This is a genomic window from Candidatus Clostridium helianthi, assembly GCF_045310795.1.
Lineage (GTDB): Bacteria > Bacillota > Clostridia > Clostridiales > Clostridiaceae > Clostridium > Clostridium helianthi.
In genome coordinates this window covers 1-84,106 of record NZ_JBJIAB010000026.1, presented here as the reverse complement: position 1 = coordinate 84,106, position 84,106 = coordinate 1, and the positions used below count along the sequence as shown (strand labels likewise).

At 29.5% G+C, this 84,106-nt stretch carries 68 protein-coding genes and 1 other RNA gene; 5 read left to right on the top strand and 64 right to left on the bottom strand.

Annotation, left to right across the window (positions count from 1 at the left end; genetic code table 11):
• Nucleotides 1-158: 158 nt before the first annotated feature.
• Entirely contained in the window at nt 159-1,391 is a 1,233-nt protein-coding gene (locus ACJDTP_RS18225) for an ammonium transporter (protein ID WP_023973985.1), read from the bottom strand.
• Nucleotides 1,392-1,975: 584 nt separating this feature from the next.
• Nucleotides 1,976-2,842, bottom strand: coding sequence for a DUF4261 domain-containing protein (locus tag ACJDTP_RS18220; RefSeq protein ID WP_023973986.1), 867 nt, complete (start codon nt 2,840-2,842; stop codon nt 1,976-1,978).
• Between the two features lie 292 nt (nt 2,843-3,134).
• On the opposite strand from ACJDTP_RS18220, the gene ACJDTP_RS18215 reads away from it, so the two are divergent.
• Nucleotides 3,135-4,025: an SDR family oxidoreductase gene (locus ACJDTP_RS18215; protein ID WP_039769713.1), complete on the top strand. Its 891-nt coding sequence runs from the start codon at nt 3,135-3,137 to the stop codon at nt 4,023-4,025.
• A 63-nt stretch (nt 4,026-4,088) separates the two neighbouring features.
• Here ACJDTP_RS18215 and ACJDTP_RS18210 read toward each other — a convergent pair whose 3' ends face one another.
• The 9 genes from ACJDTP_RS18210 to ACJDTP_RS18170 form a co-directional block, all read right to left on the bottom strand.
• Nucleotides 4,089-6,257 (bottom strand): type IA DNA topoisomerase, encoded by a 2,169-nt coding sequence (locus ACJDTP_RS18210; protein WP_406762031.1) that lies wholly within the window; start codon nt 6,255-6,257, stop codon nt 4,089-4,091.
• Between the two features lie 310 nt (nt 6,258-6,567).
• A complete protein-coding gene (locus ACJDTP_RS18205) occupies nt 6,568-7,452 on the bottom strand; it encodes a beta/alpha barrel domain-containing protein (RefSeq protein WP_039769715.1) in 885 nt (294 codons plus the stop codon).
• Nucleotides 7,453-7,518: 66 nt separating this feature from the next.
• The gene (locus ACJDTP_RS18200) at nt 7,519-8,478 is read right to left on the bottom strand and encodes a D-2-hydroxyacid dehydrogenase (protein WP_406762030.1); all 960 of its coding nucleotides are present in this window, start codon (nt 8,476-8,478) and stop codon (nt 7,519-7,521) included.
• Between the two features lie 317 nt (nt 8,479-8,795).
• A complete protein-coding gene (locus ACJDTP_RS18195; protein ID WP_406762029.1) occupies nt 8,796-11,156 on the bottom strand; it encodes a glycogen/starch/alpha-glucan phosphorylase in 2,361 nt (786 codons plus the stop codon).
• 2 nt (nt 11,157-11,158) lie between these two features.
• On the bottom strand, nt 11,159-12,646 hold the full coding sequence (malQ, locus tag ACJDTP_RS18190) for a 4-alpha-glucanotransferase (RefSeq protein WP_406762028.1): 1,488 nt from the start codon (nt 12,644-12,646) through the stop codon (nt 11,159-11,161).
• Between the two features lie 92 nt (nt 12,647-12,738).
• Nucleotides 12,739-13,755, bottom strand: a complete 1,017-nt coding sequence (locus ACJDTP_RS18185; RefSeq protein WP_023973992.1) for a LacI family DNA-binding transcriptional regulator — start codon at nt 13,753-13,755, stop codon at nt 12,739-12,741.
• Between the two features lie 409 nt (nt 13,756-14,164).
• Nucleotides 14,165-15,109 (bottom strand): PucR family transcriptional regulator, encoded by a 945-nt coding sequence (locus tag ACJDTP_RS18180; protein WP_406762027.1) that lies wholly within the window; start codon nt 15,107-15,109, stop codon nt 14,165-14,167.
• A 30-nt stretch (nt 15,110-15,139) separates the two neighbouring features.
• Complete coding sequence (locus ACJDTP_RS18175) at nt 15,140-16,249, bottom strand: ABC transporter ATP-binding protein (RefSeq protein WP_065416228.1); 1,110 nt, start codon at nt 16,247-16,249, stop codon at nt 15,140-15,142.
• Between the two features lie 270 nt (nt 16,250-16,519).
• Nucleotides 16,520-17,287, bottom strand: coding sequence for a transglutaminase domain-containing protein (locus ACJDTP_RS18170; RefSeq protein WP_011968203.1), 768 nt, complete (start codon nt 17,285-17,287; stop codon nt 16,520-16,522).
• Between the two features lie 438 nt (nt 17,288-17,725).
• On the opposite strand from ACJDTP_RS18170, the gene ACJDTP_RS18165 reads away from it, so the two are divergent.
• The gene (locus tag ACJDTP_RS18165) at nt 17,726-18,478 is read left to right on the top strand and encodes a gamma-glutamyl-gamma-aminobutyrate hydrolase family protein (protein ID WP_406762026.1); all 753 of its coding nucleotides are present in this window, start codon (nt 17,726-17,728) and stop codon (nt 18,476-18,478) included.
• Nucleotides 18,479-18,634: 156 nt separating this feature from the next.
• Here ACJDTP_RS18165 and ACJDTP_RS18160 read toward each other — a convergent pair whose 3' ends face one another.
• From ACJDTP_RS18160 to ACJDTP_RS18120, 9 genes are all read right to left on the bottom strand, one after another.
• Nucleotides 18,635-20,353: a S8 family peptidase gene (locus ACJDTP_RS18160; RefSeq protein ID WP_406762025.1), complete on the bottom strand. Its 1,719-nt coding sequence runs from the start codon at nt 20,351-20,353 to the stop codon at nt 18,635-18,637.
• Complete coding sequence (locus ACJDTP_RS18155) at nt 20,350-22,200, bottom strand: S8 family peptidase (protein ID WP_406762024.1); 1,851 nt, start codon at nt 22,198-22,200, stop codon at nt 20,350-20,352. Before ACJDTP_RS18155 ends, ACJDTP_RS18160 begins: the two co-directional genes overlap by 4 nt.
• Nucleotides 22,201-22,686: 486 nt before the next feature.
• An RNA gene (rnpB, locus tag ACJDTP_RS18150) (RNase P RNA component class A) lies at nt 22,687-23,035 on the bottom strand.
• A gap of 70 nt (nt 23,036-23,105) precedes the next feature.
• Complete coding sequence (locus tag ACJDTP_RS18145; protein ID WP_077838106.1) at nt 23,106-23,411, bottom strand: hypothetical protein; 306 nt, start codon at nt 23,409-23,411, stop codon at nt 23,106-23,108.
• Between the two features lie 156 nt (nt 23,412-23,567).
• On the bottom strand, nt 23,568-24,359 hold the full coding sequence (locus ACJDTP_RS18140; protein ID WP_406762023.1) for a Nif3-like dinuclear metal center hexameric protein: 792 nt from the start codon (nt 24,357-24,359) through the stop codon (nt 23,568-23,570).
• Between the two features lie 11 nt (nt 24,360-24,370).
• Nucleotides 24,371-25,063, bottom strand: coding sequence for a tRNA (adenine(22)-N(1))-methyltransferase (locus tag ACJDTP_RS18135; RefSeq protein ID WP_078116549.1), 693 nt, complete (start codon nt 25,061-25,063; stop codon nt 24,371-24,373).
• A gap of 77 nt (nt 25,064-25,140) precedes the next feature.
• Nucleotides 25,141-26,271 carry an RNA polymerase sigma factor RpoD gene (gene rpoD, locus ACJDTP_RS18130; RefSeq protein WP_011968196.1) on the bottom strand — a complete coding sequence of 377 codons (1,131 nt, stop codon included), beginning with the start codon at nt 26,269-26,271 and terminating at the stop codon, nt 25,141-25,143.
• A 5-nt stretch (nt 26,272-26,276) separates the two neighbouring features.
• Nucleotides 26,277-28,067 carry a DNA primase gene (gene dnaG, locus ACJDTP_RS18125; RefSeq protein ID WP_078116550.1) on the bottom strand — a complete coding sequence of 597 codons (1,791 nt, stop codon included), beginning with the start codon at nt 28,065-28,067 and terminating at the stop codon, nt 26,277-26,279.
• Nucleotides 28,068-28,340: 273 nt separating this feature from the next.
• Entirely contained in the window at nt 28,341-29,366 is a 1,026-nt protein-coding gene (locus ACJDTP_RS18120; protein ID WP_406762022.1) for a deoxyguanosinetriphosphate triphosphohydrolase, read from the bottom strand.
• Nucleotides 29,367-29,694: 328 nt separating this feature from the next.
• Between ACJDTP_RS18120 and ACJDTP_RS18115 the strand changes: the two genes are divergently transcribed.
• Nucleotides 29,695-30,762: a CotS family spore coat protein gene (locus ACJDTP_RS18115; RefSeq protein ID WP_406762021.1), complete on the top strand. Its 1,068-nt coding sequence runs from the start codon at nt 29,695-29,697 to the stop codon at nt 30,760-30,762.
• A 322-nt stretch (nt 30,763-31,084) separates the two neighbouring features.
• Here ACJDTP_RS18115 and ACJDTP_RS18110 read toward each other — a convergent pair whose 3' ends face one another.
• The 3 genes from ACJDTP_RS18110 to ACJDTP_RS18100 all read right to left on the bottom strand — a co-directional run bounded on the left by ACJDTP_RS18110 (nt 31,085) and on the right by ACJDTP_RS18100 (nt 33,663).
• Nucleotides 31,085-31,729: an MBL fold metallo-hydrolase gene (locus tag ACJDTP_RS18110; RefSeq protein ID WP_406762020.1), complete on the bottom strand. Its 645-nt coding sequence runs from the start codon at nt 31,727-31,729 to the stop codon at nt 31,085-31,087.
• A 33-nt stretch (nt 31,730-31,762) separates the two neighbouring features.
• Nucleotides 31,763-32,353, bottom strand: coding sequence for a hydrolase (locus ACJDTP_RS18105; protein WP_171773602.1), 591 nt, complete (start codon nt 32,351-32,353; stop codon nt 31,763-31,765).
• A 116-nt stretch (nt 32,354-32,469) separates the two neighbouring features.
• Nucleotides 32,470-33,663, bottom strand: coding sequence for a multidrug efflux MFS transporter (locus tag ACJDTP_RS18100; protein WP_406762019.1), 1,194 nt, complete (start codon nt 33,661-33,663; stop codon nt 32,470-32,472).
• A 303-nt stretch (nt 33,664-33,966) separates the two neighbouring features.
• Between ACJDTP_RS18100 and ACJDTP_RS18095 the strand changes: the two genes are divergently transcribed.
• Nucleotides 33,967-34,530, top strand: a complete 564-nt coding sequence (locus tag ACJDTP_RS18095; protein ID WP_171773600.1) for a TetR/AcrR family transcriptional regulator — start codon at nt 33,967-33,969, stop codon at nt 34,528-34,530.
• A gap of 135 nt (nt 34,531-34,665) precedes the next feature.
• Here ACJDTP_RS18095 and ppdK read toward each other — a convergent pair whose 3' ends face one another.
• The 28 genes from ppdK to gpr all read right to left on the bottom strand — a co-directional run bounded on the left by ppdK (nt 34,666) and on the right by gpr (nt 66,515).
• Entirely contained in the window at nt 34,666-37,293 is a 2,628-nt protein-coding gene (gene ppdK, locus ACJDTP_RS18090; protein ID WP_077841594.1) for a pyruvate, phosphate dikinase, read from the bottom strand.
• A gap of 82 nt (nt 37,294-37,375) precedes the next feature.
• A complete protein-coding gene (gene ccpN, locus ACJDTP_RS18085) occupies nt 37,376-38,014 on the bottom strand; it encodes a transcriptional regulator CcpN (protein WP_011968191.1) in 639 nt (212 codons plus the stop codon).
• 199 nt (nt 38,015-38,213) lie between these two features.
• Nucleotides 38,214-38,843, bottom strand: coding sequence for a DUF4342 domain-containing protein (locus ACJDTP_RS18080; RefSeq protein WP_406762018.1), 630 nt, complete (start codon nt 38,841-38,843; stop codon nt 38,214-38,216).
• 6 nt (nt 38,844-38,849) lie between these two features.
• On the bottom strand, nt 38,850-39,599 hold the full coding sequence (recO, locus tag ACJDTP_RS18075) for a DNA repair protein RecO (protein WP_406762017.1): 750 nt from the start codon (nt 39,597-39,599) through the stop codon (nt 38,850-38,852).
• Between the two features lie 63 nt (nt 39,600-39,662).
• Complete coding sequence (era, locus tag ACJDTP_RS18070) at nt 39,663-40,559, bottom strand: GTPase Era (RefSeq protein WP_077838093.1); 897 nt, start codon at nt 40,557-40,559, stop codon at nt 39,663-39,665.
• 255 nt (nt 40,560-40,814) lie between these two features.
• Nucleotides 40,815-41,516, bottom strand: a complete 702-nt coding sequence (locus tag ACJDTP_RS18065; protein ID WP_406762016.1) for a diacylglycerol kinase — start codon at nt 41,514-41,516, stop codon at nt 40,815-40,817.
• A gap of 36 nt (nt 41,517-41,552) precedes the next feature.
• A complete protein-coding gene (gene ybeY, locus ACJDTP_RS18060) occupies nt 41,553-42,056 on the bottom strand; it encodes an rRNA maturation RNase YbeY (protein WP_077838091.1) in 504 nt (167 codons plus the stop codon).
• Nucleotides 42,057-42,064: 8 nt separating this feature from the next.
• Complete coding sequence (locus tag ACJDTP_RS18055; RefSeq protein WP_077841601.1) at nt 42,065-44,167, bottom strand: HD family phosphohydrolase; 2,103 nt, start codon at nt 44,165-44,167, stop codon at nt 42,065-42,067.
• 60 nt (nt 44,168-44,227) lie between these two features.
• Complete coding sequence (yqfD, locus tag ACJDTP_RS18050) at nt 44,228-45,355, bottom strand: sporulation protein YqfD (protein WP_173709771.1); 1,128 nt, start codon at nt 45,353-45,355, stop codon at nt 44,228-44,230.
• A 6-nt stretch (nt 45,356-45,361) separates the two neighbouring features.
• Nucleotides 45,362-45,640, bottom strand: a complete 279-nt coding sequence (gene yqfC, locus ACJDTP_RS18045; RefSeq protein WP_011968183.1) for a sporulation protein YqfC — start codon at nt 45,638-45,640, stop codon at nt 45,362-45,364.
• A gap of 287 nt (nt 45,641-45,927) precedes the next feature.
• The gene (locus ACJDTP_RS18040; RefSeq protein ID WP_077838088.1) at nt 45,928-46,380 is read right to left on the bottom strand and encodes a GatB/YqeY domain-containing protein; all 453 of its coding nucleotides are present in this window, start codon (nt 46,378-46,380) and stop codon (nt 45,928-45,930) included.
• Nucleotides 46,381-46,410: 30 nt separating this feature from the next.
• Nucleotides 46,411-46,587, bottom strand: coding sequence for a 30S ribosomal protein S21 (gene rpsU, locus ACJDTP_RS18035; RefSeq protein ID WP_008429643.1), 177 nt, complete (start codon nt 46,585-46,587; stop codon nt 46,411-46,413).
• A 143-nt stretch (nt 46,588-46,730) separates the two neighbouring features.
• Nucleotides 46,731-47,075: a histidine triad nucleotide-binding protein gene (locus ACJDTP_RS18030; RefSeq protein WP_078116561.1), complete on the bottom strand. Its 345-nt coding sequence runs from the start codon at nt 47,073-47,075 to the stop codon at nt 46,731-46,733.
• A gap of 149 nt (nt 47,076-47,224) precedes the next feature.
• A complete protein-coding gene (gene mtaB / locus ACJDTP_RS18025) occupies nt 47,225-48,628 on the bottom strand; it encodes a tRNA (N(6)-L-threonylcarbamoyladenosine(37)-C(2))-methylthiotransferase MtaB (RefSeq protein ID WP_406762015.1) in 1,404 nt (467 codons plus the stop codon).
• On the bottom strand, nt 48,628-49,395 hold the full coding sequence (locus ACJDTP_RS18020; protein ID WP_078116563.1) for a 16S rRNA (uracil(1498)-N(3))-methyltransferase: 768 nt from the start codon (nt 49,393-49,395) through the stop codon (nt 48,628-48,630). The genes mtaB and ACJDTP_RS18020 overlap by 1 nt, the downstream gene beginning before the upstream one ends.
• Before the next feature lie 211 nt (nt 49,396-49,606).
• Nucleotides 49,607-50,551, bottom strand: a complete 945-nt coding sequence (gene prmA, locus ACJDTP_RS18015) for a 50S ribosomal protein L11 methyltransferase (RefSeq protein ID WP_077838084.1) — start codon at nt 50,549-50,551, stop codon at nt 49,607-49,609.
• Between the two features lie 883 nt (nt 50,552-51,434).
• A complete protein-coding gene (gene trmB / locus ACJDTP_RS18010; protein WP_406762014.1) occupies nt 51,435-52,094 on the bottom strand; it encodes a tRNA (guanosine(46)-N7)-methyltransferase TrmB in 660 nt (219 codons plus the stop codon).
• Between the two features lie 418 nt (nt 52,095-52,512).
• On the bottom strand, nt 52,513-54,063 hold the full coding sequence (locus tag ACJDTP_RS18005; RefSeq protein ID WP_406762013.1) for a nitrite/sulfite reductase: 1,551 nt from the start codon (nt 54,061-54,063) through the stop codon (nt 52,513-52,515).
• 160 nt (nt 54,064-54,223) lie between these two features.
• Complete coding sequence (dnaJ, locus tag ACJDTP_RS18000; RefSeq protein WP_065416247.1) at nt 54,224-55,357, bottom strand: molecular chaperone DnaJ; 1,134 nt, start codon at nt 55,355-55,357, stop codon at nt 54,224-54,226.
• 396 nt (nt 55,358-55,753) lie between these two features.
• Nucleotides 55,754-57,598, bottom strand: a complete 1,845-nt coding sequence (gene dnaK, locus ACJDTP_RS17995) for a molecular chaperone DnaK (protein WP_078116567.1) — start codon at nt 57,596-57,598, stop codon at nt 55,754-55,756.
• A gap of 105 nt (nt 57,599-57,703) precedes the next feature.
• On the bottom strand, nt 57,704-58,327 hold the full coding sequence (gene grpE, locus ACJDTP_RS17990; RefSeq protein WP_406762012.1) for a nucleotide exchange factor GrpE: 624 nt from the start codon (nt 58,325-58,327) through the stop codon (nt 57,704-57,706).
• 37 nt (nt 58,328-58,364) lie between these two features.
• The gene (gene hrcA, locus ACJDTP_RS17985; RefSeq protein ID WP_077838078.1) at nt 58,365-59,393 is read right to left on the bottom strand and encodes a heat-inducible transcriptional repressor HrcA; all 1,029 of its coding nucleotides are present in this window, start codon (nt 59,391-59,393) and stop codon (nt 58,365-58,367) included.
• 238 nt (nt 59,394-59,631) lie between these two features.
• Nucleotides 59,632-60,759: a radical SAM family heme chaperone HemW gene (gene hemW, locus ACJDTP_RS17980; protein WP_406762011.1), complete on the bottom strand. Its 1,128-nt coding sequence runs from the start codon at nt 60,757-60,759 to the stop codon at nt 59,632-59,634.
• A 213-nt stretch (nt 60,760-60,972) separates the two neighbouring features.
• Nucleotides 60,973-61,413, bottom strand: coding sequence for a hypothetical protein (locus ACJDTP_RS17975; protein WP_103698508.1), 441 nt, complete (start codon nt 61,411-61,413; stop codon nt 60,973-60,975).
• Between the two features lie 180 nt (nt 61,414-61,593).
• Nucleotides 61,594-63,399 carry a translation elongation factor 4 gene (gene lepA, locus ACJDTP_RS17970; RefSeq protein WP_406762032.1) on the bottom strand — a complete coding sequence of 602 codons (1,806 nt, stop codon included), beginning with the start codon at nt 63,397-63,399 and terminating at the stop codon, nt 61,594-61,596.
• Between the two features lie 171 nt (nt 63,400-63,570).
• On the bottom strand, nt 63,571-63,900 hold the full coding sequence (locus ACJDTP_RS17965) for a hypothetical protein (RefSeq protein WP_406762010.1): 330 nt from the start codon (nt 63,898-63,900) through the stop codon (nt 63,571-63,573).
• Between the two features lie 339 nt (nt 63,901-64,239).
• Nucleotides 64,240-65,310, bottom strand: a complete 1,071-nt coding sequence (locus ACJDTP_RS17960; RefSeq protein ID WP_406585041.1) for a stage II sporulation protein P — start codon at nt 65,308-65,310, stop codon at nt 64,240-64,242.
• A 221-nt stretch (nt 65,311-65,531) separates the two neighbouring features.
• Nucleotides 65,532-66,515 carry a GPR endopeptidase gene (gene gpr / locus ACJDTP_RS17955; protein ID WP_077838073.1) on the bottom strand — a complete coding sequence of 328 codons (984 nt, stop codon included), beginning with the start codon at nt 66,513-66,515 and terminating at the stop codon, nt 65,532-65,534.
• Between the two features lie 172 nt (nt 66,516-66,687).
• Between gpr and rpsT the strand changes: the two genes are divergently transcribed.
• Nucleotides 66,688-66,951, top strand: a complete 264-nt coding sequence (rpsT, locus tag ACJDTP_RS17950) for a 30S ribosomal protein S20 (RefSeq protein WP_011968165.1) — start codon at nt 66,688-66,690, stop codon at nt 66,949-66,951.
• A gap of 52 nt (nt 66,952-67,003) precedes the next feature.
• Here the strand turns inward: rpsT and holA are convergent, their stop codons facing one another.
• From holA to ACJDTP_RS17885, 13 genes are all read right to left on the bottom strand, one after another.
• A complete protein-coding gene (holA, locus tag ACJDTP_RS17945) occupies nt 67,004-68,038 on the bottom strand; it encodes a DNA polymerase III subunit delta (protein ID WP_406762009.1) in 1,035 nt (344 codons plus the stop codon).
• Nucleotides 68,039-68,087: 49 nt separating this feature from the next.
• A complete protein-coding gene (locus tag ACJDTP_RS17940; protein WP_406762008.1) occupies nt 68,088-69,779 on the bottom strand; it encodes a ComEC/Rec2 family competence protein in 1,692 nt (563 codons plus the stop codon).
• A gap of 4 nt (nt 69,780-69,783) precedes the next feature.
• The gene (locus tag ACJDTP_RS17935) at nt 69,784-72,303 is read right to left on the bottom strand and encodes a P-type ATPase actuator domain-containing protein (protein WP_406762007.1); all 2,520 of its coding nucleotides are present in this window, start codon (nt 72,301-72,303) and stop codon (nt 69,784-69,786) included.
• A 234-nt stretch (nt 72,304-72,537) separates the two neighbouring features.
• The gene (gene spoVAE / locus ACJDTP_RS17930; protein WP_077838069.1) at nt 72,538-72,894 is read right to left on the bottom strand and encodes a stage V sporulation protein AE; all 357 of its coding nucleotides are present in this window, start codon (nt 72,892-72,894) and stop codon (nt 72,538-72,540) included.
• Nucleotides 72,895-72,966: 72 nt separating this feature from the next.
• On the bottom strand, nt 72,967-73,992 hold the full coding sequence (spoVAD, locus tag ACJDTP_RS17925) for a stage V sporulation protein AD (RefSeq protein WP_077838068.1): 1,026 nt from the start codon (nt 73,990-73,992) through the stop codon (nt 72,967-72,969).
• 96 nt (nt 73,993-74,088) lie between these two features.
• Nucleotides 74,089-74,556, bottom strand: coding sequence for a stage V sporulation protein AC (gene spoVAC, locus ACJDTP_RS17920; protein ID WP_406762006.1), 468 nt, complete (start codon nt 74,554-74,556; stop codon nt 74,089-74,091).
• A 203-nt stretch (nt 74,557-74,759) separates the two neighbouring features.
• Nucleotides 74,760-75,515, bottom strand: coding sequence for an RNA polymerase sporulation sigma factor SigF (sigF, locus tag ACJDTP_RS17915; protein ID WP_078116576.1), 756 nt, complete (start codon nt 75,513-75,515; stop codon nt 74,760-74,762).
• 10 nt (nt 75,516-75,525) lie between these two features.
• The gene (gene spoIIAB / locus ACJDTP_RS17910) at nt 75,526-75,957 is read right to left on the bottom strand and encodes an anti-sigma F factor (protein ID WP_077838065.1); all 432 of its coding nucleotides are present in this window, start codon (nt 75,955-75,957) and stop codon (nt 75,526-75,528) included.
• 14 nt (nt 75,958-75,971) lie between these two features.
• Nucleotides 75,972-76,307, bottom strand: coding sequence for an anti-sigma F factor antagonist (spoIIAA, locus tag ACJDTP_RS17905; RefSeq protein WP_406762005.1), 336 nt, complete (start codon nt 76,305-76,307; stop codon nt 75,972-75,974).
• A 553-nt stretch (nt 76,308-76,860) separates the two neighbouring features.
• Nucleotides 76,861-79,167, bottom strand: a complete 2,307-nt coding sequence (locus ACJDTP_RS17900; protein WP_264646617.1) for an AAA family ATPase — start codon at nt 79,165-79,167, stop codon at nt 76,861-76,863.
• Nucleotides 79,168-79,477: 310 nt separating this feature from the next.
• Nucleotides 79,478-79,978: a TspO/MBR family protein gene (locus ACJDTP_RS17895; RefSeq protein ID WP_171773528.1), complete on the bottom strand. Its 501-nt coding sequence runs from the start codon at nt 79,976-79,978 to the stop codon at nt 79,478-79,480.
• Nucleotides 79,979-80,157: 179 nt separating this feature from the next.
• The gene (locus ACJDTP_RS17890; protein WP_406762004.1) at nt 80,158-82,122 is read right to left on the bottom strand and encodes a sensor histidine kinase; all 1,965 of its coding nucleotides are present in this window, start codon (nt 82,120-82,122) and stop codon (nt 80,158-80,160) included.
• Between the two features lie 62 nt (nt 82,123-82,184).
• Nucleotides 82,185-83,816 (bottom strand): sensor histidine kinase, encoded by a 1,632-nt coding sequence (locus tag ACJDTP_RS17885; protein ID WP_406762003.1) that lies wholly within the window; start codon nt 83,814-83,816, stop codon nt 82,185-82,187.
• Between the last annotated feature and the right edge of the window lie 290 nt (nt 83,817-84,106).

The following is an 84,106-nucleotide window of genomic DNA, read 5'->3' as shown; positions in this document are numbered from 1 at the left end:
TCTTAACATACCGAAGAGTCTAAAGCTAGATCCCATCTAGCTTTAGACTCTTCGAAATTCTATAATTTCCTATACAATAAAAAAACAAAATCCAAGTTATATTAGTAACCTGGATTTTGCTTTCACTAAATTCTTATACATTATTTATTATTATGTTTCTACATATTTAATCCTGAATAAGCTTCTTCTCCATGTAAGGAAATATCTAATCCCTCTGCTTCCTGTTCTGAAGTAGCTCTTAAGCCCATTACTAAACTCATTACTTTAAGTATTACAAATGTCGCAACTGCTGCATACAAGGCAGTTGCACAAGTAGAAATTAAATGAGCTTTTAAAAGTGCAAAGTTACCATATATTAATCCATCACTCCCTGCTGGATTAATTGCCTTTGATGCAAAGATAGCTGTCGCTATAGATCCCCAAATTCCTGCTACTCCATGACAGCCAAAAGCATCTAAGGCATCATCGTATCCTAATTTCCTCTTCAATATAGCTATTGCGAAAAAGCTTAATGCTCCGCCAACTGCTCCAATAAGCACAGCTGATATAGGGCTCACGAATCCTGCCCCCTGAGTTATTGCAACTAACCCGGCTATAGCTCCACTTACTGTTCCTAAGGCTGTAGGTTTTTTATAGAGCAACCATTCACAAAGTACCCATGCAACTGCTCCTGCAGCCGCTGAAGTATTAGTTGTAAAGAATGCATTTACAGCTACATAATTCATTGCAAGAGCACTTCCTGCATTGAATCCAAACCATCCAAACCATAAAAGCCCTCCACCTAATATTGCCATAGGTATATGGTGTGGTTCAGGGATCGCTCTCTTTCTTTTACCAACAACAATTGCCGCAACTAGTCCAGAAACTCCTGAGTTTATCTCTACTGGATTTCCTCCAGCAAAATCAAGGACTCCTAAATTCCTTAACCATCCATTAGCTCCCCATACCCAATGAGAAATAGGATCATAAACAAATGTACTCCACAAAATAATCAATATTATAAACGCCGGGAAATTCATACGTTCAGCAACAGAACCTGAAATTACAGCTGCAGTAATCGCAGAAAACATTAACTGAAATACTACAAATTCTAAATGTGGTATTGTGCCTGCATAATCCGCATTAGGCGCCATTCCTATACCTTTTAGGAAACTCCAATCTAAACCACCTATTACTCCTTTTACATCTGGACCGAAGGCTAAAGTATAACCTATAAAAATCCATTGTAAAGATATAATAACAAGAGCTGCATAACTATGTACTGTAATACTTAATACATTTTTGCTTTTAACCATACCTCCATAAAATAAAGCTAATCCTGGCACCATTAGCATTACTAACGCTGCACTAATAATTACAAATCCCATATCTGCGCCGTTTAATAATTCCATTTTCTATTCCCCCTTGAATAAATTTAATTAAATTTTGAGTACAATTGCTTATTCTAAGTTGTTAAAAAATAAAAAAGACGCTTCACTCCAAAGAAGGTATACCCATACTAGATATATCTTTTTTGAAATGAAAACGCCGTTGTTTTCTACATATTTCTTTAAATTTTTAAATTACTTTTATAAGTTTACTATCCCATGTTTTATATGTCAATATAAAATGATAATTTATTATTAGTTATTTTTAAATATGAATTATTTTTTTCATTATACATACGGGCCAGGTAAAATAACAAAATCTCAGACGACTTTGGTTAAGTTCAATATTGTGCTTCACACTCTTTTCATATATGTAGATTTTTTTACGCATTTGCCTTTTTAAACACATGTGAGAGAAATTTGGCAGGCGAATATGATTTATTTTTTATTCTCTTTGCAAACCATAACTTTCTGAGTTAGTCTTTTCCATAACTTATCCACAGATTTAACTTGAATATGAATTCCTAGAGAATAAAAAACTCTCTTGTTTTTACATTAAATCAAGAGAGTTCTAATTAAAAATTAAATTCTTATATACATATTATTGATTAATTTCTATATCCACATGAAAAATCTTCTCCAGGATTTATATCTAATACAACACGTTCGGGTTCAACAAGCGCAACTTCATGTCGACATTTCCACTTGCTATTTTCCGTAATTCCTTCTATGGTGTCTATTTCTTCAAGAACATCGCTATTTTCAAAAATGTAATATCCATAAGAATATAAAATATTCGATATTTCGCCTGGATCTAAATTTTTAAAATGGCATTGTAAATCACATAAACCTACTGCTGATAATCCTAATGTATCCATTACATACTCATTCTCATTATTTTCAATGTTAAATAATCTTACATTTAATATACCAATTAAAACATCATAATCATCATTTAGAGGATTGTTTTTTAAATACTCTTCCCTACTTATTACTTGTTCAGTAATATTAAAATGAATGCCTTCACATGGAATTAATTCAACTATAGAATAAAGAGTTTTTTGAAAAAGTTCTATTCTTTCAGCATAATTTAATCCTATAGCCATTATATCTGTAACCAAAACTCTAACATTACATTTTTCAAATTCTTCTTTATTCACATAGTCAAATGATTGTCCTAATGATTTTCTCAATTTATTAATTTCAGGCTTTTCTTCAATGACGCTAATAACAATTCCAACAGGCGCATTTACATTTTTATATTCTAATATATGATCCATAAATGCAAATGAAATATTGTTATCTCTATTAGATGTAACTTTAACATTTTTAAAATACTTTTGTATATTTCTTAGTAATTCATTTTCCAGAATAACAGGCTTTTCTTTCATCAAAAGTTCAACACTATATATTTCTGAAAAAGCATCAGCTACATTTTCTACCTTTCCATTTTTACTTACTTCATATCTTTTCATTCTATACAAACCCTCTTTCTTATTTTTAATTTTAATTGAAATAAATTCTTTATTCTTTGCTCCAAATAAAAAAGCTGTCTCAAAACATAATTAATTTTGAGACAGCTTTGTCTATGTAAATATTTATTAATTATAACACACTATATATAAATTTAATATACATTCACTTAAAATGTATGTATTATTATAATTATTTTTACATTTTCATTTAATTTGAAAATTAATTCATTCACAAATGGTTTGGTAAATCCATAATATTATTAATAGTATAGATATATTTAAGGAGAAAGCTATGCCCTTAAAATACAAGAACCACATAGACTTTGATAAATTACCCAAAAATTTTCCTCCACAACATCAGGATTGTCAACCAGGAATTGAAGCACGTATGGATCCACCGCCTATATTTGATAATCCTGATTATAAAGGAAGTGATAAATTAAAAGGTAAAGTAGCACTAATCACAGGCGGTGATAGTGGAATCGGAAGAGCCGTAGCTATTGCTTTTGCTAAAGAGGGAGCTGATATAGTAATTTCATATTTATATGAACATCAAGATGCAATAAAAACCAAGCAATATGTTGAAAAATATGGCAGACACTGTCTTCTCATGCCTGGTGATATTTCCTACAAAGATTTCTGCAAAAAACTAGTCGAATGTACAATTGAAAAACTAGGAAAAATTGATATTTTAATAAACAATGCTGGTGTTCAATTTCCTCAAGATAGTATAGAAGAAATATCATCTTCCCAATTAAAAACAACATATTCAATCAATATATTTCCAATGTTTTATCTAACCCAAGCTGCATTGCCACACATGAAAAGAGGAAGTACAATTGTAAACACGGCTTCTGTCACAGCTTACCAAGGTAATAAAACTTTAATTGACTATTCTTCAACCAAAGGCGCAATTGTAACCTTCACTCGTTCTCTTTCCCAATCCATAGTAGCCAAAGGAATTAGAGTTAATGCTGTAGCTCCAGGCCCTATTTGGACGCCACTTATAGTATCAAGCTTTTCTGCTGAAGAAGTTGCTAAATTTGGATCTGACGTTCCTATGAAAAGAGCTGGCCAACCTTTCGAATTGGCTCCAGCATATGTATATCTTGCATCTAATGACTCCTCCTATGTTACTGGGCAAGTACTTCATGTAAATGGTGGAACTATGGTTGATAGTTAGAATAAATTTAACAACCGAATATATTCTTTAGGACACAATAAATTAGGGCTTGTTAACAAGCCCTTACTTATTGTCTATAAATTCAATCTTCCAATTAAAGTATCCACTCTCCTCATTTTTCTCATATTTGAAATATGCCGAAAATGTATTACCTTTTTTACTCTTAAGATTTCTAAATCCTACTTTTCCATTCTTAAGCAGAAGTTCAACCATTTCTTTAGATATTTTCTTACCGAAAGATGCTATATATCTATCATCTTTCCAAATCGTATATTTGCATCCATTTTTCCAGTTACTGCATCCAAAACTCTTTTCACCTTCAATTACTGGATTTCCACAGACTGGACATGGTCCTATATTCTCACTATCTTTAGGTATTTCTACTTTAAATCTTGATAATGCAGCATCATCTTTTTTTATCAATTCTACGGATTGGATTGTGAAATCTGTTATAAGTTTAATAAATTCACTTTTAGCAAACTTTCCTTTCTCTATATCTGAAAGAGTTTTCTCTAATCTACCTGTATACTCCAAGTCAAATAATTCTTTTACTGGAAAAGTCTCAACCAAATTTCTCCCAAGCTCTGTACACATAAGATTTTTACCTTTTGTCTTTAGGTATCCTATATCCTTTAATTTCTTTATTGTTTCTGCTCTAGTCGCTGGAGTTCCTATGCTAAACCCACTTAAAATTGCCTGCATCATTTCTTCTGAGTCTTCATCTTTTCCTTCAATACCTTTTCCGCAAGTCTCCATTACTCTAAGTAATGTTTTTTCAGTGTGATACTTAGGTGGCTTCTTAGTAACAGAATTCACTTTAGAATCTACAATATCTACAGTTTCATCTATTTCAATTTTGGGTAGAATTACATCTTTACTTTCTATTTTCTCTACTACTTTCCATCCCTCTACAAGCTTTACTTTTCCTTTCGAAACAAAAATTCCATTCATTTCTGAAACATTAGCTTTTAATGTAACTTTCGTTTCTTCAAATTCAGCTATAGGCATAAACTGCATTATAAATCTATTTTTAATAGCATCATATACTATTTTTTCATCAGACGATAAGCCCGATGGCTTTATATATGTTGGTGTTATAGCACTGTGACTCTCAACCTTCGAGCTATCAAAAATTCTTTTGGATGTACTAAACTTAATATCTTTCTCATATGGCAATCCAGCTTTTAATGTATCTAAAACCTTTTTCGCTCTATCCTTTAAACTTTCTTCTAAAACCACACTTGCTGTTCTTGGATAGGTAGTAAGCTTCTTTTCATAAAGAGACTGTGCAACTTTAAGAACTTTATCTGATGTCCATCCCTTATATTTACTAGTTATATGTCCTTGCAGATTAGATAAATTAAATAAGTATGGTGGATATTCTTTTTTTAATTCTGTCTGCTTATCAATAATCTTAGCAGTTGCTCCTTCAAGCCTTGAAATAAATTTATCCAAATCTTCCTTTTTCTCAAACTTTTCAGAATCATTCTCATAATAAAGTCCCTCAAATTCTTCATTGGCTGAAGTTTTGAAGTTTGACACTAGCTTATAATAAGTTGTTGCTGTAAAATTCTCTATTTCTTTATCTCTATCATAAATAATCTTTAAAGTTGGAAGAAGCACTCTTCCTATATTAATAGTCTTGTTTTCTTCAAATTTATATTTCAGTGTACTTACAGAAGTTAAATTAATCCCAATTATCCAGTCACTCCACTGTCTTCCTATTCCAGCATCTTGCAGTGGCTGCATTTCCTTATTATCTTTTAGTGATTCCATTCCGCTTTTAACTTCATCAGGTGTCCACTCGTTTAAAAGTAATCTATATATAGGCTTTTTCACCTTAAAATAGCCAAACAATTCATCAGCTATAACCTGCCCTTCCCGATCGAAGTCAGTAGCTGATACAATGCCATCAACATCTTCTTTATCAATTAAGGATTTTATTATTCCAAGCTGTTTCTTTGCACCCTTATCTTCAACAGTTCTGTCTAAACTATCACATTTAACCTTATATAAAAAATGCTCTGGAATGAAAGGAAATTTCTCAAACCTCCACCCCTTCATATTTTCATCATAGTCTTTTGCATCATATAATTGTAAAAGATGACCAAACGCCCACGTTATGTAATAGCCATTTCCTTCAAAATAACCATCTCTTCTAGTCTTTACATTAAATGCATCTGCAATATTTTTAGCAACAGATGGTTTTTCCGCAATAATAACTTTTGCCATGATATATTTTATTATCCTCCTTTAAGCACAATTAAAAAAATAACGGACCATCATATCTGCATGTTCTGCACTTTAGGTCTATTATTTCCTTTCAGGTGCCTTAGTTATTACTTGTAGCACTTATATATATTAACACTAATCAAAAAATAAAACCAGCTGAAGTTCTTTATGTAAATATCAGGTATCAAAAACAGACAAATACTCTCATATTAATTATTTCCTTTACATATTAAAAGAAGGTATAAATGAACAAATCATTTATACCTTGCATCTAAATTATTCAAGCTTTTCTCACTAATAATATTTTAACTTATTCTTTTCTTTCAATACACAATGCTTTATCTGCTTCTTTAAGCATGTTTTCTATAACTTCCATTGAAGAATATCCTAATTTATTATTAAATATTTCTGTACCGCATACTAAAAACTCGCTTCCCAATTTAATGGCTGACTTTATAGTTTCAGTAGTAATTCCACCTTGCATCTGCACTGTTCCATCAAAGTTTCTAGTAAAATAATTAATGTAATCTGCTATTTCTTTCGAATTCAACATCCCAAATGAATTACTTGAACGTGCACCTGTAGCCTCCACTTGGAATGTTAACATTCCAATCTTATCTTGAAATGGCGATATAAATTCCAGTATTTCTTTCTTAGTTTTCGGAATAAATCTATCCGTTCCGACAACCTCAATCACAGGGCTTACGCAAGCTCCCATTTCAATTATCTCACCTATAATTTCCTTTAATTCCTGGCGATCTTTCACTACTTCTAGCTGAAAACATACAGCCCCAACATTTATGTGCTTAATCTCTTTTATATGAATCTTAGGATAATCCGTAAGTAAATGTACATTCAAAAATACCTCATATAATCCAGCTATCGTATTTAATCTTTCAAGAAAGCTTATGTTAAAAATGTGAGAATTAAGGCTTGGACCATCACTTCCAAAATTGCTATAATCATCGAAGTTTATATCCACATGTAATGTTTTTATATTACCTTGTTTTAGCAAAATTTCTACTTCTTCAATCACCTTACCTTGAATTGTATCAATATCAAGTGATTCATCTAATTTATCCAGTATAGTAATTAATGCAGGGTTTATTTTTATAACTTTTCCATTTATAACATCTTTTTTGTTATAAAATCTTAATGCCGATGTCCCATAAAAAATTTCCCTATTATTCTTCATTAAAGCCTCCCGCTAATTTAAGCTTTTATTAGTTTATTCTTATAATTTATCCCAAATTGCTAATCTTTAAATATCTACTCTATTTCTTTTTTCTCCGCTATTATACGCACTTATATTTTCTAATAAATCTGAAAACAACCTACTTCTAGCTTCTTCACTTGCCCACGCTACATGCGGTGTGAAAATCAGCCTATCTTTATTTTTTACTTTTAATAGTGAGTTTTCTACTGGAATAGGTTCCTCTTTAAATACATCCAAAGCTGCACCACCTATTATCTCCTCATCTAAAGCTCTGGTCAAATCTTCATCCACAATTATAGGCCCTCTTCCAACATTAATTAAAACAGCATCCTTTTTCATTTTAGTAAAAGCTTCATAATTTAATAATCCTTCAGTTTTTTCATTTAAAGGAGCATGTATTGAAATAATATCACATTGCTTTAACAAAGACTCAAACTCCACTCTTGCAAAATCTGAATCTGAATTTTTTCCTGAAGTTGAATAGTATACTACTCTTGCACCAAAAGCTTGAGCTATTCTAGCTACTCTTTTTCCAATGGCTCCAAGTCCAATTATTCCCCATATCTTACCACATAAATCTTTATATGGTGCTTCTAAATTTGTGAACATATCATATCTTGAGTACTCTCCAGATTTAACAAAGTTATCAAAATAACTTATATTATCGTATAAATGAAGTAACATAGCAAAAGTATGTTGAGCTACAGTCGTAGTCGAATATCCTCTTACATTAGTTACCGCAATATTTCTTTCTTTAGCATATTCTATATCTATATTGTTATATCCTGTAGCCATTTCGCATATTAATTCCAATTCGCTCGCATCTTTTAAATTTTCCCTGTTTAACTTAACTTTATTAGTTAAAACAATATTAGCATTTCTAATTCTTCCTGCAACTTCTTCTTCAGATGTCAAATCATAATAAATCACCTGGCCAAACTCATTTAATTTAATATAGTCTACATTTCCTAAAGTTCTTCCATCCAATACTACTATTTTCTTCATACTCAATCTCCTTTTCCAACTTTAAAATAATCCTATTTACTCTATAATGATAAAAAAAGAAGTTCTCAAAAATTATGATTTTACTTGCTAACTTTATGAATACATACCTTATTTTTCTATATTAATAATACCGTAAACAAATTTAAATGTAAACTTATACGTAATTATTTTACAACTCAACCAATTCCGTATTCATGTGTTAAAAATTGATTTTAAATAATTAAAAATGACTATAATACGTAAAAAAAGTAAAGAGTTATGGATATAAAATTTTTCTCTCTCCATAACTCTTAATTATTTTATTCTTAAATCAATAATCATTTAATAGGGGCTGGTTTTATATACCAAATCTCATCTGCATATTGATTTATAGTTCTATCACTTGAAAATGTTCCTGAACTATATAGATTAGCAAAACATTTTTGAGCCCATTTCTTTTTATCCTTATAATCTTCAAACACTCTTTCTTGAGTCTGCTTAAATGAATCAAAATCTGCAAGTACATAATATTGATCTCTTTCTTCTAACAAAGCATTATATAAATCTTCAAAGTATCCAGTTCTTCCATCATCTAGTGTACCATCGATTAAAGTATCAACTACTCTCTTAATACTTGGATTTTCTCTATAATACCATTTTGGATCATAGTCATGCTTAATTCTTTCAATATCATCTACTCTAAGTCCAAATATATAGTTATTTTCCTCTCCGCTTTCTTGAACAATTTCTATATTAGCACCATCATAAGTTCCAAATGTTGGAGTCGCATTCAACATAAATTTCATATTTCCTGTCCCTGAAGCTTCTTTCCCAGCCGTTGAAATTTGTTTAGATAAGTCTGAACCTGGAAATAGTTTTTGAGCATAAGACACCCTATAATTATGAACAAAAACAACTTTTATTTTCTTAGAAACTTCTGAGTCATTATCTACAAGTCTAGCTATTTCATTTATAAATTTTACAATCCCCTTGGCTCTTCTATATCCTGGGAATGCTTTAGCTCCAAATATAAATGTTGTTTTTGGTATATCTAAATTTGGATTCTCTTTTATTCTGTAATATAAATCTAAAATGTATAAGGCGTTTAATAACTGCCTCTTATATTCATGTAATCTCTTAATCTGAATATCAAAGAATGAATCTGGATCTATATTAATTCCCTCTTCTTGTTTAATATAATCTGCTAGTTGAACTTTCTTCTCATGCTTAATTTCCATAAGTCTCTCAAGCACTGCATCATCATCTTTAAATTTCTCTAGACCTTTAAGAAGCTCTAAATTTTTAATCCAATCTTCACTTTCTAACAAATCTGTAATAAGCTCGGATAATTCTGCATTGCAGAGCCTAAGCCATCTTCTTGGTGTAATTCCATTAGTTTTGTTTTGAAATTTATTTGGATATAAATGATACCAGTGATTTAATTCATTCTTCTTTAAAATTTCTGTATGAAGTGCTGCAACACCATTTACAGCTCTCCCAACAAATATGGCTAAATTGGCCATTCTCATCTGATTATTTGCAATAATTCTAAAATTCCATATTGCGCCTTCGTCATATCCTTTTTGTCTTAGCTCATTCATTAATGCTTCATCAACTTGATGTGCAATTTGAAGTATTCTTGGGAATAATCTTTCTATTAATCTTATATCCCACTTTTCTAGTGCCTCAGCAAGTATTGTATGGTTTGTATATCCAAAAAACTCTTTAGCTATTGATAATGCTTCTGAAAATTCTACATACTCTTCATCAACTAATATTCTTATAAATTCAAGAATTGATATTGTTGGATGAGTATCATTTAATTGTGCCACATTGTATTTTACAAATTCAGAAAAATCTGCTCCAAATTTAGCCTTATGTTTTTTTAGTATATCTTTCATAGACGCACTTGAGAAGAAATATTGTTGCCTAAGCCTTAATATCTTTCCTGCCTCTGCTGTATCATTTGGATATAATACTCTTGATATATCCTCTGCTTTATTTCTTGCTGATACAGCTTCAATATATTGTTGGTTATTGAATAGATTGAAGTCAAATTCTCTTAAAGCCTCACATTGCCATAATCTTAAAGTATTTATATTTTTAGTTCCATAACCAATTATAGGTACATCATAAGGAACTGCTTTTACTGTCATATCTGAATATCTAATTATTTGAATTTCATCATCTTTTCTAACACTCCATGAATCCCCATACTTTAACCATGTATCTTCACATTCAGTTTGAAACCCATTTTCAATGTTTTGTTTAAATAACCCATTGCTATATCTTATTCCATATCCAACTAAGGGCATGTTTAATGTCGCTGCAGATTCCACAAAACATGCTGCAAGTCTTCCAAGCCCACCATTACCAAGTCCTGCATCTTCTTCTATTTCTTCGATTCTATTTAAGTCTATATTTAACTCTTTTAAAACATCCTTAACTTCATCGTATAAACCTAAATTCATTAAATTATTACCTAGAGCTCTTCCCATTAAATATTCTGCTGATAAATAATATGCCATTCTTCCTTTGTTATAAGTTTCACTTGTTTCATTCCAATTATCAATTATCTCCTCCAAAATAGTTAATGAAAGCGCATTAAAAATTTCATAATCCTGAGCATCCTTCAACTTTACTGCATGTTTTACTTTTAAATATCTTTCTATACCATCTCTTATTCTTTGTTTATCCACACTTACTCACACCTTCCATAAATTCTAGTTAATCTATATATTTTATTTGCTAACTCATTAGTAAAAACACCATCTTTTGCTCTCCATGTCCAATTTTCTCCAATAGTAGACGGTAAATTTATTCTAGTTTCATTTCCAAGATTTAAGAAGTCTTGCATAAGTGCAATAGATGTATCCGCAACACTGCTCCATATTCCTCTTATAAATCCCCAATTATACCCTTCTTTTTCTGTAAGATTTAAATATTCAACTGCATTCTCAACTTCATTCTTACTTCCTGTCGTTTGAATCCAACCTTTTATAGTATCATTATCATGAGTCCCAGTATATGCCACGCAATTTCTTTCATAATTATGCGGTAGATATGGATTTTCACAATCACCTGAAAAGGCAAATGCTAATACTTTCATACCTGGAAAACCAGTCTCTATTCTAAATTTTATAGTATCTTCAGTTAATAGACCTAGATCCTCAGCTATAATCTCTATATCTCCAAGTTCTTTTCTTATTTCATTAAATAATTTCATTTCTGGTCCTTTTACCCATTCTCCATTTACAGCTGTTCTATCTCCATAAGGTATGGACCAGTATGCCTCAAAGCCTCTGAAATGATCTATTCTTATTACATCATAAAGCTTTAAGCTCTGCCTGATTCTATTTATCCACCATTTATAGTTTTCTCCTTCTAAATACTCCCAATTATAAATAGGATTTCCCCAAAGCTGCCCAGTTGAAGAAAATGCGTCAGGTGGGCAGCCTGAAATTTTTATTGGGGTTAACGTTTCTTCATCTACTAAAAATACTTTTGGATTACTCCACAAATCTGCGCTATCCTCTGCAACATATATGGGTATATCACCTATAATTCTAATTCCCAATTCATTAACATAATTTTTCAAGTTTGTCCATTGTTTAAAAAATTCGTATTGAACAAATTTCCAGTATTGAATTTCATCTCTAAATTCTTCTTTATAGTTCTTTAAAACATCATTTTTCCTCAATTTAATATCATCATCCCATGTTTGAAAACTTTTTAAGTCAAACTTATTCTTTAAGGCCATAAATATAGCATAATCATCAAGCCACATATCTTCTTCTTTTTCAAACTTCTTAAAATCCTCAGATTCTTTCTGCTTAAAATTTTCATATGCTAATTTTAATACTTTCAATTTTTCTTTAAATAACAATTCATAATTTATACACTCTGAATTATCACCAAAATTTATTTCATCATAATCGAACTTTCTTAGCAAATTTTCAGACTCTAAAATATCAAAATCAATAAAATAAGGATTTCCAGCAAATGCCGAAAATGACTGGTATGGTGAATCCCCATAACTAGTCTGTCCTAAGGGAAGTATCTGCCAAAAACTTTGACCCGCTTTCTTCAAAAAATCCGCAAATTCATATGCCTCTTTTCCAAATGTTCCAATTCCATATCTACCTGGCAAAGATGCAATATGCATAATGATTCCACTACCTCTTTTCATTCTCATTCCTCCACCCTCTAGGAATATAATAATAACTTAAATTATTATATATATTATTTCCCTTTTTAATATTCTTTAGATATCAATAACCATTACTTTAACAAATTGAAGCATGAATCCCTCTCAATTAAATTAGTTTCTAATAATATATGTTGGTTTTCTTTTCTTTCATTAATCTGAGATATTAATAAATTTATACTCATAGTTGCCATTAGCTTGTCCGGCTGTTTTACTGTTGTTATACTAGGATTATAATATTCACTTTCATCCATGCCATCAAATCCGATTATTGATATATCTTCAGGAACTTTTAACCCACTATCAAGAATTGCTTTAGCAGCACCTATAGCCATAATATCTGAAAGAGCAAAAAATGCAGTAATATCCTTTCTTATTTTCAATAATTCCAGTGTTTCATTATATGCGCCTCTGCTTGAATATCCACCAACAATAATTAACTCATCATCAATTCTTATTTTACTTTTTTCTAATGCTTCCCTATATCCTTGCATTCTTAATATGCTTACGCCTATATCATCAGCTTCTCCTAAAATTAATGCTATTTTTTTATGACCTTTTTCTATCAGATATGAGGTTGCATCATATGAACTTTTAACATTATCTATACCAACCGATGAATAATATTCCTTGCCTTGTTTTGAAACAGTATTGACAGAAGTTAGTACTATAGGGACATTTATTTCTTTAAAACAGTCATCTGTAATATCAGCAAAATTACCGCCTAAGCAGATAATTCCTTGTAATTTCTTCTCTTTTATAAAAGCTATTAAAGTTTCAACCTCTTGGTCATTCTTATAATCATTTTGATGCAATATCATTGTATATCCATTTTGATTTATTATATTTCCTATGACATTAATCATTTGAGAAAAAAATGGATTGAATACGCCTTTTACTAAAACTCCTATATTTTTTGTGTTTTGTTGTTTTAGTATTCTAGCACTATTATTAGGTATATAATTGCTTTCTTTTATTACTTCCAAAATCTTTTGTCTTGTACTTTCTTTAACATCAGGATGATTATTTAATACTCTTGAAACAGTGCTGACTCCAACCTGTGCTAATTTTGCTATATCCTTTATATTCATATTTATCTCCTGCATAACTATTAAATTATAATAGTTCGGTATCGTTACCTTAATTTCCTGTTAATTCAAAAATCTTGATTAAATAGATATTTAAGCATACAATATTATATTCGTTTTATTCGTAATCATGTTTATATAACAATTCAGTTATTTAATTAACTTTAATAACATTTTAACAAACGCGGAATATTTATACAATAAATTCCTGGAATTATATTATATTTTCTTAATTTTCTATTTATGATTACATAATAGCTGTCTTATTAACCAACTTTTGTAATCACTATACTTATAAAACAACAAATTTTTTATTTATTCTTACTTGTTTACATTTTTATGACTAAAAATAAAAAATCTCATCTGAAGATTACTTTTAACAATCTTCAGATAAGATTTCTAGCTATACCTATTAAATTTTATTCTTTTGAATCCAAATAAAGAAGGCTATCTTAAATAATGCAGCATCATTAAATTTCCTTATATCGTAGCCTGTATACTTTTGTATCTTATCCAACCTATAAATTAGAGTATTTCGGTGAACATACAATCCTTTTGAAGCTTCACTTAAATTTAAGTCTGATTTAAAGAAAACCTCTATAGTTTTTAACATATCTTCATCTAACTTTGAAAAACTTTCATTAAAGTTATTTAGTATTTTTTCCTTAATATCCTGATTTAAATTATCCATAACTTCTTCAAATAAAAGGCTGTTGCATCCGAATACCATTTGAGATACATTATACTTTTTAGCTAAATTAATTTTATACATATTTTCATTATATAACTTGTTCAATAATTCATAATCCCCAATATGACAGTAACTTATATAACACTTTTCGTAAAGTGAGAAGTATATTGTTTCACTTATACTAGATACATGCTCCTTTATATCTTCAAAAATTCCAATTAAAATGATTGTATCTTCAAATATAAGAATGGTTACGTCATTATTATTATAAACATTTTTTAACGCCTCTAATGCCTCTGTTACTTTTTCTTTTAAATTTAAAGTAACTAAAAATGTTTCTTCTTTTATTGGCGGCATAATTTCCTTAATCTTTTCCTTAGATATACTTAAGCCTTGTAATAACTCAGAAACTATTTTTTCTTTTTTGTTATAACTATCTTTATACCTATCTTTGATACAAAATACTAATATTCTTATGAAATCCTTGCGGTCCCCTTCTGTTTTTATTTTGAAACTTTTGGTTCCAATAAAAAATGTATCTTCAAGTATATTTTCGCTAAAAGAATTAGGATTAGCCTTAAATATAATTTCATCGTCTACATAAACTTCAAATGGTATTTCACAATCTTCATATATCTCCTGTAAATATTTCACTAATCCTTCCATTCCCTCACCTCAATTGTCACTAATTTAATACTAGCAAATTCTCAACTCTGTTTCTTTATCAAAAACATGAATATTTTCATGTTCTACATATAATTTAATCTTGTCCTTAGGCTCTGCTTTAGTACTTCCATCAACTCTTGCAGTCATATTATTGTTTCCTGACTTAAAGTAAATATAGCTTTCAGCACCCATACGTTCAACAACTTCTACATCCCCAGTTAAAGTTGCCGCAGGGTTATTTTCAATTATTTGAGCATTATCATCTAAATGCTCAGGTCTTATACCAAATACTACTTCCTTATTAACATATCCTTTTTCTTTTAATACCTTAGCTTTTTCTTCTGGCAATAATATATTATTTTCATCAAATTTACAATATAACTTTCCGTCCTTTTCACTTACAATACCATTTATTAAATTCATTTGAGGACTTCCTATAAAGCTTGCAACAAATAAATTATTTGGCGTATTGTATATGTTAAGAGGAGTATCAACTTGTTGTATTACACCGTCCTTCATTACAACAATTCTAGTTCCCATTGTCAAAGCTTCAACCTGATCATGAGTAACGTATATAAATGTTGTTCCTAGACTTTGATAAAGCTTTGATATTTCTGTTCTCATTTGAACTCTTAGTTTTGCATCAAGATTTGATAACGGCTCGTCCATTAAGAATACCTTTGGTTCTCTAACAATAGCACGTCCTAATGCAACTCTTTGTCTTTGACCTCCTGATAAAGCTTTTGGCTTTCTGTCTAGCAAATGTTCAATATCTAATCTCTTTGCTGCTTCTCTAACTTTCTTATCTATTTCATCTTTAGGTGCTTTTCTTAACTTCAAAGCAAATGCCATGTTATCATACACTGTCATATGTGGATATAATGCATAGTTTTGGAAAACCATTGCTATATCTCTTTCTTTTGGTTCTACATCATTAACTAATTTTCCGCCTATATATAATTCACCTTTGGATATTTCTTCAAGTCCTGCAATCATTCTTAAAGTTGTAGATTTACCACAACCTGATGGCCCTACAAAAACTATAAATTCTTTATCTTCAATTTCTAGATTGAAATCTTTTACTGCAGTTACATCCCCTTCATAAATTTTATAAATATGTCTTAGTGACAAATCTGCCATATTTATTTCCTCCCTTTTCTGCTTTAATTATCTCAATTTATATTTTATTTAATGTTTTCTGTATATTCATTTTACTATATGTAATCCTTTATATTCTATATTGAGAATTTACAAAACTCTCTTGTCTTTTTTGTGAAATAATATAAAAAGATAATAAAAAAGCATATACTAATCAAAACTAGATATATGCTTTGCTTATAATATTTTAATATTTATATACAACACTTCGATTAAGCAGTAAGATTATGTTACAATCCCTTAAATAAAAGCTTATTTATAATATCCATTAAATGATTTAGGATATTTTTCTCTATCCCAAGTATAATTATTTTCAATTAAAGTACTATCTCCAACTAAAAAGTACTTATTCTTATCACTTGAATCATTGTTAGTAACATCTATATGATACCAATTACCTTGAATTTTTACAGCATTCCATGAATGAGAAACATCCTTAATTTTCCCGACTACAATTCTATTTTCTATTCCTGCATAGTTAAACATTCTATAAGCAGTCATTGCATATCCCTGGCATACAGCTAATGATGTGGTCAATGCAGAATAAACACTTGTAGATTTTAGAGTATAATCATATTCATATCTATTTATAATATACTCATTTATAGCCTGTACTTTTTCTAACTCTGACATATCCTTATTAATTAAAGAATTAGTAATTCTCTTTAATTCATTATCTACATAATTTTCCTGTTCCTTAGTTGTCAGATATTTTACATCTAAAGTTGTCTCTATACCATTTTCAGTCACCTTTGCTTTAGGCTTTATCTCTAGCCAAGATCTCTCTAAGTAATCATCTTTTGAATATGCATCCTTAATACAATTACTTATATTCTCTTCAAATTCCGACCTTGCCCCTGTATATAAAATAGTAAAATCAGTATCTCTATTTTCGAGATGATTATAAATATGATTTTCCATACTCTTCATATTATTAACTTCATCATACGCAAATGCAGTTACAGTTATAGCTTGTATAATAACAACTGCTATCATTATTGTTTTGAAAAACTTTTTCATAATTAATATGTTCCCCCATGTCATTTCAACACTTTCAATTTCATCATATGTAGACCAAACTCGCTTGCAACTCTGACGCTTGAGATTTTTTACTCAGCTGCCTTTTTTAAGTATATGTGAGAGAAATCTGCCAAGCGAATATATTTTCCTCTTAAACGTAAATTTTAAATCAATCTTTTTCATAATTTATACTCACAAAAGGCACAATATTAGCAGATTATCTAATACCATGACTTTCTAGAGAGTAACAAATAAGTTATCATTACTTCTATTGTACTTACTTTATTCATTTTGTAAATATAAATTAATACTTTATTTATATTTTGTTTATAAATTGTTGACTTTTCCCTATTTTTCTTCCATTTATGCACAATTGACAATCTTTATTTATACATATATATTATAAGTTATATATATGCTAAGGGAGGTATACAAATTATGAACAAACCAATTATAGGCATAAATTCAAACAGAGTTATTAAACATGAAACTCAATATTCGCACTCAGTTGTAGAATCACTTGGCAATGATTATGTTGAATCCGTAATTAAAGCAGGCGGTGTTCCAATTATACTTCCTATTCTTTCTGATGAAGAATCCATTAGAAGACAAGTCGAACTACTTGACGGCATCGTTCTTTCTGGTGGAATAGATATAAATCCTTTATTATATAATGAAGAACCATCGCCTAAATTAGGTTATATTTACCCTGATAAAGATGAGTTTGATCTGGCACTTGTAAAAATAGCTTATGAACTTAATAAACCTATTTTAGCAATTTGTAGAGGTCATCAAATTCTAAATGTAGCTTTTGGCGGCACATTATATCAAGATTTATCTGATATGAGTGGTTGTTATATAAAACATCATCAACAAACAAAAGATGGAGCGGCTAGCCATACTTTAGAAATTATTGAGGGCTCAATTTTATATGAGATCTTGGGAAATACTGCGCTAATTAATTCCTTTCATCATCAAGCAATTAAAGATTTAGCTCCTGGTTTTAAAGTTACGGCTTACTCTAAAGATAAAGTGATTGAGGCTATTGAGAGTTGTGAGAAAAATTTTGTTGTCGGTGTGCAATTTCATCCTGAAATTATGACTGCTTATAACGATAAAAATATGCTTAAACTTTTTGAAACTTTTATAAATGCTTCATATAAAAATAATTCATTAAATCATAAAAAATAATTTAAAATCCCTAAATTCAAGTTGCCTTATGCAATTAAATCTTTGTATACTTGCCTTTCATAAGATTTACTTTAGGGATTCTAAATTATCTAAAATATAAATTTCTACAATATAAAATACTCTACCTATATTATACTATAAATATGGAATTGCAATTTATCGCATATTTTGAAACATTTTCAGCACATTAAGTATTCCATACCCCCATACTGGATTGGGGTATAAATCTCCACTTCTTTGAACTGCACCTCTTTGAATATATGTTTTTATTGTTTGCGAATATATATTAGGGTCATTTCCTTCTACAATTCCCCATTGAAATACCATAGCGCAAGACCCTGCTAATATAGCCGCTGATACACTTGTTCCATTAACGATAGCCGTTTTATTATTAGGTGCTACAGTTAATGCATTTATCCCTCCTGCAGCCACATCAATTCTATTAAGATAGTCCTCTAAAAATGCTATTCCAGAATAATCTAGAACATTATTATTTAGCTGATTATACGCTGCTGCAGTAATTGTATACTCTGAGCTTGCTGGATTACTTATAGTCCCATAAGGATCCGAAGCAATAAACCTAGTTCCTCCAATACTAACACCTTCTTGTGGTATCCATGCATTAAATCTACCATTTAGAATTGACTGTCCTGTCAGGGTAAAACGCCAAATTCCTTCTGTTATATTTAATAACCTTACTCTCATTAATTGATCACCTGTGTATTCTTCTGGAACATAATAATTTACTACCATTGAAGTGGTTTCAAATACAAATGAATAAGTTTCTATAGCCGTTATTTCTGCATTTATAGTTCCAGTACTCTCTCCCGATGGTGATATTATATTTAACGTCATTATATTAGGTGATTCAACCCAAATATCAACTATTATATTTTTTTGCTCTGGCGATATATATAGCTGTATTGTTCTCGATTCATTAACTTGAGATATTGTACCTGATGTATGAGTTCCACTTGCGCCTTGGTTTCCTGAACCATTTACTATTGCAATTCCACTGCTTTGAGATATTAAATCCATGTATTGCTCTAAAAAACCATTTCCCTTATGACTTCCTAAATTGCTTTCTAAAGGCATATATATAACCATAGGCTTATTATTTTCTAGTGAATATCTGTTTAAAAATTCTAATGCTGAGAAAACTGATAACATACTATATATAGGTATTTGTATATTATACCGCCTTTTATAAGCAATATTTTCAAGAAGCTTTATCACCACAAAATCGCATTCTGGAACCATCCCCTTTAAATCAGGATTTTTTCCAACTGATCCAATTATTCCGGCCATATTTGTTCCATGACCTATTTCATCTTTGGTTGGGACTATATCATAAGGAGATTGTCCAGACCTAAAAGCATCTATTGCTTGTTGTATTGTACTTCTATTGTAGACACTTCCGAAAGGAACCCCATTCTCTCCAGTTTGCTGCCCAGAATTTATAGTTTGATCCCAAATATATTCTATTTTAGTTTGACCATTTTCTCTTATAAATTCATTATTTAAATAGTCAATACCCGAATCCATAATCGCTACATTTACTCCTCTACCTGTAAGTCTTAATGGCAGTTCTAATTGCAAGAAATTAGCTTGGGATGCTTCAATTGGAGAAACTTCTTCCAGCGTAAATATATCTGGAAAAGCTCTATATATTACAGTAGAAAAAACTGGAACCGCCGTACCTGTATCAAGCTCTACAGGCGCAGATAATATGGCATATTGATTATCAATTATAGTTGCATAGTACCCTGGCTGTTTTGAAACTTCCTCCTCAATGTTACCTTCGTATTGAACTATATAATGATAATAATTTACATCAGAAAAAATATTTATTGGAGCTCTAAAATCTTCCTTCATATAAATTTTCCATCTCCTGCCTTTGGAATTCTTATAAATAATTTATTTATATAATACTCATCAAACTCATAATCTTCATTTGTATATTTTTTATTATTAATATTCATTCTAAATCTTTGGTTAATATTCCTATACAAACCACTAATTATATTGAAAACACCTAGTAAATCAAAATCACCATATCCTGTTTCTTTACTGGGATATCTGTTAGCTGAATTTCTGTTAGCACCATACATTATGTATGTTCTAATTTTTTTAGTATACATAGTAGGATCATTACGGTCTACAATCCCCCATTGTAATAAAAGCGCACATGCTCCACCCACTACAGCCGTAGCTGCAGAACTACCTGAAAATGTTGTTACTCCTCCTCCAACCTTTGTTGTTAATATATTTACACCTATAGTTGAAATATCTGGATTAATCAATCCATTAGTATTAAATCCTTTTCCAGAAGCCGCAATTAATGCATTATTATTTCCATAATAAGAGACTGTAATAACATTAACAGCTGTTGATGGTATTGTTAGAGTCGTAAAAGGATCCGATTCGAGAAATATTGTATTTTCTGGTAAAGTACTCTTAGGAGGTAACCATATGTCATACCTACCATTTGTTATATATTCGCCTATCAAATTGAAAGACCATGTCCCTGGCTTTATATTACTAAACGTAAGACTTATTACTTGATGTCCTGTGAAATGTTCTGGCGAATAGAATCTTACTAGCATATCTGTATTTAAGAAAACAAATCTGACTGGTTGAATCTTATTTATTTTAGATTGTATAACTGCTGAAGCTTCTCCTGTCGGAGAAATCACATTTATTGATGCGATATCCGGTCTTCGTATCCATATGTAAATCGGAAGGTATTTTATTTCTCTTGGAATTCTTAATTCTATTACTTTTGTATCCCCTACATTCCTGATATACCCTGATACATGACCTTGAGAATCCCCCTCATTTCCTACTCCATTTACTACACACAATCCTCTACTATTTCCAATTGATGTTATATATCTTGAAATCAAGTTGTTACCATCATGGCTACCTTCGGTACTTCCAACACCTAGGTAAATAACCATTGGCTGCTTACGTTCTAATGCAGTTCTTCTCAAATATTCTACTCCAGCTACAATTTCAGATGCATTATATACTGGAGTATACGCAATTCCATTTTCTTGCAATTGCCTTTTGAAATTAGTAGATTCAAAAAGCTTAACAATAACAAAATCACTTGCATTTGCAATTCCTTGAAACTCAGTATTATATCCTCTTGCTCCTATAATCCCAGCAACTTTTGTTCCATGTCCAACTTCATCTCTGGATGGAACTATTTGATACGGATCTCCATTATTTCTTTTAGCTGCAATAGCACTATTAATTTGATCATTTGAATAAATTTCTCCTATATATACAGAGTCACTATTATTACTTTGAATAGATTGATCCCATATACTTATTATTCTTGATGTATCATCTTCACTTATAAACTCATCGTTTAAATAATCTATACCTGTATCAACTATCCCTATTAACACTCCTCTACCATTCAAATCCAGAAATGGATTTATCTTTATGTTATTTATATTATCTACAGATGATGGTGAAATATCTTGTAAAACATACATTGTCCTAAAATCATAAAACACAATTGCTGGAACATCATTTAAGAGCCTATCAAGATCATTATTTCGTACAGATATCACTCCGATAGTACCTGTAATTATATCCCCACAAGCATAAGATACTTTATCTATTTGTTCTTTAAAATTCCCTTTATACTCAATCAAATAATTTACCGAATCGGGATCATAATATAAATTACAGTCACGTAAATCAGACATATCTAACTCCTAATATTACTTGCATTAATATTATATATATTTTTATATTGTTTATTTGATGATTGAAATTATTTGTTCATCTCTAAATTAATAACTGTAATATTCCTTAATATTTAAATTAAATTTTTATCCTCTCATAATTTCTAATAAAGTAATCAAAAAAAGCAACAAACATTATAATGCTTATTGCTTAAAATACTTTTAATTATATATTATTTAGAAAACTTAGTCTAAACCTTTATATTGAATCCACTTAACATCATTAAATATTTTCATTGAAATTACTGTAAAAAATAACAGTCGGAAGAATATTAGAAGAAATCGTCATTCCATAATGCAGACAACATCAGATATTTATGCTCACGTGACAAAAGAAATGAATACTGAAGCTACAAATGTTTTATCAAATGTTTTGTACGCAAAAAAAGCAAGGGAAAGTTAAGGGAAAATACCGATATGGTATTCCTCAAATCCTTGCAATTACATGTTGCGAGATAAGCCATAAGCCGAGTTCTGTATTAAGCAATCATCTATCTAGGCCTACTGTTGCCAGTAAGCTCAAGCGACGCACCCAGAGGCGGGACGGGCAGCCCCTTTAATTGCCTCTCTATTCGGTCTTGCTCCAAGTGGGGTTTACATAGCCGTGAAGTCTCCATCACGCTGGTGAGCTCTTACCATCACCTTTCCACCCTTACCTAAGTAAAACTTAGGCGGTATATCTCTGTTGCACTTTCCTTCAAGTCGCCTTGACTGGACGTTATCCAGCACCCTGCCCTATGGAGCTCGGACTTTCCTCTCCTAGATCAAGTCTAGCAGCGATTGCACGTCTCACTCGCAAAATCTATATTAACATATATCTTTTTAAGATGCAAATATATTTTTTATACAACATTTCTAAATTATAGTTATATTAAAAAAAATATTATTGTTAATAATAGTATTACTATTATTCCATATAAACTTACGCCACAGAATAGCAGCGTTAATAATATAAGTCCACCAACAATTAATTTAGGATAAAGTAAAAATAAAAGAGGATTCTTGCTAGGAAAAAATGGTGGAAATCTACCATTCCATCCACCATATTTACTTCTTCTGCTTCCTCCCCTAAAAAAATTTCGTATTGTTTTTCTACTATGTTTAAAGAAATTTTTCAAGTCATCTTTTAAATCTTCACTATTTTTATTATTAAAATCATGATCTTTCCCCATAATTCACCGCACAATTATTATTACAATATTAGTATATGCACCTATTCATTTTTTTAGTAAACTCTTTTTCAATTAATTATATGCATTAGAACTTAACATTTAAATAATTTAGTGCAGTTATAGCCTTAATATAAAGTTTTACTAAATATTAATTTATTAAACAAACTCATAAGGATCTTCACTTTTTTTTGAAGCAATGAACTCTACATCTTTAAATTTTTCCTTTAAAAAATCCAATGTTTTTAAAAATACAAGGTATTCTGTTGAGAAATGTCCTGCATCTATTATGCTTATACCTAATTCTTTGAAATCTGATGCAAAATGATATGTTGTATCCCCTGTTATTATACAGTCTGCACCAAGATCTTTTGCTTTATAAAAGAAATCTTGCCCACTGCCATTAATTATAGCTATTGTCCTTACTTTATTTTTTCCCCTGACAATCCTCATATTTTTTATATTTAAATTTTTTTTAATAATTTCTATAAGATCATTTAACATTATTTCTTCGTCTAATTTAACTAGTCTTCCAATTCCGCCATCTTTATAATTATTAGATTCATTAGGTTCAATAATTTCTTGTGACTCAAATCCTAACATTCTAACTATAGTTTCATTAATCCCGCCTTTAGCACTATCTAAATTGGTATGGCAAGAGTATAAAGCTATATCCTCTTTAATTAGATTTATCAACTTGTTCCCCAATAAATCTCCTTTAACTATACTCTTAGGTCTTTTGAATAGCAACGGGTGATGAGTTATTATTAGCTCACATCCTAAATCCACTGCCTCCTCAATTACTTCATTTGTGCAATCTAAAGATAATAAAACCTTGTTTATAGTCTTATCTTCATCTCCAACCATTAGACCAACATTATCATAAGATTCCATTAAAAACTTTGGTGCAAATCTTTCTATTTCTTTTCCTATATCTTTTACTCGGACCATAATCTCACCGCCTAAAAACTTTTTAATAGTTTCTTTAACTTCTCATTTTTTTCTATTAACTCATTTCTTCTTGAAATTGCATGTTCAGTATTATCTTTAATAAAATCCATTACTTTTTCATTTTTTTCAATTTTGCTTTCTATATATGATTTAAATAGTGGTAATTTTTTATTTAGTATAAATGGGCTTATTTCATAAAATATATTATCTAATTTTATATAATCACCTTTTTTATACTTAACTTTAAATATCTCATAATACTTGTCTTCATCCAAGCAAATGTCCTCTTCTAATATTTCATAATCATTAGTATATAAATATTCTCTTAATACTTCTGGGTTTTGTGCTGGTTGAAGCAATAAATATTCTAATTTTTTTACCTTATCTAAATCATTTTCTAATATATCTCTAATTAAATTACCACCCATTCCTGCAATTATTACAGCTTGAGCTTCTTTATTTTTTAATACAGCTAGACCACTACCTAATCTTAAATCTACCTTATCTAATACTCCATCAAGTGCTGCATTAATTTTAGCTTTTTTGAGTGGATCTTTATTAATATCTGATGCTATAACTTTTTTAGCTATATCGTGTTTAACTAAATATATTGGTATATATCCATGGTCTGTTCCAACATCCATTATTACTTCTACTTTATTAATTTTTTCTATAATCCATTTTAGTCTTTTACTTAATTCCATATTTACCTCTTTTTGTCTTACTTATAAATTTAACTCACATTTAAAAAGAAGCACCTAATTTTAGGTGCTTTTAGCTACTAATCTAGATAATCTTTTAATTTCTTGCTTCTTGACGGATGTCTTAATTTTCTTAAAGCTTTTGCTTCAATTTGTCTAATTCTTTCTCTAGTAACATTGAACTCTTTCCCTACTTCTTCAAGTGTTCTAGCTCTTCCATCATCAAGTCCAAATCTTAATCTTAATACTTTTTCTTCTCTAGGAGTTAATGTATCTAAAACATTTATTAATTGCTCCTTAAGCATTGTAAATGCTGCTGCTTCAGCTGGTGCTGGCGCTTCATCATCTGGGATAAAGTCTCCTAAATGAGAGTCTTCCTCTTCACCTATTGGAGTTTCTAAGGAAACTGGTTCTTGTGCAATTTTTTGAATTTCGCGAACCTTATCTACTGGAAGTTCCATAACCTTAGAGATTTCTTCTGGGAATGGATCTCTACCTAATTCTTGGAGCAATTGTCTTTGTACTCTAATAAGCTTATTTATAGTTTCTACCATATGAACAGGTATTCTTATTGTTCTAGCTTGATCTGCTATTGCTCTTGTTATTGCTTGCCTAATCCACCATGTAGCATAAGTCGAAAATTTATATCCTTTTCTGTAATCAAATTTTTCAACAGCTTTAATAAGACCTAAATTTCCTTCTTGAATTAAATCCAAGAATAACATACCTCTTCCAACATATCTTTTAGCTATACTTACAACTAATCTTAAATTTGCTTCAGCTAATTTTTTCTTAGCCTTTTGGTTTCCTTCTTCAATTTCTTTCGCATAAGTTATTTCCTGTTCAGAAGACAATAAAGGCACTTTTCCAATTTCTTTTAAATACATTCGAACTGGATCATCTATAGCTATACCTTCTGGGACCGATAAATCAATTTCTTCTTCCGTTTCTGTATCAGCAATTTCACCTATTATTTCAACACCTGTCATTTCCAAAACTTCATATATCTTTTCTATTTGCTCTGGGCTTAAATCAATATGATCCATAGCTTCCATAATTTCTTTATATGTTAGCGAACCATTCTTTTTACCCTTGTCAATTAATTCCTTTACAGCCGCCATTTTAGCATTTTTATCTTTTTTATCGTCTTTTGGCTTTGTTACTTTTCCATTCGCTTTTTGTTCCATTTTATTATTGCCTCCTTCCGTCATAACCTTCAACCTCTCTCTCCCTTTTTAAGTGCTTCAGATAATTTAGTAAGCTCTATTGCAATCTTTATAGATTCTTCAATTTTCCCCTCTTTTTCGAACCTATTTTGCTTTTTCTTTAAATCCTCAATTTGCAGCTTAAGTTTAAAGCTTCTTACCTCTTTTAAATAATCTTTTATTAGTCGATCTCTATCAGTAAAATCTAAAATCTCATGTTCCCTTATCTTGGTCAACTCTTTAGAACTTTCTATATCGTCACATCTACTTTCTACATAGGATTCTATATTACCTATATCATTAGTATCCTCACTTTTGCCTTGTAATATTAATGAATAAATTTTATTATGTGATTCTATTACAAAATCTCCTGATTTTATGGAGCTTTTAATCTCATCATAAAATTCATCTTTGAACATTAATTTTAATAATGCTCTTTCGGCCTTTAAGTATGCGGGTTCTACATATAATTTTGTTCCAAAATATTCCTTTTTATTCACAAAATTGTCTTCTTTTTGTTTTTTTGTTATTACTTGTGAAAGTAAGTCATATAATGCCTGTTCTTTAATTGCTGTTTCTTCTGAAATTTTCTTTATATATACATCTTTTTCTATAGGATTTAGATCTGCTAGAATTTCTGCAAATTTTTCTCCATATTCTACTAGATCATTTCCACTATTTAGATTTATACCTTCAGCTGCTTTCTTAATTCTATATTCAATTAAAGGAAGAGCTTCATTTGCCAACTTCAGAAATGACTCCTTTCCATGATTCCTCACAAACTCATCTGGATCTTTTCCATCCGGTACTATTAATACTTTTACATCAAATCCAGCACCTCTTAAAATTTCTAGACCTCTTAAGGTAGCAGTCTGTCCAGCCAAATCAGCATCATAAGAAATTATTACCTTATTAACATACCTTTTAAGAAGCCTTGCTTGGTTTACTGTAAGTGCAGTTCCAAGTGATGCTACAACATTTGTTATACCAGATTGGTGAAGTGATATTAAATCCATATATCCTTCAACTATAATAATGTAATCCTCTTTTAGCTTATTCTTAATTGCAAAATTTAATCCATAAAGATTTATCCCTTTTTGAAAAATCATGGTCTCTGGTGAATTTAAATATTTTGGTTTTGAATCATCTAAAACCCTACCTCCAAATCCAATAACTTTTCCTCTTACATCAAACACGGGAAACATTACTCTATTTCTAAATTTATCATAAACATTCCCTGATTTCTCACTTTTTGAAATCAATCCAGCTTCAAGTAACAGATTATCTTTATATCCTTTTGTTCTTAAGTAGTTTGTTAATCCATGCCAGCTATCTTGAGAGTAGCCTAAACCAAATCTCTTTATGGTTTCTTCTTTTATCCCTCTCTTCAAAAAATACTCTTTTGCCATTTTAATTCTTTGTAAATTAGCAAAATAATATCTAGCTGTTTCAACATTTACTTTATATAAAACTTCTTTCTTTCTAGAAACTGCGCTATTTTCATTATCTTTTATCTGTAGCGGAATATTAGCTTTATCTGCTAGATACTTTGCAGCTTCTACAAAAGTGAGTTTTTTATATTTCATAACAAACGTAAGCACATTTCCTGCTTCTCCACATGAAAAACATTTGTATATCTGTTTTTCACTTGAAACACTAAATGATGGAGATTTATCATTATGGAATGGACATAATCCCATAAAATTTCTACCTGATTTTTTTAGCCTTACATCCTCTGAAATAATATCAACAATGTCATTTTGTTCTTTTATCCTTTCAAGAACTTCTTCTGATATTTGCAAGGAGACATCTCCTTCCTCTGCTTTTTTTGGCAATTATATATTATTCGACATAATAACGAGTTTTCCTTCTAAAATAATTAGAAAACTATTAATTTTTTTTAATTTAAAGTTTCACCAGTTATAAAATAATATTTATTGAATAATACTATATATTAAAGTAATTCTTTTTATTAATTTAAAATCCTCTTTTTTTATTGCAAATCTTTATTCATTGAGAATATTATTAAATTCATTATAGTTTTAAACTTTCTAAGACATGAATCTCATATATAATTAATCTATTACAAACTTAGGGATAAATATTTTATTAAATAGTGATAGGCAATAATCATCACTCATTCCCGCCACATAATCAGCAACTCCTCGTTTTAAGCCTTCGTTTTTAGCTATGCTCATATAAATATCTGGCATCTCATGAGAATTTTCCTCAAAATGTTTAATTAATTGATTCAAAACAAATTTCGCCTTATTTCTTTCAACCTTTAATGTATCCCCTAAATATATATTTTTAAACATAAATTGTCTAAGTTCAGTCATTGCTTCACTTATTTCTGGACTTAATCCAATTTCCTTTACCCCATTGTTGAGATTATCATTTGATTTTTTTATAAAATCTTTAATTAAGACATTTAATCTTTCGTTTGAAGTATCTCCCAATACTTTAACAATTTCTCTTGGAATCTCTTCTTTGCTTAATAAACCTGCTCTTATAGAATCATCAATGTCATGATTCAAGTACGCCATTTTATCGCTAAATTTTACCACTATTCCTTCTAATGTAATTATATCTTTAACGCTTCCAAGCCCACTATGATTTAATATTCCATTAATTACTTCTTCCGTTAGATTAAGTCCCTGCCCGTTATTTTCAAGTTTAGTAACAACTCTAACGCTTTGTTCATTATGACGGAATCCATCTTCCAAGTACTCATTTAGCACTTCTTCTCCATTGTGTGCAAAAGCAACATGCCCAAGATCATGCCCTAACGCTATAGCTTCAATTAAATTTTCATTTAATCCGATTCCAGCTCCAATATTTCTTGCAACTTGAGATACCTCTAATGTATGAGTTAATCTAGTTCTATAATGATCTCCAAATGTTTTTATATATACTTGTGTTTTATGCTTGAGGCGCCTGAATGATTTGCTTTGAATAATTCTATCTCTATCAAGCATATAACAAGTTCTAATATCATCATCTTCTTCTCTAATTTTTCTGCCAATAGAATTTTTTGAAAAAGCAGCTTCTTTAATTAATGTCAAGCTTTCAAAATTTTGAATTTTTTCTCTTACATTCATATATTATCACCTCTTTTTATGTATTCTATCTATATCATTATATTCCTCTATTTATTAACTATATTTATTATTTGCAAATAACTAAAAAATAATATCTTTATATTCATTAATTTTTATTTTTTATTATTTTTAGTCTAATACTAGAATTAAATTAATATTATTTAATAATTAGGAATTTTTTTAATCTAGAAATCTTACTAATATATATTTCTATATACTAATTAAAGTTTTAAAAATATATTGAGTTTACTTAAGGTATAACTTTCAATCAAAGTTTACCTTGTATCATAAAAATTCAATAAAAATCACCTTATAAAGGAGCGTATTTATGGGTACTGAAGTTTTATCTTTACAAGAATCTAATCTTTCCCCAGAAATTATAAAACAAAATGTTTTACCATACTATAATTTACAAAACTCTCAGATTTCAATAATCAAATTTAAAGATACTGATAAGCAAAGAGCAGTTTATAGGATAAATTATAAAGAGAAAAATTACTGTCTAAAAAAAGTTTATTATAATTTAAATGACTTGCTATATGTATATTCAGCCATTGAGTGGCTATATAGAAATAATATTAGGGTCTCAAAACTTTTACCTACAATTGATAATAATAGATTTGTATCTTATCGAGATATGCTTTTTATCTTAACTCCTTGGATTGAGGGTGAGAAATGTAATTTCGATAATTTGGATCATGTTTTAATCTCTGTAAGAAAACTCTCTGAGATTCATTCAGTATCTCGTAAATTTAAACCTATTTTAGGAAGTTCAGCAAAAGAAGGATTTGAGGATTATTACATATCTACCTTAAAACATTTTGAAGATTTACTTAAAGCATCAAATGAATCGTTTAAATACAAAGATTCATTTTCAAGACAATTTATTTCAAGTTTTGATACAAATTTACGCCTTGCTAAACTCTCTCTAGACATATCAAATAAAATTGACAATAATGAATTAAGTAAATCTTTATGCCATGGTGACTATGTAAACAAAAATCTAATTTTTCCTCCTGATCTAGATCCTTGGGTGATAGATTTTGATAAGTGCAAAGTAGATTACAGTGCAAAAGATCTAGCATATTTTATGCGAAGATTACTTAAACGAGAAAACACAAAATGGAATGTTGAGTTAGCTCTATCTATATTAGATGTCTATAATGAATTGTGTCCTTTAACACACTCAGATTTACGTTACTTAATTTCTTATATTTGCTTTCCGCAAAAATACTGGAGGATATCAAGAGACTATTATAGGAATATTCACAAGTGCAATAAATCTGCTTTCTTAACTTTAATAATAAACGCGACATCAAAAACAAATCTTCAATATGATTTTGCGCTAGATATAATAAATCAAGTACAAAAAAAATTCAATATGACTTTACTTTAAAATTGTTTCTGTAAAACAATATATTTTATTAGGTAGAACTAATCTTCTCTTTTCTTCGAAATCTTATAAAAATTAACCGTATCTGAGCATCGAATATTTTAAAATAAGTTCATAATAATAACTTAATATCGCAAGCACATAAGGGCATTGTAATTTAAAATTACAATGCCCTATATTTTTATAATATTATTCGATTTAAATCTTCCTTTACTAAAATTTACAGTTCCATTAGTTAAATACGAATATTTCGAATTAACTATTGTTCTTGAAATTGGTAAATATAATTGCAGTTAAGTATATATCCTATTTTTAAAATCGAGTTTTAATCATACTTAAGCACAATAATCCCTGAATAACCTTTAATATTTGCCTTGTTTAATTCAAGCTCCTCATATTCTTTTACTTGTAGTTCTGAAGCTGAAATAAATTTATCAACCTTACCAAAGACATACCCCACTATCCCTAATGCTTTTGTCCTGTAGTGCATAGGTATAACAATTGTTGGGTTCAACTGCTTCATTACTTGAACAGCATCTACTGCATTAAGTGTGGCTAAGCCACCAACAGGAAGAAGTAGTATGTCTACATTTCCTATTTTCTCTATCTGCTCTGAATTTAGAAGATGTCCAAGATCACCACAATGACAAATATTTATATCATCAATCTTAAAATTATATATAGTATTTTTCCCTCTCTTAGATCCAGAAGTTTTATCATGAAATGTTTGGACACCTTTTATTTCTATTCCATGCTCTAAGAAATTGCCGGGTTCATTTATGTGTATAAAACTACTCTTGACTATATTTATGTTATTATGGTCACTATGATTATGACTTGTAGATACTATATCAACTTCCATTTCAGGCAATTTGTAGCCAAGCATTTTCTTATATGGGTCTGTTAATACTTTTATTCCACTTTGAGATGTTATCATAAAACATGATTGACCAAACCATTTAATTTTCATTTTAATTCTCCAATCTTTTTAATATTGGGGTTTCTATTTTAATGATGAAACTATTTCTTTTGTACTCCTAAGTTTTCCAATCCTAGGGAAGATATACTTACAAACATAATCATGCTCTTCTTTCGTTACAGCTGTCATTGCATCTTCTACAAAAATTTGATTATATCCATTTTGATAAGCCTCTCTTGCTGTGGTATCCACACCAATGTTAGTAGAAATCCCACCCAATATAATAGTATCAATCCCCCTACGTCTTAGCTGTAAGTCTAAATCAGTCCCATAGAATGCCCCCCATTGCCTCTTAGTAACAATATGTGCATTCTTAGTATCTGCTATTTCAGGTACAAGGTTATCCCATCCTTCTGGATATTTCATCCCAGTAGCCTTTAAATCAGTTTTTGGTTTAACCATATCTTTACCGTCTATAGTAGATACTCTTACAAGAACTATAAATGCTCCTTTATCACTAAACGCCTTAACTAACTTGCTTGCATTTTGAAGAACCTCTTCACTTGTATGAGGTGAAAGCTCTCTACCTGCAATTCCATTTTGTAAGTCTATAAGTACAAGAGCACTTTTTTCTGCATTAATAAATTCATTTTCATTTAATTTTAGATTTTCCATATTTATATCTCCCTTTTCATTTTATTTTTTATAGAATTAAATTATTGATCAAATAAAAATTATTTAATACTTGTTATAAAAATTATTTATCTAACACTCTAACAATCTAATAATAATTATTCATTAGAATTGAGTTTTTTATAAACCTTAAAATAAACCCAAATCGCATTTATTAGTAACAATGCACTTGTGATAAAAAATACGTATTGCATTCCTAAAATTCCTGCAATCTGCCCGCCTAAAACCGAACCTCCAAATACCCCCAAATATCCTGCCGACATATTGAAACCAAATACCCTGCCAGTAAGAGAAGACGGCGTGATTTTTTTTAATATAATATTTACAGATGGATTGAGCCCTGCAGATGCTAGTCCTAATAGAAATCGAAGTCCCATTAACTGCCAAGTATTTTGTACAAAAGCTTGTGGTATAAAAATAATCACCGCACCTATAAGACATGCTAACATTACTTTATGAGCTCCTATCTTATCTGAAAGTTTTCCAAGCCTTGGAGCAGCAATTATATTTGCAAGACCAGAAGCTGAGAATGTAATTCCCGCTAGAAGGGCGATATGTGAACTATTATTAGATAACTGCTTAACATATACAGTTACAATTGGTTCTACAGAATATAATGCTATGGCTAGTATTAAAAATGTTATAAACATCGTGATAGTTAAGCTCTTTTCTGGAACAGTACTCCAAACTTCCTTAATAGTAAGTACCTTTTTCTCTTCTCTAACAAAAGATTCTTTTACAAATATAAGCGTTGTAATAAATGAAATCAAAAGTAAAGCTCCTGTTATGAAAAATACACTTTGTAATCCTAATATCTCATCTATAAAACCACCAACTGTTGGGCCTAGTAAAGAACCTGCGATACTTGCTGTTGATAGTGTACCTAACGCATATCCTGCATGTTCCTTATCAGTTTGAGTTGCAATAAGTGCAGTACAAGCTGTACTGTAACCAGTAATTACACCTTGAAGCAACCTTAAGCCTATAAGTATATACACGTTTGGTGCAAACCCCATGCAGCCTATAGTTATTGCCATGCCAAGGCTTGCTCTAAGTATCATTGGTTTTCTTCCATATTTATCGGCTGCACTTCCCCAAATTGGTGAAAAAATAGCAGAAATTATAAACGTGATCCCAAAGGCAATTCCTGAAATCTTTGTAATTGTTGCTGTATCTTGAACCCCAAGATGCTGTATGTAAAGTGGTAATACTGGGGCAATCTGACTCATTCCTATAGCGGCCACAAATATTCCAAACCAACATACTATTAAATTTTTCCTCCATATTTCCATAAATATACTCCCTTCTTTTATTTAAATTAATTTATAATAAAATCTCTTGATAATAATTATTAAACGGAGTTATCCAAAATAGAATGAAGCGCAATAGAAATGTTAATAAATAAAATAATAGTAAATTGTACATCATTTATTTTTCTTATTTATGTCATTCCTCATCATCAATTAATTATAAACTACATTTTATAGTTTGTAAACTATAGTTTGTATAATAAAAACTATTATATATAGCTTGAAAAATATATTTTGTAATGTTAAACTACTGTTATACAATAAGATTATAGAGGTGAGAAGTGAATGCAAAAAAGAAATTTAACCAAAGAAAAAATTATTCAGGTTTCTTTTTCTTTGGCAGATGAAATTGGTCTTAATCAACTTACCTTCCAAAAGATAGCTGAAAAATTGAATATAAAATCTCCTTCTTTATATAATCATTTTACTAATATGGATAGCCTAAAAATAGAAATGACAATATATCTTTTAAATGAATTGAATCAAAAATTAATGCAGATGTTAATTGGTAAGAGCGGTGATGATGCCATAAAAGAATATGCTAGGGTTTATAAAGAATTTGCTTTTGAAAATACAACGGCTTATAGACTTTTCATGAGTATTCCAAGTACTGAAAACTTAGAGTTATTTAATTTGGCAAAAGGAACTACTCGTATCATTCGTCAGATTTTAGAGTTTTACATTAAGGATGAGATTCGTTTAGTTCATAAAAGCCGAACTTTAAGAAGTCTTTTGCATGGTTTTGTGTCGTTATATTCATTTGGATATTTTCATAATAATAAAGTAACTTTAGATGAGAGCTTTGAATCTATGATAGATGACTTTATTTCATCACTTTCAAAAAAATAGAGTATTGTGACTTAAAATCATTAATGAAGTTAAGTCACAATACTCTATCATTTTTATAGCGTCATAATCATTATTCAACCATCCATTGTATCAGGCTTTCAGGTTAAAATTATGCTATTGTTTAATTTCTTAAAGTTATCTTGGATTTTTTACTTGTGCTTGTGCAGCTGCAAGTCTTGCTAGTGGAACTCTAAATGGTGAACATGATACATAGTTAAGTCCTATATTGTGGCAGAATTCAATTGATGAAGGATCTCCACCATGCTCTCCGCAGATTCCTAAATGGATATCTGAACGAGTAGATTTTCCTTTTTCTACTGCTATTTTAATTAAAGAACCAACTCCTGTTTGATCTAATTTACCAAATGGATCTTGTTCGTAAATCTTCTTTTCATAATAAGCAGATAAGAACTTAGCTGCATCATCTCTTGAGAATCCAAATGTCATTTGAGTTAAGTCATTTGTACCAAATGAGAAGAATTCTGCTTCTTTTGCTATTTCATCAGCTGTTAATGCTGCTCTTGGAATTTCAATCATAGTTCCAACCTTATAATCTAAAGTTACTCCTTTTTCTTCCATAACAGCTTTAACTGTTGATACAATTACATCTTTAACATATTTTAATTCTTTAATTTCTCCAACTAATGGAATCATTATTTCAGGCACAATATCATAGCCTTTAGTTGTCTTAACTTCTATTGCTGCCTCTATTATAGCTCTTGCTTGCATTTCAGCAATTTCAGGGTAAGAAACTGCAAGACGGCATCCTCTATGCCCCATCATAGGATTAAACTCATGTAATTCTGAAACAGTAGATTTTAATTCTTCATAAGTTATTCCCATTTCTCTAGCTAATTCTTTTATATCTGCATCGGCAGTTGGTAAGAATTCGTGTAGAGGTGGATCTAATAATCTTATTGTAACTGCTTTTCCTTCTAATGCTTCATAAATTCCTATGAAATCTGATTTTTGCATTGGCAAAATCTTATCTAAAGCTACTTTTCTTTGTTCTAGATCTTTAGATGTAATCATTTGTCTTACAGCCATAATTCTATCTTCCGCAAAGAACATATGCTCTGTTCTGCAAAGACCTATACCTTCTGCGCCAAACTCAACAGCTTGTTTTGCATCTCTTGGACTATCTGCATTAGCTCTAACTTTCAATTTTCTTATTTCATCAGCCCATCCCATAAATGTTGCAAAATGGCCTGAAATTTCTGGTGTAACTGTTTTTATTTTTTCTCCATATACATTTCCTGAAGTACCGTCAATTGAAATGTAATCTTCAGATGTATAAACTTTTCCGTTAACTTCTACAGTTCTCTTTACTTCATCAACTTTTATAGTTCCACATCCAGCTACACAACAAGTTCCCATTCCTCTTGCAACAACCGCAGCATGAGAAGTCATTCCCCCTCTTACTGTAAGGATACCTTGTGCTGCTATCATTCCCTCTATATCTTCTGGTGAAGTTTCAAGTCTTACAAGTACAACATCTTCTCCAAGTGCTGCTCTATCTTTAGCTTCATCAGCAGTAAATGCTATCTTACCACATGCAGCTCCAGGAGATGCAGGTAATCCTTTTGCAATTGGTGTAGCTTTCTTTAAATCTTCAGTATAAAAAGCAGGGTGTAATAATGTATCCAATTGTTTTGGTTCAACTTTTAAAATTGCTTCTTCCTTGCTTAGCATTCCTTCTTCTACTAAATCAACAGCAATTTTTAAAGCAGCTTGAGCTGTTCTCTTACCATTTCTAGTTTGTAAGAAGTATAGTTTACCTTCTTCTATAGTAAACTCCATGTCTTGCATATCTTTATAGTGATTTTCAAGTGTATTAACAATTCCTTCAAATTGTGCATATATTTCTGGATTTTGTTCTTTTAATTTTCCAATTTCAAGTGGAGTTCTAATACCAGCAACAACATCTTCACCTTGTGCATTCATTAGATATTCACCATATATAGCATTGTCACCATTTGCAGGGTTTCTTGAGAATGCAACTCCTGTTCCTGATGTTTCTCCCTTATTACCAAATACCATTTGCTGCACATTTACAGCTGTACCCCATTCTCCTGGGATGTCATTTAATCTTCTATATACTATAGCTCTTGGATTATCCCATGATCTAAATACTGCTGTAATTGCTTCTATTAATTGAGCTTTAGGATCACTTGGGAACTCCTCACCCTTTTCTTTTCTGTAAATTTCTTTGAATTCACTAACTAATTCCTTTAAGTCATCTGCTGTTAAATCTGTATCAAATTCAACACCTTTCTTCTCCTTAAGTTCATCAATTTTATTTTCGAATAATCTCTTTTCTATTCCCATAACAACATCAGAGAACATTTGAATGAATCTTCTGTAAGAATCATATGCAAATCTTGGATTATTGGTCAATTCTGCCATTGCTTCCACAGCTATATCATTTAATCCTAAGTTTAAGATAGTATCCATCATACCTGGCATTGAAACTCTTGCACCAGATCTTACTGAAACTAGTAAAGGATTTGTATTATCTCCAAATTTCTTACCTGTAGATTCTTCAAGCTTTGATAAACTGTCATAGATTTGACCTATTATTTCATCAGAAATCTTTCTACCATCTTCATAATATTTATTACAAGATTCTGTTGTAACAATAAAACCATCTGGCACTGGAATTCCTAGACTAGTCATTTCTGCTAAGTTAGCGCCTTTTCCTCCAAGTAGATTTTTCATTGAAGCATTTCCTTCACTAAAAAGATATACATACTTATTTGACATCTCAATACTCCCTCTTTTCTTATTATTTCTCACTATATTTACTATCGATGCCTATCTAAAGACTTCGTAGCTACCCTGTTAATTAATTCTCATTTTCTCCAATTTTAACAAATAATTTTGTTATGTTAGTCTTAGAGACCTTTCCGATTATCTTCATCTGATCTTTTCCATCAGACTTTTCTATTATTTCAACAACCGGAATACTATCAATCTCATGTTCAATAATTTTCTTAGCCAGATCATATGCATTGTCATTCTTATTTGCACAAATTATATTCGGCATTCTTGTCATAATTACTCCAACAGGAACTCTATGTATATCAGTCCCCCCTATTGAAATTTTGAGAAAGTCTTTTCTAGAGACTGCACCTGTAAGCACCCCATTATTTTCTATAAATAATGTCCCTACATCATTGAGAAATAGGTATACGATTGCATCATATACCATCGTATCTTCACTGACAGTTACAGGTTTTGACATTATTTCGGACACTTTAATTTTGTTAATATTTGAATAAATTAATCCATTAGAAGTCTTTCCTGTATATACATAACCTACCTTAGGTCTAGCATCCAAAGTTCCTATCATAGTCAGTACTGCTAAATCAGCCCTGAGCGCAGCTCTAGTAACTCCAATTTTTTCTGCAAGAGCTTCACTAGTTATAGGTGCATTTTCTTTTACTAAGCATACTATTTCTTCTTGCCTAGGTGATAATTTCAATCTTATCCCTCTTTCTGTAAATACAAGAAATATCTAGTTCAAATTCATTAATTTTTACTACTCTCTAATTATATCATGTAATTATTGTTTGACTAGACTTAATTTTCAGAAAAATCAAATAAATTCGCTAAATATTTCTTGTATATTAATTTTATATCACTTATATATCTATTTTTCTTTATATTACTCTCAATATCACTTAATTTTCTGAATTTTCTTTCTCTTCATCAAAATTAACTGTATAGGTATATACAGTATCTGAACCAGTATATACTTTTTGTTTTGAATCATCGCTATGTTTGCCTATATCATTCTTCATTTCATTAACCTTAGTCTTAATTTTATCAGCAAAATCAGCGGCCTTATTTTTAACATTACTTGCCACTTCTGAAACATAGGTGTTTACAACTTCCACTGATCCATCTTCCATAGTTATCTCTATTGTAATTTGAGTTACTATTGCTGCTATAACTCCTGCTGCAAGTATTGGTGGAATTATGATAGCTACGACTCCTGCTGCAATCCCTGCATTAACTGGAATATCTACAAGTTCCTTATCATCTTTCTTAACCTTTATTCTAGTAACATTTCCTTTTTCTATTATTTGTTTAATCAAAGCCTTTAGTTCTTCTATAGAGATAGGCGCCTTATTTACTTCCTCAGCAACAAATTCATCATTAATATCTGATAACTTTTGAGACTTTTCAATGTATATTAAGGCCTCTAATACGTCTCCTTCGCATACTTCTAAAGCTTCCTTTGCCTTTTCATAGCTTACTCCTGTTCTTTCACGTATCATATCAACTTTTTCTAATGTTATATTTTCCATAAATCATCACTCCTTAATAAATTTTAACATCTCCAAACTTTTAGGCTTTTTAGCATAGCTATTAGATACTAAAAAAGTAATTACTTTTTCAATCTCACTTTTTATTTCATGATTTAAATTTAGTCTATATAATTTATCTATATCCATATTCATCAAAAACCTCAAAGCATTATATGCACCTTTTGAAATAAATACTCCATGTTCTTTGGGACATTCATCACATATACCTCCATAGTGGGATAAACTTATATAATTAGATGAAGATATCTTTTTTCTACATACGCTACAATTATTCAATGTTAGATTATATCCAGTTGTTTTCAGCAATTTTAATTCAAATGCTCTTATTAGTAGTTCATAATCTAAGGCATCTGTATTCAGTAAGTATAATGTTGTAATCAATGTCTTAAAAAGTTCCATATTAATTTCATTATCAGTACAAGCAATATCTATTAATTCGCATAAGTATGAGGAATATGTAAGTTTATGTAAATTATTTAAAAGTCCTTGAAAAGATTGAATTATTTTTCCTTCTTGAAGAGTGTACAAGCTCTTACCTTTATATACCATATATTCTCCATAACATAATGGCAATGTCAATGCTAAGAACTTACTTTTACTTTTTTTAGCACCTCTAACTATAGCTGTAATTTTACCTAACTTCTCAGTATAAAACCAAACTAGTTTGTCATTCTCTTTAAAATCTTGTGTTTTTATAATTACAGCTTTTGTTTCAACTATTGACAGGTTAACCATCTCCCACTTGGAATATATAAAAAAATAATATGTTAGGCTAATTATCTATTTCTAATTAATACTTTATTTCTTTGAATTCGCTTTATATCCTAATTCTTTTAATAAAAGTTGATTATCTCTCCATTCTTTTCTAACTTTCACCCATATTTTTAGGTTAACCTTGGATCTTAAAAATCTTTCTAATTCATATCTTGAATTTTCGCCTATTCTTTTAAGTGTTTGACCATTCTTTCCAATTATTATTCCTTTATGGGAATCTTTTTCACAGATTAAATCTACTTCTATATGATATGTTCCTATTTCATTTTGTTTCATTTGGATTATATCTACTGCTATACCATGAGGCACTTCATCTCTTAAGGTTCTCAAAGCTTTTTCCCTAATTATTTCTGATACTACAAACTTTTCTTGAACATCTGTTATCATGTCATCTGGATAATATTTAGGGCCCTCTGGCATTGCTTTCTTCATAAGTTCTACTAATACATCAACATTTTTCCCTTTTATTGCTGAAATAGGTATTATCTCTGCAAATTTAAATTCTTTTGCATACATTTCTAAACTTTTTGCCACTCTATCTTGTGTACTTTCATCAACTTTATTTAAAACTAAAAATACAGGACACTTTTTATCCCTTAAGGTTTCTAATATAAATTTATCTCCCTTTCCAATCTCCTCATCTGGATTTGTTAAGAATAATACTAAATCAACATCTTTAGTAGATTCTTTTGCTGAATTTACCATGTATTCTCCTAACTTATGTTTAGGTTTATGTATACCTGGTGTATCAACAAATATCATTTGATAATCATCACCTGTCAATATTGTTTGTATATTATTTCTTGTTGTCTGAGGTTTATTAGAAACTATTGATAACTTTTCCCCCATTATATAATTTAATAAAGTCGATTTTCCTACATTAGGTCTTCCAACTATTGTAACAAATCCTGATTTAAACATTTTTTCCTCCTCAAAATAAGCTTAAAAAAGCTTAACTAACGTTATCCTATTTTACAAATAGTATACTCTATTTATAAGTAAATTGACAATCTACTATTCTTAATTTGATCATATAATAATTTAATAATTACTACCAATTGTTTCCTTATGGATTAAATCATAAATTCTTATAATTTAAGAAATAGGAGACAATATAAGTTTTATTTCATCTTATATCTTCTCCTATAAATATTATTTTTATTATTCTATATTTAATTAAAGCCTAAATAATGTAAAGATAAACAAAGTTAATAACATACCAAATATAGCTCCAACTATTACCTCTAAAATGCTATGAACTTCTGAATCTACTCTACTTTGCGCAGTTATAAATGCCAATAAGAAACTCAATAAAATGCAAATTGGTTCCTCCGTTATTAGCGATATTGCTGTTGCTATCGAAAACCCCAAAGCACTGTGTCCACTTGGCATTCCCCCTTTTAACGGGGTCCCTTCTCCAAATATTGCTTTTGCTATTATAGTTACTATACACACTATTACTAGAACAATCAATATTGTATATGGCTCTGAATTCTTTACCTTATTAATCAAAGAAAATGAAAATCTACTGAGCCTATCCCAAAATATAATATAGCCAACTAATAATGCATTTATAGCTGTTATTAATACTCCGCCTGCCGCCGCATTCTTGGCAATCTTAGCCAAAGGGTGATAATAATTAGTTGTCATATCTATAGTAGCTTCTATGGCTGTATTTATAAGTTCAGCAGCTATTACCATAGTTATTGTAACAGCTAATATCAGAAACTCATATTTTGTTATGTCAAAGAAAAAGCTTGCAATCAGTACTACTAAAGCCACAATTAAATGTATTTTCATATTTCGTTCAGTTCTTACAGTATCGATAATCCCAGTTATGGCATTATTGAAGCTTTCCAATGTTTTTTTCATTTTCATTATTTACCCCTACTTCTATTTACATAATAAAAAATATTACCCTCTAATTATGTTAAGTTTATTTAAAATATCTTCTTCTCTACTTCTCATAATTGTTTTATCATCATCCTCCATGTGGTCATACCCCAATAGATGCAATACTGAATGCACAACTAAATATGAAGCTTCCCTTTCATACGAATGATTAAATTCTTTACTCTGTTCTAATGCTTTTTCTAGTGAAAGAACTATATCTCCAAGTACAAGTTCATCACCATCAAAATCACATTGAGAAAACTTATAATCTTTATAAATATCCTTAAATACTTTCTTATTTTCGTATTCTAACATAGGAAAAGATAATACATCTGTTTCTCTATTTATTCCTCTTGTCTCATTATTTATTTCCTTTATCTCATTATTATCAACGAACAATAATGAAATTTCACATTTCATATTTACTTCCTCTTCTTTTAATGCAAATTCTATTACTTCTGTTAGCCTTTCTATTAATTCTTCACTTGCTTCTACTTTATTTTGTCTATTATCTACATAAATCATTATTTAAACTACTCCTTAGTTTTAAATTCACCTTTATTGTTTTCACCATTGAAATCCTTCATTTTTTCTTTAGGGTATTCTATTCTTTGATGATATATGCTATTTAACGAAGTCAAAAAACATACTCTTATTTTTTCTATATCTTTTAATGTTAAATCACAATCGTTTAATTGTCCTGATGATAATTTATCATCTATAATGCAATTAACCATCTGGTTAATTGCATCTTTAGTAGGTTTCTTAATTGATCTTACAGCCGCTTCAACACTATCAGATAGCATTACTATTCCAGCTTCTTTTGAGCTTGGTATTGGGCCTTCATATCTATAATCTTCTTCTTTTATTTCCTCTGGATTTTCAGCACTATTTTTCATAGTATAGTAAAAATACTTTACTAATGTTTTACCATGATGCTCTAATATAATATCTTGGATAACCTTAGGAAGCTTATATTTTTTAGCTAACTCTAGACCATCTTTAACATGAGATTTTATTATCATAGCACTCAAATTTGGAGGTATATTCTCATGTGGATTATCTATCCCCATTTGGTTCTCTCCAAAGAAATATGGCCTCTCTGTTTTTCCAATATCATGATAATATGATCCTATCCTTGTAATTACTGAATTAGCTCCGACTTCTTCTGCTGCCATTTCTGAGAGATTTGCAACAAGCATGCTATGGTGATATGTTCCTGGAGCTTCCATTAATAATTTTTTTAACAGTGGTGTATTGGGATTTGATAATTCTAGCAGCTTTAGTGTAGTAACCTCATTAAATGTACCTTCTAGAAATGGTAATATTCCTAATGCAAATATACCTGACAAAAGGCCTCCAATGAATGTGATCCCACCTTTTACTAATACATCTCTAAAATTGCTCGATATTAATATTCCCGTAGACAATGTAAGTATTACGGTAACAACAGCAGTATATAATGTTGAATATAGCAATTCATTTCTTTGTTGCATCTTTTTCAAAAATGCCGCTCCTAATACCGAACTTACTATTCCCAAAATAATAATCTGAACATCAAAACCATTTAAAGCACCTATAACTATTGCATTTAAAGCGCTAAGTACAAATGATATCTTATAATTTAGTAATAGCGTAAGCATCATAGGAGCGCAAGCGAACGGAATTAGAAATGGCGATATAACCCCTACAGTTCTAGCTAATACAAGTGAAATCAAATTGATTGTACTTATAAGAATAAGCTTCTTATTGTTCTTATATATTTCACCATAATTTATTCTCACATATCCATATTGAAGAAACAATATTATCATCCAAAATATTGCAAGAGCTAAATAAATATATACATAAGCTGTTACATTCTCATCGTTAAGCATTCCAAGGTCTGATAAAATATCAATTTGATCTTGTGTTACAGGTTCTCCTTCTTTAACTATAATCTGATTTTGTTTTATTATTACTTTAGATACATTCTTCTTGACTTCTTGTATCTTTTCTTGTGTTTTTTCTTCATCAAAAAAAACATTCGGGTTTATTTGTGTTTGAGCTATTTGCTTTAAAGCACTCGATACATCTTTATCTAAGTTTAAATTATCTATTTGAGTTGAAACAACTCCTTTTGCTTCTTTTAACGCACCTTCATCTTTTTCCTGTATATTTTTTTCATATGCGCCGTCAATTATATTTACTATTTTGTCTTCTATGCCAGGCAAAGTATCTTTTGATATTCCTATCAACGCCTTACATTGTTCATCTGTTAATTGAAATATAGTTAATTTCTTAAGCTCAGTTTGCTTATCAGCTACGGTAGAGCTCGCCATATTGCTTAATGATACAAGTTTATCGAACAATGCCCTTACATTATCCTCAGCTTCCTTCTTAACTTCTGGCTTTGATGTATACTGTTTTCCTACCTTTTCGGCTGCTTGATCTTCTTTTTCCTTTGTAGCTTTTTCATCCACTATATCTCTTGGAGCTTTTATATCTACTCTTGGTATATCTCCCTCTTTTAAGCTATATTGCTTAGGAGTTATTGCGGTAACAAGCAATAAATAGCCTATACTAAATACAAGTATAAATAATACAATTCTTTGAATTCTATTATTTTTCCATTTATTATTTTGTTTTATATCCATGTAATTCACCTTTTCATCTTAATAATAAGTAATAGGCATAAAAACAACTTTGAATACCCCTTATGATACGTTTCTAGCAATATCCTGTTCTACAGTAAATTTAACATTAATCAAGATCTTTCCGCCTTCAATATCTTCTACTGTAGTTTTCTTATCTATTATCTTTGCATCGTTGCTAAGTGTTTTTCTCAATGAACCCTCTAACTTTTCTGTAGCTTCTTTAACTGTACTTTCTTTATCTAAGTTTACATTTATACCCTTTTTTTCGAAATATGTTATCTTATTAAAGAAACCATCCTTCTCTTCTATTTTATCATAATATTCAAATTGATTTATAGCTTTTTTCAAGTAAACTTTTTTTCCAAAAAAGTTTAAGTACATATCACTATTCTTGTTACCAGTTCTCTCAAGCTTTTCTCCACTTACTTGAACCTCCATAAATTTATCATAAAAAGTATTTGCTATAACTGTTCCACTCGGTTTTACTTCCATCTCAAAGCCTTCCCTTCCTTGGATAGGCAATATCAAATCGTCACCTTTCTTTACTATATCTCCTGGCACAACTGCTGGATTTCCTGAATTCGTATATACTCTCTTTACTTCTCCATCCATTTTAGCAACAACTTGATTATATAATGTTTTTTCTGTAGACGGAGGATTTACTTTTTCCTTTATAACTAATTTTAACGTAGATCCCTCTACCCTAACCCTAATCCACATTATCTGGCTATTTAAGTCTTCCATCTTTTTTTCTATTTGATATACATTGATTTGTGATTTGCTAAGCCCTGGCTTAATTCCAATTGATGAGAGCTGTTGTCTAACTTCAAATGGACTTAAATTCCTCTGCGTCTCTATATCTATAGCCCAAATATAATTTGATAATATATATATTACAGCAAAAAATAATCCCATCCCTATAACTAGAGAAATCTTTCTTCTCATTTTCATAAGTAAAACTATTATTCCACTAGTTCTTACTATCTTAACTTTCCCTTTATATTTTTTTATTAATATTTCTGCATCTTTATAATCTCTGTAATATATAGTTACTCTTACCGTTGTCAAGCTTACTTTCACTATATTACAGGTATAGATTTGGCTATTCCAAAAGGCATTTAATATCTTTTCTGGCACTAAAGCATTAATTTCTATGGTTACTTGTCCCGATTTTAAGCTGCTAAACATAATATTTTACCTCTCATATGAAATACCTTTAAAGATTCCGCTTATTGTTATACTTGTTTCTGCAATAAAAAGTATTTCGAACTCTTTCCCCTCAATTATAATTGCACCTATTCTAGAATTTATTTTAACCATATTAGTTTCGAAAAATATAATGCCTTTATGATTTTCAATAGTTATTTCTCTGTTTCCCACAACTATTATCTTTGGTAGATCTAATGAAATGTCACTTGGAAAATCTAACTTGCTAAGTATCTTTTCTTTACCTCTTTGAAATTTTTCTTCCATACTTTCCTCCCACATAAACTTTCTCATTGTAATTTATGATAGGATTTGCGAATTAATTCTATAATTTAATAATAATGATAATTTCCTGCAAAAAATAAAGCCAATTATTACTATTATGGCTTTATCTAATTCATTTACTATGATGTATTCTAGTTATATAAGCTAAATATTATCCTTTCATTGCTAGTCCAATTTTAGATAACAATGAAACAGGACATAGGATACTATTTATAATCCTATGTCCTGTTATATTAGTATAAAACTCAAAACAACTTTGAATTCTATTCTTATTTATTATTTAAATATTCTTTAACAAGCTGACTTACAAGTTTACCATCAGCTTTTCCTACTACTTTAGGTTTAACAGCTGACATAACTTTTCCCATATCTTTAATGCTATTTGCACCCACTTCTTCAGCTGATTCTTTTACTAATTGTTTTATCTCTTCTTCACTTAACTGCTGAGGAAGGTATTTCAACAAAATTTCAATCTCAGCCTTAGACTGATCTATTAAATCTTGCCTATTCCCCTTTTCAAATTCAAGCATAGCTTCTCTTCTTTGCTTGATTTCTTTAGCTAATATTGTAATAACTTCATCATCTTCAAGCTTTCTATTATCAGTTTTTTCAACTAATAATACTGCAGCTTTAGCTGTACTAATTACACTAGCTGTGAATTTATCTTTTGCTTTTAAAGCAATTTTCCAATCATCTTGCAATCTATCTTTAATTGATGACATTTTTGTACCTTCTTTCAAAAGAAAATATCATTATTTGAACTTTCTCTTTCTAGCAGCTTCTGATTTCTTCTTTTTCTTAACGCTTGGCTTTTCATAATGTTCTCTCTTCCTAACTTCAGAAAGAACCCCAGCTCTAGCACATTTTCTCTTAAATCTTCTTAACGCACTTTCAAGTGTTTCGTTTTCTCCAACTTTAATTTCTGACATTTACTATCCCTCCCTCCGCTAGCTTAAATTAACTCAGCTATGGGCTTAATAACACATGCTATATTATACAATATTTAAATTAATAATGTCAAGAAATTAAGAAAAAATCTCCAGTTACTATTGATCAAATAACAACTCAAATTTTAGCCTGGTGGCCACTGTAAACTTCTCCCTCCAAGTACATGGAAATGAATATGTTTTACCGTCTGTCCTCCATCCTCACCGCAATTATTTACAACCCTATATCCTTTATCTGATATTCCAAGATCTACTACTAATTTACCAATAACTTTAAATATATGTGATACAATATCAATATTGCTGTCATCTAAAGTATTAGCACTTTCGATATGTTCTTTTGGAATAACTAGAAAATGAGTTGGAGCTTCAGGATTTATGTCATAAAAAGCATAAACTTTATCATCCTCATATATTTTTTTACTAGGGATATCCCCACTTATAATTTTGCAAAATATACAACCTTCCATAAATTCACCTCCTTCTAAGTAACAATCTCAACTCAAAAACATAAGAATTGAGATTTTATAATTCATATTCAGAAATTCTCTTTGAATTATATATCTTATTCCAAAAATGATCTTTAATCGATCTTATCTTGATTTATATTATACCAAAACTATATAATTTTTCCAACAATATATTCCCCATCCGAGGCTATTATTTTACATAAAATTATTTTTCCTATCATATCTTTACTTCCATTCGGAATTTCAACTTTTACATAATTCCTTGTATACCCCTCAAATACCCCAGGCTTATTAGATACTTCTTGCTCAACTAATACATCTAATTCTCTTCCAACTAAAGATTTACTAAAATCTCCTTCATTCTTTGCATTCAGTTCAATTAAAGCCTTACTTCTCTTATCCTTTACAGTTCCATCTATTTGATTAGGCATATCCGCAGCCTTGGTTCCTTTTCTTGGACTGAATTTGAATATATGTGTTTTAGTTAACTTAATTCTCTTTAAGTATTCATAAGTTTCGGTAAATTCCTCATCAGTTTCACCTGGGAAACCTACAATTACATCCGTAGTTATTGAGGCATCTTTAAGGTTTTCTCTTATTCTATTAACTGCATCCTCGTATTCTTTTGCAGTATATCTCCTATTCATTCTTTTTAAAGTTGCATCACAGCCGCTTTGAAGTGATAAATGAAATTGTGGACATAGTTTCTTCATTTTTTTCATTTTCTCGATAACTTCATCTGTAAAGAAACTAGGTTCTATAGAACCTATCCTAACTCTTTCAATTCCATCCAGTTTCTCTATTTCTTCCAATAAAGTTATTAAAGTTACATTTCCATCTAAATCAACACCGTAAGATGCTGTATGTATTCCTGATAATATTATTTCTTTAAATCCATGTTCACTTAAATTCTTTATTTCATGCAATACTTTTTGAGGATCTTTTGAGCAAGTTGTTCCTCTGGTATAAGGTATCAGACAATATGCACAAAATCTATTGCAACCATCTTGTATCTTTAAAAATGCTCTTGTTTTATCTTGATACTCTTCTATATTTAATTCTTCAAACTGTTTATTCTTTAGAACTTCTCCAACCATTAACTGAGGTTTTTGTTCATCCTTAGCCTTATTCACATAATAAACAATATCGCCTTTATTTCTAGTCCCAAGTACAACATCTACCCCTTGTATTTTAGAAACTTCTTCTGGAGCAACTTGCGAATAGCATCCAACGGCTGCAATTATTGCATTTTCATTTCTTCTTCTAGCTCTGCTAATTATTTGCCTTGATTTTTTATCACTCATATTAGTTACAGAACAAGTATTTATAACATAAACATCAGCAAAACCTTCAAAGTCAGTTACTTCATAACCTTCTCTTATGAACTTTTCCGCCATAGCTTCTGTTTCATAATGATTTACCCTGCATCCAAGAGTTGCAAAAGCCACAAGACTCTTTCCCTCTGTATTTTTTATTGGTTCTTTGTTAGATAACTTCTTAAGCTTAGTCTTGTCACTACCTACTCTGACTAATTTCATTTGGTTTTCTCCCATTATGATAGCTTTCCTCCTAAATCTCCTAATTCATATTGAATTAATGCCGTAGCTGTAAATCCAGCCGTCTCTGTACGTAATATTCTATTTCCAAGAGTCACTATATAGGCACCTTGTTCTTTTAAAGTATCAATTTCCGATTCTTCAAATCCGCCTTCAGGTCCTATCAATATTCCAACATTATTTATAGTATCTAAATCTATATTATCTCTCTCTAATTTTCTCACAAGAGTTTTAATTCCAAAATCTTCTGCATTTTCATAAGGTACAATAATCAAATCCATCTTTTTTAATTCATTTATTGCCTCATTAAAATCTATAACCTCTTTAACTTGAGGAATTACACTTCTTTTTGATTGTTTGCATGCCTCAAGAGCAATTCTATTTAGCCTATCAAGCTTTTTAAATTCTCCTTTAAGCTTAACATCTACTCTCCCTGTTATCGTAGGAATAAATTCAGATACTCCAAGTTCCGTTCCCTTTTGCACTATTAAATCCATTTTCTGACCTTTTGGTAGTCCCTGAAACAGATGAACTTTAACTTTACTTTCATTGTTTATATCTAAATTTTTAATTATGTTAACTATAACTTCACTCTTAGTTATAGTTTTTATTTCTCCTAAGTATTCCTTACCTTTACAATTATTTATTACTACTTCTTCTCCTTCAGATAACCTTAAAACTTTGTAAATATGTTTTACATCATCTCCAAGTATCCTTCCTTCAGTTTCCGTAATATTTTGGGGTTCAATAAAAAACTTATGCATACGACTCCTATCTAATTCACAGTTCACAATCCTCAATGCACAATTAAATGATAGTTGATTACGCTATATCAACTATATATTTTCTAAAAATCCCTTAGAGATTTCTCCTAAACTGTGCATTGCGAATTGTACATTGTGCATTACTTTCATAATTACATTTTTAAACCGTCAACCAAAATTTGCATTACAAATATCTATATTTATACTCATACTAATTAATTGCTTTTGCAACTATACAGTTCCATTCTCCATCTTTATTTATTTCAATCACTTCAAAACCACATTCAGCAAACTTTTCTGTAACCATATCTACCCTATCGTGAATTATACCTGAAGTTATAAATAATCCACCTTCATTTAGAGCCTTTTTAACATCCTCGGTTAGTACGCAAATAATTTCTGCTATTATATTCGCAACTACTATATCAGCTTTTCCATCAACTACATCTAAAAGATTTCCTTCTAATACTTCAATATTATTCAAATTGTTAAAGCTTATATTTTCTTTGGAAGAATCAACAGCAACAGGATCTAGGTCAACACCAACAACATGTTTAGCTCCAAGCTTTGCAGCAGCAATAGCAAGTATTCCTGATCCACATCCTACGTCAAATACTGTTGTATCAGGCTTTACATACTTATCTAAGGCTTGAATACACATTCTTGTAGTTTCATGAGTTCCAGTTCCAAATGCCATTCCTGGATCCAACTCTATAATTAGTTCCTCATCATTTTTTTCATAGTCTTCCCAAATTGGTTTAACAACAATCTTATCTGTTATTTTAACTGGTTTATAATATTGCTTCCAATTATTAGCCCAGTCCTCTTCGTGCATCTTTTTAGCTTCTACTGTACCTTCACCAATATCTATTCCAAATTCTTTAAGTTCAGAAAGTTTTTCCTTAACATATTCAACAATCTCTTCAATCTTATCATCTTGAGAAAAATAAGCTTTAACTACAGCTGCATTTCCTTTATGTTCTAAGATATTTATATCTGCAAAATCCCAAGTTAATGGTCCTTGATCTCTTGAAAGTAAATCCTCCGGATCTTCTATTGCAACATTAGGACAATTTAATCCATAAAATATTCCTGATATAGGCTCTAATGCCTCGCTCTTTGTTATTACACTAACTTCAATCCATATTCCATCCATGTTTATCAACCTTTCTAATTCAGTTTCAGTAACAGTTTGCAATTTAGGAATACATTTTTTTAAATGTATTGAAAATATTTTTAAATTCCATAAATTTTTTTCCTACAATTGCTCTTTGTTAACTATTTAATTTTATTTCTTTCAAGTTATTATATATACCCCTTACAATAAGTATAAGTGAGAATCGAAATCTGTTATTTCATTCTTCCAGCCTTCCCTTTGGGCATTTATGATTTGATGATGATCGCTTACTCTGTGAGCACCAAGTGAACGCATGTAAGTCGGATTCCCTTTAGTATTATGTTTATATTACATGTCTGTAACCCGCATAATAACTATAAATATTTACATATTTATATATTTAACATTGATATATATTTATATAGTTAACTATTTACATAGATTTCTATTTAACTACTTACATATATATCTAGTTAAATTTATATATTTTAAAATATTTTTATTGATATCCTAGTTTTATATTTAAATCTTAAAATATTAAACTTCTCAATTGTGACCAGTAAGTTCCTTATTGTGCTTAGAAGATCTTAACTTTGCTTCACACTTTTTCATATGTGAATTGATTTTAATTGTGCTTCGCACTTTTTCATAGGCGAACCGATCTTAATTGTGCTTCGCACTTTTTTATAGGTGAATTGATCCTAATTGTGCTTCGCACTTTTTTCATATGTGCGTATCTTTTCATATGTTTAAATTCTTAAGTGAAAGTCCAAAAGTGATGCTCCAAATCTTGTATTTGGTTCCTCGAACTTACCCCGCGAACGCATGTGGGTCGGGTAAATTCTTAAATTCTTAAATTCTTAAATTCTTAAATTCTTAAATTCTTAAATTCTTAAATTCTTAAATTCTGGCCATTATAAATCTAATTGTCTTTCATGGCAATCAAAAATTTTATTTTTATTCCTTGTTCACTAAACATTTTTTCATGCTCAGTCTGAACATTTCCTTGAACATCACTATTGTGAAGATCATATGTTATATATTTAATTCTAAACCCTGATTCATTAAAATATTCAAGCGATTCCTCAAATAATTCATCATCGTCAGTTTTAAAATAAATTTCACCTTGACTCTTTAAAAATGTTTTATACTGTTCAAGCTGCCTCATATGTGTTAATCTTCTCTTTTTATGCTTTTCCTTTGGCCACGGATTACAAAAATTTATGTATATTCTACTTACAACATCTTCTTTACTTAAGATTTCACTGATAAGTCCTATCTCTTGAGCCATTAATTTTACATTATCAGTCTCCCTATTTTTTTCTTCATAAGCCTTTTCTATATTTCTTTTTGCTAATCCTAATACCTCATCCTTTATGTCAATTGCAATATAATTTATATCTGGATTCTCGGAGGCATGAACTGCCATAAAAGTTCCCTTCCCACATCCAAGTTCTAGATATATTGGTTTATCATTACCGAAAAATTCTTTCCACTTGCCTTTATATTCTTTCGGATTTATAACAAAAAAATCGCAACCTTCAAGCTCAGGTCTTGCCCACGGTTTTTTTCTCATTCTCATGTTAGTTCACTCCATCTTTTATAAGCTTTTAAAAATAGCACTTCACTGCCATTAAGTTTTTTAGATCATTAAATTGAACTTATCGACACAATATTATATAAACAAGACTCTCATACCGTCTTATTATTTTATTAATCGGCCATATCCTTCATAATAATTATACCTATAAAAATTATTATTGCAATTTTTATCTCAAAAATATACAGGTATTGCAAATTACTCAAATATCTGTGCTGAATCTTTTATCTCAAAGTATTTTTATACTTTCTTAATACTAATTAAAAATTCTTGCCCCCTAAATTGTTTATCTAAAAATTCATCTGATTTAATACTTATCCCCTCTATTATTATTAAATATAAAAAATAGTACATCTCCTACTTAAGAGAATGTACTATTTTAACTTCTGTATATTATGACTTATTTTTTATATTTCTCTATTATTTTTAATAGTTCATCCCCGTTATTTTCTACGAACTCATAAAAATTCATATTTTTATTCTCTATATATAATGATAATTCATATAAAAACTCTGGTATTTCACTAGCAAGTAAGTCACCATAAACTTTTCCGAGCCTTGCATTTCCTGTTTCAAATGATCCATTAATATGTAATTCAAATACATCTTCAACAGCATCTCCAACTTTTTTACGTTTTCCTGTAAGTCCGATACCAACGACTTCATGAACTGCACATGAATTTCCACATCCTGATATATGAACTCTTGGAAGTATATCTTTATTATAACCTTTTTCTGCAAAGTAATTAATTATATTGTTAAGCATTTTTTGACTCTCTAAAATTCCAACTTGACATATTGGCACTCCAATACATGATACACTTTGCTGAAGAGCTGTTTCTCCTCCAATATTTTGTGTTACATTTAAAAGTTCTTTAGCTTCATCACCATTTAAGTTTCTAAAATATAAACCTTCTGTCATGGTAAGTCTTATTTCTAAGTCTTTTACTGCTTTTAATTTATCTAAAATTTCTCTTAATGTCTTAACAGAAATTTGTCCGCCAATTGGATGGAAATACACACTGTATAATCCTTTTTGTTTTTGTGAATATAATCTTGAATGGGTTAGCTCAATTTCTTTACCTTCTTTAGTAATTTCCTTAGATTCTACAAATAAATCTAATTCATTATTATCTAACACATCTTTTAAATGTTCTTTATATGTTTCTATGAATTTTTCCTTGCCCATTCTCTCTAATATATATCTTATACGAGCTTTATTTCTATCTTCATAGTTACCTTCTTTTACGAATAAATTTGTCATAGCTTCTACATGATATAAAACTTCACTTGGTTTTATAAGCTCATCATATTCTACTGCAACCTGAGGATTTCTTCCAATTCCGCCTCCAAGAAAAACTCTAAAATACTTTTCATTATCTTTAATTGTTGCTAAAAACCCTAAATCAGCTACATTACAATGCCCCTGATCTGAGTCGCTGCTTGAAAAAGATACTTTAAACTTTCTTGGAAATTTATATGATGTTATTTTGCTTAAAAAATGTTTATTTACAGCTAATGCATATGGTGTCACATCAAACGCTTCATCTTTATCTACACCTGATAGTGGAGACATAGCTACATTTCTTGGAAAGTTTCCGCCGCCTCCTCTAGAATATATATCATTATCTATACCATCCTTCATTATTCCACAAACCTGGTCTATCGTTAAATTATGATACTGCACTGCTTCTCTTGTAGTTAAATGAAATTTATCTAAATTATATTTATCAGCTATATCACATAGCCAATTCATATTCTCAAAGCTGCTAATTCCTGAAGGAATTCTTAGTCTTATCATGAATTCTTTTTTATTACGTTCTGAGTATACCCCCATTCCTCCAGAAACTTTTTTAAAATCCATAATAGATACTTCACCAGATAAAAATTTATTTCCTAATTCTCTAAACTCTTCTATTTCAATTAATAATTTTTCCTTCAATTCCTTCACTTTTTCTCCTCCTAAATATAATTATTTTAATATATTATAACCTATAATTTAAAATATGACTATAACTATAGGTTTTGTCGGGGAATTTTTATTTAAAAAAGAAACTACTGAAATAATGCTAATTGGTAGACATTATTCAAATAGTTTCTCTGATATACTTCTATTTATTTTTTCCAAATAATTTTTTCTTAGGAACATTCGCTTCATCAAACTCTTCACCAGATGCTCTCATAAAATCATATAAAGCTTCCTTTTGTTCCTTATTTAAGGTTTTAGGAATATCAACAATAACTTTTACGTATTGATCTCCTTTTCCGTTTGAGTTAACCCTTTGTATTCCTTTGCCTTTTAATCTAAACATAGTTCCTGATTGTGTACCTGGTGGAACAGTATATTTAACATTTCCATCAACTGTAGCTACAGTTATTTCTGTACCTAATGCTGCTTTAGGCATAGAGATATGAGCATCTATATAAACATCGTTTCCTTTTCTTGTAAACACCTTTGATGGAGTAACATTAATTCTTACATACAAGTCTCCAGGGCTTCCACCTCTTAATCCATGTTCTCCTTGTCCTCTTAAAGGCATTACATTTCCTGTATCTACACCTGCTGGTATGTTAACTTTTATCTTTCTTGTTTTTCTAACACTACCTTTTCCTCTACACTCTGAACATGGCTTTTCAATAATTTTACCAGTACCTCTACAAGTATCACATGTAGAAGTTGATACAAAACTTCCAAGAGGAGTTTGTCTTTGAACTCTTACTTGACCTGATCCGCTACAAGTTGGACAAGTCTTAGCATTAGTTCCAGGTTCTGCTCCACTTCCGTGACAATGTTCACAATTTTCATTTCTAGTAACAGAAATTTCTTTCTCTACTCCAAAAACAGCTTCTTCAAAAGTTAACGTTATTGTATACTCAATATCATTTCCTCTTACTGGACCATTTCTTCTTCTAGAACTTGATCCTCCGCCTCCGAAGAATGATTCAAAAATATCTCCAAAGCCGCCCATATCAAATCCATCAAAGCCGCCAAAGCCGCCTCCTCCGAAGCCACCACTACCATCAAAAGCAGCTGATCCAAACTGATCATATCTAGCTTTCTTTTCTGGATCTGAAAGTACTTGATAAGCTTCATTTATCTCTTTAAACTTTTCTTCTGCCTCAGCATTTCCTTGATTTCTATCCGGATGATATTTTACAGCTAATTTTCTAAAGGCTCTTTTTATTTCATCATCACTTGCACCCTTTTGAAGTCCAAGCAATTCATAATAGTCTTTATTTGCCATTCGTTTAAATTCACCACCTAGTTTTATTTACTTTAGGCATAATCAAAAAAATACCAAGTCCATCTGCCAAGCCTATTTTCCATTATCATTCATCAGCAGATTGCACTAATAGGCTCGCTATGAGTCCAATCTGCTTCTTCTCCTAATGAAAAATAATCATGGCATTTTGGACTCGTTATTTTCTTTCATATGCCTTAGAAAAGGGAAGACGTGCTTGCCTTCCCTATCCTATTATATTAGATAACTGTAGTTTAGTACAACTAATTTATTATCCGATAGCTAGCATCCGTAATACTCCCTCTTATAAGTGGCAGTTAACGGCTGCACGCTCCTGGATAACTTCAACTAAGATTCAGAAGGGGATGATACCCCATCTGAATCAAGTTTCACTTTATCTTATTTATCTTCATCTACTTTGAAATCAGCATCTACTACATTATCATCATGTGGTGCACTTTGAGCTCCTCCAGCTGCTGCATTTGGATCAGCTGCTCCTTCAGCTCCACCAGCTTGTTGATACATCTTTGTAGCTATTGGATAGAATGATTGATTTACTGCTTCGATTGCAGCTTTAATAGCTTCTACATCATCTCCATCTTTAACTTTCTTAAGATCTTCAATCTTAGCTCTTACTGCTGCCTTTTCATCTTCGGTAGCTTTATCTCCAACTTCATTTAAAGTCTTTTCTATTTGATATATAGTTTGGTCTGCGTTATTTACAGCTTCAACTTTTTCTTTTCTCTTCTTATCTTCTTCAGCAAATTTTTCTGCTTCTTTTACAGCTTTATCTACTTCATCATCACTTAAGTTAGTTGAAGCAGTAATTGTGATATTTGCTTCTTTACCAGTTCCTTTATCTAATGCAGATACTTTAACAATACCGTTAGCATCTATATCAAATGTAACTTCGATTTGAGGAATTCCTCTTGGTGCTGGAGCTATACCTGATAATGTGAATTGTCCAAGTGACTTGTTATCCATAGCCATTTGTCTTTCACCTTGAACTACATTAATTTCAACTGATGTTTGGTTATCTGCAGCAGTTGAGAATACTTGACTCTTCTTAGTTGGAATAGTTGTATTTCTTTCGATTAATGGAGTAGCTATACCACCTGCTGTTTCAATTCCAAGTGTTAATGGAGTAACATCAAGTAATACTACGTCCTTAACTTCACCAGTTAATACACCTGCTTGAATAGCTGCACCAACTGCAACACATTCATCTGGGTTAACTCCCTTAGATGGTTCTTTTCCTGTAAAGTTCTTAACAGCTTCTACTACTGCTGGAATTCTTGTTGAACCACCAACTAAGATTATTTTATCTATATCATTTAATGAAAGTTTAGCATCAGCTAATGCCTTTCTCATAGGTTCAATACTTCTTTCAACTAAGTCATGAGTAATTTCATTAAACTTAGCTCTGCTTAATGTTAAATCTATATGCTTTGGACCTGTTGCATCAGCAGTAATAAATGGTAAATTAATGTTTGTTTGTTGAGATGCTGATAATTCAATTTTTGCCTTTTCAGCAGCTTCTTTTAATCTTTGAACTGCCATTTTATCTTGCATTAAGTCAATTCCATTTGAAGCTTTAAACTCATCTGCAATATATTTCATTATCTTTTCATCAAAGTCATCTCCACCAAGCTTTGTATCACCATTAGTTGATAATACTTCGAATACTCCATCTCCAAGATCTAGAATAGATACGTCGAAAGTACCACCACCTAAGTCATAAACTAGGATTTTGTGAGCTGAATCTGTTTTATCTAAACCATAAGCTAATGATGCTGCTGTTGGTTCGTTGATTATTCTTAATACTTCAAGCCCTGCAATCTTACCTGCATCCTTAGTTGCTTGTCTTTGGCTATCATTGAAGTAAGCTGGTACAGTAATAACTGCTTGAGTTACTGTTTCACCTAAGTAAGCTTCTGCGTCTGCTTTTATTTTTTGTAAAACCATAGCAGAAATTTCTTGTGGTGAATATTGTTTTCCATCTATATCAACTTTATATCCAGTTCCCATATGTCTTTTTATTGAAATAACTGTTTTATCTGGATTAGTAATCGCTTGTCTTTTAGCTACTTGACCAACTAATCTTTCTCCATTTGCTTGGAATGATACTACTGAAGGAGTAGTTCTAGCACCTTCTGAGTTTGCTATAACTGTTGGTTCTCCACCTTCCATAACTGCTACACATGAATTTGTAGTTCCTAAATCAATTCCTATAATCTTTCCCATGATATTTTCCTCCTAAAACTTTATTAGTTTATTTAAAATTGAATTTTTCAGTTTATTATTTTTAAATTCTATCTATATATTTTAATAAGAAACTTGTTCCTATTTCTAATTAGCAACTTTAACCATAGTATGCCTTATTATCTTATCATCTTTCTTATATCCCTTTTGGAAAACTTCCGCTACTACATTTTTACCTAATTCTTCATCTTCTATATGCATTACTGCATTATGAAGATTAGGATCAAATTCTCCAGTAGCATCTATTTCTTCAACACCAAGTTTTGCAAATGAATCTTTGCATCCCTTTATTGTCATTTCAATTCCTTTTTTCAAGTCTTCAATACTACCATCAGCTGCAACAGCTCTTTCTAAATTGTCAAGAATAGGAACAATCTCTTTTAATACATCTACATATGCATCGCTATATATTCCTTCTTTTTCTTTAGCTGTTCTTTTTCTATAATTATCATACTCAGCTGTTAATCTTAAAAGTCTATCTTTTGTCGCATCTAATTCTTCTCTCAATTTCTTATTTTCCTCTTCTTGATTTTTTGCTAAATCTTCTTGATCTTCTTTCGCAGCTTCTATATTTTCTGAAGCCTCTTCGTTAGCTTCATTTGTTTCTGCTGCATCATTACTTTCTTGAGTCTCATTATCCTTTTCTGCTACTTCATCTGCAATTTCTTCTTTTTCTAGTTCTTCATTTTTAACATCTCTATTTTCTTCCATGTATCTAACACACACCTCTTCTCTTCAAATCTAACATCTATTTTGGATTGCTCAATATATTATTAAGCTCTTTTATAACTTCTGACATAATAGTTATTACCTTTGAGTAATTAATCCTTCTAGGTCCAATTAATCCAATTTTCCCAATAGGCCTATCCTTAAAGGAATATTCAGCAGATATTATACTACAATCTCTAGCTTGTGGCTTATAGTTTTCATCCCCTATACTGACTGTTATATTGTCTTGAGGATTAAACAGCTCCATCAAAGCTTCTTTATCATTCAAAAGCGATAACATTTCTTTTGCTTTATCAATATCGTTATATTCAGGATAATTAAATATGTTGGTAGTTCCCTCCATGAATACTTCTGTAGAATCCGCTGCGTTTAGTGTCTCATATAAAATAGGCAATAAAGCATTAAATATTTCTTCATAGGCTCCTAGATCCTTTTTTAAGTTATTAATTACTTCTAAATTAATTTCTTGTATAGAAAGATTTACCAATCTATTATTTATAACTTCATTTATTCGTGTTAAAGTTTCAACTTCAGGAACTCTATTATTTAGCTTCATTATATGATTCTTTATAACACCAGTATCTGTTAAAAAGACTGATACTAAATTATGATCATCAACTTTAATCAGCTGAATTGACTTTATAAAGCTCCTTTTTACTGATGGTGTCTCAATTACACAAGTTAATTTAGTAAGTTCTGACAATAAGGCGCTAGTTTGCTTAACTATTTTATCTACTTCAAGCATTGCCGAATCGATTATATATTGTTTTATCCTTAGATCTTCTTCAACTGTTAGCATCTGATTATCCATAAGCTGATCAACATATAATCTATATCCCTTACTAGAAGGAATTCTTCCTGCAGAAGCATGAGGTTGTTCTAAGTATCCCATATCTTCAAGGTCAGCCATCTCATTCCTTATTGTTGCGGACCCAATACCTAAATTATAGTTTTTAGCAATAGTTCTTGATCCTACAGGATCTCCTGTTCGAATATAGTCATTGATAATAGCTTGAAGTATTCTTATTTTTCTGTCATCAATACTCATAACCTCACCTCTTTTTGTTAGCACTCATTAACCTCGAGTGCTAATGACTATGTTTTTAATATATTATTTATGATGTTTTTTGTCAATTCTATTTATATTTATTATAGCTACTTAACGTTAATAATAAAGCAATTTTGTCAACTTAACTCCTTATATCTCCTATTTTCTCTATTTCTCTATACAATATAATTTTATAATTGCACTTAATCTTTCTTTAAACTTTTCATGAGAGAATCCATTAAGATAAAATGAAATCACTCATTACATAGTTGGATATTTCTATCCCATGCGAAGTTAGATATAGATTTCCCGAATTATGAATTAATAATCCTTTTTTAATATTTTTTTCAATAATTTCGCCATACACTTCATATATATCTTTATTAAATCGCTCTTTAAATTCCTCTAATTTTATCCCTTTAATCATCCTAAGCCCCATAAATAAAAATTCTTCCATATCATCTTTAATATTATTTATGTGAATTTCTTCAATTACGCTTTCTTTATTATTTATTCTTTTAATATAGTCCTGAATATTGTCTATATTTTTAATTCTTTTTTTATCTATAAACGAACTAGCCGATACGCCTAATCCCAAGTATTCATCGCATTTCCAATAAACTTTATTATGAAAGCACTCTTTGTTCTTTTTTGAATAATTAGATATTTCATATTGATGATATCCATACCCATTCAATATGTCTTTAGTGGTTAAATACATAATTCGTTCTTTATCCTCTTCAGGTAAATTCAACTTATCTTCTTCATATAAATTATAAAACCGAGTTCCTTCTTCTATAATCAAGCTATATGCAGATATATGATCTAGTTCAAGTTCTGCTACTTTTCGCAAAGAACATTCCCAATCTTCAATAGTTTGATTAGGTAACCCAAACATCAAGTCTGCATTTATATTATTGAATCCTAGCTTTCTAGCAAGAAAATAATTTTCTTCAAATTCTTCATAGCTATGTATTCTTCCAATATCTTTTAATAAAGAGTTTTTTGTTGATTGTAATCCCATGCTAATCCTATTAACATTATATTTTTTCATAATATTTAGATTTTTTTCATTTAATGTACCTGGATTACACTCCACTGTAAACTCCAAATCATCCTTTAAATTCAATTTATTTAATGTACCTAGTAGTTTTTCTAGACTTGAGTCATTCAAGTAGGATGGCGTTCCTCCTCCAATAAAGATACTACTTATTCTGTATTCTTTTCCTTTTTGTAATATTTCACTGCTTAACGCTTCTATATATTCGTTCATTAATCCTTCTTTTCCTGAATAAGATGGGAAATCACAATAAAAGCATTTCTGTTTACAAAAAGGAATATGTATATATAAAGATATATCCCTCATTAATTTTTCCTCCAATATATTACTAAATATTTTTCTTAATAAAATAAAAATAAAGAATGAATAACCCGAGGAGCCTTTACCCTTCATTTAAACCTATCAGGTGTGTGTTCACCTTTAATTTAAATTTCAATAGATATTCTCACTTTTATCATTCATTCTTTATTATTTATTCTTAGATAATATACATCATGCTTTTTTCATATCCAAAACTATCTATGCTAGTAATTTTTCCGCCTGTTCTTTTAATAAGGCAATTTTACTTTCTGCATCTACAACTGAAAAACCATATACATCTACAAAATTGTAAAAATAATTAGCAAATGCTATTCTCTTGCTACGTGTTATACCCAACGTTTCACCTAGCTTTTCTAAAAGTTCAACTTCTTCTTCATTATATTCTCCATCAATAAGAGCAAGACCTATTAGTTCAAAATAAATAATATTTTTACATCTATTAGACGAACCTTTTAGAGTTTCACATACGGAACTTAGATCTGATTCTGATATTTCACTTTCATTTATATTTAGCTCTTTTAGATAGTCATTGTAAAGATTTTTCTCTTCTTTCGCAAAAACATTGTCTGAATCTGCAAGGATTTTAACCAATTGCATAAATGCAATTCCTTCATTTTTCTTTAACTCATTTAAAAACATTCAAACCCCTCCCAAACCGGCATTAAAATAATTATTTGTATAATACTAATTAATATTATACAAATAATTCCTCAAAAATAATATATTTTTATTTCATACATTAGCTAGTTTTTTATAATTACTTTTAAGTAAATATAATTTACTTGTATAAAGTATTCTATTTTATATTATTTATACTAACTAATCTACCTTTAATACGGCCATGAATGCTTCTTGTGGAACTTCAACAGATCCGACCTGTCTCATTCTCTTCTTTCCTTCTTTTTGCTTTTCAAGCAGTTTCTTCTTTCTTGAGATATCCCCACCATAGCATTTAGCTAATACATCTTTTCTCATAGCTTTTACGGTTTCCCTTGCTATAATTTTAGATCCTACCGCTGCCTGAATTGGAATTTCAAATAATTGTCTTGGAATAATTTCTTTTAGCTTTTCAGCTATTCCTCTTCCTTTATGGTAAGCTCTCTCATCCGGAACTATCATTGATAATGCATCAACTACATCCCCATTTAATAATATATCTAGCTTAACTAATTTAGTTCTAATATATCCTTTAAATTCATAGTCTAAAGAAGCATATCCTCTAGTTCTAGATTTTAATGTATCAAAGAAATCATATATAATTTCGTTCAATGGTATATCATAATTTACAACAGCTCTGGTTTCTTCTATGTATTGCATATCTATGTATATACCTCTTCTATCTTGACACAGCTCCATAACTGCTCCAACATAGTCTTTTGGGGTTATTATTGACGCCTTAACTACTGGCTCCTCCATATAATCCACTTCTGTCAAAGGTGGTAGGTTAGTCGGATTTGTTATTTCTAATATTTCCCCATCAGTTTTGATTACTTTATATATAACAGATGGTGCAGTAGTAATTATATCTAAATTAAATTCTCTTTCAACTCTTTCTTGAATTATTTCCATATGTAATAATCCTAAGAATCCACATCTAAATCCAAAACCTAAAGCAATAGATGTTTCTGGCTCAAAGCTTAATGCCGCATCATTTATTTGTAGCTTTTCAAGAGCTTCTCTTAATTCATCATACTTTGCTCCATCAACTGGGTATATTCCTGAATAGACCATTGGTATAGCAGGTTTATAACCTGGAAGTGCTGTTTCGGTTGGTCTATTAGCTTCAGTTATAGTATCTCCAACTCTTGCGTCTCTAACATTTTTTATGGATGCTGTTACATATCCAACATCACCAGCACTTAACTCACTGATTGGAAGCACTCCTGGAGTAAACACTCCGACTTCAGTAACGTCATAAACTTTATTAGTAGCCATCAATTTAATTTTAGTTCCAATCTTTACTCTTCCGTCTATTACTCTAACTATACATACAACGCCCTTATAACTATCGTAGTAAGAATCAAAAATTAATGCTTTTAAAGGAGCTTCTTCATCGCCATCAGGTGAAGGTATAGTTTTAACAACACACTCTAATACATCACCTATATTAAGCCCTGTTTTAGCAGATATAGTAGGAGCTTCTTCTGCTGGAATTCCTATTACATCTTCAATTTCTTTCTTAACTTCATCGGGTCTTGCAGATGGAAGATCAACTTTATTTATTACTGGTGCAATTTCCAAATCATTATCTAAAGCTAAATAGCAATTAGCTAAAGTTTGGGCTTGAATACCTTGTGTTGCATCAACAACTAATATCGCTCCTTCGCAAGCCGCTAAACTTCTTGAAACTTCATAATTAAAATCTACATGTCCTGGAGTGTCAATTAAATTAAGAATGTATTCTTCACCATCGTCTCTTCTATATACAAGCCTCGCTGCTTGAGACTTTATTGTAATTCCTCTTTCTTTTTCTATCTCCATATTATCTAGAACTTGCTCTTCCATTTCCCTTTTAGTTAAGGTTCCTGTAGTTTCAAGTAATCTATCCGCAAGGGTTGATTTACCATGATCAATATGTGCTACAATTGAAAAATTTCTGATATGTTTTTGTCTTTCACTTTTCATACGCATAACTGTTATCCTTAACGAAAAACAGTACTTTCACCCCCGTTATAATTAAATCAGCTAAATTATAACATACATCCATAAAGAAAGGCTATCAAAACTTTCCCTCAATGCTCTATGTCTTATATGTCTTATATATATTTTAAAATCAACTAAATAATTTAACTAATATTATGGTTTTATTCTTTCAATTATATCCTCTATTTTTTTAATAAAAGAAGATTGATTATTTATCCTAAAATCATTACTTCCTATCTTAACTAAAACATCTTTTTCTGATTCTTTATAAATTTTAAGAAATGAATTATCCTTGATAAAATTCGAGAAATCTTCTCCAAATTCATTGCTTACAAGTTTATAATTTTCATTAGTATTTCCAAGAGGAGATAATGCCTTAGTATTAATCATATCTATTTTAATTATTCCAAGAAAAATAATGAATAATATAAAAATCATTGGTGACATTCTTCTTAAAATGTTACTTTTAATAATTTTCTTCAATGTCGAAACACCCTTTTTAATTTATTTTTTGATTTTTATTTAGATTCTTTCCATATAGCAAAACTATTATTCAGTCCCAACTTTCTCAGTCAAACAATCTACTCACCAATTATCTCAATATTATGTGTTAATAAATTAAAATAAAGAAAAGACTAGAGATCTAAATTTTAACTTTAGATTCCTAATCTTTCCTTTAATTTTTATTATAAAGATTATCATTAAATCTCAACTTGAAATATCTATTTAAATACTTAGTGCTTAAAAATCACACTTACATGTTATCTAATTTTTCATATGCACTCAATATAACTTCCAAACCTTTTCCATATAACTTTATATTTATTTCTTATTCAAAACTTCTGCAATCACTCTAGCCATACATTCTGCCGTAACTTTTGACTCGTCTGGTGTATTAGTATGAGATCCTATTTCAAAAAGTAAACATCCATCGCTTTTACTTTGATTAAATGCATTTTTCCCTCTATGATATGTCAATATTTTTATAGGCAATCCTGGGAATAATTCAGCTGTTTTATTAAATACTTTCTCTGTAAGTTCTTTATTTTTAGGATATCTCGTACTATTTTCAGCATTTACAAACATTATTTTAGATGCGCTCATTCCATCAACTTCTGTTGTTGTAGCAGCTTTATCTTCCACAGAATCTCTATGCAGATCTATAACCATTTTAAAATCTCCATATTGTTTTAAATATTTATCAACCACTTCTCCAGATCTTGTATAACTATCATTATAAGAAATACAATTATTGGTTTTATCATGTATAACTGAAATCCCATAATTCTCTTCTAATTCATTAGCAAGAACATCACCTACCCCTACTACATTGGTATCTTCATTTAAGCTATCTGGTTCTGATGCATTATAATTTTCTGTAGTATGACTATGATATATTAATACTTCTGGCTTAGATTTATCTAATGTCTTTTTTAGACTAGGATCATATATCGGGGTATTCTTACTATCAGTGTTTACTTGTACTTTTGATATACTGTCTTCGCTTATTTGAAACGGATTAAAACTAAAATTAGTTTCAGTATTGCTAGAACTTTCGCCATCACCAAAGAAACTAAGTTCATTTTGAATTATTCCTTTATAGCTAAGATTATTTAATCCTAATACTTGAAAACAAACATTCTTTAATGAAAGTTTATTTTCAGCATAGGTTCCTTCATCATAAACTTGGGATTCTATTATCGGCATTCCTAAATTTAATAATTGAACATAGGCAAATGCTCCTCTTTCTTTGTTATTTTTTAAAACATTACCTAACCTTATGAAAAATACACCTATAATTAGAATGAGGATTATTAAGCCTATATTAATGTTAGGCTTTGCTTTTATCCTTTTACTAATTTCACCTTTTTTTCCTCTTCTGCTCATATACATCACGGTAATCCCCCCCTTGCCCTTTTTTATATTTATATTAACGAATTTACATAATTATTCTAATAAATCTCATTCCATTTATTTAAAAATTAGAATAGATTAAAAGATACATTGATAATTAATCTAAAATAAAAAGGTCTCAAAATAATTCAAATTACTTTGAGACCTTCTTTCCTTATTCTTATTTTTATTCTAAAATTCAAAAAATATGTTATTGATAATCAACCCATAAACTTATTAATCTCATCCATATCCATATTAGGTTGAACTGCCATGTTTATCCCATTAGCTATTATTCTTGATAACGAATTAACCATTAAATCAATGTCCTTAGGTGTAACTATCATATCCATACTTGCTTTTGATGACATTACTTCTTTAATAAGTCTTTCCTTCTCATTTTTATCAAGAGATTTTAACATTTTATAAAATTCATTGCCACTTGATGAATTATTTATTAATGAATCTATTACAGAGTCTATAGTATCATTAGCAATTGTAGTTGCATCTACTACAGTTGGAATACCTACTGCAATAACCTTAACTCCTAAATTTTCCTCATTTATCTGTTTTCTATTATTTCCTACTCCTGCACCTGGGGATATTCCAGTATCTCCAATTTGGATTGTTGTATTCACTCTTTCAACTTTTCTTGCAGCTAAAGCATCTATACATATTACTAAGTCTGGTTTAATTTTTTCTACAACACCTTTAATTATTTCCACAGTTTCTATTCCTGTGACTCCAAGCACTCCGGGCGCTACTGAACAGACAGGTCTAACAGATTCATCAATTGCTTCAGGCATAACTGTTTGTAAATGTCTAGTTACCATAATCTTTTCTGTCACTTTCGGACCTAACGCATCTGGTGTAACTTGCCAATTTCCAAGCCCTACAACTAATACTGTTTTATCTGTATCAATCTTAATTAATCTTTGCAAAATCTCTGATACCACTTGTGAAACTCTATCCATAGTTTCGCCATCATATGCTGTAAAATCTGGCATTCCTATAGTTATATAATTTCCCTTTGGCTTTCCAATTTTTTTGGCACCTTCATCATTTTTTACCTTTACCGTAGTTACCTTAATATCATCATCGCTTTCTTCTATAACTTCTATTCCATCTATATCTACTTCATCCTTGTGACTTTCCTTATAAATTTCTCTCGCTTCAAGTACTAAATCTGTTCTTACATTTATCATACCAACACCTCTTTATAAATTTACTCAGTCTTATTTTTCCTTTTTCTTTGAATTTAATACTTGAATTACATAACTTCTGATGCTATAATAAGGTTTGTTGAATATGAACTCGTACGCAGATTTCCCCAAAAACTGCAGAGACCCTATAAAAATTTAAGGGGGTGAATTAAGAATGGCAAATATAAAATCAGCAAAAAAGAGAATTAAAGTTACTGAAACTAAGACTTTAAAGAACAGAATGATTAAGTCTGCTTTAAAGACTACTATAAAGAAATTTGAAGCTGCTATAGAAGCTAAGAATAATGAAGAAGCTAAAGCTTTATTTACATCAGTTGTTAAGTCATTAGATATGGCTGCTACTAAGGGAGTTGTTCATAAAAATATGGCTGCTAGAAAGAAATCAAGATTAGCTGCTAAGTTAAACTCTATGGCATAATCTTAAAACCCATCTAAGTAGATGGGTTATTTTTTTATATTCTTAATAAATGTTATTTTTTAACTGTAAGCGTGTTTATTAAAAGAAATTCCATTTCCATATTCTTATCTATTCCAGTTGATTTTAACTTTGTTTCTGTATTAACGCAAAGCTTAATTAACTCTGACAGTTGCTTTTCAGTAAATTTATTTGTCTGCATTATCAATTTTTCACAAACAAACTGTGGTAATCTATATTCTGACATGAAATCATCTACTTTTTTTCCATTGCTAAGTTTTATCTTTATCTCATATAACCTCAAAAAATGCTTTTGAATTGCACTTATTATCAGCATATGCTGATCTGATTTATATAAAATTTCCTTCATCGTATCTATAGCTTTATCAATTTTTTTTGTAGCTATTAATTCAACTAAATCAAAAGTATCATCCTCACTTGAATTTGAAATAAGTATATCAATATCCTCTTTTTTTATTTCTCTTTCATTGCAGTACGCTATAAGCTTGTCAGCTTCTCTTTTTATAATATCAAAATTATTATAGACTTTCTCACAGAAATAAGATAACTCAGTTCTTCCAATTTGTTTTCCTTTCTCTTTAAATACTTCCGATACTTTCTTTAAATATTTGTCCCTTTTTAATTTATCACAATATACTATTGTTAAGGATTTACCAATAGTAGCTAATTTTTTATTCTTATTTGGTCTATCTCTCTTATCATTCAATAAATAATACATTATTAATACTGTATATGGAGGTAAATTTGATATATAATTCTTAATATCATTATATATTTTGCTTCCTGACGAATCAGTTTTATCCTGTAAAAAATTTGCCCTATAAACAACTACAACTTTTTTTTCTCCCATGAATGGCATTGTTTCACACGCATTCATGATAGAATCAAAACTTGTATTCATTCCATCTATCCGTATTAAGTTGAGCTCCCTAAATTCTTCAGCTACATTTTTCTTAATAATTAGGTTTATTCCATCTTTAATAAATTCTTCATCCAGCCCACAAAATATATACCCATTTTTTATATTTCCTTTTTCGATTTCTTGCTCATAAACTTCGTAATTAATCACTTTAATTTTCCTTTCGTATAAAATGTGCTTCTAATATAAATCTATAAACCTATATTACTCTTCCGTCTATTATAAATATGTTATTAGTAATCCTATCATTAAAATTTATTATATCATACTCTTCATATTGAGTTTTATCACTTGTTACTTTTAATAGATATTTTTTAGTGCCAGTATCTAAAACGTAATCTTTTCCTTTGAAACTTATTTTACAAATTCCATTCATAATAATTGTACTTCTCTGTCTAAAATATTTTGTTGCAAGTGCTGATTTAGAAAGCCTATTTATATCAATTTGATTTTTATTAGATATTAGTATTCTATCACCTTTATAAGAAACCAAAATAGCACCTTCTTTATAATACCTTATGCTTGGAATTGGACTATATATTTGAATTGTAATTATAAAAATAGCTATAAGAGGAAGATAAATAAACTTTTTATATCCCTTTTTCACAAAATAAGCACTAAACATTAAAAATAGATAGAAGAAAACTACATTTTCATTTCCATAAAACATTGGCAATGAAAAGTTCTCCATATAGTTTAGAATGTAATCAAACATATTTATTATTTTCAAGTTTATATAACTGCAAAAATCAAATAATTGAGGATAAGTATATGTCAATACCAATGTATTTCCTGTAATAACCATAAGATCTACAAATGGAGCCAAAATTAAATTTCCAATAATAAAATTTGCTGAAAAATCCCTAAAAATTAAGATTAAATATGGTAACGTAAATATCTGAGCGCTTAACGTTAAACTTAATGCTTCTCTTAATTTAATGTTCAATTTATATAATACATTATTGAAGCTCTTATTAAACATTGCTATTCCCAAAGTAGCTAAATAAGATAAGTGAAAAGATATATTAAGAATACTATACGGTTCATAAAGAACTAAAAATGTCGCAGAGAAACACAAAGCAGAAATTGAATTATTATTTCTTTTTAAAATACGTCCCCCTTCTACACATGCAAGCATTAAAAAAGACCTTATACTAGAATAATTGAGTCCTGTAAATACAACATACATAATAGTTGCCAACATCCCCAAATTTCTCCCAACAAAAATCCTTATAAAACCATATACTATAGCTACATGTAGCCCTGAAACGCTTATGCTATGTATGATTCCAAAGTTTTTCATATCATCTTTGTCTTCAAAATCTAAATAATCGCAATAACCAAAAGCAATTGATGATATTAGCCCTGCCTTTCTTGTTCCTAGATTTTCTTCTAACCTCAAATATATATTTCTTTTAATCTCATAAAGCTTTGTTATCAAATCCCCATTAATCTTATACAATACTTTAGGCTCTACTTCCCCAACTATCCCATTATATCTATCTTGTATATCATCAACTTTTCCTATAATTTTATATTTTTCACCTACTCTTAAATTCTTATTATTAGTTGTTATCGTAATACTCTTGCCTTCATAGCTTCCTATAACACTATAATTACTTATTTTTATTATCCTTACTTCTCCGTCTATTTTGCTTGGAATTTTATAATAGGAACAATTAATTAAAATTCCAACAACAAAAAAGATAATCATAATAACACAGAAACTGAAACCACAATAATAAAATATGCATATAAAAAAGAAGGCTACAATGAATATTGTAAGCCCTCTAAATTCCTTATTCATTCCATAGAAAATACAACTAATTGCAAGCGTCAAAAATATGTATATTAGTGGATTTCCTACATCTCCTATTTTTTTAGAAAACATCAACTCACCTCATTAATGAGTTTTGCCACTTTCTAGCTAAAATTTCAAAGATTAATAAAAATATTATTGATGCTGCTATCTCTATTCCTATTATATCTCTAATTAATACTCCATTAATTAGAATCATACTAATTACGGCGATAATAATTACTAACAATGATATAACAGGCATAATCAATTCGTTAGAAAATTTTCTTATAGAAATATTGCTATTAAATAATGTAAATAATAAAATCCCAATTGATAATATAGCTAATGTCACTATAGCTGCTTCCTTATCACCAAGTTTATAAATTGAAACCATTGTAATTATGCTTAGAACAAATGATCTAACTATCATTTCATTTCTAGTAATATCTCGCCCTTTTTTAAGTAATATTATTAATGATAATGGAATGAATAAAACCCCATTTATCGTTACCACATTCCCAAAATCTAAACTTTCGGTTTGTCCCATTATAATACTTCCCATTAAAGTTATAAGTTCTGAAAATAAAGCCATGAAATACACTTTGAATCCTCTATCTATATTTCTATCAAATACTCTGGAAAAATCTCTTATTTTAAAGAATCCATCTAGATAATTTTCTTTAATATATACATCTGATACCTTTTTTACAATTGTAGATGCTTTTCCTTTCCCTATTCCTACATTTGATAGGTTGAGTGCTGGAAGATCTCCTAACGTTTCACCAGTGGTCACAACTTTATGGCCATCTTTTATAAATAATGAAACAATCTTTGATTTAATTTCTGGATTTACTCTGCAAAAAACTCTTACTCTACAAAGCAAATCCTTTAATTCTTGATGATTTAAAGAATCCAGTTCTATTCCTGCTACTACCTGATTATTATTCTTTATTATATTAGCCATTTTTGCGTTTGTTATAGCACTTAATTTACTTTCTTCTGTAAATAATATTGGTACTATTGCTTTATCTTTAATTCGATTTATTGTATTTTCGAGATTCTCTTCAAGTGGATTTTCCAATCCAATTATTCCAACAAAGACCATATTGCTTTCTATATTTTCAGATTTAGATGGTTCGTAAGTAAAGTTTCTATACGCAAAACCTTCTGTTATTAACCCTTCTATAGATAAATTCATATCAACTTCCTTTATTTTTGCTTTGTATTCATCCGTAATCTCTTTCTCAATACCTTCTATCATGACATGTGTACATTGCTCTAAAACATCATCTACGTTTCCTCTAGTATTAGCTCTATATCTGTTATTAAATTTACTTACAACTGTAGAGAATCTCTTATCAGAATCCATAGGTATATCTAAAATTTTAGAATTCCTACTATCTATAGCTGCTTTATAAATTTTTTTTCTAGCAGCATAACTCAAGAAAGCAAGCTCATCTAACTCACCTTTTCCACTATCATCACTTGGATTATAAATAGCGTTATTACATATTAATGATATCTCAACTATCCTATCAAAAGTTGTCTCCTTTACATAAGGATCTTCAGTCGATATCAAATTATCATTAATAAATAGTTTTTTGACTATCATTTCTTTTTTGCTTATTGCACCAACTTTATCTAAAAATAAAATATTAACATCTTTAATTAAATTAAATACTGAAAAATTTATTATTTCTATATTTTCATTCCTAAAGCTTTTAATTGTATTTTTAAAAACTAATTTCGCGATTATAGTAACTGGAAAACAACCAAGGGCAAATAAAGCTGTGGATATGTAATTTTTGTTTGCATCTTGTCCTGTATATACAAAATATGATCCTATAATTATAATTCCTAGGAAATAAACTAATAAATATCTTTCTAAAAGTTTAGATATCATTGTCCCAAAATTATGTTTTCTATTACTTGCATACGTAAGCATGGTAAGCATTCTACCTAATTGAGTCGAATTACCAGTAGATATCACTATACCTAGTCCACCACCTGATTTTATTATAGACCCTTTAAACAATATATTTTTCATATCTGTAAGAGAAAATATATTTCCTATTATTTTACTTTCAAATTTCTCCTTATAAAAGGCTTCTCCTGTTATACTCTTTTCGTCAACTTTAATTTCATTAGCACTTATTATTCTTATATCTGCTGGAATAACAGAGTCTTTATTAATTTTTACTATATCACCCATTACTAATTCTTCAGATTTTATAATTTTCTGGGCCCCATCTCTAATAACTACTGTATCTGCAGAATTCAACCTTTCTAGAGCTCCTATCTCTTTATCTCTTTTTATAGTATGCATTACTATTAAAATTAAATTTAATAATAATATCAAGGCTGTTATTATACCAAATAAATAGTGTTCAAATACAAATAAAATTATTGTAATTATCAAATTTATAATTATAGATTTTTGCTTTAAAGCATTTAGTATATGTTTATAAATTTTATTTCCACTTGGTAAATCAATCTTATTGGTCCCATATTTTAACCTTAATGCTTCACAATCATTCTCACTAAGTCCATTTTGAACATTACTATTTAGTAATTCAACTATTTGAGCCCAAGAGTTATTGCAGTATTTTTCCAAAAAAACCCCACCATTCTAATTACTTCATTAATAACTTCTTTATTATACTATATTTTTCATTTTTATATATCTACATTCATTTATAGTATAATTATACGTTCAAAGACATTAAAAGGCAAAACTTTAATATCTTATATATATTTTCGATACATATTTGTAAAAGTTAATTTTATTAAAGGCATTTATACTATATAATCTGCATTGGGCTCAATTATTTCTTCATATTAAATTCATTTATTTCTTTGTTTTTGGATTAAAAATTAGTGCCATAAGATATCCAAAGAATATTGATGCTGTAATTCCCGCTGCAGCTCCTTTAATTCCTCCTGTGAAAGCTCCTATTAATCCTGTTTCATTTACTTCTTTTATCGTAGCTTTAGCTAATGCATTTCCGAAGCTCGGTAACGGAACTGTAGCTCCTGCTCCGCCAATAGAAACCAATTTATCATACCATCCAAAAGCACCTACTATAGCTCCAAGCACAACAAACACTACTAAGATTCTTCCTGGAGTTAATTTTGTAACGTCTATTAATATTTGACCTATAACGCAAATAATGCCGCCAACTATGAATGCACTTATATAATTCATTCAATTTTCATTCCTTTCAAGCAATAGATTTTTATAAGCTTATATCTCGTTTATTTATAATTTTTTTCTTCCTTAATTTGAATTCATTTCAATAGCAACTGCATGTGCTATTCCTGGAATTGTCTCACCTTGAAGAGAAGACGTAGTGCTCATAAGTGCACCTGTAGAAACTAACAATACCTTTTTAATTTCCTTTTTCATAAGTCTTTTATATAAGTAACCTGTAAAAACAACTGCTGAACATCCACATCCGCTTCCACCTGACAATGTATTCTGCTTTTCATTATCAAATATAACTTCGCCACAATCTATATGTTGTTTTCTAATATTATACCCAAAATCTTCAATTAATTTATCCGTAAGTTCTCTGCCTATTACACCTAAATCTCCTGTAGCTATAACATCATAATCTTCAGGTTTTCTTCCTGTATCCTTAAAATGATTTACAATAGTATCAGCAGCTGCTGGTGCCATAGCTGCTCCCATATTATTAGCATCTTTTTGCCCATAATCTTTAACTTTTCCTGTTGTCACATATGTTATTTCAGGATAATTTCCCTCATGTCCTAAAACTACTGCTCCTGACCCTGTTACTGTCCACTGAGCTGTGGCTGGTCTCTGAGATCCATATTCAAGCGGAAATCTAAACTGCCTTTCGGCTGAACTAAAATGTGATGATGTAGCTGCAACTACATATTTAGCAAATCCTCCATCCATAATTATTGACGCTAAACTCAAAGATTCTGACATAGTAGAACAAGCACCGTATAATCCAAAGAATGGAATACTAAATTCTCTAGCTGCAAAGCTTGATGAAATAATTTGGTTTAATAGATCTCCTGAAAATAAATAATCTATATCTGTTTCTTTAAGGTTCCCTTTTTTTAAAGCTTGTGATATAGCCGTAAACATCATCTCGCTTTCGGCTTTTTCAAAACTTTCCTTTCCTAAAGTGTCATCATTTAATACCTCATCAAAGTACTCACTTAGTGGCCCTTGCCCCTCTTTAGGGCCTACAATAGAATGTGTTGATATTATTTTGGGTGGATTATCTAATTTTACAGTTTGATTTCCTATCTTTTTATTTTTCATTTGCAAATTAATCACTCCTCTACATTTTTGAATTAAAAGCAACTCGATTATTTATCAAATAAATACATATCCCCATCTTAAAATTCCAATTCCTTTTTTAATTTAAATTATTGAAATTATATAATAAATTATTCCTATTATTACTGATGTACCAATACCATATACCAATACTGGTCCTGCAATTGTAAACATTTTGGCTGCGACTCCAAATATAAATCCTTCTTTTTTAAACTCTATTGCTGGAGAAACTACAGCATTAGAAAACCCAGTTATCGGAACAACAGTACCAGCTCCACCAAAATTAGCCAATTTGGCATATACTCCAGTACCTGTTAACAAAGCTCCTAGAAATACCATTATAATAGGAACCATATTCATTATTTGTTCTTCTGCAATCCCAAATCCTGCTGCAATATTGTAAATCAATTGACCTACATCGCATATTAATCCTCCAACTAAAAACGCTTTTAAGCAATCTTTAAGTATCTTTGATTTTGGAATGGCTTCATTGGCCATATCATTATATTTTTGCTTTATTCTTTCTTCATTTACTTCTTTATTATTAGTCAAGATGATCACTCTCCTTTTTTACCTGTATATCTATCATTTGCAAAATTATTAAGATTAATCGTGTTATTTTTTGGCATATATTTTATAAAAAAAAATAGAATATATATTTGTCCTAATTTAATAAAAAATTATACAAATATATATTCCATAATGACTCTTTTTTATGTTTATCATTTTTCTTACCAATGTATGATCAGCAAATTTTATTCTTCTAACTTTTTCCTCATTTCAGCTAAAACCTTCTTTTCAATTCTTGATACCTGCACTTGACTTATTCCTAACATTTTAGCTACTTGAACTTGTGTTTTATCTTTAAAATAACGTAACATTATAATCTGCTTAGCTTTATTATCTAAACTATTTAATGCTTCTTTAAGAGCTATCTTTTCAATAAGATTTTCATCATCTGCACTTTTCTCACTTAGTTTATCTATTAAAAGAACTGGAGCTCCGTCATCCTGATGTATTGTATCATATAAATATTGTAAGCTATTAGAAGATTCAATTGCAAATAAGATCTCCTCCTTATCAACATTTGCATAATCTGCAAGCTCTTCTATAGTAGGTGATCTCTTAAGCTTTTTGGTTAAAATCTCTTTCTGAAAATGTATCTTTCTAGCAAGGCTTTTAACATTACGACTTACCTTTATCATTCCATCATCTCTTAAAAATCTCTTTATTTCTCCTATAATCATAGGAACTGCATAAGTAGAGAACTTAACATTATAATTTAAGTCGAAATTATTAATAGCTTTAACTAACCCAATAGATCCTATTTGAAATATATCTTCATAATCATATCCCCTATTTAGAAATTTCTTACTTATAGATGACACCAATGGCAAATTCATTTCTATTAATTTATTCATAGCATCAGTATCGCCACTTCTTGCTAGAGCTAATAGCTTTGGATTCTTATCATAATTGTAATCCTCTCGTTTTAAATCCTCTTTTTCCATCTTATTTCACCTAACTTACCACGTTAAATTTCTTCTTAATTACCACCTTTGTACCATTACCTTTTTCACTGTCAACCTCTAACGCATCCATAAATGTCTCCATTACAGTAAACCCCATACCAGATCTTTCCAAATCAGGTCTTGATGTATATAATGGCTCCATAGCTTGCTCTATGTTATCAATTCCAATTCCTTTATCAATAATCGCTATAGTTACTTGATCTTCATTAATTTCTGCTTCAATTCTAACTAATCCATCTTCTCTATTTTCATATCCATGTATTATAGAATTAGTAACTGCCTCAGACACTGCTGTTTTTACATCATTTATTTCATCAATTGTTGGATCTAATTGAGCAACAAAAGCTGCAACTGCAACTCTTGCAAAAGCTTCATTTTGAGATTTGCTTACAAATTCTATGCTCATTTTATTGTCAGACATGATAACCCCTCCATCTAAATGCACCTTACTGCTTCATCTACAGTATTATAATTTTTAATTAACTTGTACAAACCAGCCAGTTCAAAAATCCTATTGACATTCTTGTTAGGTTCTGCAATACAAAGCATCCCCCCTTTGTTCGATAGTTTTTTATATCTACCTAAGACAGCTCCAATTCCTGAACTATCCATAAAAGTAACTCCTGAAAAATTTAAAATAACTTTTTCCATATTATCTCTATCTATCCTATCATCAATTTTTACTCTAACTTCCTCTGCACTATTATGATCTAGTTCACCACTAAGAGTAGTTATTAGAATATTTTCTTGTTTCTCAAATTTTAAATACATATTAATTAAGAATATCTCACAATGTAGTTTTAAACTTATATATTTAAGTTTTAAGATATTCTACGTTCACCTCCTCTTTTACCTTATTTCACCTTTTACCATATTTTAACATACTATTTTATTCAACGTCAAACTATTTATTACATTTTTTTCTATTTATTATAACTCATAATCTTAATTATCCGCCTATATCACATATATTAACGATATATAAAATAAAGATACCGATAATTAACTAAACTACATAATTATCAAATATTAAATGAATCTATCGCTTTTATTTAACGCATAAAAAATAGAAGATAATCCCGATATACTCATATAAATATATATCATAAGATCATCTTCTATTTTATTTTCTTATAGATAACCAAACTATAAGTTAGATTTATACTATAAAATATATCCCAACTAAAAATTAGAATCATCCATCATAATTTCCTTAGAAACTGGAACAACAGTATAATTCTTATTTCGGCGAGCTATATGAATAAGTTCATATCTTAGTTGGGATATCTAACTCAAAGATTTAACTTATTAGATAAGCCAATAATTACTTTTTCTTTTTTCCACCCTTATATTTTAAAATTTCATTTTCTATTTCCTTAAAGAAACTTTTTACTGGTTCTCCTTCATCAAGTATTAATACTTCAATAGCATCCTCTAAAGTTTCCATAGTATATATATGAAACTTTCCATTTCTAATATCATCTTCAACTTCATATCTTAATATTAATTCATCAGCATTTGTACTTGGAATTAAAACACCCTTTCCATCTGTTTTATCAATAATGCTGCAAACTCTATGGAAGCCTTCGATTTTTTCATTGACCCCACCAATTGCCTGAATTTCTCCAAACTGATTTATAGATCCAGTGACAGCAATATTTTGTCTTATTGGCCTCTTACTTAAAGCTGATAGAATACAGATTATCTCTGCCACAGAAGCACTGTCTCCTTCAAGCATTCCATAAGTCTGTTCAAAACTTAATTGAAAATCTACTGGCAATTTTTCATAAGGACTTATTAAATTACTTAATAGTCCTCGCAATATCCCAATCGATTTTTCATGGATATTTCCACTCATCTTGCATTCTTTATGCACATCGATTATTCTTCCATCTCCTATATTTGATAAACATGTTATCCTCATAGGCTTACCAAAACTATAAGATCCATTTCCAACTACAGAAAGCCCGTTAATTATTCCTGTTTTTCTTCCGTTTACTGTTATCAATATCTTTTTACTTTTATAATTATCCATTATATCTTCTAAAATCTTTTCATCTTCATATGCTACATCAATTATATCTTGCTTTTCTATATTTTTTCTTTTATCTTCTTTTGCATTATTATTGGATAGATGCAGTAATTTATTTATATAATAATCATCTATAGATATTTTATTTCTTTGCCCCGCGACCCTCGCAAGGAATTTAATCATTTCCTTAAGAGCATCATCTGTTATATTCAATAAGTTATCTTTTTTTACCTTTTCTTTTATTAATCCTTCAATAGAATTTTTAGTAATATCATTATATTTCAATTCAGTATCCGCTTCTATCCTGATTGGGAATATTTGTTTAAAATCCTCATCATTATCATATAATATCTGAAAACTCTCATAGTCGCCTATTAAAATAACCTTCAAATTAATAGGAATTGACTCTGGCTTTAATCCTGCGATAGATATCATTTCTAAATAACTCTTAGTATAATTATAGTTTACTTTACCATGAATTAATGATTTTTTTAGATAGTAGTAGCTTACTCCACTGCTTATTAACGAACTTAATCTTAGTATAAGACATCCTTCATTAGCCTTTAACAAGCTACCAGCAGAAATCAATGATATATCTGTACTATAACCCCCATTATTGTTTCTATATTCAATAGTACCAATTAAGTTTCCAATAGTAGGATCTTCCTCATAGATAACTCTCGGATGATCTATGCTGGAATTATCAACAATTACATTCACATTATAATTAGAGAATGTATCTTTTAAATACTCTTCATCATCCTCTAAATTGATAGTGTAGCATTCAACTACCCTTTCTTCTATATCATCATACATTTGAAGAAGATATTTATAAACATCATCCTGGGAAATAAATTGTAATAATAAATCATCCTTATGACTCTGCATATTCTTTTTTATAAAATCTTTGTATATACTTTTAAGTTTCTTAATCGATTTTATTTCAATATCTTTTAATGTCTCTAGAATTTCTTCTGCTTCTTTTTTTAATTTTGATGCTTGTTTTTCGATACTTTCTTGAGTGTTACTTTCGAGACTGTCATATTCATTTTGAGTCATCTCATTGCCTTCATCTTTCAAAGGAATAAACACAAACCCTCCGCTAGTTGCTTTAACATCAAAATTCTTATTTTTTGCTGAATCCATAAGTTTTGTTATATAATTATTCCTTTTTTCACTTATTTCTTCAATAATATCTTCCTTTTCCTCATCTGAAGAACTGCTATAAAACTCTACTATGCATTCAAAGTATTTCTCTTTTATATCATCAATCATTTCTTTTAATATATTTCCTTTACCATTTGGTAAAAATAATGCAGTAGGATTTAGTTGTTCTTGTGATGTTACATAGCAAATATCTTTTGGTGCAGGAAGTTTTTCATATATATTTTCAACACACTCTATTAAATTCTCTAGTTTCTCTTTTGAAAACGAATCTACGTAATATATATTGTATCCTTCTTTTTCAACACTCAAGCTCTTTTTAATTCTATTTAAAGTAGATGTAAATTCAGGTACTCTATTAATATTACTTTTTTTAATGTTATCTGTACACGAAGTACAAAAAATAATTTCATTTGGAGTTAATTCTTTCTTCATATCTTATCCCACTTTGAATCTATTATATACTTAATTAAAATATTTCAAAGCAGACCCCTCCCTAAATTGATAGTATATAATATTAATATTCTTTAAATGGCAAAATAGATATATTTTTTTATAAACTAAAACATAAATAATATTAAAAATCAGAATAAAATCACAGGCAACCGTGAAGTTCGAAGTTTTTATACCTCTGTCTTTTCCAGCTCATGTGATAAGAATATAGCATTAAATAAAAAAGATGATTACCTAGATATTAATCTTAGCAACCATCTTAAAAATATTAATTACATGGAATATGAGCAACTTACATTTCATTTAACATCCAAATAAAAAAATTCAACACTCCTGCATATACTAACCAAGCCAAATAAGGAATTAATAGAAATGCCTTTTTCCCAATCTTTTCATAAAACCTCTTTATAGTTAAAATTACAAAGATAATTAAAATAATAAGTTCTAAAAATGCTAACGCATAAAGCTTAAACCCAAAGAAAATTATAGTCCATAAAAAATTTAATAATAGTTGTATGGCGTAAACAAATATCGCAGAGCTTACATCTATATTCTCATATTTTAAAATATATACTTTATATGAGCATATTCCCATAATTATATAAAGTATAGTCCACACAATCGGAAAAACCATTGCAGGTGGCGAAAAAGGTGGCCTAATTAAGCTTTCATATATTGATCTCATATTAGGAACCAATAATGTTGAAAGCCCTCCTATTAAAAGTGGAATAATTATTGATACAAACAATGGAATAATTCTTATCCTCTTTTTATTCCCTGACTTTTCTGACATAAATTATACACCTCAAATTTAAGTAATTAGTTTAACATAACTAATTTAATATATGTTTATTTATGTAAAACTATGATTAATTAATAAAACTATTTATATCAAATTGTAATTATTTTTAGTACCTATAAATTTATTAAATTCATGTCCACTTACTTTTTTCATTTCATATTAAGTTAATTCTACTCAATATATATATCCGAAAACTCTATATCTACCTTTTCCTCTAATAAATTTGTTTCCCAATCTTCATTATTAAATTTATTTTCATACGATTGCTCAACCATAGGCATAATTATTGTGAATTCATTTCCCTTATTATTTGATGTGAGCCGTATAGTTCCTTCTTGAAGTTCAACTAGGGCTTTAGTTAAAAATAACCCTAAACCGCTTCCTTCTTTTAGTCTATTAAAAGTTTTATTCAGTTTAGTAAATTTATCAAAGATATATGGAATGGTTTCTTTATCAATTTTCAAGCCATCATTTTTAACTTTTATAGCAACTTTGTTACCCATATAAAGCTCTACACTCACATTTATTTTCCCCTCTTGCTTTCCATATTTAACAGAATTAGAAAGAATATTCAACATAATTCTTGTTATCATTTCCTTATCACACTTAACATAGATTTCTTCTTCCTGTGCATCAAATGTCAGAGTATTATTTATTAATTTTATGTACTTATTAGAAGCCATCGAAACCTCTTCTACAATGTTAACTATGTTATGTATTTTTAAATTCGGAATTAGATATCCCTCTGAAATTTTATTAGCATCTATAAAATTATTAATAGTCCTTATAAGCCTTAAACAATTTTGTTTTATAATCCGCCTATTTTTATTTACTCCATCTAAATTATTTTCATTAAAATAAATTTGATTGACCTGCAATGCAGAAAATATAAGATTTATAGGCGTTTTCAGTTCATGAGAAATATTAGAGAAAAATTCTTTTTTTATTTCATCCTCTTGCAAATATTCTTCAAGAATTTCTCTCATCTTTTTATTTTCTTTAATTTCACTTATATCATGTATGTAAAGAATCTTGCTTATTTCATCTATGGAAGCCAAAAATATTTCAACTTCGAAATCAGTATGTTTCATTTTTATGCATGGAATATAATTGCCCGCTCTCTTAATATCTTCAAGCGTTATATCAAAATACATTTTTACAAACTCATTTATTTCTATTCCTAAGATCTCATCATTAGTTATGTCTAAAGTTTTTAATGTCCTTTTATTTATATGTCGAAGTCTATCTAGGTAAAATAGAAATACACCACCATAAATAGAATCAATTAATTCATTATTCCTATCTCCGCTCTTTTGGATCATTACATTTATTTCATTTAATATAGAGTTCCTTTTCCTTAATATAGAGTTAAGTTCTTTCTTGGTTTTAGTTGCATTTCCTATATTATTATTAAGTTCTTTTAATGAACTGTCCACTACTTTACTTATTATGTAATCATAAAATTTATATAAAGTAATACATTTAACAATTAATACAAATTCAGAAACTTTAACGTAGCCCATATAAAAACATATAAATCCCAAGTAATTAAATAATATAGAAAAAATATAAAATATTATTTGTCTAAATTCATCAATGGTAAATTGCCTTCTTTTAGATAAAGTATCTTGTACTGTAGATATACACAAACCTATACTTAACAAAACACTTATAGTAATGCACCATATAAAAAGTGATACTTCATAAGGATTATGTATTCCATTTCCTCCATTGAAGCCAATAACAAGCATTATAATGATTAGTATTTCTGATATACATATTATAAGACTCTTTCTATCATTATTTTTAACCACAAGTCCTATTTTTATTATGCAGTATTCTAAAGTAGCATGCATACTATAAAGAAGTATGAAGTAACTTTTAGAAATATCCTTAAATAATATTATTATCTCAGTAACATTTATAGCTAGTATCATAATAAGTATTAAATATATCATTTTAAATCTTGCTACAAAACCTTTGCCTACAAACTTACCTCTTATTATATATACATAAATAAACGCAAAAATCATAGATATTGCAATTATATTATTTAATAGCAAATAAAAATTAACATTATCAGAAATAATAGAGCATAAAATTATTAGTACCGTTAAAAATGCATACTTCTGCATGTTTCTAATTCCCCTAATTTTTATCTTTATTTTGTCCAATACTAAGAAACTATTATACATCTCTATATCCCTTTCCTAAATTCAATGCTTACAGTTGTCCCTGAATCACTATTTCTTTTTATTTCTATTTTTCCGCCTTGTAGTTCAATTAATTGCTTTACTACAAAAAGCCCTATGCCTGTCCCACTTTTTCGGTCAGGATTACAATTTCCTCCAATTGAATATCTATTAAATGCTTCATATATAAATTCTTCATCTATTCCAATTCCATTATCTTCTACAGATATATTAACCTTATCATCAAATTCATTTACCACCACACATATTTGTCCACCATCTTTGGTAAACTTCACAGCATTAGAAACTAAATTTAGAATTATCCTATACATAAATTCACGATCAATATCTAAGTAACACTCTTCAGTGTTGGTATCAAAAATTAAATCTATATTATTTAACTTCACATATTCTACTAATGACATTACATTGTCCTCTATGACCTCAACTATGTTCATATTCTCTAATCTTGGCGTTAAATAATGGGAATTTATCTTTGAATTATCTATTAAATTATTGGTTAATTTAATTAAAGAGATACAGTTTTGCTTGGATATATCATTATATTTCTTTAAAATATCAAAGTCTTCTTTTTGAACATATATTTTTTCTACCTGCATTGCCGAATATATTACATTTATTGGCGTTTTCAAATCATGACTTATATTTGAAAGAAATTCTCTCCTAATACTTTCTTCAATTTGTTTATTCTCAACTTCTTTCCTTATTTCATCCACAAGAACTTTAGAAGTTCTATCTTTAATCAATAGCAACTTCCATGATAAATTTTCATAATAAGGCAAAAATTCTGCTTTTATAAATTTTTTTTGATTTCCTATATAAAGGATTGCATTATAATCCTTATTTTCTGTATTGTTATTTATAAAATCAATATAATTGCTTATTTTTTTATTTATTATTTCTCTTTTTTTTGAGATTCCTGAAATCTTTAGAAATTGCTTATTCACAAATAATATTCTATCATTCTCTGCATTCAGAATTATAATTGGATGTGGCATGAACCTAAATAATGTTGAATATAAATACTCTTTGCTTTTTAATAAATTTATTGAACTCTCCAACTTGGTATTCCCTAATTCTATTTCATGATTTAGTTCATCTAATTCCCCATTTTTATAATTCAATGAACTTGATAAGGCCCTATATGGATCTTTAACCAACCTAGATATAATAAAATTCCAAAGCATTGTAAAGTTTGCAAAATGTATAACTTCAATTAATGCCTCTTTTATATATTGGCTATTGTTAAATGCATATATATTAATTAAAAATATCAGAACCGTTGAGGATATGTAAACTTTTATAATGCTCCATCCATGTTCCCTTAAGTAGTTTGATTTTTTTAAGTTCATAACTATTTTTATAAATGCTGGTATCTCAATAACCGTATACATAATTTTCACAAAGAGTATAGTCAAATTAGAAAAATGACTCAGTAAAGTGCATGTAATAATTAAAATTAATATTCCATAACTTTCTATCTTTAATTTTCTTCTTTCAAAATAATATTCAGTTAATACATAACTAGCAAAAGTTTCTATTAGTAATATACTCTCTCTGCTTAAATTTATATAATTTTTAATTTCCATTAAATTATTTGCATCATAAATTTTCATTATAAATCCAAACGCTGATATAAAAATCATTAGTGAGAAAAATATTATTATTATCTTCGAAACATATCTCTTGTAAAATCTTCTCACTTGCTTTAATAATACAAATAAAGTTATACTTAGGGTTATGTAATAAATTCTAAAAATTAAAGGTATATGTACATTAGCATCATTAACAATAAATTTTAATATAAAATATAAAAATATACTTGCTATATAAATGAGGATATTTCATAATTAAAATATCCGAATCTGTGGATAACTTTTAGAAATTTTTAAAAAAAGCCGATAGC

What these genes read in the sequence shown, in the direction of transcription:
- ACJDTP_RS17890 (WP_406762004.1), bottom strand. Translation starts at nt 82,122, where the DNA reads ATGCAGAAGTATGCATTTTTAACGGTACTAATAATTTTATGCTCTATT.
- dnaK (WP_078116567.1), bottom strand. Translation starts at nt 57,598, where the DNA reads ATGGGAAAGATTATAGGAATTGATTTAGGAACTACAAATTCATGTGTA.
- ACJDTP_RS18155 (WP_406762024.1), bottom strand. Translation starts at nt 22,200, where the DNA reads ATGTCTGATTTACGTGACTGTAATTTATATTATGATCCCGATTCGGTA.
- spoVAE (WP_077838069.1), bottom strand. Translation starts at nt 72,894, where the DNA reads ATGAATTATATAAGTGCATTCATAGTTGGCGGCATTATTTGCGTTATA.
- ACJDTP_RS18105 (WP_171773602.1), bottom strand. Translation starts at nt 32,353, where the DNA reads ATGGAAAATCTAAAATTAAATGAAAATGAATTTATTAATGCAGAAAAA.
- ACJDTP_RS18180 (WP_406762027.1), bottom strand. Translation starts at nt 15,109, where the DNA reads ATGGAAGGATTAGTGAAATATTTACAGGAGATATATGAAGATTGTGAA.
- ACJDTP_RS18120 (WP_406762022.1), bottom strand. Translation starts at nt 29,366, where the DNA reads ATGAATGTAAGAGAAAAAATTCAAAATTTTGAAAGCTTGACATTAATT.
- ACJDTP_RS18185 (WP_023973992.1), bottom strand. Translation starts at nt 13,755, where the DNA reads ATGAATATAAAGGATATAGCAAAATTAGCACAGGTTGGAGTCAGCACT.
- rpsU (WP_008429643.1), bottom strand. Translation starts at nt 46,587, where the DNA reads ATGTCAGAAATTAAAGTTGGAGAAAACGAAACACTTGAAAGTGCGTTA.
- ACJDTP_RS18145 (WP_077838106.1), bottom strand. Translation starts at nt 23,411, where the DNA reads ATGGGGAAAGATCATGATTTTAATAATAAAAATAGTGAAGATTTAAAA.
- ACJDTP_RS18135 (WP_078116549.1), bottom strand. Translation starts at nt 25,063, where the DNA reads ATGGAATTAAGTAAAAGACTAAAATGGATTATAGAAAAAATTAATAAA.
- ACJDTP_RS18165 (WP_406762026.1), top strand. Translation starts at nt 17,726, where the DNA reads ATGAACAAACCAATTATAGGCATAAATTCAAACAGAGTTATTAAACAT.
- ppdK (WP_077841594.1), bottom strand. Translation starts at nt 37,293, where the DNA reads ATGTCAAATAAGTATGTATATCTTTTTAGTGAAGGAAATGCTTCAATG.
- ACJDTP_RS18175 (WP_065416228.1), bottom strand. Translation starts at nt 16,249, where the DNA reads ATGGCAGATTTGTCACTAAGACATATTTATAAAATTTATGAAGGGGAT.
- ACJDTP_RS18115 (WP_406762021.1), top strand. Translation starts at nt 29,695, where the DNA reads ATGGGTACTGAAGTTTTATCTTTACAAGAATCTAATCTTTCCCCAGAA.
- yqfC (WP_011968183.1), bottom strand. Translation starts at nt 45,640, where the DNA reads ATGGAAGAAAAATTTCAAAGAGGTAAAGAAAAGATACTTAGCAAGTTA.
- ACJDTP_RS18225 (WP_023973985.1), bottom strand. Translation starts at nt 1,391, where the DNA reads ATGGAATTATTAAACGGCGCAGATATGGGATTTGTAATTATTAGTGCA.
- ACJDTP_RS18200 (WP_406762030.1), bottom strand. Translation starts at nt 8,478, where the DNA reads ATGAAGAAAATAGTAGTATTGGATGGAAGAACTTTAGGAAATGTAGAC.
- rpsT (WP_011968165.1), top strand. Translation starts at nt 66,688, where the DNA reads ATGGCAAATATAAAATCAGCAAAAAAGAGAATTAAAGTTACTGAAACT.
- ACJDTP_RS18170 (WP_011968203.1), bottom strand. Translation starts at nt 17,287, where the DNA reads ATGAAAAAGTTTTTCAAAACAATAATGATAGCAGTTGTTATTATACAA.
- spoIIAB (WP_077838065.1), bottom strand. Translation starts at nt 75,957, where the DNA reads ATGTCTGACAATAAAATGAGCATAGAATTTGTAAGCAAATCTCAAAAT.
- rpoD (WP_011968196.1), bottom strand. Translation starts at nt 26,271, where the DNA reads ATGACGGAAGGAGGCAATAATAAAATGGAACAAAAAGCGAATGGAAAA.
- gpr (WP_077838073.1), bottom strand. Translation starts at nt 66,515, where the DNA reads ATGATAAATGTAAGAACAGATTTAGTACTTGAAGCGAGAGAAATTTAT.
- ACJDTP_RS18030 (WP_078116561.1), bottom strand. Translation starts at nt 47,075, where the DNA reads ATGGAAGGTTGTATATTTTGCAAAATTATAAGTGGGGATATCCCTAGT.
- ACJDTP_RS18215 (WP_039769713.1), top strand. Translation starts at nt 3,135, where the DNA reads ATGCCCTTAAAATACAAGAACCACATAGACTTTGATAAATTACCCAAA.
- era (WP_077838093.1), bottom strand. Translation starts at nt 40,559, where the DNA reads ATGTTTAAATCAGGATTTGTTACAATAGTTGGAAGACCTAATGTAGGA.
- ACJDTP_RS18055 (WP_077841601.1), bottom strand. Translation starts at nt 44,167, where the DNA reads ATGGATATAAAACAAAATAATAAATGGAAAAATAATAGAATTCAAAGA.
- lepA (WP_406762032.1), bottom strand. Translation starts at nt 63,399, where the DNA reads ATGAAAAGTGAAAGACAAAAACATATCAGAAATTTTTCAATTGTAGCA.
- ACJDTP_RS18080 (WP_406762018.1), bottom strand. Translation starts at nt 38,843, where the DNA reads ATGGAAAATATAACATTAGAAAAAGTTGATATGATACGTGAAAGAACA.
- malQ (WP_406762028.1), bottom strand. Translation starts at nt 12,646, where the DNA reads ATGAAAAGAGGTAGTGGAATCATTATGCATATTGCATCTTTGCCAGGT.
- dnaJ (WP_065416247.1), bottom strand. Translation starts at nt 55,357, where the DNA reads ATGGCAAATAAAGACTATTATGAATTGCTTGGACTTCAAAAGGGTGCA.
- grpE (WP_406762012.1), bottom strand. Translation starts at nt 58,327, where the DNA reads ATGGAAGAAAATAGAGATGTTAAAAATGAAGAACTAGAAAAAGAAGAA.
- hemW (WP_406762011.1), bottom strand. Translation starts at nt 60,759, where the DNA reads ATGAGGGATATATCTTTATATATACATATTCCTTTTTGTAAACAGAAA.
- ACJDTP_RS18020 (WP_078116563.1), bottom strand. Translation starts at nt 49,395, where the DNA reads ATGCATAAGTTTTTTATTGAACCCCAAAATATTACGGAAACTGAAGGA.
- ACJDTP_RS17960 (WP_406585041.1), bottom strand. Translation starts at nt 65,310, where the DNA reads ATGTATATGAGCAGAAGAGGAAAAAAAGGTGAAATTAGTAAAAGGATA.
- ACJDTP_RS18100 (WP_406762019.1), bottom strand. Translation starts at nt 33,663, where the DNA reads ATGGAAATATGGAGGAAAAATTTAATAGTATGTTGGTTTGGAATATTT.
- ACJDTP_RS17895 (WP_171773528.1), bottom strand. Translation starts at nt 79,978, where the DNA reads ATGTCAGAAAAGTCAGGGAATAAAAAGAGGATAAGAATTATTCCATTG.
- prmA (WP_077838084.1), bottom strand. Translation starts at nt 50,551, where the DNA reads ATGGATGGAATATGGATTGAAGTTAGTGTAATAACAAAGAGCGAGGCA.
- mtaB (WP_406762015.1), bottom strand. Translation starts at nt 48,628, where the DNA reads ATGGGAGAAAACCAAATGAAATTAGTCAGAGTAGGTAGTGACAAGACT.
- ACJDTP_RS18095 (WP_171773600.1), top strand. Translation starts at nt 33,967, where the DNA reads ATGCAAAAAAGAAATTTAACCAAAGAAAAAATTATTCAGGTTTCTTTT.
- ACJDTP_RS18040 (WP_077838088.1), bottom strand. Translation starts at nt 46,380, where the DNA reads ATGTCATCAATTAAAGATAGATTGCAAGATGATTGGAAAATTGCTTTA.
- ACJDTP_RS18205 (WP_039769715.1), bottom strand. Translation starts at nt 7,452, where the DNA reads ATGAAGAATAATAGGGAAATTTTTTATGGGACATCGGCATTAAGATTT.
- sigF (WP_078116576.1), bottom strand. Translation starts at nt 75,515, where the DNA reads ATGGAAAAAGAGGATTTAAAACGAGAGGATTACAATTATGATAAGAAT.
- ACJDTP_RS18110 (WP_406762020.1), bottom strand. Translation starts at nt 31,729, where the DNA reads ATGAAAATTAAATGGTTTGGTCAATCATGTTTTATGATAACATCTCAA.
- ACJDTP_RS18065 (WP_406762016.1), bottom strand. Translation starts at nt 41,516, where the DNA reads ATGAAAATGAAAAAAACATTGGAAAGCTTCAATAATGCCATAACTGGG.
- ACJDTP_RS17940 (WP_406762008.1), bottom strand. Translation starts at nt 69,779, where the DNA reads ATGTTTTCTAAAAAAATAGGAGATGTAGGAAATCCACTAATATACATA.
- ACJDTP_RS17975 (WP_103698508.1), bottom strand. Translation starts at nt 61,413, where the DNA reads ATGTTTTTAAATGAGTTAAAGAAAAATGAAGGAATTGCATTTATGCAA.
- ACJDTP_RS17885 (WP_406762003.1), bottom strand. Translation starts at nt 83,816, where the DNA reads ATGAAAATTTATGATGCAAATAATTTAATGGAAATTAAAAATTATATA.
- ACJDTP_RS17900 (WP_264646617.1), bottom strand. Translation starts at nt 79,167, where the DNA reads ATGAAGAAAGAATTAACTCCAAATGAAATTATTTTTTGTACTTCGTGT.
- ACJDTP_RS18210 (WP_406762031.1), bottom strand. Translation starts at nt 6,257, where the DNA reads ATGGCAAAAGTTATTATTGCGGAAAAACCATCTGTTGCTAAAAATATT.
- recO (WP_406762017.1), bottom strand. Translation starts at nt 39,599, where the DNA reads ATGGTTAACCTGTCAATAGTTGAAACAAAAGCTGTAATTATAAAAACA.
- yqfD (WP_173709771.1), bottom strand. Translation starts at nt 45,355, where the DNA reads ATGTTTAGCAGCTTAAAATCGGGACAAGTAACCATAGAAATTAATGCT.
- ACJDTP_RS18160 (WP_406762025.1), bottom strand. Translation starts at nt 20,353, where the DNA reads ATGAAGGAAGATTTTAGAGCTCCAATAAATATTTTTTCTGATGTAAAT.
- ACJDTP_RS18220 (WP_023973986.1), bottom strand. Translation starts at nt 2,842, where the DNA reads ATGAAAAGATATGAAGTAAGTAAAAATGGAAAGGTAGAAAATGTAGCT.
- ybeY (WP_077838091.1), bottom strand. Translation starts at nt 42,056, where the DNA reads ATGATTTATGTAGATAATAGACAAAATAAAGTAGAAGCAAGTGAAGAA.
- trmB (WP_406762014.1), bottom strand. Translation starts at nt 52,094, where the DNA reads ATGAGAATGAGAAAAAAACCGTGGGCAAGACCTGAGCTTGAAGGTTGC.
- spoIIAA (WP_406762005.1), bottom strand. Translation starts at nt 76,307, where the DNA reads ATGTATTTAAAATTTGAGAAACAAGAAAATATTCTAATAACTACTCTT.
- ACJDTP_RS18140 (WP_406762023.1), bottom strand. Translation starts at nt 24,359, where the DNA reads ATGGTCCGAGTAAAAGATATAGGAAAAGAAATAGAAAGATTTGCACCA.
- hrcA (WP_077838078.1), bottom strand. Translation starts at nt 59,393, where the DNA reads ATGAGTATTGATGACAGAAAAATAAGAATACTTCAAGCTATTATCAAT.